The following is a 115,343-nucleotide window of genomic DNA, read 5'->3' on the forward strand; positions in this document are numbered from 1 at the left end:
AATTCTGAAACGGGTACCAAACCATCAGACTTGAAGCCGATGTTCAGGATCACATCGCGATCAGTGATACCTACAACGGTACCTTTGATCACTTCCTCTTCCTGAACGGTGTTCAGGGTGTCGGCATACATTTGTTCCATCTCAGCACGCTCTGTAGGAGAGTACGCGCCGCCGAAACCCTGAGACTCAAATTTGCCCCAGTCAAAATCTTCTAAATTTGCCATATTGCTATGCTGGTTCACAAAATATAACGGTCAGGCACAGAACCACTTGCCAAAACGTAGCTTATTTTACATCCCTTTCCCAGACATTGGGCCAGGGGCATTCACCTTGAACGCGCCGCGAAGGTACAAAAACCTGCTCCGCTATCCAAGATTTGCTCCCACACTTCTGTAAATCTCTTTGAATACCAGCTACCTTGACAAAGCGCTATAAACGAAAGCCGTTTCAAGCCTCTTTCTGGAAAAGAAGGCCTAAAACGGCTAAGGGTTAACTTTACAAGAAACCGCGGAAGGGTTTCCGTAGGTATGGTAACCCAAGAAGAGTTTGGTGTACATTGGTTTTAGCCTGTTTTAAAGAAAAGGAGCCTAAAACTTATGCCAGCTATCAGGTAATATGCTTAGTTGGAGTTCATCAGTTTGTCAAGTACATCTTGTTCTCTCTCTGGCGCTAGGGTGATCAAAATGACTCCGTTTTTACCCTGCTCTTTATATCTTTTCTCCGCCTCAGAACCTTTCAAGACATCAATGGATTTGATCCACTCTGGGTTTATGGGAGAGATATCCTCTTTCTTAACCGTCACCTCTCCGTCTTTGGTTTTGATGACGTACAAAGGGTCAGATAAAGCCACGCCTGGTGCCCCATCTAGCCGATAGTTCTTCTCCTCTGCAGCGGTGTATTTAGGATCCTTCAGGGTCTGGAGAAAGGCCTGCTCCTGCTCTGGCATTAACTCAATCAGGACCACGCCGGCTTTGGCCTTTGGCCCAAACTGGTCTACCGCGTCTTTGTCTTTCAGCACCGAGACGGTTTTAATCCAATCTTTGTCCAAGGCCTGGATGGCAGCGGAGTTGAGAGGCACGTTGGCAGAAGCCGTTTTCAGGAAGCATAGCGGCTTGGCTTTAGGCCCTTTCACGTGTGCCACCTTCTCTTTGGCAGGAGCTGTTTGCGCCTCCGCAGTGAATGGCAGCAGGGCTGCGAGAGTCAAACTTAATAGAATAGGTCTATACATAAATTGAAATTAATCAAAATCTAAGCTCTGGCCCGTTCTGCCAAGAAAGGAATCCAGACGTGGTCGGTGTCCTGGATACTTTCTCTTAAGAACGACACCAATGAGGGTTTGTAGGGTTTTCTGGATAGTTTCATGGAAACCTCCTCAGGGGTGCGGTCTCCTTTTTTAGAGTTGCAGCGGGCACAGGCGGTGATCAGGTTGTACCAAGTGCTCTCACCCCCACGCGAACGAGGCACCATGTGGTCCAGCGTGAGGTTTCTGGTGGAGCCGCAGTACTGGCATTGGTTGCGGTCACGGCGCATGATGTTCTGGCGCGTAAGCGAGATGCCTTTGTAGGGCATGCGCACGTAGCGGTGCAGCCGGATCACCAAGGGCCGGGGATAGGATTGGCGCACGGTGCGCAACACATTCAACTGATCTTCCGCAATGAGTTCTGCTTTCTGGAGATAAATCAAGACAAATGCCTTGTGCAGACTGCACGTGGCAATGGCGGAGTAATCTTGATTAAGTAAGAGTACCTTATCATTCATACGAATTCCTGCTCAGTGGATCCTTCCGTAAGTTACGTAAAAATACGTTACAACAGATTTTACTAACTGATTTTCAGGGCCTCGTGTTGCAAATTTTATCTAAGCCTCACTGCCTTCAGGCTGATGTTTCACTTTTCTGAGGCTGAGTCTTTTTAGCCTGGCAATCGTTCGGCTTCCATCCTATTGATAAATGCAGATTTCAAGGCCAAAAAACACTCAGACCTATTTTAAAACGGACTACCGAATCAGAGAAAAAGGAAACAATAATTTAATCTGGGAGGATTCTCTTGATGATGCGCAATTTGTGTGAGTAGCGCTTGCGCTCACGGTTATAGATGCCGTGGTGGTCCAGTTGGTCAATGCGCACCTCGCCCGAGGCGTGGATAATGCGCTGGTCTTCCAGCACAATGCCTACGTGCACAATGCGGCCTTCCTCGTTGTCAAAAAAAGCAACATCGCCGGGGCGCGTCTGGCTCACGAAATGTACCTCCTGGCCATGGATGACCTGCTGGTAAGCATCGCGCTGGAGTTGGTGGCCGCATACGCCGTACACCTGCTGCACAAACCCTGAGCAGTCAATCCCGAAAATGGATTTGCCGCCCCACAGATAGGGCGCGCGCAGAAACTGAAGGGCAATTTTCTGCAGGAAATTCTCGCGGTACGGCAGGTTGGGGTTAGAGGCGCGGCCGTTGTAGAGCATGCGCTCCTCTCCCACCCGTATGCTCATACCGTCAAAGAAAGGCAACACGCTGCCCATGCCAATAGGCGTCACCCCTTCTTCACCGCTCACGGTCTGCACCAGGTCCATAGACCGGGCATGGGGCAGGCTGCGCCACTCCTGAAAATACGGATCAGGAACCGGAAAATGCTGCTTGAAATCTATCCAACCTTCGTAGTCATCGGCGGCGTTCCTGACTTGGATCCACCTCTCCTGGGTCTGCAGCACCTCATAGCACTCGCCAAAAACCAATTGGGTGATTTGTTCGCTTTTATCAGACGGCTCCCGGCGCACCGGCACCAGACTCAATTTGCAAATCCCGAAGTTCAATGTTTTAATGTGCTAATTTGAAAATGTGCTGATGTGCTACTTCAAGAGACCTTGGATGATTCTAAAAAAATGAAGCACCAACCTTGGTTTTGAGGCTGTTTTATAAAAATGAGGCTTGAAACGGTTAGAAGCGCTCGCGGGCCATTTCACGTTTCACGTCTCGCTCCTTGATGTCCTCGCGCTTGTCAAAGAGTTTTTTACCTTTGGCCAGGGCTATCTCCACCTTCGCGAAACCACGTTCTGAGATGAAAAGCCTAGTGGGGATGATGGTCACCCCTTGCTCCTGCGCCCCGTCTTTCAGCTGCTTCAGCTCGCGTTTGTTCAGGAGCAGCTTGCGGTCACGGGTGGGCTCATGGTTGTAGTGGGTACCCTCGGTGTATTTAGAGATGGTGATCTGGTGCAGAAACAGTTCGTTGCCATGGAAGGTGCAGTACCCGTCAGACAGGTTCACTTTCCCTTCCCTGATGGATTTGATCTCGGTGCCACGTAGCATGATGCCGGCGGTGTACTTCACTAGAAACTGGTATTCATAGGATGCCCGCCGGTTTGAGATACTTACCGTCTTCTGCAGCCTGTCTTTCTCTTTTGATTTCGCCATTTAGTTTCTACTGTTCTTCAAAAGTCGGTGGATCTTCTCTTTTTTCAAAATTTTTTGGCCGGTTTGCCCGGTGGCTACCAGCCGCTGACCAGCCTTTACGGTGATGTCGCAGCGTAGTTCGTTCTGCTGCAGGTTCTTGAAAACAGCCTCCACAGTTAAGGTCTCGCCTGCAAAAGCGGGGCTATGGTGGTCAATGTGCACCATGGTGCCGATGCCTTCCTCATCAGGGTCCTTCATCTCCAGCACAAACAAGCGGGAGGCCCATTCCATGGCTTGGGCCAGCGCAAAGGTGGAGCAGACCGGATGTACCAACCCCGCCTCAAACTGGGCAAAGTCTGCCTCAGTGACTACCTTGCGGTACACTTTGGAATCTCCTTCCTGAAAGGGGTTCTGCATAATTGAACAATCTGGGAACGAAGATTAAGATTTTCTACGCATATTCAACCCTATCCGGCTAAATATCCTGGCTCACCATGAAAATGTATTTGCTGACTTTGCCCCTGTTTGTGCTGGGCACCACCCTGTCGCTGGCGCAGGCCAAAACCGATAAACTCCTGGCTCGCTTATTGGAGAAACACCCCGAAAAGTTCAAGACGCTGCTCGCCGATCCGGAGAAATACAGAATCCAGATTCTTTACACCCAAATAGACCGCAACAAAGACAATTCTCCTACTTTCAAGACTTACCGCTACCGGGTGAACGCGCAGGAATACTTCAACCCGGCCAGCACCGTGAAACTGCCCGCCTCCCTCATGGCACTGGAGAAGATCAACTCTTTAAAAGTACCCGGATTGGCTAGGGAAACCACTATGCTCACCGACAGTGCCTACCAAGGCCAAACCACAGTGCGGCAGGACTCTACTTCAGCCACGGGCTTTCCATCCATTGCGCATTACATCAAGAAAATACTAGTCACCTCTGACAATGACGCCTACAACCGACTGTATGAATTCATAGGCCAGGAACCTTTGAATGAAGGGTTAAAAGCCAAAGGATATAAAAGCATCCGGCTGCCCATCAGGCTTTCCAGGTTTCTACCCATTGAACTAGACAAGTACACCAACCCGGTTCGTTTTCTGCAAAACGGGCAGGTGATTTACCAGCAGCGCCTGGTGAAAAGCAACAGAGACTACAAAAACCCCATCCCTATTCTCATGGGCATTGGTAACATCAACAATGAGGACCAGCTGGTGATGGAGCCCCGCGATTTTGCCTTTTCCAACAACTTCGCCCTGGAAGACCAGCACCTGATGCTGCGGGCGCTGCTGTTCCCCGAGTCTGTGCCGGCGCAAAACCGCTTTCACCTCTCCCCCGAGGACTACAAGTTCCTGTACCAGTACATGTCGCAGTTGCCCCGCGAGACCGCTTACCCGCCATACCCCGAGAAAGACTACCCCGATGCCTTTGTGAAGTACCTGCTCCTCGGCGGCCCTACCCGTTCCGAAAGATTACCTGAGCACATCCGGATCTTTAATAAAATAGGCCAATCTTATGGGTTCCTGACGGACAATGCCTACGTGGTGGATTTCAAGAACAAGGTGGAGTTCCTGCTCACCGCCACCGTGCACGTGAACGAGGACGGTATCTACAACGATGGCAAGTATGAGTATGACGAGATAGGGTTCCCTTTCCTCCGCGATCTAGGACAGGTGGTGTATGACCATGAACTGAAACGCAAACGGAAGCACGCGCCAGACCTGAGCCGTTTCAGGCTCGTTTATGACAAACAAGGCCAAAACTAGAGCAAGACGGCCCCCGCCTGATAGTCCAGGCGGGGGCCGTCTTGCCTTCAGGAGGAAAAACCTTAGTGGCTGCCGGCAGAGTTGCCGCTTATATCGCCACCATCCTCGGAGCTGATGTTTCCTCTGCGGCCAGTGCCGCTGGGTGTGGTGCCCGGCGCCTCGCCGGTATGCGGGTTAGTGGCTGGCACATCGCCCCGCAGCGGAGCGCCTTCACCAGGTGCCTTAGTTTTGCCGGAGCTTGGGTTCCCTACTTTATCTTTACGATCATCTCGGTTCTTATTCGTTTCGTTTGCCATCTTCTTTAGGATTAAAGTGATTACTCAATACCTTAATTCATACGAAAAGGCAGCAGAACGGATACTTTTTTATAGGCGGGAAAGCGCACAGGTAAAAATCCAGGGCCAAAAACCTCCCTTTCGTTTTGGGGCTCATTTCTTCAAAAAAGGCCTAAAACAAAGCTCTATCAGATCGTAGGTTCACTATCCAAAGGAACTTTTTACCAGATTTAAAGTTCAGCCATCGTAATTCACTCAAGTTGTAATTTATCCACGAAGCAGAAAACCCATCCTTACGCCTCGCAGGAGGGGAATCTCAAAATGCGTTAATAATATTTGATTGAAGTTTTTACTTTATCTGGTATTCCCCTCCTTGGAGGGGTAGGGGTGGGTTAAGGAGAGCTATTTATTTATCCTTTTGTAAGGTAATTAACCCAATGGCAGGGCTTCGCCGATATCCAGAATCCTGAGTTGCCCCGGGATCTCCCCCGCTGCTTCCAGGCGTTTGAGCCAGCGCACCGGCTCACCCAGGGGTTCATCAGACAAGTCAAACGTCCCGAAGTGCATGGGTACCAGCGTGCCGCCCTTCAGGTCTTTGAACGCCTGCACCGCCTCGGCGGGGTTGGTGTGGCTGGGTTGCATAATGAACGCCGGGTTGTACGCTCCCACGCCCAGAATACAGGTATCTATGTTAGGGAACAACTTCTGGATCTCGCGGTAATGCTGATCGTACCCAGAATCGGCCCCAAAATACAGGGTGTGCGTTGCGGTCTGCAGCATAAAACTGCCCCACAGAATAGTATTATTATCCGTCATCCCGCGTTTGTGCCAGTGGTACGCCGGTAGGTAAAACACCTTAGGACCGTTCTCCTTTACCTGGTATTGCTGGTACCAACCAGCTTCCTGCACCGGGTTAGAAGGCATCCAGTTCTGGATCAGGCCCTTCATCTTCAAAGAGGTGAGTACGGTAAAAGAATGCGTTTTGCTCAGGGTCTTGAGGCTGGCTTTGTCGCAGTGGTCAAAGTGGCCGTGGGACAGCAGCACATAGTCTATGTGCGGCAACTCATGGGGCTGCACCGGAAAAGGCACTTTGCGTTTGAGCATGGATACCCCGTAAAAAAGTGGATCGGTGAGAAACGTGACGCCACCCAACCTGATGAAGAAGGTGGCGTGCCCCAGCCATACCATTCCGTCCTGCTTCCCGTTCAGGAAAGCCTTGGGGTCTCGCACCGTGGGTAGCCAGGTATCGGTTTTCTTCTCTTCCCGCTGCGGATTTTTGGTCAGTTTCCACCGCAGGGCCAGCAGCATAGATTGGTTTCCCTGCTTGAATTCGCCTATGAACCGGCCATCTTGGAGGGGATTGCCTTTCCAATTCTCACGGATAACCCTTAGATCTGGGTTCAACAAAAAGCTATGTGTCATCTTACATTATACTGAACTAAGAACGCCGGCCCTGAATACCTCTCCCCTTGGAAGCCAAATTACCGCAAAAACTTAAATAACCTATCTTTTCACCTGTACCTACACACTTAACGGCAGACCAATAAATCCTTTCTAATGGTTGAATTCTACGGCAGATTCTCTAAATTATAAACGAAATATAATCCCTCACTACAAATTCCAACGCACATGAAAAAACTCTACAGATTGCTTTTGTTCTTTTGTGCTTTTTGCTGCATGGAGGAACTGGCAGCCCAAGAACGGCAGATAACCGGCCGGGTCCTGTCTTCCGGCGACGGCACGCCCGTGATTGGGGCCAGCGTGGTGGTGAAAGGCACAACCAGCGGCACCAACACCGATGCCTCCGGGAATTACACCATTTCTACCACCTCCGCCGCTACTACCCTGGTGGTCTCTTTTATTGGGTTTACCACGCAAGAAGTGCCCATCAATGGCAGATCTTCCATCACGGTTTCCCTGGTGCCCGATGTCCAGCAACTGAATGAAGTGGTGGTGACGGCCTTCGGGCGGGAGCAGGAGAAAAGAACTTTGGGCTACTCGGTGCAGGAAGTGGGCGCGGAGCAGATTGCCCAAACCCGCAACCCTAACGTGGTGAACTCGCTGCAGGGCCGGGTGGCCGGGGTACAGGTGCTGGGTACGGGAGGTACGCCGGGCGCCGGTTCCCGCATTCAGATCAGGGGCATCAACTCTCTTTCGCCGGGCGCCAACAACCAGCCTTTGTTCGTGATTGACGGCATTCCCATCAGCAACGAGACCATCGCCGGAAACCAACTGCCCAGCGCGGGTTCCAACGCCATCAACAGCGCCGAACAGTTTGCTTTCACCAACCGCGCCGCCGACATCAACCCCGATGACGTGGAAAGCATGACCGTGTTGAAAGGCGCCGCCGCCACTGCCTTGTATGGGCTGCGTGCTGCCAACGGTGCCATCATCATCACCACCAAGAAAGGCCGTGCCGGCGCCACCACCGTCAACTTCAGCACCAACTTCGGGGTAGACGAAATCAACAAGACGCCGGAGTACCAGACCAAATACCGCGAGGGACTTGGCGGACGCCTGCGGGTTACCTCTGCCGGGGCGCCTAACCGGTTCCAGACTTTCGGGCCGCTCATCACCGATGAACCGTTCTATGACAACTTCAAGAACTTCTTCCAGACCGGCACCCGCTTTGACAACAACTTAAGCGTATCGGGCGGGAACGAGAAAGCCACTTTCCATACCTCGGCCTCGCATTTCACCCAGGAAGGCATTGTGCCTAACTCAGACTGGAAACGCACCACGGTAAAATTGGGCGGGAACGTCAACTTCTCAGAGAAATTCGCGGTGAACGGTACCGTAAGCTACAGCCAGTCGGGCGGGAACAAGGCGGCCTCTGGTGACAAAGGCATCATGTCGGCGCTCACCTACCATACCACCACCTTTGACGTGAACGACTACATTAACCCAGACGGGACCATGAAGGTGTATGCGCCGGGCGTTATTGACAACCCCCGGTACCTGGCCGAGAACAGCACCCTGAAAGATGACGTGAACAGGGTCATCGGGAACATTGGCTTCAACTATGATTTCCTGCCCTGGCTTCGCTTCAACTACAAATTGGGCGCCGACGTGTACAGCGACAACCGCACGCGACTGGTGCCGGGCCCTATTTTCCAGGGAGCGCCCACGCTGGACATCGCGGCCGGTACCGGAGGGTTCATCATTGAGGAGCGGGTAAATTATCGCGAGATCACCTCCAACGCCTTCCTGACCGCCGAACACTCCTTCTCAGAGAACCTTAACGCCTCGCTTATGCTGGGGAACAGCATTGAGAACCAGGCCTCTGATATCCTCAATACTCGGGGCGAGCGCTTCACGGTGCCTATGTTCTACCACCTTTCCAACACCGCCAACATTTTCACCAGCAACGGTATCAGTGACCGGCGTTTGATTGGCGCCTTCTTTGATGCCAAGGTAGATTACCGCAACATGCTGTTCCTGAACGTGACCGGCCGGAATGACTGGACCTCTACCCTACCTAAACAAAATCGTTCTTTCTTCTACCCATCGGTGAGCACCAGCTTCATCTTCTCTGAGATGCTGGGCTTGTCAGACAACCGCTTCTTTAATTTTGGGAAAGTGAGGGCCTCCTGGGCCGAGGTAGGGAAAGACACTCAGCCTTACCAAGTGGGCACCTACTTTGGGTCCGCACGCGATTTCCCTTTTGGTAACCGGAACGGTTTTGTGGTGAGCACCGCTATTGGCGATCCGCAATTGAAACCAGAAACCACCACGTCTATTGAGTTTGGTTCTGAGCTGCACTTCTTCCAGGGCCGCTTAACGGTAGACGCTACTTACTACCGGTCCAGAAGTAAAGACCAGATCATTCCGGTGCCTACCAGCGTCACAGCCGGTTTGCTCACCTACACCACCAACGCGGGCGAGATCCAGAACACCGGGGTTGAATTGCTGATTTCTGGCACGCCGGTGAAGATCAATGACTTTTCCTGGGATGTGGTCCTGAACTGGTCCACCAACAAAAGCAAGGTGCTCTCCATTACCCCAGCCGTGCCGGAGATTATCTTCCAGGATGACCGCATCATGAACAAGTTGGTGGTGGGCGGTTCGGCCGGCGACCTGTACGGCCGTCCTTTCCTGCGCGATGACCAGGGTCGTCTCATCATCGGGACCAACGGGTTACCTACTTTAAGCCCAGCCACGCCGCTGATCAAAGTGGGCAATGCCTTACCAGACTGGCAAGGCGGTATCACCAACACCATCACCTGGAAAGGGGTTAGCTTAACGGCCCTTATTGACATCCGCCAGGGTGGTGACGTTTATGACGTAAGTATGCGAAATCGCATCAGAAACGGCATTGACGTCAGAACCGAGAACCGCTACCAGCAGATCACCTTCAACGGGGTGAATGCCAACGGCGAGCCGAACACCATTCCGGTAGTGCTGGATGAGACCTTTTACCGCAACGGGAACAGCTTCAATGATGCCGCAGACGTGCTGCTCCAGGATGCCTCCTGGGTGCGCCTCCGCAACGCGCAGCTTTCCTTTACCCTGCCGGCCAGCGTTATTGGTAAATCGCCGTTCAAGAGCATCCGCCTGAATGTGACCGGCAACAACCTTTTCCTGATTACGCCATTTGAAGGCTTTGACCCCGAGACTCCAACCTATGGCTCTGGCAGCAATGCCTTGGGATACACCGGCTACGGCATCCCGGCGGTGAGAAGCTACACTTTTGGCCTGAATGTAACCCTTTAATCCCCTACTGATCATGCTACATATTTCCAGAAAATATATAAGAATCGGGTTGATAGCCTTGCTCCCGCTGGCGGGGTGCGACTCCTTCCTGGACGTGAACGACGATCCGAACCGGGCGAACACCGTGAGCTCAGACGCGCTGCTTTCCCCTATCCAGGTCTCCACCGCCGATGCGCACTACCAGTTGGGCCAGTACACCAGCTTGTTCTCACAGCAGTTGGCCGCTTATACCTCGGGTCCGCAGATCGCCGATCGGCACATTGACGTCCGGGTGAATACCGCCTGGAACACCCTTTACCTCAACAACCTCAACAACCTGCACTTGTTGGTGCAGCAGGCGGCTAATGAGGGCTCTTCTTATTATGTGGGCATTGCAAAGGTGATGCAGGCGCTGAACCTAGGCTTGCTCACCGACACCTGGGGCGACGTGCCTTTCTCCAATGCCTTCCAGGGCCCGGCCGAGCTTACTCCCCAATATGACACTCAGGAGCAACTGTACACCACCATCCAGACCTTGCTAGACGAGGCCATTGTGGAACTACAGAAACCCAACTCCACGTTGAAGCCTGCCGGCGATGACCTGATCTATGCGGGCAGCACCGCCAAGTGGATCAAGGCCGCCAATGCGCTGAAGGCCCGCTACACCATTCACCTGGTGGAAAAGCAAGGCACCTCCGCTGCCAACGCCGCATTGGGTTTCGTGGCCAAAGCTTTCTCTTCCAACGCCGATGACATGCAGGTTATCTTCAACGACCGTAACCTGAACCCCTGGAACCGGAACATTGCCATTGGCACCACCACCGGTAACTTCATTGTGGCCCCGTCGCAGACCTTGGTCAACCTCTTGAACGGAACGGCCATCCCCGGACTGGTAGATCCCCGGTTACCGCTCATGGCAGACAGAGGAACCAGCACGAACCCGTACGCCGGGTACCGGAACGGCGCTGGCACGGGCGGTAACACCAACATCACGGCCAACACCTTTTACGCCAAGCCCGCTTCGCCGCTTTTGATGGTGACCTACAGTGAGATGAAGTTCATTGAGGCGGAGGCCCGATTCATCGCCAACGGCGGCACCAGTGCCTCCACGGGCAGCACCGAGGAAGCCTACCAGGCGTACCTGGCCGGCATCAGGGCGCACATGGACAAACTGGGTGTGGCCGCCGCGGACCGCGATGCCTACCTCAGCAACCCGCGCGTGGCGGTAGGGGCCGCGAACCTCACGTTGTCCCTCATCATGAAAGAGAAACTCATTGCGCTGTACCTCAACCCCGAGGCTTGGGTGGATGTGCGCCGGTATGACTATTCCTCGGCCATTTACCCGGGCATGGCTTTGCCCAGCGACCACAATCCGGCCCTGAATGGCCAGTTCATCCGGCGGGTATTGTACCCAGAGTCTGAGGCTGCCCGCAACGCCGACGAGGTAGGGAAAGCCACCAAAGGCCTGGCCGAAAAAATGTGGTGGGATCAATAACAGAGCATTAAACCGAAAGACATGAAAAAAATTCTCAGCTATATCTTCGTCCTGGCCCTGGGTTGCGCTACGCTAACCTCCTGCTACGACGAGCCCGATTTCATCAAGGACAACACCACACCCACGGGCAAAGGCAGCGTGCCAGTGAGCGGCAATGACCTCATAGACCTGGCCAACGGCCGCATCGCCATCGCCACCGCCGCTACGGCTCCCAACAGCTATGCCAGCGGCGAGTTGATCTCCTATGAGTTGGGCTTCTTCTCAGAGAGTCCGGTGAAAGAGATCAATGTGTACGAGACCATAGGCGCGGGCACCCGCACCAAAGTGCAGACCATCCCCTACAAACCTGCTTTTTCGGCCACAGACCGCCAGGATACGGTGGTAATCAACTACACTGTGCCGCAGGCTCCGAGTAAATCAGTGGTAAAGGTGGAAACGGAGATCCTGAACGAAAACGGACTGAACCTCATCCGGACGTTCTACGTGCAGGTGGGTCTGGCCCAGCCGACGATTGCGGTGAAGAGCGTGCTCAACGTACCTGCTAATGGCGTCACCGCCGAGGGTGACTCGGTGGTCTTCAACATCGCGCTGAACGAAAGCACCACCGAGTTGTACCGGCCGCTGGATTCCCTGAGGATCTACTCCACCGTGGAAGGACAGGCAGAGCAGTTGGTCCGCCGCGAAGCGCTGACGGGTAATACGGTCACCCGGAACTTCGGGGTGAAAATTCCGGCGGGTGCCGCGGGCAAGTCCATCACCTACCGTTTTGTGGTGGTATCCAGAAGACCAAAAATGACCGCTTCGGCCAGTTCTACCCTGCAGGTTACCATGCCAAGCGCCTTGTCTGGTCAGGCCACCGGCATGGTTTCGTTTGACAACGCAGCCCCTGATGCAGCGGCCTACAACCTGGTGACCCGAACCAATGTGGCAGCCACGGTTAGCGATACAGAAAAAGACCTGGTGGTGACCTCGGTATCGGGCAGCGCCTTTGCCCTTGGCAGCAAAAACGAGACGCGCTTCGTGAAATCCACGGCAGCTGTTTACAATGCGGCCAACCACAATTCCATCGCCTACCAGTATCTGCGGGGCAGCGCCTCGGCCAGTGCCACCATTGCCAACGCCAGCGTAGGTGACGTGTACATTGCCAAGCTCAGAGGCCAGAACCAGTTCGCCATCTTCACGGTGACCAGCATCACCAAAGCCCCGGGAACCGGCTCCCCGGCTACCATGAACTTCACGGTGAAGTACCTGTAGTTTTAGCCCTGTTTTACAGAAAAGGCTCCCAAATTGGGAGCCTTTTCTGTTTGCGGGTAATGCTACTTTGTTGGGTCAAAACCATACATCCATGCGTTTAGGTGCCCGCCCGAACTCTCAAGCCCTACGATGTCCATCAGTTCTTCAAAGTAGGAGCACACTCTTTCCCTATCCTCAGTATCTAGGCTTAACGGAGTAAACCTAGACAGCCCAATGCTTATTTTCTCTTGGAACTTCTCCTCTGTAGGTCGGTTGTCCTTTGCTACTTCTGTGAAGTCATCTGCCGCTTGATTGATGAGCTTTGTCAAAGTTGGTTTGAAGGCTGGGTCTGCTAGGCCAGGATAAAACATCCCAACCGTATCTTGATCGAATTTCGATTTTGCCTGGAAGAGTTCCAGGTTACTGATTGCTTTGTCAGGGATAGTCATGTCATTGTCGAGAACTTCTCCGCAGGAGGCTAGGAGAATGATCAATAATAGAGAATAGAAGTTTTTTTTCATTTCTACAGAACTAAATACGGATTCTGTTAATGAAAGAACAAATAGGCCAAGGTGATGGCGGCGATTACCCCGGCCAAGTCGGCGAGCAGGCCGCAGACCAGGGCGTACCGCGTTTTGCGCACCCCTACAGACCCGAAGTACACGGCCAGGATATAGAAGGTAGTCTCGGTAGAACCCTGGATGGTGGCAGCTACGCGGGCCACAAAAGAATCGGCGCCATAGGTCTTCATGGCTTCCACCATCAGGCCGCGGGCCCCGCTGCCGCTCAGAGGCTTCATAAACGCCACGGGGAGGGCCGGTACAAAATCGGTGTTGACATTCAACAGGGCGAAGAACTGCCCAATCCCGTTCACGATGATGTCTAGCGCGCCAGATACCCTGAACACGCCTACCGCCACCAGAATGGCTACCAGGTACGGAATAATGGTGATGGCTACCGAGAAACCTTCCTTCGCGCCTTCAATAAACGCCTCGTACACATTCACCTTCCGGATGAGCGCCAAACTGATAAAGGAGATGATAATGGTGAAAAGGATGACGTTGCTGGCGACCGTGGAGATCACCCCAATCTGCTCCTGAGAAATAGTGGAAAAATAGTAGATGAGGCCCGCGATGAGCAGAATCAAGGTTCCCAGATAACCGATAACAACTTTGTCCAGTAGGTTGATGCGCTGGTAAAGAGCCACGGAAATCAGGCCGGCCAAGGTAGAGAAGAAGGTGGCCAGCAGGATAGGAATGAAGATATCCGAAGGATCGGCGGCGCCCATCTGCGCCCGGAACACCATGATGCTGATGGGAATGATGGTCAACCCCGAGGCATTGAGCACCAGAAACATGATCTGGGCATTGGAGGCAGTCTCCTTATCGGGGTTCAGCTCCTGCATCTCTTTCATGGCTTTGAGGCCCAGCGGCGTGGCGGCATTGTCCAGCCCCAGCATATTGGCCGAGAAGTTCATGAGGATAGAGCCGAATACCGGGTGGTTTCGGGGTATCTCAGGGAAAAGGCGGTTGAAGAACGGCCCCACGGCTTTGGCGAACAAGGCAATGATACCGCCGCGCTCCCCCACTTTCATGAGCCCCAACCAAAGCGTCATCACCCCGGTCAACCCAAGGGAAATCTCGAACCCTGTTTTAGCATTGTCAAAGGTGCTGGCCACCAGCTTCTGGAAAATCTCAACGTCTTGGAAAAAGATAAGCTTGAAGAGCGCAATGCAGAAAGCGATGATGAAAAACGCCGCCCACAGATAATTTAAAACCATGCGTGATTATTGAGAGAAAGATGAATGATTGAATGAGTGATTGAGAGCATGAGTGAATGTTTCTAGTCAGGGTTTCGCCAGCACTTTTCATCGCCCTGAATGGAGACAAAACTGAGCGAAAGATACACAGCCGAAAAATAAAAACCGCAGGCGCGGTAATCCGGACCTGCGGTTTTATGGGGAGGAATCTTTCAATGGTGAATGATCAGCTCGCGAATGGCATTTTAAGGCGAGATCGTTTTGCAGCCGATTTCCAGAAAACGGCCAGAAAACCGATTATACAAAGACGCAGGAATTAGAACTGATTTATAAAAATCCACTCACTCACTCACTCACTCACTCACTCACGTAATCCGTTCCACGCCTAAGCCGGGTTTTCCGTTGGGGCGCATGATGCCGTTCTCCAGGATAAAACCACCTGAGACCACATCGCGAGCCAGGTCCAGGCTGCCGTCCAGGTCAATAAAGCGGGTGTTGGCACAGGAGAAAGCTGCGTGGAGGGCTGCCGAAATGCTCACGATGCTTTCATCATTACAGCCCCACATAAGGTCTATATTGGCCTGCTGCGCAATGGTGGCAATTTGACGGGCCGCATACACGCCGCCGCATTTCATGAGTTTGATGTTATAGATGCCGCAGGCGCGGGGCGGCGTGGCCAGTTGAAACGCATCTTGGGGAGAAAGCAAAGACTCATCGGCGGCCACCAAGTTTTTGACCGCCTCGGGCAGTTCCCGCAGATCATCAATCATGGGGGCGGGCAGCGGCTGCTCTATCAGTTCAATGTCCAGCGGCTGGGCCTGGGTGCAGAAGTTAGCCAGGTCATAGGTGGTCCAGCCTTGGTTAGCGTCTATCCTGAGGATGACGTTGTTGCCGTGGGCTTCGCGCAGTTTCACCAACCGTTCCAGATCCTGTTCCACGCTTTCGCCCACTTTTACTTTTAGGTACGTAAAGCCGCGGCCCACGTACTCCTCGGCCTCGGCTAGGGTTTCCTCCACAGATTTGATCCCGATGGTGATAGAGGTAGGCAAAGAATCCAAGCGCTGGCCTAGGAAAGACACCAGCGGAACGCCCAGGAACTTGGTAAACAGATCATGCAGGGCAATGTCCAGGGCGGCGCGGGCGGCAGGGTTGTGGGGCAAACGCACAGGCAACTCCGCGCAAATGGCTTGGAACTCCCGCAGGTCGCGGCCCAAGAGCCAATTTAGGTTTTCGGGTTGCAGCACGGCCATGGTCTGGGACAACTCCTCCCCTACGACTTCTTTGCTGGGGTTTCCCGCGCCTAATCCGGTAAGGCCGTTTTCCGCCACCAATTCCACCAGCACGTTCTCTACCGCGGAGACGGTTTTGAAGGCAATGGTGTACGGGCGGGTTAACTGGAGGTCGGCTTTCCAGACATTGATTTCCTTGATCTTCATACCGAGGCAGCTTCTTTCTTCAGAACTTCCTTCACCAGGTCTATGATCAGTTCCACACCGTCTTCCAGCGGCAGCACCACCGGCAGGTTCAGCTCTTCCTGGTAGTGCTTCTGGTAGTGGTAGGCCTGCTCCAGCGTAAGACCAGCCGTGTTCAGGGTAAGGGCCAGCACTTGGGCCCCGTACAATTCTATCAACTGGATCTCGGTGGAAATAGGCGGGATCTTGATTCCCCATTCCTCATTATCGTCAAAGTACACGCGGGCGGGTGCATGCTGCAATACCACGTATTTCACCTGCCCGGAGACCAGGTACTCAGACCCGCACGGCCCGCTGGGGTTGCGCAACGCCGCCTGACCTTCTATGAAAAAGACATCGGGTTGGTGTTCCTCGTAGCTGGCCACAATGGCGTGTTCCAGTTCGCCGGAGACAAAGTCGTTGTAGGTAGAGTCCAGGATAAAGCCTGTGCCGCGCCCCTGCATCCAGCCGGTCTGGCCAGTGAAGATCATCTGCGTTTTGAGCCCAGCAGCCTCAGAGGCCTGGGTGAGCAGCCGCGTGGTGGTGCGCTTGCCCATCCGTACATCGGTGCCCAAAACGGCTATTCGGGGCGCTTTGACGTCCTTGATTTTGCCGGTCCAGAAATGCAGCTCGCTTTTGGGTTTGGGTTTGCGCACATCGGTGATCTGCACGCCGTGCTCTTGGGCCAGCGAGGCCAGCTCGGGCATGTCACTGATGTACTCGTGCAAACCGCTCACAATGTTCATCTTCTCCTTGATAGCCTGCGCGATGGTTTTCTTCATGCTGGCCGGTAGTTTTCCGCCCTTCGGGGCGATGCCTACCAAACAGTACTGCGCCGTTTCGGGGCTGTTTTCCAAGAAATCGGTCAAATCTGCGTACACCGGAATGTTCCGTTTCTGGCCGTCTACTATTTCCCCGGCGTCTTGGCCGGCGCAGGCTGCGTCAATGACGCCAATGATGCGGAACCTCTCCGTGCCTCTGATGAGGCCGTGCGCGGTCTTGGCAGGATACTGTCTGAGCAGCCCGTCGGTGAGAATGATGGCATTTCCGTCCATTGCTAGGATGCTTAGGTTTGGGAGAAAATGAACAAGGCAAAAGTTTGTTTAGGGGCAGATTTCTTGAAAATCGCCCCTAAACTGTTGTTTTTACAGCACCAGGCCGTGGAAGAGCGCTGGCATCTCTTTGCTTAAATCATAGATAAAGCCGTTGAGAATGGCGTAGCGCACCTGGCCGTCTGGGGTTCTAAGCGTGAAATTGGCGTTCCGGTCCAAGGCCAGCCCGTGGTTTACTTTTCCGTTCACGGCCACCACGTTCAGGGGCAGATCCACGGGGTTGTAGTCCACGGGCATGCTCTGCAGCTTCACGGTGGTGTAGCCCGAGGCCAGCAACTCGCGGGTCCGTTCCGGGGTAAGTGCCTCCAGGTTGGCCAGTGGGGTTTCATAGACTTTGCCCGGGGTCAAGACCAGGCCCTCGGCGTTGACTTCCTCATAGCCGGAGAACACACTCATATCACCGATCTCCTCCACGGAACTGCGGTGAAAGAAGCCTTGGGGCGTATTGGCGGTGCTTTCGTTCCGGAGAATGCCTATGTCCAGCAGCGTGTCGCGGCCCTGCTCGCGGTAGCGCACCTTGCGCAGCACCACATCAAACAGGTAGCGTTCGTTCTTTGGGATTTTGAAGTAGTCCTTCTTGTCATAGCGCGTATACCCTTGCTCCCCGATGATCTGCAAAGCAGAAAGGATGGCCGCGAAGTTGAGTTGCCGGATGTATTGTTTCTCCGGATCGCCCTGGTACCCCCCGGATTCAATCAAGATCAGGCTGGTGCCCCATTTCTGGATGTTGTCGCCGAAGGCCCTGGGCTCATGCTCGTCTGAGTACTTGGCCACCTGCCCCGGGATAAACTGCTGGATGCTCTCGTTCATGCCCACAATGGTGCGCATGGCCCGCTCCCGGACCTCGTTGATGGTCTGGGCGTGGTTGAAGGCCGGCGCCAGGAAAGAAATAGTGGCGGGTTTGCCGGTGGTGCCCACGGTGTACAGGCGGCTCTGGTCATGGAGGTTGAACCCAAAATCTGGTTTAATGCTGTCGCGCAGGGATTTCAGGAGCTTGGCCTCGGGGCTCTGCAGGCGCAGCGCATCGCGGTTCAGGTCAATTTCCAGGGCATTGCGGCGGGTGAACCGTTCGGCGCCATCTGGGTTGAGCATGGGCACAAAGTACAGCGTGTTGTTTTTCAGGATCTCCTCCCGGATGGGGTTGAGCTCATCAGAAGCCTGCAGAAAGTTGAAGATATCCAGCAGCGCCATGGTGGCCGTGGACTCATCGCCGTGCATCTGCGACCAGAGCATGATCTTGTTTTTGCCGGTGCCGGCCTTCACCAGGTAGATATCGCGCTTCTCCACGGATTTCCCCACCACTTTCACCTCAAACACAGGGTTCTGCTTCAGTTTCTCCAGCAACGGCACAAGTTCCCGGTGCTTGAAGCGACGGCGTGAGATAGTGGATTCTTTATACCGCGCGTGTTGGTCAAAAACCTGCCGCGCCATTTCTGCGGGTTGATTACGGGCCATTTCAGTAGGGTGATTGCTTTTTCCTGCAACCAGGCTGCTTTGGCACTGGGTACCCAAAAGTGTCATGAAAGAGAAAAAATAGATAAGGGGTTTTCGCATGGTACCACAAGCTGTTTAAGTGGTGGCAACTCAGCATGACCCAAAGGATAGAAATTCCTTTAAGTCGCCAAGAAAGTTAAAGGCGTTAATGTAAGTACGATTTCCGGGTTCCGGAAAAGATTTCAGCAGAATTTACCTCGGACAAAACTCTGCCAGGGTTCCTCAGAACTTTCGTACAACGCAAATTCTGCCCTTAAAGGGAGATTAAGAAGGGTGCTACCCCAACAGATAGGTTATATAAGTAAGAATTATAAAGCTTTTTTCATCTAGGGATGAAGAAGATCAGCAAAACGTGACCCGGAGGTGTAAACACCCCTCTGCGCTCCCTTCAAGGGGAGAGTCTCTTTTGAGAAGGCGCAGTTTATGGGATTGAACAGCCTCCCTTTACTCCCGTTTTCCTGAAAATAAGCTTGAAACGGCTTTCTTCTTTACACTTTCAATCTTGGATCTGGGCTGGCGTACTGCGTGGTAAAGTCACCGGCGAGGTACTGGAAGTGGGCGGCCATGGCAATCATGGCGGCGTTATCGGTGCAGTACTCAAAGGCGGGGATATAGACGTTCCAGCCATGTTTTTGGGCATATTCTTTTAAAGTAGCCCGTAAACCCGAGTTGGCCGATACGCCTCCGGCAATGGCGATCTCTTTGATGCCCTGCTCCTTGGCGGCCAGCACCAGTTTCTTCATGAGCGTCTGGATTAACGCCCACTGGATGCTGGCGCAGATGTCGGCCAGGTTGTGCTGCACGAAATCAGGATCAGCGGCGGTGTTCTTCTTCACGAAGTTGAGGATAGATGTCTTAATACCGCTGAAGGAGAAATCGTAGCCGTCCATGTTCACAATGGGGAATTGGAAGCGGTTGGGGTCGCCGGTGGAAGCCAGTTTGTCCAGCATGGGTCCGCCGGGGTATGGCAAGCCCAGCAGCTTGGCAGATTTATCGAAGGCCTCGCCCACGGCGTCATCGGTAGTCTGGCCCAGCACCTCCATGTCCAGGTGGCTGCGCACGAGCACAATCTGGGTATGGCCGCCGCTCACGGTGAGGCACAGAAACGGGAAGTTGGGCTTGGGATCGTCAATGAAATGGGCCAGGATGTGCGCTTGCATGTGGTTCACTTCAATGAGCGGTAAATCAAGGCCTAAGGCGAAGGATTTGGCGAAGGAACAGCCTACCAATAAGGCACCTAAAAGTCCAGGGCCGCGGGTAAAAGCCACCGCATCTAATTCGCTTTTTGCTATATTTGCTTTTTGCAAAGCCTGGGAAACCACGGGGATGATGTTTTGCTGGTGGGCCCTTGAGGCTAACTCTGGCACCACGCCGCCGTATTGCTCATGGATTGCCTGGGTGGCTACAATGTTTGACAACACGTGGCCGTTTTGAATGACAGAAGCCGAGGTTTCATCACAGGACGATTCTATTGCTAAAATTGTAGGGTTCATAATCCGTTGGAGACGCAAGACCAAGAAGAGACGCTAGAAAAAAAGAAAAACTACCCGCAAGTTATAGCAAAAGCTCTGTTAAAAATAATTCTGGGCGTGCTTATCCTGGTGGTAGTAGTGGTGGGCGTCCTCACCCTGGCGCTGCGTTTTCCGTCGGTTCAAACCAAAGTAGCCCAAAAAGCGGCCAAGACCCTCTCCCAGACCATCCACCACCAGGTGACCATTGGCAGCGTGGATATCCGGTTCTTCAAGAGCGTGGTGCTCAACCACGTAAGGGTGCTGGACCGCCAGAAAAAGACGCTCTTCTACGTGGGCGAGGCCGATGCTGACATCAGCTTTTTCCAGCTCTTTAAGGCAGACAAGCTGCGCATCCCGGTGGGGGGCGACAAGGTCCTGACTATTCCGTTTGTCAAGTTCCAGCCCGACCGGCTGCACATCGCCTCGCTTACCCTTACCCAACCCGAGGCCAACCTCATCAAGTACCAGGGCTCTGACACGCTGAACATGAGCACCTTCATCACGTCGCTCTCCAACCTCATCACCAAAGATACCACCAAGGCCAAAACACCCTTCGATTTCAAGATTGACGAGATCGTGCTCAAAGACGGGTTGTTTACCTACCACAATTACAACTCGCCGCGCACCGAATATGGCCTGGATTACCAGCACATGGACCTGGAGCGGATTAACGGCCGTTTTTCTGAAATCAGCCTTAAAGGAGACACCATCCAGACGGTGGTCACCAGCCTCACCACCATGGACCGGACGTCTAAAACCTTCCTGAAGGACCTGGACACCCGCATGACCTTCGCGCCTACTTTCTGGGAGTGGGACAAGCTGAACCTGCGCGTGAACAACAGCCACCTGGCCAAGTACGTGCGCTTTGATTACCGGCAGTTCTGGAATTTCAAGGAGTTCAATGACAGCATGAACGTGACCGCTGACTTTGACAGCACCTACGTCACCTCAGACGACATCGCCCTTTTTGCCCCGGTTTTGAAAGACGTGAACGAAAAGGTGCTGCTCTCTGGCAAGGTCAAAGGCAAGGTGAAGAACTTTGACGCCCGCGACCTTGACGTGCGCTACGGCCAGTACACCCACATCACCGGCGATATCTCCGCCGACGGCCTGCCCAACTTCAAGAACACCTTCGCCGATCTGCACCTGGGGCCCAGCTCCATCAACGCCAAAGACATCAAGCAGTTCCTGCCCCGCAAAGCCTATGAGATGGCGGCCCGGGCGGGCACGGTGCGGCTGGAGGGCGAGTTCACCGGTTTCTACAATGACTTCGTGGCCAACGGGTCTTTTAAAAGCGCGCTGGGGAACGTGGTTTCGGATATCAACTTAAAGTTTGACAAGAATAACATTGACCGGTCGGCGTACCGCGGCTACCTGCGCACCAGCGGGTTTGACGTGGGCGGACTGCTGGGTGACCGCAGCGTGCTCAAGAAAGTGGCGCTGGACGGCAGGTTGCAGGGCAGCGGTTTCAGTTTGGCCACAGCCCGGCTCAACATGGACGCCAAGATCAACGCCATCAACCTCAACAACTACAATTTCCGCAACATTGTGGTGAAGGGTGACCTGAGCCGCCAAACCTTCAACGGCGACCTCAGCATCAACGACCCCAACCTGAAACTGTCGGCCTCGGGCCAGGTGAACCTGCAGAACAACCGCCAGGTATTTGACCTGAAAACCAACATCAAGACCGCTGACCTGCGCGCCCTGGGCTTCACCAAACAAGGCATTGTGGTCTCCACCGTGGCCGATGTGGACTTCACGGGCACCAAACTGGATGAGATTCACGGACTGGCCAACTTCAAGAACACCAAACTGCTGTACAGCGGCAAAGAGGTAGACATTGACTCGCTTTCCATTGAGTCGCACTTCCACAACGGCATCAGGGAGTTGCACGTGGGCTCTGAGGTCTTGGCGCTGCAGTTGGGCGGGAACTTCCTGTACTCCACCTTCTTCCGAGACCTGGAAACGCTCTATGAAGAATACCGCCTCAATTTGGAAAACAACCCCTTACGGATAGACAATTATTACCGCCGCAAATCGCCAATTCCGCCGGCCTATTATGAGGTAGACCTGGATGTGCACCTGCGGCACATCAACCCGGTGTTGCACGCCTTTTTGCCAGACGTTTCCATCTCCAACTTTTCTACCATGAAAGGTACGTTCCGGAACGGGCCCACCACCATGTTGACCCTTGTCAGCCAGCTAGATACCATCTTCTACGGCAAGAACGAGTTTTACGGCAACAACCTGGAAGTCACCTCCTCCAAGCTCTGGAACAGCCCCGATGTGCTGGCCAACACCCTTATCACCTCTGAGCGGCAGAAACTTGGCAGCGCCGGCAACACCGAAAAACTGTACGTGGAAGGCGTGTGGAGCGACCGGCTCATTCGGTTTTCCAGCAACATCGCTCAGACAGGAACCACCAACCGCGCCAACATCAGCGGAAACGTGTCTTTTGAGCAGGACCAGATACAGGTGGTCTTCAACCAATCCAACATCAACGTGCTGGACAAAGTCTGGAACATCTCGCCCAACAACACCATTGTCTTTGACGGCGGAGCCGTGCGGTTTGAGAACGTGACCTTGTCTAACGGACCGCAGAGCGTGAACATATTCGGGGTGCTGTCCCGGAATCCGCAGGATTTGCTCACGGTGAGTCTGGCCAATTTCCGGCTGGAGAACTTGAACCCGCTCCTGCCCGATAAAATCGACGGCCGCCTGAATGCCGAGCTGCAGGTACGTGACCTCTATAATGAAATCCAGCTGTCCTCCAAATTGGCCGTGGACACGTTCATGATTGGGAATCAGCTTATCGGCAACGTGGCCGGCACCACCAACTGGGAGAACCGCCTGCACCGCATGAACGTGGACCTAGGCATCAGCCGTGACGACAAGAAGGTACTCTCGCTCACGGGCCATTATGACCCCAACGGCGGCAAAGAGGAACTGGATTTACTGGCCGTTTTAGACGATGCCCAGATGAAACTGGTGGAGCCCGTGCTCAAAACCATCATGTCTGACCTGGGCGGCACCATGGACGGAAGGGTGCGGATCTCGGGGAAACTCTCAGGTCCCATCCTCAAAGGCTCGGTCATGGTGACCGATGGCTCTTTTGTATTCAATTACCTCAAAACCAAGTACACCTTCTCTGACCGCGTCTACTTTACAGAGAATGACATCTCTTTCCAGAACGTGCGGGTGCGGGACATCTACAACAACGTGGCGGTGCTTAACGGTGGCATTTTCCACGACGGCTTCCAGAACATGGTGCTGGACCTGCGGGCCCGGTTCAACAAGTTCATGGTCCTGAACACCACCCGCGCCGATAACCCGCTGTACTACGGAACGGCCTTCGCTACCGGCGAGGTCACCGCGCTGGGTGCCACCTCTAACCTGCAGGTGAACGTAACCGCCCGCAGCGAGGAGAGAACCAACATCGCAATTCCGCTGGACAACACCACGGCGCTGGAACGGCAGAACTTCATCACGTTCGTGAACAACAACCCCGCCCGGCAAGACACCACCACCGTCAGAGACACTACCCTGGTGAAAAATGGCGTGGACCTGAGCGGCATCCGGCTCAACTTCAACCTGGATGTGAATGAGAACGCGTACATAGAACTCATCTTTGACGAGCGCACCGGCGATATCATCCGGGGGCGGGGGCGCGGCAACATTAGAATGGAAATTGACACCCGTGGTGAGTTTGCCATGTACGGGAACTACGAGATTGTGCAGGGCCGCTACAACTTCACGCTGCTAGGCGTGATCAACAAAGAATTTAACGTACGGCCGGGCGGTACCGTCACCTGGAACGGTGATCCGCTGGAAGGGCTCCTCAACATCACCGCTGAGTACACCCAACGGGTTTCCCTGGCGCCAATTCTCGCGGATTTGAGCGAGCAGCAGCAGCAGAGTGCGGCAGCGCGTTCCCGCTACCCCGTAACCGCCGTAATGGACCTGGACGGCCCGCTCACCACACCGCAGATCAGGCTGAACCTGGAGTTCAACGATACGCCCAGCTTGCTGGAAGACCAGATCACGCGCTATCTGAACAACATCCGGAACGATGAACAGGAACTGAACCGCCAGGTCTTCTCTCTGTTGGCTTTCAAGCGGTTATCCGCTAGGGATGAATTGCAGGTGGGCTTAGGCGTGGGCGATCTGGGCAGCAGCGTGGGTGAGCTTTTCTCTAACCAACTCAGCTACTGGCTCTCGCAGATAGACAGCAACCTGGAGGTGGACATCGGGGTGAGCGGCAACGGGAACCAGGTTCTGGACGATGTGCAGTTGCGTCTGAGCTATACCTTTTTAGAGGGCCGCCTGAAAGTAACCCGCGAGGGCAGCGTGAACAACAACCGTTTGGGCAGCAACCGCTCCACCGCCGCCGGTGACTGGTCAGTAGAGTATTACCTGAGCCAAAGCGGCCAGTTAAGGCTTCGGGCGACCTATGAAACCACCCCGCGGGACTTCGAGGCGAACGCCACCGCCAGCCGCCAGACGGTGAGCGTGCTGCACCAGGCCAACTTTGACCGGTTCGGGGAGCTTTTCCGCCGCCGCAAACTGAGCAAACGGGCGCAGCGGGCCGCCGAGCGGGAACGCATCCTGCAGATCCAGGACGACACGCCTACCAGCATCCAGAACCTGTAAGCGGGTTTAGGGGCTGTTTTCTGTAAAGGAAGCCGAAAAGAGATGGGAAGAATAACCTGGCAAATACCAAGCTGGTTGGTTCTGAAGGGGCTTTTCCGGGCTTTGCCCGAAGCTTGGGCAAGGCTGCTGTTTAGGGGCTCTTTTGCAGAAATCAGGGGAAAAACGTGGGCTGCGCCGTTCTTCTTCTAAATAATTACTATTTTTGCCGGCACACGTTTTTATGGCTGCTAAACCGCTCAAACATACCCGCAAGAAAAAGCTAGGCAATTACCCGCACACCATGGTGATCTTCAGTATCACGTTGGCGCTGTTTGTAATAGGTTCCTTTGGGCTGCTGCTCATCCACGCCGGCAAGCTTTCTAACCTGGTGAAACAGAATATAGAAGTGCAGGTGTACCTGGACCGCGAGATCACTCCCTTGGAGGTAGATAAGCTAAAAAAGACGCTGGGCAGCAAAGAGTACATCGCCTACGAAGGCAACCAGCCGCAGGTGTTGTTCATGTCCAAAGAGCAGGGAGCCAAGGAATTCATTGACGAGAGCGGCGAGGATTTCCTGACCTTCCTGGGCGAGAACCCGCTCCGCGATGCTTTTATCCTGCGCATCAACCCCGAGTTTGCCACCTCTGATAACCTCAAAAAGATAAAGCAGGACCTGCAGAACACGCTGGGCGTGTACGAGGTGGACTACGTGGAAAGCCTTATTGACTCCATCAACCAAAACCTGAGAAAGGTGAGCATTATGCTGCTGGCCTTCGCGGGTATTCTGGTGCTGGTGGTCATCATCCTCATCAACAACACCATTAAACTGGCCCTTTTCTCCCAGCGATTCCTCATCAGGAGCATGCAGTTGGTGGGTGCCACCTCCTTCTTTATCCAGCGGCCATTCCTGAACCGTGCCACTTTCCAGGGGCTGGTGAGCGGGGCATTGGCCTCTATCCTGCTCTACGGCTTGCTCCAGTATGCATACCACGAGATCAGCGAACTTTACCTGCTCCGCGATGAGCGGCAGATGCTGATGCTCATGGCTGCGCTGCTGATCCTGGGCGGGGTGCTGGGCTTTTTCAGTTCTTACCGGGCGGTTAAAAAATACCTTCGGGCTTCTCTAGACGATTTATATTAAAGACAATATCCTTTATGGAAAACAAGACCCCCTTCTCGTTCGGTCGGCGCAATTACCAGATTATGATTGTAGGTTTAGTGGTGATGGCCATCGGGTTTATTCTCATGGCCATGGACTCTGAGCCGTATGGTTACGGTTTCCTGGGGCTTACCCTGGGGCCCATTGTTTTGGTGGCAGGTTTCATCATCCAATTCTTCGCCATTCTGGCAAAACCCCGCAAAAACGTTTAGATGAGTATTTGGCAAGCCATCATCCTGGCCATAGTGGAAGGATTGACGGAGTTTTTACCGGTATCTTCTACCGGGCACATGGTCATCGCCTCCAGCCTGATGGGCATCAGTGCGTTTCAATTTACCAAGATGTTTACCGTGGCCGTTCAATTTGGGGCCATTATCTCAGTGGTGGTGCTATACTGGAGACGGTTCATCAACTCTTTTGATTTTTACAAAAAACTGATGGTAGCCGTAATTCCGGCGCTGGCCATCGGTTTTGTGCTGAAAGACGTCGTGGACGCCATGCTGGAACGCGTGGAGATTGTGGCCATCAGCCTTCTGCTGGGTGGCCTCATCCTGATCTTTGTGGACCGCTGGTTCACAGACGGTTCCCGACCTGTGACTACGCCCAGCTACAAGAATGCCTTGATCATTGGCTTGTTCCAGTGTATTGCCATGATTCCGGGGGTTTCGCGCTCGGCTTCCTCCATCATCGGGGGGCTTACCCAACATATGACCCGCAAAGCGGCGGCGGAGTTCTCATTTTTCATGGCTGTGCCCACTATGTTGGCCGCTGCTACCTACACCGTCATCACCGATCTGCTGCACCTGGAGATCTCTGACGTGCTTAAGTTCAACCTCCCTAAGATTCAGGCGGGCTTTGCCTCCATCACTCCGCAGGAGTGGCAGGTGCTGGCCGTAGGAAACATAGTGGCGTTTCTGGTGGCCATGGCGGCCATCAAGTTCTTTGTGGGCTTTTTGACAAAAAACGGCTTTAAACTGTTTGGCTACTACCGTATTCTGGTAGGCCTGGTAATTCTATTGTTACTTTCCTTGGGGGTTGATATTCAGTTAGTGTAATGCAGGAAACTCCTTATGATTTTGAGGCCGGGGCCATTCTCCTTTTAGACAAGCCCCTTACCTGGACCTCCTTTGACGTGGTCAAGAAAACCAAGTTTGCGCTCCGCATCAAGAAAATCGGCCACGCCGGCACCTTGGATCCTTTGGCTACCGGTCTGCTGATTATGTGCACCGGAAAGTTCACCAAACGCATTGAGGAGATCCAGGCGCAGGAAAAAGAATACACCGGCACGTTTGTTTTGGGCCATACCACGCCCTCCTTTGACTTGGAGACCGAGATAGACAGCACCGCTCCAACGGAGCATCTTACAGAGGATATGCTCCAGGAGGCGGCGGCTTCTTTCCTGGGTGAGATTGACCAGACACCTCCTATTTACTCAGCGGTGAAGGTAAACGGCGAGCGGGCCTACGCCTTGGCCCGCCGTGGCGAGGAGGCCGAAATCAAATCCAAGCGCATCACCATCAAAGAGTTTACGCTTACCGCTTTGGAGGGCAACCAAGTGCACTTTAAGGTAGTATGCTCAAAAGGAACCTATATTCGTAGTTTGGCGAGGGACTTCGGTCTTAAACTGGGCTGCGGGGCTTACCTCTCCAAGTTGGTCCGGACCCGCATTGGGAGCTACCGTTTGGAGGATGCCATGAGCTTAGATCAGTTACAGGAGCTCCGCGAAAAACAACAGGCGCATTATGATCGTCATCCGGGAGCTTAAAGATTTTCCTTCCCTATCCCATGCCGTGGTTACCTCCGGCACGTTTGACGGCGTCCACATAGGTCACCAGAAAATTCTGTCCCGGCTTATGGAGGCCGCCCGCCAATCTGATGGGCAGAGCGTGGTCATTAGCTATTGGCCCCACCCCCGCACCGTTCTGCACCCCGAGGATGATTCTCTGCACCTGCTTTCCACTATTGAGGAACGAATTGAGGCGCTACGAGCTTTCGGGGTGGATTACCTTTTGCTGCTGCCGTTCACCCGGGAGTTCGCGCAGCTTTCCTCAGAAGAATACATTCAGCAAATTTTGATTCAGGCCATAGGCACCAAGAAACTGGTGATTGGCTATGACCACCGCTTCGGGAAGAACCGGGAAGGGGGTTTTGACTACTTGCAGCAGAACGCCCAGCGGTACGGCTTCACCGTGGAGGAGATTCCGCGCCAGGACATTGACGCTGTGGGCGTGAGCTCCAGCAAAATAAGAACCGCACTTGAGCACGGCGATGTTGCTACGGCCGCAAAATACCTGGGTAGGCCTTATTCTCTTACCGGCACCGTGGTCAAAGGCAAACAGCTGGGCCGCACCATCGGGTACCCTACCGCCAACGTAGAGCCCCAGGAGAAACTGAAGTTGGTTCCTGCACAAGGCATCTACGCCGTTACGGTACAAACCCAAAATGGCAATTATAAGGGTATGCTGAGCATCGGCACCAACCCTACTGTGCAGGGCACCCGCCAAACCATTGAGGTGAATATCTTTGATTTTGAGGCCGACCTGTACGGTCAGGAAATCACCCTTTCCTTTGTTTCCTACCTCCGCGCCGAAGAGAAATTCAACGGGCTGGAGGCGCTTACCCAACAACTCCACTTAGACAAAGTAGCAGCCTTACAGGTGTTAGGATAAATCTGGCAAATCCGTAACTTCACCCCGGGCTTTCACGAAAAAGGAAGAGGGGGAAGGAAGCCGGGTTCTGGATTTTCATCTATCACAAGACTGTTCCATGTTCAGAAGCATTCTCGCAGTTTTAGGCGGAACCGCAGTGGGCGTATTCACCATCAGCCTGGTGCAGACCATGAGCCAGCAACTCTACCCTACTCTCGCGCAAATCATCGTTCCGGAAGTAGATATCATGGCGGGGTCCCTCCCCGGCTATCCCACCGAAGGCCTTCTGGTGAACTTGTTGGGCTTTGCCCTGGGCTCTTTTTTTGGCGGCATGGTGGCAGCCCGGGTAACGCACCGGAGACTCATTCTGCATGCCCTGCTGGTGGGCGTTTTTTTATTGGCCATGGGCCTGGCCAATCTCCTGCCCGCTTCTTACCCGCTCTGGTTCAAGATAGTTGCTTTTCTGATTTTCCTGCCCATGGCGTATTTCGGCGGAATGATGTCGGCGCGCCGCATGCCGTGAGCTGGGTTCCTGTTAGGCCTGTTTTTCCAAAAAGAAGCCGTAAACAGGTGACCGCTTACAATAGCACTTTCCATTATTAGAAACCTTTACCACCAACAGATACTGACCTAATCCTATGATAAACAAAGTAGTGCAAGACGCCGCCTCAGCCTGTGCAGACATCCCCGATGGCGCCACCCTCATGCTGGGCGGCTTTGGCCTGTGCGGCATTCCCGAGAACTCCATACAGGAAATCCTGCGCAAAGGCATCAAAGACTTGACCTGTATCTCCAACAACGCCGGGGTAGATGATTTCGGCATCGGGTTGCTTTTGCAGCGCCGCCAGGTGAAAAAGATGATCTCCAGCTACGTAGGCGAAAATGCCGAGTTTGAGCGCCAATTGCTTTCCGGGGAACTGGAGGTGGAACTGATCCCGCAGGGCACGTTGGCCGAGCGCATCAGGGCCGGCGGGGCAGGCATCCCGGCGTTCTTCACCCCAGCCGGCTACGGCACCGAGGTAGGCGAGGGCAAGGAAAGCCGCGAGTTCCACGGCAAAATGTACCTCATGGAAACTTGGCTCAAAGCCGATTTCGCGCTGGTGAAAGCCTGGAAAGGCGACACCGCCGGCAACCTCATCTACAAAGGCACCGCCCGCAATTTCAACCCCATGATGGCCACCGCCGGCAAAATCACCATTGCCGAAGTAGAGGAACTGGTGCCCGTTGGCGAGCTGGACCCCAACATGATCCATACCCCCGGCATCTACGTGCAGCGCATCTTCCAGGGCAAAGACTACGAGAAACGCATTGAGCAAAGGACTACTCGGTAATGTGCTAATTGTTTAATGTGCTGATGTGCTATCCTCTGGTAAATAAACAAATGGATCAATTATGGAAAATGAACCTGTAAAGAAGGGGAATGCCATCGTGGCAAAGTCTTTTGACTTTGCTTTGTCCATTATTCAATACAGCGAAGCCTTGGAGGAACTTCGGAAGTTTGTGGTAGCTAATCAGTTGTTGAAAAGCGGTACTTCTATTGGGGCCAACGTTTGGGAAGCCCAGCACGCGGAGAGCCGCGCTGATTTTGTCCATAAACTCAAGATTGCCGCCAAAGAAGCAAATGAAACGGAGTACTGGCTTTTGCTCTGCAAGCACAGCCAACAGTACCCGACCATTGAAGACAAATTGGAGAAGCTGTTAGAACTTCAGAAACTACTTTCCAGAATCATCTCCTCCTCAAAAAACAAATAGCACATTAACTAAATAGCAGTTTAGCACATTCATCCATTAGCACATCATCAATAGCACATCAGCACATTAACCCATTAGCACATTAATTATGGCTTTAGATAAACACGGCATTGCCAAACGGATTGCAAGGGAATTGCAGGAAGGATATTATGTGAACCTGGGCATCGGGATTCCTACCCTGGTGGCCAACTACATCCCCGAGGGGATGAACGTGGTGCTGCAGAGCGAAAACGGGCTCCTGGGGATGGGTCCCTTCCCTACCGAGGACGAGGTAGACCCTGACATGATCAATGCCGGAAAACAGACGGTGACCACGTTGCCGGGCTCGGCCATCTTCAGTTCCGCCGAGAGCTTCGGGATGATCAGGGGCGAGCACGTGCAGTTGACGGTGTTGGGCGCCATGGAAGTATCAGAGCGCGGCGACATCGCCAACTGGAAAATACCGGGTAAGATGGTCAAAGGCATGGGCGGCGCCATGGACTTGGTGGCCTCGGCCAAAAACATCATCGTGGCCATGCAGCACACCTCCAAAGACGGGCAATCCAAACTATTGAAAGACTGTAGCCTGCCCATCACCGGCTTGCGTTGCGTGAAGAAAATTGTCACGGACCTGGCGGTACTGGAAGTCACTGAGGACGGGTTCAAGCTGCTGGAGCGGGCCCCCGGCGTCACAGTGGAGCAGATCCAAGCGGCCACTGCCGGAAAATTAACCGTACAAGGCGAGATTCCGGAAATTAATGTGTAACTATCTTTGTTACCAATCGGCCAAAAGCCAGGATACCTAAGCGCGTACGCTATTTTTCACCTGATTTCAGGAAAACGCGGCTAAAACGCCGTATACGCTTAGCTTACCCCTGGCATACAGCCGTTGAACCCTTGATAGAACGTTTTTTCTGCGGCGCTTGCCTCCTCTTGAAAACAGGCACACCGGCAGGAAGCGTTTTCTAATGAATTTTTAAAATCATGAGTGAAAACACCGAACATAAGTTAATTCTCCGTCAGCTTACCACTTCTGACTACAAGGAAGTGAAACAAATCATGGAGCTGGTTTATACCAACATAGGCGGCTCCTGGACCCAGAAAGAATTCGCTTCGCTGTTGAAGCGTTTCCCCGAAGGACAGCTCTGTATTGAAGACAAAGGCCGGGTAGTGGCCGCGGCTCTCAGCCTTATTGTGCAGTACTCTGAGTACGGCGACAAGCACACCTATGACCAGATTGTGGGCGGCGGTAAGTTTGATACCCATGACAATGATGGTGATACCCTGTACGGCGTAGACGTTTTTGTGCACCCAGAGTACCGCAATCTTCGTCTGGGCCGTCGGCTCTACGATGCCCGCAAAGAGCTCTGCGAGAACCTGAACCTGCGCGGTATCATCCTGGGCGGACGGATTCCCGGCTACAAGGAGCACTCCGATAAAATGACGCCCGGCAAGTACATTGAGCAGGTGAGAAACAAGGAGATTTATGACCCTATCCTTACTTTCCAGCTCAGCAACGGCTTCCACGTCCGGAAGATCATCCGAGGCTACATGCCGCAGGACAAAGAATCCAAAGCCTATGCTTCTCTGCTGGAGTGGATCAACGTTTACTATGAGGAAAAGGAAACCCTGGTGGGCGGTACCAAACGTGTGGTCCGGATTGGGGTCATCCAATGGCAGATGCGTCAGATGACCTCGCTGGAAGATTTTGAGCAACAGGTGGAGTTCTTCGTGGATACCGTGAGTTCCTACAAAGCGGATTTGGTCATGTTCCCCGAGTTCTTCAATGCGCCGCTTATGGCCTTGTCTGATGAAAAATCACCATCGGCGGCTATCAGGAAACTGGCTGAGTATACTGATGGTATCCGTGAGCGTCTTATTCACCTGGCGCTGTCATACAACATCAACATCATTGCGGGCAGCATGCCAGAGTACATTGACAATAAACTGCACAATGTGAGCTACCTCTGCCGCCGCGACGGAACCTATGACAAGCAGTACAAACTGCACGTAACCCCAGATGAGTCTCAGTACTGGGGGATGCGCGGCGGTAATAAGCTGAGTGTCTTTGATACCGATTTCGGGAAGATTGGCTTGCTGATCTGCTATGACGTGGAATTCCCGGAACTGGCCCGGATGCTGTCTGACCAGGATATGAAAATCCTCTTTGTGCCTTACCAGACCGATACCAAGAACGCGTACCTGCGGGTACGGCACTGCGCCCAGGCCCGTGCCATTGAGAACGAGTGCTACGTAGCCATCACGGGTAGCGTGGGTAACTTGCCGCGTGTGGAGAACATGGACATCCAGTACTCGCAGTCGGCAGTCTTCTCCCCTTCCGATGTGGCTTTCCCGCACGATGCCATCATCGCCGAGGCCACGCCTAACACGGAGATGACCCTCATTGCCGACCTTGACCTGGACCTGCTCAAAGACCTGAACACCACCGGTAGCGTCCGAAACCTGAGAGACCGCCGGAAGGATTTGTACAACCTGAGCTGGTTGCACCAGAAAGAAGATGATTTAACCGAGATTTAAATAAAACAGCCCCTAAACAGCGAAGGCCGGTACATACCGGCCTTTGCTGTTTAGGGGCTGTTTTCTTAGAACTAACCAAAGAACTTAAGTTTCTACAGATTTTGGAATCTCTTTCTTTTCTGCAGGAGTCTATATTCAAGCCAGAGTGCCAGTAAAAACGCGGCCACAAACCCCAGCATGGCGCCCACTACCAAATGCAATTTCTCATTGGGGCCGGTGGGGTGCGTAATGGGCGCAAAACCTACCACCACCTGTACCGTCTCTAGATTTTGTAACTGAGCTTCCAGGTAGGCCTGTTTTTCAAACAACTCGGCACTCTGCCGGTACAGTTCGGTGGGGTCAAGGGGTTCACCGTACACAAAGCCGTTCACGGGACCTCTCAGTTCTACGGCCGTCCGTTTGATGCTGTCAATGGAGGCGATGTCTACCCTGAGTTTTTCTATCATGCTTCTCATCTGCTCCCGCTTCGCTTGGGTACTTCTGGAGAAATAAGGGTTACTATCTAAATACGCTATCAGCGCCTTTTGCACGGGTTGGTAAAATTTGTTGTCATACAATTCCACATCCACCCTGAACGGGGCACCCTGTAGCACACTGTCTACCGGAACCTTCTCCGGGTCTATGTTGAAATACCCGATTCCCTTGATCTGGGAAGCACTGTCCACGCTCATCTTCAGGTCGGCGGCCACTACCTCAAAATTCGCGTCCTGCACCAGTTTCGCCAACCTGTTCACCTGGTCCTGGAAAAACTCGTTCCGGATGGCCGCCGCTGGCAACACCGTCATGGAGGATCTGTAATAGGGTCTTTTGTTTTTGAAATCCATGAAGCCTAACCCACTGCCCAACAAGGTCAGGAGCAGGAATAAGGGCCATCGGCGGAAAACCATGAGAACAGCACTCCTGAGATAGCCAAACACCTTCTTGATCAGGTGTCCTATCTTCTCAAAAACCACCCTCAGATCAATTTCATCGGCTGATCTTTCCTCACGGGATATTCTGTTCATGGTGCTTTTCTTTGTAGGGAAGGCCTCAAAAATAGAAAAAACTTTATAAAATCTTTCAGAAAAGCATTCCCGCATATTTCTCTATCTTTGGCCATTTCCTCTTGCCCATGGACCTTGGTCTTTTTGGGCACAAGCTGTTCAAAATTAGAGCGTTACCCCAGATGATCTCGTCTGTTGCTTGGTACCGCTTCCCAGACCCTCAGCCATTAATGATATTTGATTTAAAAAATAAGCTAAGCTCCCTCCTGTTCTCTGAAAGCTTGCTTGGAAGGTTCAACAAAGGCGCTTTCTGGATTCTGGTAAGCACCGTGGGCCTGCAAGGCTCCAACCTTCTGGTAACGATCTTCCTGGCCCGCTTTTTCGGGCAAACCGGGTACGGGGAAATCAGCCTGACGGTGAGCACCTTTGCTTTGTTGGGCGAGATTGCCGGGCTTGGGTTTGGGCTGACCACCACCAAATACGTAGCAGAACACAAACAGAAAAATGCCTTGAAGGCCAGCCGGATTATTGGGTTGGCACTGGCTTTTTCCTTGGTGTTAGGGTTAGGCGCCACGCTGCTTCTGCTCATTTGGCCCCAGCTGATTACAGTCCCCTTTATCCAGGAACCGCGTTTGAATCCTTTGTTCCGGATCGGGGCGCTCCAGATTTTTTTCAATGCTGTCTCCGGGGTGATTCTGGGGATCCTTTCAGGGTTGGAGGCTTTCCCGGGTATTGGCGTGAGTAACCTACTCCGCGGGATCCTGTACCTGGCTGCGGCCTCCCTAGGGTCTTATCTATTTGGAATCAACGGAGCCGTTCTGGCTACTACCCTTTCCTCTGGACTTGGCGTGTTCATCGCTTTTTTGTTTCTCCGGAAGAACCTGCAGCGGTTTGGGTTAAACATCAGCCTCCAAGGGGCGCTGGAGGAGGTTTCCATTCTGCGGCAATTTGCGGTGCCGGCGCTGCTGAGTAACCTATCGGTGATTGCGGCGGTCTGGGTCACCAATCTTCTGCTGGTGCGGCAGGTGGCAGGATTTTCTGAACTGGGGCAGCTCAATGTGGCCAACCAGTGGAAGAACCTGCTCATGCTCATGCCCAACATCATCGCCCAGGTGCTCCTTCCGCTGCTTTCCGCGGAGTTATCCGGCCCCGAGGATTCTTCTTCGCACAAAACCCTAGGGCTTTTCCAGAGCATTACCGTGCTGGTGATTTTCCCGGTAGGCACCCTGTTTATGTTCTTCCCAGACACGGTGCTGTTTATCTACGGGCAGGAGTTCAGGAACAGCCAGGATGTGCTCATCGGGTCGGTCTGGAGCGTGATTGTGGCTAGCGCCGGCAGCGTTTTGGGGGCGTTTGTGCAATCCACGGGCAAAATGTGGATCGGGTTTACCACCAACCTTACCTATGGCCTGCTGCTTATCCTCGCCACCTATCTATTCGCAGGGGCTTACGGGGCCAATGCCGTTGCCTACGGAAGTGGCGCCGCTTACCTGTTTATCAATTTCCTGAGTCTTTATTTGCTGCGCAAGCATGTGGCAGCCCAACTGGTGAAACAGATCCTGGCGGCCGTGTTACTCAGCGTTTTTCTGGTGGTCGCCTCGCTGGCCGTGGGAAATAGTTACCGTTTCCTTTATGGGATTGCCGCCATCGTGGTAGTGGAATTCATCCTCTTCAAAATGGTGATCAGCCACGAGGTAAGAATGGGCGTTTTAAGGCTGTTTTCTAAATTTCTGCTCAAAAATGGCAAAGCCTGAGAAAGCACCCCTCAAAGTAGGAATGTTCACCTATGCCTTCCACGGCGGCGGCATGGAGATGGCGTTGCTGCGGCTGGGGAAGTACCTGCAGGCCCAGGGCATGGACGTGGAAATTACCGTCTTCTCTGAGAGAGGCGCATGGTTTGACCAAATAGGGGAAGCCGGCCTTAAAAGTGTCTTTCTTTCGCATAGCGGTCTTGAAACCAAACTGCAAAGAACTTTCCATTACCTGAAGGCTTTGACGTATATTTTCCGGAAGAAGTACGATGTCATTCTGCTCAACCATACCCGCTATGGCCAACGGGCGGTGCCGTTTTTAAGGCGTTTTTCGAAGACCAAGACCGTTTCTGTTCTACACAACACCGATTCCTCCATCTTTGAGATTGGGTTGATGCATGCCTCCTCCCTTGATGCCGTGGTCGCGGTTGGTCCATTGGTAGAGGAACTCGCAAAACAATGGGCGCCGCACAGCAGCATTTACCAGATCAGAAACGGCGTGGACCTTCCGCAGACTTTAGGGTTGAAAGAAGAAAGACAAGGCAAACCGTTCACCCTAGTGTTTGTGGGCCGACTGGAGCACGCCCAAAAGGGAGTCTTTTTTCTGCCTGAAATTTTGGAAACCTGCCTAAAACAAGGGTTGAACCTTCGCCTCGTCATCGCGGGCACCGGCCCTGATGAAGATGAACTCAAAAAGCTATTCCAGGAAAAGAACCTTCTGGAGGCGGTCCGGTTTGCGGGTTCTCTTCAGACCATAGAAGTGTACCAACTGCTATTGTCTTCCCACGTTATGCTCATGCCTTCGTTTTTTGAGGGATTCAGCGTAGTCCTCCTGGAGGCCTTGGTGTGCGGCTGTCTTCCTCTGGTGACCAGGCTGGAGAACATAACCACTCCTGTCATAAAAGACGGAGAAACCGGTTTCTTGATTGATGGAAATGATAATATAGATATGTTTGTGGAGAAAATCACCTACCTGTACATTCATCGTGACCTGTTGGAGAAGATGAGCCGCAAGGCCTCGCATACCGCCGCCGCGGATTATTCTGTAGAGGCCATGGGCAAGAAATACAAGGATTTGATCTTACACTTGGTCAACCAGAGGTAGAAAAGTATAGGAACCGCACATCCCCATGAAGAAAATCCTTTTTGTCTTTGGCACGCGCCCCGAGGCCATCAAAATGGCTCCTTTGATCAAAGAATTCAGCCGTTTTCCTGAGCTATTCCAGGCCATTACCTGCATCACTGGCCAGCACCGGCACATGCTGGACCAGGTGCTGGCGTTCTTCTCCATCACCCCAGACTATGACCTCAACCTTATGCAGCCAGATCAGAGTTTATTTGACATCACCTCCAAGGGCCTGAAAGCACTGGAGGCTGTTTTGGAGGATTGCACCCCCTCTTTGGTGTTTGTGCAGGGCGATACCACCACGGCCTTTTTAGGTGCGCTGGGCAGCTATTACAAGAAGATAAAAGTAGCCCATTTAGAAGCCGGCCTGAGAAGCGGCAACCGGCAGTCCCCTTTTCCTGAGGAAGGCAACCGGATCATGATCGGCCATCTCGCGGATTTCCACTTTGCGCCGACTAACACTGCCCAGAAGAACCTGGCTCAGGAAAACATCCGGGACAATGTCTATGTGGTGGGAAATACGGTCATTGACGCGCTGTATTTAGGTTTGAGCATCTTAAAAGAAGAAGAGGCGACTTACCTTCGGTTCTTCCACAAGCTTGATTTCACCAAGAAAATCATCTTAGTCACCGGTCACCGCCGGGAGAGCTTCGGGGCGCCCTTTGAAAACATCTGCCTTGCGATAAAGAAAATTGCCCAGACGTTTGAGGATGTGGAAGTGGTGTACCCGGTGCATTTGAACCCAAACGTGCAAGGGGTCGTGAACCGCATTTTAAGCGATCAGCCCAACATCCATTTGCTGGCTCCCCTGGAGTACCCTCATCTGCTGTGGCTCATGGAAAAAAGCTACCTGGTGCTCACCGACTCGGGAGGAATCCAGGAAGAGGCTCCTTCGCTGGGCAAACCCGTGTTGGTGATGCGGGAGGTTACCGAAAGAACCGAAGGCATTGAGGCGGGTACCGCTGCGCTGGTGGGCACAGACCGGCAAACCATTGTGCAGAAGGTAACTGAGTTGCTTCAAGACCAGCCGGTGTACGAATCCATGGCCAATGCCGTCAATCCTTATGGAGACGGCACCACCTCCCAACAGATTGTCTCGCTTCTGCAGGGAATTCAACTGTAATCCTTATGCCTAAAGAGATTGTTTTCGTGACGCCTTACCCTACAGACCGTACTATTGGGGAAGGAATGATGCAGCGGGTCAAACACATTGATGACTGTTTGATAGGGCATACACGCACGTACCTGAACATCAGGTTGGTAAGGGCATTCAGAAAAACGGAGATCAAAGAGGAGCAGCTCACCATTTTGACGCTAAACCTTTTCACTCACTTCTTCCTGATTCTGCAGAAATTCAGGCAGGCAGACCTGGTGTACATCCACTCCATCTTCAACGCTTTCCCAGCCTTACCTTTCCTTAAGCTCCATCATCGGAAAACGAAGGTGGTGCTTGATGTGCACGGCGTGGTACCAGAAGAGCTTGCGTTTTCAGGCGAGTTAAAGAAAAGCAGGCTATTTTCCTGGGTGGAGCAGGAGGCGGTTCCCTATGTAGACACTTTCATTTACGTGACCCATAAAATGAAAGGGTATTACCTTCAGAAACACCCGGGCATCAGGAATAGAAACCACCTGGTGTACTCCATTAAGCCCAATATGCCGGCTGGGTTAGACCAAGGTTTACTAGACAAAACCAGAGAAGAACTAGACCTTACCGGCTCAGAAGTGGTTTTTATCTACAGCGGCTCGGCCCAGAAATGGCAGAATGTGGACCTCATGTTCCAGTGCATTCAAAGGCTCCAAAACCCCAATTACAGATTCATCATCCTCAGCGGCGAGGTAGAGGCTGTAAAAGCAGTGGCGGAGCAGGTAAGCGTCAATACCAATTCTTTCATTTTCAGAAGCGTGCCTCCTTCTATGTTAGGCTATTATTATGCGTTGGCAGACTACGGGTTCATCCTCAGGGATGACCATATCCTGAACCGGGTGGCCAGCCCCACCAAATTGATGGAATACCTATACTTTGGCCTTACGCCTATTGTCAAGCTGCAGGACATTGGAGACTTTGCCGACCTTGGATATGAGTTTCTGGACTACAGGTCTTTGAACGATAATCTACCTAAGCGGACCAGCCAGAAGAACAAAGAGATTGTTCTCCGTATCCTGCAAGATCCTTTGAAGATTGAGGATGTTCTCTTCCAACCAGAAGCGTTAGCATAATGGCTGTTTTACCTGAAAACCCTATGGCAGAACCGTTGGTCTCCGTTGCCTTGGCTACCTACAACGGGGAAAAGTACATCAGGGAACAGCTTGCCTCTATTTTTGCCCAAACCCACCAGCATCTTGAGGTTATTATATTCGATGACGGATCAACGGACGGTACCCTTGAGATCCTTAAGGAAATGGCATGGAACAGGCATAACCTGATCATCCACGCTAACGCTCCACAAGCTGGAGTAGTCCAGAATTTCTCCCGAGCCATAGCGGCAGCTACCGGAGACTACATTGCCTTATGTGACCAGGATGATGTCTGGTTGCCCGGTAAGATAAAGGAGACTTTAACCTGCTTGCAGGAACTAGAGAAAAGCTCGTCGAAAGGAACACCCGCCTTGGTCTTTACCGATTTGAAAGTGGTGGAGGAAAACCTGAAGGTGATTGATGCTTCCTATTGGCACCACATGGGGCTAAACCCAGAGTACAATTCGTTGAACAGAGCATTGGTGGAAAATGTGGCCACCGGCTGCACCATCCTCCTCAATAAAGCCACCAAAGAACTGGCCTTGCCCATCCCCAAGGAAGCGCTCATGCATGATGTCTGGTTGCTTTTGACGGCCAGCTACTTTGGCCAGGTAAAATATCTTCATGAGCCAACAGTTCTATACCGGCAGCATTCTTATAATGCAGTAGGTGCCCAGCGCAAAGGTTTATTCCGTCATTTAGCCTTTGTTTTAGAAAAAGCCCTGAAAAACAATCTTCAACTTTTAGCAGGAGAGATAAAACAAGCCGAAGCTTTTCACTTACACCATCAAAACAGATTATCCTTGAACCCGGCCCATCAACGGATTTTAGAAGCCTTTATCGCCCTGAAAGAAAAAGGCTTATTAGGTAGAAAGCGGCAATTGATCAACTACCGGTTTTTAAGGTCTTCCTGGAAGAATAACCTGAGTCTGCTTTTAAGAGGATAAGGAAGGAACATGACCGTGCAGGAACATCAACCCAAAGTATACATTGTAGTGCTCAACTACTTGAGCTGGCAAGACACCGTAGAGTGCCTTGCCAGCCTATTGAGGCTAACCTATCAAAACAAGGAGATCATTGTAGTGGACAATGATTCTCCCAACGGGTCATTCCTTCACTTGACCAACTGGGCCCAGGAAAACCTTCCCTTCTACCAGGCTTTATCGGAAAACGAGGTTACTCATGGCAGTTCCCTTCCTGAACAGGGCCCTCAGGTGATGTTTATCAAGGCCGATAAAAACGCAGGTTTCGCGGCGGGCAACAACCTGGGAATAAGGTATGCGCTGAAGAAAAAGGACCATGACTACCTGTGGCTTCTAAACAACGACACCACCGTGGACCCGAACGCACTGGAGGAGTTGGTGAAAAGGGCACATTTTGACCAAAACTCGGCAAAACCCGTGGGCATCTGGGGTTCAAAACTGCTGTACTATCACCAGCCCAAGGTAATACAAGCCGTAGGCGGTAAGCTGGATTTACGTACTTTCACTACCCGCCATCTTGCCGAAGGAGAAACGGATGGGCCACAACATAACGTCCTTGAGCTGCAGCAGGACTATGTGATTGGGGCTTCCCTTTTTGTCAGTAGAAAGTTTCTGGCTGAGGTTGGGCTTTTAAGCGAGGATTACTTTCTTTACTTTGAAGAGCTTGACTGGGCTACCAGGGCAGCAAGGGCTGGGTATGCGTTAGGGTACGTGTGGTCTAGCCGGGTGTACCACAAAGAGGGACAAACCATTGGGTCCAGTTCCTCAGGGAAGCAGAAAAGCGATCTAGCCGATTACCACGGCATCAGAAGCAAAATCATTTTTTTCAGGAAGTTCTACCCCGAAAGGACCCTTAAGCTTTACTTGTTACTCACGGCCTCTGCTTTGCTGCGGGTGTCAAGGCTGCAGTTTCTAAGAGCCGCCACGGTATTCAAGTTGATGGCCCAAACCAAATGAAGCAGGCAACGCAGTATACGGTTTCTATCTCTCATATCTTGCTATTACTTTTAATAGTAACGTTGCTGTTTAGTGGCTTTATCACCAATTTCCTTTCTTTCACGAAGCTGAACCTGGGTACAATCTTAATTGACCTACTCATTTTGCTCCTCCTTGGGCACACGGTTTTTACCCTGGTCGTATTCAGTTTAACAAGCAAAAAGGTCCACACAGATTACGTTATTTTTGCCCTATTCTGGCTCGTTTTACTCTGCCTCACCATTTTCAAGCTTTCTTTCATTGACGATAATGCCATAAGGGAAAGGGTGTTAGGCCTCAGGAATACCATTCTTTACGCCGCCCCAATCATTTACATCCCTTTGTTATTCAAAAAGGAAAAACCCATTGACAGAAGCTTGGCTATCGTGGTGCTGTTGGGAGTTGTTCTTTGCCTGTATGCTATTTTCCAGTTTCAGTTTTCCGCCAACCTACCGCTTTCCTTCCTGGCCCTCAGGGGCGAGGGCACGTTCCAATTCTACAACGAGGACATTGTGAGGCCAACCGCCCTGTTGGGCAATACCATCATTTTCGCCAGTTTCACCATTACCTTGTTTTCAATTCTGGTAGCCAAATTGCTGACCACCGGCAATAAAATCTACCTCCTCTATCTGGCCATCATTGTTACTGCCAACATTTTCACTTTCACCCGGGCTACCTTGGTGGGCCTCCTCTTGTCAAGCGGTACCATTCTGATTCTGCATTACGGAAGGTTCACCATCAACTTCGTGATCAGGATCATCCTCGTGAGCTTTGTCCTGTTCATCACGCTCCTTTCCCTGGCTTATGTTTACAAAGACAGCTTTATCGTGCGGAGGGTAACCGGACAGGAGGCCAGCACCATCGCCTCCACCACCGAGCATTACAATCAGATAGACAATTCCCTGGAGTTCCTCAAAGAGAATTACTTGTTTGGGGCGGGCACCGGCACCCAAGGCCCCAGCAGCGACGCCACCAGGATGATCATCACCGATGGGTACTGGCTGCAGCTTTTCCTGGAGAATGGCGTTTTCCTGGGCCTTATTCACTTCTCTTTGTACCTCCTCTGCTTTTATTATGCGCTGCATACCTTTTACTTTGCAGAAAATCGCCTTCTGAGGCAGCTTTGCCTGGCTTTTCTGGGTTCCAGCATGTATTTCTTTGCGGGCAGTCTCCTCAACTCGGCCCTCATTGGCAAGGTGAATTACATCCTGTACTGGATTCTGTTCGGGTTATTGCTGGCCCAGAGTATTATCTCCAAAAGACGAATGAATGCCCTCCCTAGTCATTGATGCCCGCATGGTCCACTCCTCCGGGATTGGGGTTTACCTAAAGCAATTGATCCCGTTTCTGCTCTCCTCCTTCCAGGTAACGGTGCTGGGTAAGCCGGAAGAACTCAACGGATTGGCCTGGGCACCTTCGGTACAGGTTATCCCAATGGAGGCAGATATCTACTCTATCAAAGAGCAGGTTGAACTGGTTTCTAAGATACCTTCCTGTGACATTTTCTGGTCGCCGCAGTACAACGTCCCGCTTTTGCCCATCAGGGCGAAGAAAAGGCTGGTCACCATCCATGACACGTACCACCTGGCGTACCGACATACCTTGCCCCTGGCGCATAAGCTTTATGCCACGGCGGTCATGAAGGCAGCGGTGCGGCTGGCAGACCAGGTAATCACCGTCTCGCACTTCTCCAAAACCGAGATTGCCAAGTATACAAACTGCCCTTTAGAAAAAATCAGCGTCATCTACAACGGGGTAGACAATGTGCGTTTTAAGGCAGATTTCCCGGAAAAGGCCTCAAAACAGCTTCGGGAAGCCTTGCCGCAGCTCCCCGAAAAGTACTTGTTGTACGTGGGCAATGTGAAACCCCACAAAAACCTTATTACGCTGCTGAAAGCCTATGCTAGCCTGAATCCAGCTCTACAAGCCGAGTACCATTTGGTCATTGTAGGGCAGAAACAAGGGTTTATCACGCCCGACCAGGAGGTATTCCAGTTTCTGGAGCAGCATCCTTCCCTGGCCTTGAAGGTCGATTTTACCGGTTTTGTAGCCGATGCGCTATTGCCATTCCTGTACAAATGCGCATCTTTGTCGGTTTTCCCGTCTGTGTACGAAGGTTTCGGGTTGCCGCCGCTGGAATCCATGGCCTGCGGTTGCCCGGTGGTAGCGTCCTCCTCGGCTAGTATCCCAGAAGTTTGCGGCGGCGCGGCTTTGTACTTCCGGGCCTTGGACGCAGAGGAACTCAGGATTCAGTTGGAGAATGTATTAACTGACGAACGTTTACGGGCCGATTTGGTAAAAAAAGGCTTAAAACAGAGTAAGGAATTTACCTGGGAGAAATCAGCAGCCCAGCACCTGAGCGTTCTGAAGGAGCTGCTGCCGAAAGGGTAAAGAAGTTTTACCGGGAACAAATAGAGGCTATATCGCAGGTACCTGCATCATCATAATTATTCTTTGTGAAAGTAGCGATTGTACATGAGTGGTTCGTGGATTATTCCGGATCGGAAAGGGTGGTGGAACAGCTCCTGCAGATTTTCCCCGATGCCAGCCTGTTCTCGGTCATTGACTTCATGCCTAACCACCTGAGAAAGCACATTTTCAACAAAAAGGCTACCACTACTTTCATCCAGCGGCTTCCCTTCGCTCGCAAGCACTACCGCAATTACCTGTTTTTGATGCCGCTGGCCATTGAACAGTTAGACGTGTCATCATTTGATGTGGTCATCTCCAGCAGCCACGCGGTGGCCAAAGGCGTTTTGACGCATTCGAACCAACTGCACGTTTGCTATTGCCACTCGCCCGCCCGCTACGCCTGGGACCTGTACCACCAATACCTGAAGGAAACCGGCCTGAACACCGGCCTCAAAGGCATGCTGGCCAAACTGATTCTGCACCGGTTCCGGAATTGGGATGTGGCAACGGTGAACCGGGTAGACCATTTCGTGGCCAATTCAAAGTATATCGCTCGTCGCATCAAAAAGAACTACAACCGTGAGGCTACCGTCATCTATCCGCCGGTAGACGTGGAGAATTTCACGCTGTCAGAGAAACGGGAGAACTTCTATTTCACGGCCTCGCGGCTGGTGCCCTACAAACGGATTGACTTGATTGTGGAGGCGTTCAATGAGATGCCAGACAAGCAGTTGGTAGTGATTGGCGAAGGACCTGATTACAATAAAATAAAAGCTACCGCTGCGCCTAATGTGACGTTGCTGGGGTATCAGCCATTTGGGGTGCTGAAAGATCATCTGCAGCGGGCCAAAGCGTTTGTCTTTGCCTCAGAGGAGGATTTTGGCATCACGCCGGTGGAGGCCCAGGCCTGCGGCACACCCGTCATCGCTTTAGGCAAAGGTGGCGCGCTGGAAACCATCACCCCGGAAACCGGTATTTTCTTCCCCACCCAGGACAAGGAAAGCCTGAAAGAAGCCATCAGGCTATTTGAGGGCAGCGGGGCCCGGTATGACAAACAAATCATCAGATCATCTGTTGAGAAGTTCAACCAAACCAGGTTCAGAGACGAAATGCGGCAGTTTGTATATGAGAAATACGATGAGCTTAGGCGATATAACTAAAAGGAAAAGCGCCTTGGGCCAAGAAGTCTTCGCTTTTCTGGTTTATGTATATGCCGTTGCCGTTCCGTTAAGGTCTAACTTCAAAACTGAATTCCTGCTGGTGCTGATCTTGGGCTTCGTCTGGAATGTCTACCGCCAAGGCAATGGATTGAGCTCTATTGTCAAAAACCAAGTTTTCAGGGCGATCATGGGGTATTACGCGCTCTGCATATTGTCGCTGGTGTACACCGCCCAAACCCAAGCCACGCTGAACTTCATTGTGCTGCAGGGCACCCTGCCTTTGCTGCCCATCCTGTTTTACAAGCAACTTACCAGAAGGCAGATTAATACAGCCTTGCTGTTTTTCTCCTTAAGCTGTTTTTGCCTTTCGGTCTACGCTTCCGTTGATATTACACGGCAATACTTTGAGAAATATCCCCAGCATTGGGAACAACTCCAGCTCATTGACTGGACCTTTTTCTCTTACTTCCTGCCCCAGAACATCCGCTTTCACGCACCTTATTACAGTCTCTACATTGGGGCATGCCTTTTGATCCACGGCTACTTTTTATATTCCACTAAGTTAACCAAGAAGAAGGCATCTTTTCTGCTGCATCTTTTCTTCTGCGTATTTTACTTTGGGTTTCAGGCACTGTTAGCCTCCAGAACCGCGCTGGTGGCTACGGTATTGGTGATGGCTTTGGTAGGCGTTTACCTGGCGCTTAGGGCCGGAAAATACGTGGTGCTGGTTGGCGTGATTCTGTTCACGATTGCCTCCAGCGTGCTGGTGTTTCAAAAGGTAACCTATCTCAGGATCAAGTTCAGTGAGAGCGCGGGCGTGACTCAAAGAAAGATGATGTGGACCTCGGCACTGGACGTCATCAAAGCGCATCCGGTTTTGGGCGTTAGCCCCGGCGAGACCGAGAATGCCTTGGTGGATAGCTATAAGGCCAACATGTTCCAGGAGGGAGTAGATTCCAGGTTCGATGCGCACAACCAGTTCCTCATGCACGGAGTTTCCCTGGGAGTTTTAGGTGCGCTGGCTTTTGCGCTGGTACTATACTTTCTCTTCAGGGAAGCCATCCAGAAAAGAGAATTCATCCTGTTCAGTTTCGTAGCCGTTTTCGCCATTTGCTGCCTGACCGAATCCCTCATGCAGCGCCGGGACGGCACGCTGTTGTTTTCCTTTATGGTTGCTCTCCTGGTGTTTGCCCCCAAAGAGCACCTGCACAAAAGCTGAATTCCTTTTCTTCGTTTTAGCATTGTTTTCGGCAAAATGCCTGCAAAACGAAGTTTCCGCTTCTTGAGGTTGAGGCCACACCAAGCCTGAATCATGTATGAATTTGCTATCTTCGCAGCACTAGAAAATTCATACATGAGCCAAGACAAACCTTCTATCCCTAAGGGCACCCGCGATTTTGGGCCTGCCACGGTGGTAAAACGCAACTATATCTTCTCCGTCATCAAGCGTACCTTCGAGAAATTCGGGTTTCTGCCTTTGGAGACGCCCGCTATGGAAAACCTGAGTGTGCTTACCGGCAAGTACGGCGATGAGGGAGACCAGCTTATTTTCAAGATCCTCAACTCCGGCGATTTTCTGAGCAAAGTATCGGCCCAGGACCTGGAGCAAGGCTATAAACCGCTTACCCGCAAAGTCTCGGAGAAGGCGCTGCGCTATGACCTCACTGTGCCGTTCGCCCGGTACGTGGTCATGAACCGCAACGACATCGCTTTCCCGTTCAAACGATACCAGATCCAACCCGTGTGGCGCGCCGACCGTCCGCAGCGGGGCCGCTACCGTGAGTTCTACCAGTGCGATGCCGATGTGGTGGGCACCAACTCGCTCCTCTGCGAAGCCGAGATCATTCTCATGATGGACGAAGTCCTGAGCACCCTGGGCCTGGACGATTTCACCATCAAATTCAACCACCGTGGGCTGTTAGCTGGCATTGCTGAAGCCATCGGGGCACACGGTCGCGAGGCGGACCTGTGCGTCGCCATCGACAAGCTAGACAAGATTGGGCAGGAAGCCGTGAACGAGGAACTGCGCCAGAAAAACTTCTCCCAGGAATCCGTGGAGAAACTTCGCCCTATCCTTAACCTCGCCGGCGACATCGCTGATCTGCTCCCGCAGCTGGACACCTTGCTGCAAGATTCAGAAGAAGGGAAACGGGGCCTGCGGGATATCCGCAGCATGTTGTCGTTTTTAGACAGTTTTACCGTAAACAAGGCTAAAATACAGCTGGATGTGACGCTGGCCCGAGGCCTCTCCTATTACACCGGCTGCATTTTTGAGGTGAAAGTAAACAACGTGCAGATGGGCAGCATCAGCGGCGGCGGCCGTTATGATAACCTCACGGGCATGTTCGGGTTGCCGAACGTGTCGGGCGTGGGCTTCTCCTTCGGGGTGGACCGCATCTTTGACGTGCTGGAGGAACTCAACCTGTTTCCGCAGGAAAGCCAGACCATCACGCAGCTGCTCATCGTGAACTTTGACGAGGACTCCATGTGCTACTCCCTGCCCGTGCTGCAGACACTGCGGGCAGCCGGCATCTCGGCGGAACTGTACCCAGAATCGGCGAAGCTGAAAAAGCAGATGGGCTACGCCGATCAGAAAAAGATTCCCTACGTGCTGCTGGTGGGTTCTGAGGAGATGGAGAGCGGCCTTTTGAACCTGCGCAACATGCGCACAGGTGCTCAGGAAAAACTCCCGCTTCAGGATATTTTAACCACCCTGCAAACCAACTCCGCTCACTAATGGCCGGACAGCATCTCGTTTCTTTGGCCCCGCTCTCGCTCAGAGAGATCAAGGGCATTCTGCAAAGCAGGGCCACGCTGGCTTTGTCTGAGGAAGTGGAGCAGCGCATTGACGCCAGTCATGCCTACCTGCACCAGCACCTGACCTCGGCGCAAAAACCAGTGTACGGCATCAATACGGGCTTTGGTGCGCTCTGCAACACCACTATCTCCCCCGGCAACCTGGAAACGCTCCAGCGGAACCTGGTCATGTCGCACGCCTGCGGCACCGGTGAGGAGATTCCGGCAGAGATAGTGAAACTGATGCTGTTTTTGAAGGTGCAGTCCCTTAGCTACGGCTACAGCGGGGTGCAGCTGAGCACCGTTCGGCGTTTGTTGGCCTTCTTCAACCGCGAGGTCTACCCCATTGTCTACCAACAAGGTTCATTAGGCGCCAGCGGCGATTTGGCTCCCTTGGCGCACCTTTGCCTACCTTTGATGGGCCTGGGCGAGGTCCGGTTCCAGGAGTTCAAGCTCAAGGGCCATGAGATTCTGGACATCTTCAGTTGGGAGCCCATCCGACTGCAGGCGAAGGAAGGATTGGCGCTCCTGAACGGCACCCAGATGATGACCGCCTACGGAACCATCATCTGCCTCAAAGCCCGCCAGCTCTCGGCGGCCGCCGATGTGCTGGCCGCTCTTTCACTGGAGGCGTTTGACGGGTTAGCGGCCCCTTTCCTTCCCCAAATCCACAACGTGAGACCTCACGGCGGACAAAGAAAGACCGCCGCCCGCATCTTGCAGCTTTTGGCCGGCAGCGAACTGCAGCAGAAGGAAAAGGCTCAGGTGCAGGACCCTTACTCTTTCCGGTGCGTACCGCAGGTGCACGGCGCCAGTCTGGATGCCCTGGAATACGCCGAAAAGGTTTTCACCACCGAGGTAAACTCCGTCACCGATAACCCCAATATTTTCCCTGAGGAGGACCTGATTCTCTCGGGCGGAAACTTCCACGGTCAACCTTTGGCCCTGGCGCTGGACTTCCTGAGCATTGCCCTGGCCGAGTGGGGCAGCATCTCGGAGCGGCGCACGTTCCAGTTGATCTCGGGGCAGCGGGGCTTGCCGCAGTTCCTCATCCAGGAGCCAGGCCTCAATTCGGGGTTCATGATTCCGCAATACACCGCCGCCTCTATCGTTAGCCAGAATAAGCAGCTGTGCACCCCGGCCAGCGTGGATTCCATTGTCTCGTCTAACGGGCAGGAAGACCACGTGAGCATGGGCGCCAACGCGGCTACCAAGGCGTACCAGGTGGTGCTGAACGTGGAGCGGATTTTGGCCATCGAGCTGATGGCTGCCGTGCAGGCGCTGGAATTCAGGAGACCGCTGCGTACCTCTCCGGTGTTGGAGAAAGTGGTGGAAGCCTTCAGAATGCAGGTGATGCCGCTGGAGCAGGACCGCGTTTTACAGCCAGATATTGAAAAAAGCATCAAATTTATCCAGGACTTTCCTTTTGAGGAGTTGATGGCGTGAGAAAACGGTTCGTACTTCTGCTGTTTTGGTTGGGGATTTCCCTAAGCGCCTGGGCTCAGCAAGGTCCATGCTTTCTGGCCTATAACCAGCAGAACCAACCCGTGGAAACCTTTTGCGTGGGAGAAACGATCACCTTCAAAGATAACTCGGACCAGACCACCGTCACAGAATACTATGACTTTGACGACCGCGATGGCCTTGATTTCACCGCCAAGCAGACGTCCCACACCTTCACCACCCCCGGCCGGTTTGTGGTCACCCAATTGAAAGGCGTGGGCAACTTCTGCCCGCGTACTTTCGAGGTGAAAGCCGCTGCCCCAGTTATGCCACCGGTATTGCAGAAGCTGACCTTGCAGGGTGGATCGGTGCAGATCCAGCTGCAGACCTCGGGGGTCAATGACCTGGTGGTGGAACGAGCGACCTCCGGTTCCGGGCCATTTACGGCCATAGAAACCCTTTCCAACGTGGCCGCAGGCCAAAGCCAGCATACTGTTTCTGTGAACTCGGGCATTGGCTGTTATCGGGTGCGCGTGACCAATATCTGCTCGGGCCGCCAAGACATTGTGTCTAATACGGTTTGCTCCCAAACGGTGAGCGTTTCGGTGGGAGACCGGCAGAATGTGCTTTCCTGGTCGGCTAATTCCAGCCCGAGCTCAGTGGTCAATTACCAGTTAGTACGGGGCGGGCAGCCTTACCAGAATCTGCCGGGCACCCAGACCTCCTTCACCGATACCCAAGTAGCCTGCGGCCGAAAATACACCTACCAGTTGATCGCGCTTTTGCAGAACGGAGCCCAAAGTGCTTCCCAACCCATAGAGATTGAAACCATTGGCACCACCCCTCCGGCTGTGGCGCTTCTGATTGCCAGTTTTGACCTGCAGAACAGAGTCAATCTGGAGACGGTTGTCCCGGCGGAGGAAACCTTCAAAGAGCAATCGGTTTACCGAAGCCAAGGCACTGGCGGTTTCAGTCTGATTTCGGAAAGACAGCCTAAAAACACCCTGGACGCTTCTCCTGGCAACTTAGCAGCCCCGCTGTGCTACCAGGTGGCTTACCTTGATTCCTGCAATGTATCATCTCGCCAAAGCAACAGCGCCTGCCCGGCTATCCTAAGGGCTACCCTGCAGGCGGAGGGAGGTGTCCAGCTTAATTGGAGTTCCTACGAGGGTTTTCCGTCAGGAATTGGAAGTCAGACGCTACAGTTGCTGGATGATCAGGGGCAGGTGTACTGGAGCATTCCTGTCTCGGGCCAGAGCTACCTGGATGCGCAGCCGCAGGAGAAATTTCAACGGCTTACTTACCGCCTGTTGACCACCGCTCAAAATGCCCCTTACCAGAGCTTTTCCAACACCGCCGTCATAGACCAGGCATTCCAAATCCATTTTCCTACGGCTTTCACGCCCAACAACGATGGCCTGAACGATGTCTTCCGGCCGGTGGGCACGCCGTTCGCCTCCAGGTTCACGCTGCAGGTACTCAACCGCTGGGGCCAGATCATCTTTGAGAGCAAAGACCCCAAAACCGGTTGGAACGGCATGCACGGAGGCAAACCCTCTCCCCCAGAAACCTATATTTATCGGCTGGAAGCCGTGGATGTTAACGGCAAGAAAATTACCCAGAAAGGAACCGTCACCCTGATCAGGTAAGCGTTTCAGGGCTGTTTTTGTAAATCGTGCTGAAAACCATCTGTGCTTTGATAGCACCTTAAGACAAACCTTTTAAATTTATTAGATAAAATATATATTAGATTGATCGTCCCATAGTAATTCAATATTTCTTCTGCCCCCAACCAAGATTCGCCTTGAAAAGTACAGGTAAAGACGCGCCCTTCCTAAGCCAGCCATCCGCCCAAGCATCATCTTCCAGATTAGAATTCCTTGATTTTCTCCGTTGCATAGCGGCCTCGGCGGTAATGCTGCAGCATGCTCTGGAAAGCAAATCACCTGCCTTTGCGGAATTCAGCACCAAGTATTTCCAGTTCGGGGTATTTGGCGTCACCCTCTTTTTCCTGACCAGCGGATTCATCATCCCGGTTTCCATTGAAAGGGCCAACTCCATCAAAGCCTTTTGGATCAGCCGCATCTACCGGTTGTTTCCGCTGTACCTGGTCAGCATTCTGGTGACCCTGCTGCTCATTTCCCTGGGGTGGTTAGAAGGAACGCCACCTACGGCGGCCAGCCTGCTTGCCAATGCGGTGATGCTGGCTAAGTTCTTGGGGCAACCCTTGATCCAGGGACTTTACTGGACTTTGAACTTGGAAATGGTTTTCTACCTCTTAGTGACGGGATTGTTCATGGTGGGTCTGCTTCAAAGAAGTGTTTTGTTGGCGATGGGCGCTTTAGCCGCTGCCCTGCTCCTTGGGGTGGTAGGAACGCAGGTGCTGCACTTTTTTGAAAGTGGCTGGGGCTTGTGTTTTCAATTGGCCACCATGTTTGTGGGCACCGTTTACTTCCGGTAAATGACTGGGCAGGTCTCGTTTAAAACATGGGCCGGCATTTTTGTCATTGCCCTTGGCGTGCTACTTACGATCACGTATTTCAACCTGTATAACCAGGATGTTCCCGAAGCGTTGGGTACCCGAAGTTTCTGGCCCGTTACCAATGCTTTCCTGGCGGCGTATCTCCTATTTACCATCTGCTTTTTGCTGCGAGGCAGGTCCTATTTTTCTTCCTTGCTGTTTCTGGGGCGCATCAGTTATTCGCTTTACTTAGTGCAAGCCACGGTGCTGCCGCTGGTGTTGCCTCACCTGGACCATGTACTGCTTTCCACCGTGGTGGGCCTAGGCACCACCGTGCTGGTCTCCTATTTTACCTTCACTTTTATAGAAAAGCCATTCATCCATATAGGCCGAAAGATCGCCCGCAAGAGCAGTGTCTCTGTCCCGCAGTAGTCCTTCTCTGATGACTGAAGCACAAACCTTATTCTTCCCGAAGACTTGCGGAATGATGGATACAATTCGCTTTAAGAGTCTTTTCCTCAAACCGGGCGCAAAACAGATGGCGGCGGAGATGTTTCCATTCCTCTAAAACCCTTACTTTTGATCCCGGAAACAGCGGCGGCAAGTATCTTCTGCCTTTGTTTACCCGTTATGCTCTATAGAACTTACTAAAAGACAAGATTATGTTTGACATGTTCGGGATGATGAATAAGGTGAAGGAGATGCAGGCCAAAATGAAGGAGGCCCAGGATAATCTCAAGCACATAAAGGTATCGGCGGAGGCGGGCGGAGGCATGGTGAAAGCCACAGCCAGCGGCGACCGCAGGTTGCTGAAGGTGGAGTTTGACGAAACCCTCATGAACCCCAATGATAAGGAAATGCTCGCCGATTTGGTGGTAGCCGCAGTAAACAAAGCCTTGGACGAGGCCGGTGAGCGCGCCAAAGAGGAAATCAAGAAAAACACCGAAGGCATGCTCCCTAACATCCCGGGTTTAGATCTGAGCAACTTTGGATTATAGTACGCCCACCGTGGCGGTGGTCATCCTCAACTGGAATGGCCGCCGTTGGTTAGAACAGTTTTTACCCTCGGTGCTGCAGCACAGTGCCGGGGCCCAGGTAGTGGTGGCCGATAACGGCTCCCAAGATGATTCCCTTCCTTTTCTCCGGCAACACTACCCGCAGGTGCGAACCATCCAGTTACCTGAAAATTACGGCTTCTGCGAAGGCTACAACCAGGCGCTTAGCCAGGTAGAAGCGACCTACTACGTTCTCCTCAATTCAGACGTGGAGGTAACAGCCAATTGGCTCTCCCCCATGGTAAATCTGTTGGAGAAGAACCCGCAGATTGCCGCCTGCCAGCCCAAAATCAAATCCTTCCATCAACGGACCCATTTTGAGCACGCCGGCGCGGCGGGCGGTTTCCTGGATGCTTACGGCTACCCCTTTTGCCGGGGCCGCCTGTTTGACACCCTGGAAGAAGACCGAGGCCAGTATGATGACGTGCGGCCGGTGTTCTGGGCCACCGGCGCCTGCCTGTTCATCAAGTCCAGCGCCTACTGGCAAGCCGGAGGGTTGGAGAAAAGGTTCTTTGCGCACATGGAGGAAATTGACCTTTGCTGGCGCTTGCAGAACCTGGGTTATCAGATCTTTTACCAAGGCCTTAGCACCGTGTACCACGTGGGCGGTGGTACTCTGCCCAAGGCCAATCCTAGAAAGACCTTCCTGAACTTCAGAAACGGCGCGGCGCTGCTCTACAAGAACCTGGCGAAGGAAGAACTGAACAAGATTCTATACACCCGCCTGGTGCTGGACGGCGTGGCTGCAGCTCAATATCTGCTGAAAGGTCAATTAAAGGAAGTACAAGCCATCTATAAAGCCCACCGCAGTTTCTTCGCTGATAGGAAGTTCTGGAAAGAGAAACGCAAAGAGACATCCATCCACAAGCCCACAGCGCAACTTACCGGCTGGAGCCAGCAGAGCGTGGTTTGGCAATATTTTATGAAGGGTAAAAAGGAATTCCGGGCTTTAAACGTCCCAGACAGTGCTACGCTCCCGGCGTAGGTGCTTTTGCACGTTGAGCCAGAAAGCCATGATCAGGTACACCAGGACCGGAGACCCAAACGTTAGGAAAGAGAGATAAATAAAATACAACCGGATGCTGCTGGTAGCGAAGCCTAACTTTTCCCCTACTTTGGTGCAAACTCCAAAGGCTTGGCTTTCCAGAAAAGACTGAATATTTTTCATGGTGTGAAAAGTTAAACTCCTAAGATAATAAATTTACAATTTCTACCGTAACTTTCCCATTGCTAAGGATTCAAATTTGAGTCTAATAACGTTTTTATACGTTTGTTGTTGTTGTTAAGATATGCCTTTCGTGAATCCCCGTATTAATTCCTTTCTCAGTCTCTTTCTTTTCCTGCTTTTATTTTCCGGCTGCACCCTTTCCAGATTCGTCAAAAAAGCTGAAAAAGGCCAGACCATTACCGCCCAGCCTACGGTGCTCATGGTGCGCGGAAACCAGGTTCCGGTAGAGGTGCAGGCCCAACTGCCTAAAAACCTGCTGAGAGATGATTACCGCTACGGCATCAGGGTGTTCTACAAAGCCGAGAAAGGCGTGGAGGAGCACGTGGGCTCTCTAGGCTTCGATTTCGGGAACTACAATTTCGTGGATGGCAAGCCCACCATGGGCAGCTCTTTCGCCTTCCCGTACACGCCTTCCAAGATAAGAGGCCAACTTATGGCCCAAGGGGTAGTCACCGACCCGAAAGGGCGCAAGAGATTCACCAAGTCAAAGGTATTGGCCGAGGGCATCATCACCACACCACAGTTGATCCAAACGGTGCACGCGCCGGGCTACGTACCGGAGAATTTCAAGAACGAGGCGCCGGGTCCGTTGAAGTTCCCCATCTATTTTGACCAAGGCCTGGCCACCCTGCGCCACGGGTACGGCACCAACCTGCAGTTACTGGAGGATTTCATCAAAACAAACCAGAAAACCCAGAAGATAGAGATTCTGGCCATGCACTCGCCCGACCAGATGGAGACCACTACCCGCAACCTGGCTTCCCGGAGAGCGGTGGCCGTGGAGCGGTTCATTAAACAGAAAATAGAGACCGAGGTGTACACCAACACCGTAGCTGACATCAAATTCGACTTGCAGACCCTGCAGAAGAACTGGGCCGCATTTTTGGGCCGCGTGCAGAACTCGGCCATGCCCGAGGAGCAGGTGCAGCAGATCCTGGACATTGTGAACGGACCCGGCTCCTTTGAAGAGAAAGAAGAGCAATTGCAGGCCCTTCCCTCCTATGACTACCTGGAGATGTACGTCTACCCCGTGCTGCGCTACGCCGAGGTGACCATTGACTACCAGCCCAACCTGCGCCGCGACTACGAAATCTACCTCTTGGCCAAGAAGATTGTGGAAAATCGTGCCAACGCCGACGCCCTTTCCGCGGAAGAGATGCAGTACGCGGCCACCTTAACGCCGCTGCTCGCCGAGAAAAAGAAAATCTACGAATCTGCAGTAGAGACCTACATGAACTGGCAGTCTTTGAACAACCTGGGCATGGTGTTCTATGAGCAGGCCCAGAAAGAGGTGCGGCCTAAAGTAAAGCAAAACCTACTGGCCAGTGCCATTCTGAACCTGCGCTACGCCGCCCACCGCAAACCCGACGCCCAGCAGTTCTATAACCTAGCCGTGGCCCACCACCAGCACGGCGATGTGCTGGAGGCGCTGCAAAGCTATGACTACGCCATCCGGTTGGGTGGTCCGCTGCCCGTGCTACAGCAAGTCTTCACCGACAAAGCCGCCCTGGAACTGAGCGTGGGTCAGTACGATGATGCCGTGCGCAGCCTTTCCTACGCCGGCAAAGGCTATGCCGCCCAGTTCAACATGACGCTCCTCTACTTCCTGAAAGAGAACTACGAAGGCGCCGCTGAGTTGGGAGAGAAACTGCTGGCAGAGTATCCGCAGGATGCCAATGCGCATTACCTTATGGCCGTGATCGGGGCCCGCAGCCAGAAAGAAAACTTAATGGCCCAGCACCTGAAGCAGGCCGTGAAAGTTAAGCCTGCCCTTGCGGGCAAGGCCATTGATGACCTGGAGTTTAAGCAGTACCACAAATCGGCGGCTTTCGCCGAGGCCCTGAAGCCTTAACACTCATTTAAGACCTGTTTTTAGAAAATAGGGCCCAAAACGGAAACCTTGTTGTAACTTGCCACCCAAGACAGATGCGTTTTTTTATTTGTGCGGCATGTCTTAATTTTACCCTTTAGATAGACGTAGATAAATCTTACTATGCGAACCATACAATTCAGAGAGGCATTGCGTGAGGCAATGAGCGAAGAAATGCGCCGCGACCCAAAGGTGTTCCTGATGGGCGAGGAAGTTGCCGAGTACAATGGTGCTTACAAAGTGAGCCAGGGCATGCTGGACGAGTTTGGACCTGAGCGCGTGATTGACACCCCTATTGCTGAGCTGGGCTTTGCCGGTATCGGGGTAGGTGCTGCCATGAATGGACTTCGTCCCATTATTGAGTTCATGACCTTCAACTTCTCTCTCGTAGCCATTGACCAGGTGATCAACTCGGCCGCCAAAATCATGTCTATGTCTGGCGGGCAGTACTCGGCCCCTATGGTGTTCAGAGGGCCAACCGGTAACGCCGGTATGCTGTCTTCGCAGCACTCACAGAACTTTGAGAACTGGTACGCCAACACCCCAGGTCTGAAAGTAGTGGTTCCTTCTAACCCTTATGACGCCAAAGGCCTTCTGAAATCAGCCATCCGCGACAATGACCCGGTGATCTTTATGGAGTCTGAGTTGATGTACGGAGACAAAGGCGAAGTTCCAGAGGAAGAATACCTCATTCCCATCGGCGTAGCCGATATCAAGCGCCCGGGCAAAGACGTCACCATCGTATCCTTCGGGAAAATGGTGAAACTGGTGCTGCAGGCTGCCGAAGAATTGGCCAAAGACGGCGTGGACGCCGAGGTGATCGACCTTCGTTCCGTTCGCCCGATTGACTACAAAGCCATCATCGAATCGGTAAAGAAAACGAACCGCCTGGTAGTGGTGGAAGAAGCGTGGCCGCTGGCCTCCATCTCTTCTGAGATCGCTTTCCACGTGCAGCACAACGCGTTTGATTACCTGGATGCCCCGGTGAAACGCGTTACCGCCCGTGACGTTCCGTTGCCTTACGCGCCAACCCTCATTGAGGCCTCGCTGCCTAACGTGAAGCGCGTGATCCAAGCCGTGAAAGACGTAACTTACGCCAAAGCGTAAGCCTTCACACAGTAAACCGCCGGAGCCGACCTTTATAGAAATGGTCGGCTCTTGCTTTTACCGGCGTTTTGTGCCTGATTTGCCTAATTGAGCCTTAAAACAGGATGATCCAGAAAAGATTACCAGCCTTCTTTGCCTCCGCGGTGCTGCTCCTGGGAACAGTGGCGGCCTGTACCGAGACTTCCCAGCTGGAGGAGATAGTGAAGCCCGTGCCTGTGGAAGTGACCTCCGGGTTCCCGCGGGTGCCGGTGAAAGTAGATACGCTCCTCACCCTTCGAGTGCTGTACCGCCCGGAAAACGGCTGCGGCCGCTACTCCAGGGTAGACTCTGTGAAAACAACCCAGCGGACCGATATGCAGATTTTCGCGGCCTACCCTATTGAGGAGCAGAACGCCATCTGCGCCGATGTGTCTAACCTGAATTCCTTTACTTTCCGGTTCAGGACGACCACGCCGGGCGTACACCGCTTCCGTTTCTGGCAAGCCGATAACCAGTACCTCCTGGACTCAGTGGTGGTGAGATAGCAGGTTCAACTAGAAACAATCACAAAAGCCAAGGTCTCCGTTTTAGTCCTGTTTATAGAAAAAAAGCGCTAAAACGGAGACCTTGGCTTTTCCTTTCTCCGAAGATTACGCCAGCGTGAGGCGGGCAATGTAATGGTCGTCTTCTTCCTGCAGGAGCAGTTCGGCGGTGAAGCCGGCTTCTTGGGCATACTCCTGCAACAGGTCAAAGCTGATGAAAAGCCAGGGGAAAGGTTCGGTGCGCTCCTGTCCAAACTCCATCATGTAGGTGAGTTCCCCGTAGTAGGCGCCGTTCAAGTCCAGCAGCACCGATCCGTCTTCCTCCTCATACAGGTACAGGATATCCGAGGATTCCAGCAGGATCTGTCCCCCGGGGGCGAGCCATTTTTTGCAGGTGTCCAGGAAATGCGGCAAGCCTTCCAGGGTTCCGGCCAACCCGATGCCGTTCATGAGCAGCAGCAGCGTGTCATGGGGAGTTGGCGGCAAGGAAAAGAAATCGCCCTGAAGCACGTGCTTTACGCCGCGGGCTTTCTGCACCTCAGTGGCCTTGGGGGAGATTTCCAAGGCCGTTACCTCCAAACCTTTTTCCTGCAGGGCCAACGCATGTGAACCGGCCCCGGCGCCAATGTCCAGCACCCGGCCCCGGCATTCTGAAATGGCAAACTGCTCCCGCTCGGGCATTTCCGCAAACTCTCTAAAAAGATAGGCGGCGGGCAGCTCATCGGCTTCCATCTGGTCTGAGTAAACCGTGATAGTGGCGTTTTTTCTGCCTTCGTAATATGCTTTGATGGCCCCGCCAATGGGGTCTGGTGTCTCTGTCTGCATGCTTCAACGCTAAAAAACCAAAAATACACATTCTCCCCCAGCCCACCTCAGGTTTTGTACCAGAAGCCCTTGTCCCACCCAACCAGGTGGCAATACTGGCACTTCATCGAGGATTATGACATGTTCACCGAAAATAGGCAGTCAAAGGATATAATTTCAAGAATTTGAAACCTATTTCCCTTATTCGGGCCCAGGTGCTGCAAACGAGGAAACCTTCCGGCAGCCCGGGGCAGAACATCTCTGATTTGTACCAGAAAATGTACGCCTAACACTTTTTCTTTAACCTGGAAGAGCTGAAAAGGCCGAATGGAAAAGGGATTTGACAAAGTCACCAACTGTAAAGCATTTATAACTTATTTACCGGGTAGCGCCGTTTCCTCTATCTTTGAGGTTGACTTCAGCCACCTAAGACCTCGCCCCTAAGAGGTATCCCTATGAAATTAATCACAACCATCTATACCGCCATCGGCCTCATATTAGCCATGCTTTGCATTGTCACGATAGGGTACATCCAGCAGACCTGGAAGGTGAAGAACAGTATTGACGACGTTCTTTATACTTCCAGTGTCATCAGGGAAGGTGAGCGCGCCCAGAAACTGATCCTGGACCTGGAAACCGGGCTGCGCGGCTACCTACTGACGGGTCAGCAAGCGTTTCTGGAGCCTTACCGCCGGGGGAAAACCGAGTTTGAAGTAAGCATGACTCACCTGGACTCACTCACCAGGGCGTACCCTGAGCAGAATGCCCTGGTGAAAGGGATAAAAAAGGATGCCGATGCGTGGCTGGGATCTTTTGCCGCCCCACTCCTGGAAAGCAAAGCCCGGGAACGGCTCAGTGCCCAGGACAAGGCCCAGTACGACTCTCTTTTCAACAACACCGTGCAATTGGGAATCGGGAAGAGCCTTATGGACAAAGCCCGGGGCCGCTTTGACAAAATCAAGGAAAAGGAAGAGCGCATCAAAGAAGACCGGGTGAAAGGGTTAAACGCCTCGCTCATCCGGACAAACGAGATTGCCGTGGGCCTTACTGTCTTATCCATTTTGGCTGGTGGGTTTATGGCCTATCTTTTGGGAAAGACCATCAAAAGAAGGTTCAAGCGCATGAATGAGCTGGCCCATAGTATTGCCCAAGGCGATTACAGCGTTTCATTGGTAGACAAGCGCAATGATGAGATCAGCAGTCTTACCCAGTCGTTGAATGTGATGGCCGCCAAACTACAGAACAGTTTCACCCACCTCACCAAGATGAACAAGGAACTGGACCAGTTCGCCTACGTGGTATCCCATGACCTGAAAGCTCCGCTCAGGGCCATCAACAACCTGGCCGAGTGGATTGGGGAAGACCTGCAGACCCAGGACCCGGACATCATCAAGAACCTTTCTATCTTAAGAGGCCGGGTGCACCGGATGGAAAACCTCATCAACGGTATTCTGGCCTACTCCAGGGTAGGGCGGCAGTCTCTGCCCACTTCCCGTTTCTCGGTGCAGGACCTGTTCAAGGAAACGCTGGAGAACCTGGCGCCTGCGGCCAGTTTTGAGGTAAAAATGCGCACGCCGCTGCCCACCATCACCGGGGAGCGAACCTTATTTTACCAGGTGCTTTCCAACCTGCTCAGCAATGCCTTCAAGTACCACCATACCCAGAGCGGCCGCGTGGAGGTCAGCGCCAAAGAGTTACCTGAGTTTTACCAGTTTGAGGTCAAAGACGACGGGCCCGGCATACCCAAAGAATACCAGACCAAGGTTTTTGGCATTTTCCAGACCATGGAGGCGCGTGATGTGAAGGAGAGCACCGGCGTAGGGCTTTCCATTGTGAAGAAGATAGTGGAAGAGAAAGGCGGCCAAATCTGGATTGAATCTGAGAAAGGGCAAGGCACCACCTTTGTGTTTACCTGGCCCAAAGAACACGTGACAAGTAAAATCCCTACCCCCTTTTACCATGATGGAGCAAAAGCATAACTGCCAGCAACAGTTAGAGGACCTGCGGAAAGAGTACGAGGAGTTCGCCTACATCGTGTCCCATGACTTGAAGGCCCCGCTACGGGCGATCAGCAACCTATCGGCGTGGATAAGGGAGGACATGGGCGATAACCTGGAAGCCGATATTCAGAACAACATCCGGCTGCTGCAGCAACGCACCGAGCGCATGGAGCGCATGATCAACGGCCTGCTGGATTTCTCCCGCATCCCCCGGTTTGACCTGGAAATACAGGAAGTAAATGTGCAGGAACTCGTAGAACAACTGGCTTCCCAACTGAAGGAGCAGCACACCGTGGCCTTACATGCCACGGGCCTGCCTACTTTTACCACGTACGGCAGAAAGTTAGAGACCGTCTTCCAGCACCTGCTTCAGAATGCCGTTTCCCACAATGAAAACCCAACCCGCGAAATTTGGGTGGAAGCATCCGAACAGGCAGATACTTACCAGTTCAGGGTAAAGGACAACGGCATCGGGATTTGGGCAGACGCGCAGGAAAGGGTGTTCAGGATGTTCTATACGGTGCAACCCAAAGACCAGCACGAGTCTTTAGGTGTGGGCCTTACCATTACCCGCAAGATCATCCAGTTTGTAGGCGGCTCCCTTGATCTGCAATCAGAGCCCGGCCGGGGCACTGAGGTGACCTTTACCTGGCCAAAAGCAGTATACTAGCATTTTATATAAAACATTACCTTTAGATTCACCCACGGACCTATGCACAAGCCCAGCCACCCACCAGAAACTGGCTTTGACCCAGGCTCCGGTTATACAGACAACATGGAAGACAAAGAAGTAAATATCCTACTGGTAGAAGACGATGAGGTAGACATCATGAATGTGCAGCGGGCTTTCAAAAAGAACAACATCACCAATCCGCTGCACATTGCCCACAACGGCCTAGAGGCCCTGGAGATGCTCAAGGAAGGCGCTATTCCCATGCCCCCCATCATTATCCTGGACATCAACATGCCCAAGATGAACGGTATTGAGTTTCTGCAGGAATTGCGCAAAGACCCCGCCCTGAACCGCATCAGTGTATTTGTGATGACCACCTCCAACGAAGACAGCGACAAGATAAACGCCTACAACCTCAACGTGGCCGGTTATATTCTGAAGCCGCTCTCCTTTGAGAAATTCCTGACCTCGGTGGCTACTTTGAACAGATATTGGAAATTATGTGAGCGGCCCTAAGAAGAGTACAAATTATTTTGTAATTTTAGTTACCCCTCCTGCTTTACCTCTAACTCAAAAGTTTTGAAAACAAACCAAGCCCATATACTCTTAGTAGAGGATGATCCGCAGGATGTTGCCTCTACCAGACGCGCATTCCAGGCGCAAGGCGTGGAAAGCCCCATGCATGTGGCCAGCAACGGGAAGATTGCCTTAGACATGCTGCAAGGCAGGGGCCGGGCCGCGCTCAATCCGGTCCCCCGGATCATCATCCTGGACCTGGACCTCCCCGAGATGGGCGGGCTGGAGTTCCTGAAAGAGCTCCGCAAAGACGAGCAACTCAGGTCCTGCAGCGTGTTTGTGATGACGGGCCAAAGCACTGAGAAGGATGTTCTGGAGGCCTATAACCTGAATGTGGCCGGCTACATAGTCAAACCCATCCAGTATGATTCCTTTTTAGAGGCGATCGCCACCCTGAATTCCTTCTTGAATTTGATTGAACTCCCCAACTAACGACTTTCCACCCCCATGGAGCCCGCAGTAAAACTTTTGATTGTAGACGACGATGAAGTAGACCGGATGATCATAAAAAGGTCTCTCCGGACCGCCAAGGTAGAAGCTTCCATCACCAACGCCGCCCTAGGCATAGAAGCCCTGGAGGCCCTGGAAGAGCAAACCTTTGACTTCATCTTTATTGATTTCATGCTGCCAGACATGAACGGTCTGGAACTTCTGCAGCAGATAAGAGAAAAAGGCATTACCACCCCGGTGCAGATTGTCACCTCGCAGGGCGATGAGCGCATTGCCGTGGAAGCCATCAAAACCGGGGCCTCCGACTACCTGCCCAAGACGCTGCTCACCCCCGAGGGGATTTCCCAGAGCATCAGGAGCGCCATCAGGCTGCACCGGATTGAGCAGGAAAGGCTCCAGACGCAGGAGCAGCTGATTGGCACCCAGAAGCAACTGGAAACGGTGATCAACGGGGCACCCATTATTCTTTGGGCGGCAAACGAGGACGGCATCATCACCATGGCCCGCGGCAAAGGCCTTCACCTCATTGGGAAGGTAGAATCACAGTCTGTAGGCTCCTCTATCTATGAGATTTATGGAGCATACCCCAACTTTCTCACCTGCGTCAGGCGCTCCATCCAGGGAAACCAGGCCAAATGCACCATCAACATCAACGAGGTTTGGTTTGATTGCCTTTTCCTTCCCCTGAAAGACGTCCACGGAAAACCAAGCGGTGTCATAGGCGTGGCCTACGACATCACCGAAAGGATTCAGATTGAGGAGGAACTCAAAAAGGCCAAAGACGAAGCCCTGAGCATGGCCCGGGTGAAAGAGCAGTTCTTGGCCAACATGAGCCACGAGATCAGAACGCCCATGAACGGCATCCTGGGTTTGAGCGAGGTGCTGGCCAAAACCCCTATGGATGAACATCAGCGGGAATACCTGCAGGGCATCCACACCTCCGCCAACAACCTCATGGTGATTATCAATGACCTGCTGGACTTCTCCAAGATAGAGGCCGGCAAAATCACCTTTGAGATCATCCCCTTTGACCTGAAACAACTGATCAAACAACTGCTGGATGTGCTGGAGATCAGGGCCAAAGAACGGAAAAACTCCCTTAAACTGCTCATTGACCAAGACATCCCGGCCATGGTGGAAGGCGATCCGTTCCGGCTGAGCCAAATCTTGAACAACCTTCTGGGCAACGCCATCAAGTTCACCGAAGGTGGCTCTGTACGGCTCAACGTGGAAGTCATTGGCCAGGAAGAAGACGAACTGCAGCTGGAGTTCACCGTGAAAGACACCGGCATTGGCATTCCGGAGGAGAAGCTGCAGACCATCTTTGAGAAATTCACCCAAGGCAGCAATGACACCACCCGCAAGTTTGGCGGCACGGGGCTGGGCCTTTCCATCGCGAAGGAACTGGTAGAAGCACAGGGCGGCCACATCTCCGTGGAAAGTAAAATGAACGTGGGCAGCACTTTCCGTTTTGTGCTTCCTTTCAGAAAAGTAACCGGAAAACCGGACCAGTACGCCAGACCCGCGCAGCTATCCACCTACAGCCCCCAACTGCTTCGGCACGCCCGGGTGCTCCTGGCCGAGGACAACGCCGTAAACCAGATGCTGGTGACCAAGGTGCTGCGGGACCACGAGGTAGAAGTGACGGTGGTGAACAACGGCCGCGAAGCCCTGGACCTGCTCTCCCAGGAAACGTTTGACCTGATCTTAATGGACATGCAGATGCCCGAGCTGGATGGGTACGAGGCCATGCAGTACATAAGAGAGCACCTAAGCGCCTGCCGGGAGATTCCCATCATTGCCTTGACGGCTCATGCCTCTGAAGGTGAGTTCAAGAAGTGCCTGTCCTCTGGCGCCAATTCCTACATCTCCAAGCCTTTCAAAGCTGAGGAGCTGTTGCAGGAGATCTCAAAGTTGCTTCAAGCAGGAAGAAAAGAGGAGGAAACCGATCACTCATCGTCCCCGGCTGAGAAGGTGCGCATTGACCTTTCTTACCTGGAGAACTTCGCGAACGGCAATGTTGAGTTCATGCGCGACATTCTGCAGCTTTTCATTGAGCAGACACCTCATCTAGTGCAGGAATTAACCAGGGCTGTTTCGCTTTCCAAATGGACCGAGACCAGAACCCTCACCCATAAGATCAAGCCGTCCATTGCGTTAGTGGGCATCCAGGAATTGGAGGAACTGAACAACACCATTGAACAATCGGCCTTGAACCGCACCAACACCGAGCAGATTCCGGCGCTGGTGCAGCAGATGGTGCTGTTGGTGAACCGGTCTATCCAGCAATTGAAACAGGAACTGGCGAGTTTACAGGGGAAATTGGTGTAATCTACCTTACCCTGTTTCGGGGCTGTTTTCTCAAAAATAGCCTTGGAATAAATGCCACTTAAAAAGCCCATCGCCATGAACCAGCAGCTTCAATCTTCTTTCCAGCTCCTTGAAAAGCAACGGGAGGAGTTCAGTGCGTGGGTTCAGAAGGCTCCGGCCGTCTTGCAGCACCGTAAACCCAGCGCAGACCAGTGGTCGGCGGCGCAGCTTTTGTTCCATCTGGCCAAAGTGGACCAGCAGGTGGTCAACGGGTTGGAGAAAAGGTTGGGCAGCGGCAAGGCGTTGCGCCCTATGCGGCTGGGCACCAGGGTACGGTCTTTTCTCTTGAACCTGTTCCTGCGGTTGCCCATCAAGTTCAAAGCGCCGCCCGCAGTGAGCGAGGTACCCGAGGAAGTGCAGATTCCGGCCGTGATCAAAGATTGGCAGGACACCCGCGCCCGGCTCCTCGTCCTAGTCTCGGGTTTTCCGGAGAATCAGCTCAACCGCGAAGTGTTTTTCCATCCTAGGTCCGGTATGATCACGCTGCCGCAGACGCTCCGGTTTATGTTGGAACATACTGAGCACCACCGCCGGCAGATGCGGCGGCTTCTTTCTTAACCTTCCTTTCTTATCTTTGCAGCCCTTTTGCCGTAATCTGGCATTGACATTCTCATTTAACCCTTACCCCCATGGCTGATTCCACGTCCAAAGAAAACTTCATGCGCGAAGCCATCCGGCTTTCCATTGACAAAATGAAAGAAGGCAAAGGCGGACCGTTTGGCGCGGTAATAGTGAAAGACGGCGAGATCATCGCCCGCGGCTTCAATAACGTGACCTCCAGCAATGACCCCACGGCACACGCCGAGGTAGACGCCATCCGGAAGGCCTGCCAGGCCTTGGGCACCTTCCAACTCGCCGGCTGCGAACTCTACACCAGCTGCGAACCCTGCCCCATGTGCCTGGGCGCCATTTACTGGGCCCGCCCCGACAAGGTGTACTTCGGGAATACCAAGGCAGACGCCGCCGCCATCGGCTTTGACGATGCCTTCATCTACGAAGAACTGGAACTCCCCCTCCACTCTCGCTCCTTGCATATGGAACAACTTCTCCGCGACGAGGCTTTGGAAGGCTTCAAAGAGTGGGAAAAGCATGAAAGCCGCACGGATTATTGATTGCAAGTTGTTGATTGCTGGTTGTTATCTCCTGACTGTATCCCCGCTAGCAAGTAGCAGAGCCACATTCGCTGATCGTAATCACCAAAAAAGCCAAGGGGCTGGTAAACTCATTTACCAGCCCCTTGGCTTTTTACCCTGTTTTTCGGAAAACGCACCCAAAACGATTTCTGTGCATATCAGCCTTTGGAAAGTTATTGCCGTAGGAAAAAACAACACCAAAGCTGATCCCATGGAAAAGAACCGCTTTACCCCTCTCCTCTTCTTGACTTTTCTGTCGTTGGCTTCCTGCGGCGGGAACAATACCGATTCTAACGTGACGGCGCCCGGGGCGGAGAAGAACCCCAAGTCCAAAGCGCTGGAGATCGGGGCCGATTTGCTGCAACAGAAAACACCACTCTCCAAGGTGAACATGTACCTGGATGGTTTCCATTTCTACAACGGCAACCTGCAGGGCCAGATGGAGGCGCACCACTACGTGACGCAGGTGAACGAAGACTTGCACCAGGCCCTGATGTATGACGGCAACGGCACCGATGCCAAACTGATGGGCGTGGAATACATCATCTCGGAAAGGCTGTTCAAGAAGCTGCCCATGGAGGAACGCAAACTCTGGCACAGCCACTCCTACGAGGTTAAATCCGGGGAACTGATTGCGCCGGGTATCCCCGATGCGGCTGAGCATGAACTCATGGAGAAACTGGTGAGCACCTACGGCAAAATCATCCACACCTGGCACACCGACCGCGACCTGGAACTACCCTTCGGCAGCCCGATGATCATGATGGGCTTCACCAAAGACGGGCAGTTAAAAAAGGAACTGGTGGCGGACCGGGATAATCGCTTCGGGGTTTCGATGATGGAAAAGCGCAAACAACGCGCGGACATCCCCATGCCCGAAGTAGTGGAAGGCGCCAATGCCTGGGAGAAAGGCGAGGTGCGCCAACTGCAGATCACCAATAAGTACGAAGCCCCCGAGCACCAGCATTAGCATTTTAGGGCTGTTTTGGGCAAACTAGACTTAAAACAATGTTACCTGGGCGCATAAATCTGAAACTTGCCGCTGCAATGCAGCAGGCTCATGAGGTACAGCAAACCGCCGTAATACCTATCACCCAAGGTGTGCGGCACCGGCAGGTTCCAGAGCGCCTCTACAAACTCTTTGGCCACCGGGTGCGTTGCTGCCAAACTCGCTACGGCGTTCGTGGAAACTAACCCGGCTGAGGGCCCTGCTCCTACTTTCTTCCCGTCCAGGGTGTAGATATGGCCATAGGATGAAAGCCCCTCAGAGGCGAAGAAAGCTTGTATTCTGTTGCTGCGTTCCACCTCCCTTGAGTCTTTCTGCCACCAGGCCCAGTCCACGCTCCAGTTCATGGCCGTGCGCCAGGAATCATACGCGAAATGGTGCGAGTTGGGATTGAAAGGGATGGTCACCGGCTTCCCGTCAAAGTGGGCATAATCTGGTGCCAGACCAGTCACCGGGTGCGTGGTTTTCTGGAAGAAGGCCCGGCTGGTGTCAGCGGCGGCTTTCCAGAAAGCTCGGTCCTTTTCCGGTCCCCAAAGCGCCCACAGTTCATAGAAAGCGGGTAAGTGGTACGACGGATCAGAGAACTTGCGGCCTTGGTTCGTGGGTACGAAGAGAATCATCTTGTGCTGCTCGTTCACCATAGGACCGGAGGTTTGCGGCCCGAACTTGGTGGTACCGGAAGTCTCGGGATGGTGCCGCATGGTGGTCAGGATCTTATCAGCCCACTCCTTATAGTTGTAAATGCCTTGGCCGTTGCCCCATCGGCCGGAGGCAAAATACAGAGCGGTCACAAAGTACTCTTCCCCATCCGGCGCCGGGCCTTCTGAGTTGCGGGTGCCATCTGGCTTCACTGACCAAGCAAAATATCCTTCTGAGGGGTGCCCGGGCTGGTCTATGTACATGTGCGTTATGGCGTAGTTCCACAGCGCGTCAAACTCGGCTTTTTTGTCCATCTGCACGGCAATCATCATCCCGTAAGACATGCCTTCGCTGCGCACGTCTTTGTTGTAGACGTCATGGATGTAAGCGAGCGGACCTTTTTCGTTCTTCCCGGCTTTAAAGTAAATGGCCTGGGAGGCAGAATCTCCCTGGAACAACTGCTGATAGCCGGCCTGTATCTTCCGGTTGATCTCCGCTTCTGAATGGCCGTTCTCTTTGAATAGATTCCGGTACTGCTTAGTAGCGTAGGCACCCTTCCCGGATTTCTCCATGTTGCCGTTTTGTGTGGCAATTTTAGCCTTTGGCGCGCAGGAAGTAAACATGCCAGCAAAAACGGTAAACACCAAAGCAGCAGTCAAAGCACGAGCTTTCATAGTTAGTCTTGTTTTGAGGAAAAAGGTTGAAGCAGGAATTGAAAGATAGTTCAATTTCTTTATCTAGGTAAAACCCACTAAACTGAATTACGCCTGTTTTCCAAAATTTGCCATGAAAACAGAAAGGCTCGCACCGATGATGGTACGAGCCTTTCTGTTCATTGAAGTTTGATTTGGTAAGTCGCGACTAGCGGCGTCCCATCATGCTGCCCAACTTGGCAAGACCGCCTTTGGTACCGGCCATCTTGTTCATGCTGCGCATCATTTTACGCATGTCGTTGAACTGCTTCATGAGGTTGTTCACCTGCTGGATGGTCGTTCCGGATCCTTTGGCGATACGGTTACGGCGGCTGCCGCTGATCATGTCTGGGTTTTGGCGCTCATCCTTGGTCATGGATTTGATGATGGCCTCAATGGGTTTGAAGGCGCTTTCGTCAATCTCCACGTCTTTCAGCATTTTGCTAACGCCCGGGATCATGCCCACCAGGTCTTTGATATCACCCATCCGTTTAATCTGCTCCAACTGCGACAAGAAGTCATCGAAGTTGAACTGGTTCTTGCGGATGTTCTTGTTGATACGCTTGGCTTCTTCCTCATCAAAGGTCTGCTGCGCGCGCTCTACCAGAGAGATCACGTCACCCATGCCCAGGATACGCTGGGCCATCCGATCTGGATAGAATAGGTCCAGAGCCTCCATCTTCTCACCGGTAGAGATGAACTTGATAGGTTTCTCTACCACAGCTCTGATGGAAAGGGCGGCCCCACCTCTAGAGTCACCGTCCAACTTGGTCAACACCACGCCATCGAAGTTGATGCGCTCGTTGAAGGTTTTGGCGGTGTTCACGGCATCCTGACCGGTCATGGAGTCAACCACAAACAACGTTTCGGTAGGCTTGATTGCCTCCTTGATGTTGTAGATTTCTTGCATCATCGCCTCATCCACGGCCAAACGACCGGCGGTGTCAATGATGACTACTTTCTTGCCGGTTCTCTTGGCGTGCTCCACGGCGTTGCGGGCAATGGAAACCGGGTCTTTAGACTCGCGCTCCGCGAAGAACTCTACGCCAACCTGGTCGGCTAGCACGTTCAGCTGGTCAATCGCGGCCGGACGGTACACGTCGCAGGCAGCCACCATCACGCCTTTTCCTTGTCTTTTCAGGAAATTGGCCAGTTTACCGGTGAACGTGGTCTTACCAGATCCTTGCAGACCAGCGATGAGCACAATGGCCGGCGAGCCGTTAATGTTGATGTCTTTTTTCTCGCCACCCATCAACTCGGTGAGTTCTTCGTGCACAATTTTCACCATCAGCTGGCCCGGTGACACGGCAATCAGTACGTCGCGGCCCATGGCCTCGTCTTTGATCTTGTCGGTCACGGTTTTGGCCACCTTGTAGTTCACGTCGGCATCTACCAGGGCGCGGCGCACCTCTTTGATGGTCTGGGCAACGTTAATCTCGGTGATGCTGCCTTGCCCCTTCAGGGTTTTGAAGGCGCGGTCCAGCTTGGTACTTAAATTCTCAAACATGTGGGATATATGACTGAGTTAGATATTTTTCAAAGATTGACAAAGACAAAAATAAGGAGAATTTGCGGAAGTTCACCATCTTTTACCCGCAGCTGCGTATATTCGGACTTAACTATACAGAGATGAGCGACACCTGTTTTTGCCTTGTTTCACCTAAAACAACCTAAAAACAGTTTACGTTCGCTTCACACATTGTATTACCTGAAGTTTAAAGCCCTTGAAATCACCGGTTCCCACAACTCCCCAGCATGCTTTATTGGTCACCTACTACTGGCCTCCGTCCGGCGGAGCCGGCGTGCAGCGCTGCCTCAAGTTTGTAAAGCACCTGCCCGAGTTTGGAGTTACGCCCACCGTGATCACCGTGGACGAGAAGCAGGCCTCCTACCCAGTATTGGACCAAACCTTACTGGCCGAAGTGCCCGCCGTGATAAAGGTGATCAGGACTTCCACGCGCGAGCCGTTTGAGTTCTACAAAAAAATCACGGGCAAAAAAGACATTCCGTTCGGGGGATTTGCCAACACGGGTGGGGAAAGTTGGAAACAGAAGCTGTTCAAGTTCCTGCGCGGCAACCTGTTCATTCCAGACCCAAGGGTGGGCTGGAATCGCTTTGCCTTCGCAGCGGCGCAGAAAGCCCTGGCGGCCCAACCCGTGAAAGCCATTGTCACCTCCAGTCCGCCGCATTCCACGCAGCTGGTTGGGTTGAAATTGAAAAAGAAATACGGCCTGCGGTGGATTGCCGACATGCGCGACCCTTGGACCGATATTTATTATTACCAAGACCTGAACCACACCGGGCTGGCCCAGAAGCTAGACGCCAAATACGAGCGTGAGGTGCTGGAGCAGGCCGATGCCGTGGTAGTGGTCTCGGAGGACATGAAGCGCCTTTTCCTGAACAAGTCCACCAACATCAACCCCAAGAAAATCCACGTGATCCCCAACGGCTACGATGAGGCCGATTTTGTGCATCCGTCCACGCCCTCCAGTGAGGAATTCATCATCACCTACACCGGCACGCTCACCGAGGCCTACAACGTGATCGGGTTTTTCCAAGCGGTATGCGAAGTTATGACCAAAAACCCGCTCATGCGCTACAAGCTACGGTTCGTGGGCAAGGTGTCGGCGGAGGTGCGGCGGCAGATTGAGGAGGCCGGGCTGCCCCTCATCACTGAGTACATTGACTACGTGCCGCACGATGAGTCCATCAAATACCTAATGGCCAGCACCGTATTGTTCATGGCGATTCCGGATGTGGAGAACAACCGCGGCATTCTCACGGGCAAGCTGTTTGAGTACATGGCCGCCAACAAACCCATCATCTGCATAGGCCCAGTCCACGGCGATGCCGACAAGATCCTGGACGAGTGCGGCGCGGGCCGAGTGTTTCATTACTCCGGTTATGACCTTATGGTGGATTACCTGCTGCAGATGACCAAAAACTGGAAGATCAACCACAACCTGGACCTGCCCATCATCAACTACACCCAGTACTCACGCCGCTCCCTCACCGAGCAACTGGCTAAACTGATTAACGGCTGATTCCCTTTGTTTCAGGGCTGTTTCACCAAAATCAGCCCTGAAACGACGACAACCACCACCAACCCTCTTCTTTCCTGCCCGTGAACAGCATCTTTGACTACGTCTTCTTTCACTTTCAAAGGCTGTACCATTTGCCTTCGCCGCTGGAGGTAAGCTATGGGCTGGATGGCAGAAGCCGGGTGCAGATTACGCCTACCTCCAGCGCTTTCCTGGAGGGGCAACAACCTCATCCGGGAGCACTAGTTTGGAAAGATTGGCGAGGCACCACCATCCCCCTCTTTTTTGACGAGAACATAGATCGACCGTGGTTTACCCAGGACAATCAAGGCCAAGTCATCGTGCATTTCGATGTGGTGGCCTCGGCCTTCTACCTGTTGAGCGGTTGGCAGGAATTTTATAGCACGGAACGTGATGAATTTAACAGGTTTCCGTACCGCGCATCGGTGCAGAACTTGCACGGCTTCATCACTAAACCCATTGTCAATTACTACCTGGAGATTCTCCGGGAAGCGGTTTCCCTGGCATACGGCCAGGAAATTAAGCCCCGGTTATGGAGCGGCAGACCTTTTGCCACCTGCCTCACGCATGACATTGATTACTGCCAGAGCGCCTGGAAAGTAGCCGGGAAACCAGCCTTACAACAAGGCAACCTGCAGTTGTTTTTCCGCTTGGCCCAGCAGAAACTCACCGGCCAGGATGCCTGGTTTAACTTCTCGCAGGTAGCCCAGGAACTGCAGCACCTGAACGCCAAAGGCACCTTCTTCTTCCTGCCGGAAACTGATACTTATGAAGGGCACCCCAACGCTGACTATGACGTTTCTGATCCCAGAATCCAGAAGGAGGTTAAGCGTTTGGCAGCGGCAGGGCACGAGATTGGCGTGCACGGCAGTCATGGTACTGGAAGCAATCCCCGCCAACTGCAGACCGAGCGTGAAAAACTTCCCTTACCCGTTTCCGGCAATCGTTTCCATTACCTTCGCTTTGATCCGGTAAAAACGCCTGCCGTATTGGAAGAACTGGGTTTTGCCTATGACAGCACGCTAGGCTTCCCGGAGCATTACGGGTTCAGGAACAGTTACTGCCACCCCTTCCGGTTATTCAACTTCAAAGACCGCCGGATGTCTCCTGTCTGGGAACTGCCGCTGAACCTGATGGACGTGACCCTCAACCACCCCAAGTACCTGCAATTGCCGCCGCAAGAGGTGTTGCCCGCCATTACGCCCATGTTGGAGGAGATCATCAAGTTTCATGGCACCTTTACCTTGCTCTGGCATAATGAGAACTTCAGCCCTTATGGCTTGAAAGGTGGTTTGCAGATGTTCCGGGAGATTACTGGTTTTTTGCAGGAGCGACAGACTGGCTTCTTCACCGCTGGTGAGGTCATCTTCCAAGTGCGGTAGCTACCCATTTCCTCAATTTTACCCGCCATAGTAAAAGCCACCGCAGAAGCTGCTATTTTTGCCTTTCGGGCCGAGGCTGTTTTCAGCTTGTATTTGGGAAATCGGCCCCAAAACGCCGCACGCACTCCATGGATGTCATCCGAAAGCAGGGTTATCTGAATACCATCATCTCCACTGTGGGCATGGTGGTGGGCTACCTGAATACAGTTTTAGTTCTCCCCTATTTCCTAGGTGATCCGGACAAAGTGGGGCTTACCCGATTTCTGCTGAGCGTATCGCCCATGTTCGCGCAGTTTGCAGCCCTGGGGTTCACCAATACCAGCGCCCGCTTTTTCCCCTACTTCCGCGACCGCGACAAACAGCACAATGGCTTCCTGTTCCTGATGCTGGCTATTCCCATGCTGGGCTTCGCGGTGGTGACGGTGCTGTTTCTGCTCCTGAAACCGGCGGTCTTTGAGCTGTACCGGGTTACCTCGCCGCTGGCGGTGAATTATTATTATTACATTATCCCGCTCAGCTTTTTCACCCTGCTGTTCCTGCTGCTGGATGCTTATCTGCGGTCGCTCTACAAAACCATTGTGCAGACGTTCCTGCAGGATTTTCTGGTCCGGATCTTCACCATGGCCTGCGCGGCGCTCTATTTCTGGGGTTGGATAGACTTTCAGTGGTTTGTGATTCTATTCATCGCGGCCAACTCCAGCACGGCGTTGATCTGCATTGTGTACCTGCTGTGGCTTCGGCAGTTCTTTGTGCGGCCCGGCCGGAACATGTTCCAAATTGTGCCTATCAGGGAAGTGGTACAGTACGGCTTGTATGCGTTTCTGGGCAACATCTCCAGCACCATCATCACCTTCACTGATACGGCCATGATCATGATGTACCGGAGCCTGGCCGATGTCGCGTTCTACACCACCGGGTACTTTATCACCAGCGCTATTCTGGTGCCCTACCGGTCCATGAACAAGATTCTGAGTCCGCAGGTAGCCGATCTGTTCAAGTTGCATGACATGCCAGCCCTGGCGCAGCTCTACAAGAACATGACGCGCGTGAACCTGCTCATTGGCTTGCTGCTGTTTCTAGGCATCTGGTGCAACGTGGACAATATCTTCGCGTTCATGCCCGCCGAGTACAGTGCCGGCCGCTACGTGATATTGTTCATGGGCATCGCCCGGATTTTTGAGCTAGCCACCGGCCTGAACGCCATGATTCTGGTGACCTCGCACAAATACCGCTATGACCTTATTCTGAACGTGCTCATGGTCATTCTGGTCATCTACACTAATTACCTGCTTATCCCAGAATATGGCATCAACGGGGCTGCTTTCGCCTCTATGCTGGTGCTCATCTTTATCAATGTTTTCCGGGTAGCGTTTGTAGGCTACTTTTTCAAAATGCAGCCCTTTGGGTGGGACTCCCTCCTGCTGCTCCTGATTGCCGGAGCAGCTTACCTGGCCTCCTGGTTAGTGCCTCAACTTCCTCACCTGCTTCTGGATATTGCCGTCCGGTCTCTGGTCATCACGGCGGTATACGGGGGATTAGCCATCGGCCTGAAGGTCTCGCCGGAACTGAATAATGGCTTGGTCAAACTAAGGGCAAGATTTTAATTATTGACGCTTAAAACCGTTGCAATTACCCTCTATTAAGGTATATTCAGAAAAAATAATATTTCTCAATTCAACCCAGCTAAATAAGGATTAAACATTCTATCTCTTGTATCCTATAATGAAAAGAATTGCCCTTTTGTGTTTTACCTTCTTCGTACTAATTGCCCCTTCATTTTCCCAGACCTCGGTAGAAAAACTCATTGCGCACTTTCCCTTTGATGGTAATGTGAGAGACGTTAGCGGCAATAATCACCAGGCCACGGTAAGAGGAGCTACTTTAACAACAGACAGGTTCAACACTCCCAACCGCGCTTACTATTTTGATGGCCTTGATGATAATATTGTGTTGGGGAGCAGTTTTGACCTTATACCCAAAACCATCAGTTTCTGGTTTAATGCCCATACCATAGATGCAAACTCCAGGGTGATTTACGCCTCTGATAACCCAGATCTGAACTATGGCATCACGGCGGTCGAAATTAAAACAATTGTGGGTCTTCCTAAATTAGCCACCCATATCACCAGTTCAAGAGACACCGCAACTGTGGTACTTAACACCTGGCATTTCTTCACCATTACCGTGAACGATGACTCTACCCATTTCTACTTGGATGGGGTTAAATTGAAAAGCAGAGAGCGGACCGGTTACCCGAGATCAGACACGGGGGTACCGCAAACCATTGTGGGGTCACATAGACAAGGGAACACCGGCAGCCTTTTCTTCCACGGCAAGATAGATGATGTAAAGATCTATAACCGGGAACTAACAAAGGAAGAAGTGAAAGTCTCTTACCTCGGGCTCTCCATCGATTTAGGCGAGGACTTCTGTATCAGACCGAATCAGATAGGCTTGGTGCCAGCCACGGGTTTTGAAAGTTATTTATGGAGCAATGGCTCAACAGAGCCTACATTAAGGGCTACCCAACCAGGGAATTACAGCCTCATTGCAACAGATAGATTGGGAAACAAATACTACGGTGAAATAAAGATTTCCGCCTGCCCCCAACCTGATTTCACCTACACGTTTGACTGCAAATCCAACACGTTCACCTTCTCCCCCATCCTGAACTTTCCCTATGACCGTTTTCATTGGAAATATGACAAGCAGATTGTACCCAATATTCTATCGCCGGCGCATAAATTCTCCACGGAAGGGGTAAACCAGGTTTCTTTGAACGTGTATCATAAAGGAGAAGAATACACCATTGACAAGTTCATAACCTATACCCAAAGCGTAACCCCTTACCTGGGCAAAGACACTACGCTCTGCATGGGAAATACGCTCACCCTTCAGCCCGAGATTCTGAAAGGCACTGCCCTTAAATGGTCTGATGGCTCTACTGGAACGTCGCTGGTTGTGTCTTTGCCGGGCACCTATTGGGTAGAGGCCACCCGGGGAGATTGTGTCATCAGGGATGAAATTGTAGTCAGCAACACCACCTGCCAGGAGGAATTCATAAGTCAGGTGATGATTCCGAACATCTTCACCCCGAACGGTGATGGGCAGAATGATTTCTTTCAAATACAGAACCTTAACGCTGCTGTCAAAAACAAACTGACAGTTTACAACCGCTGGGGCCAACAAGTATTCCATTCCCCGGATTACAAAAACGAATGGACCGGTTCTAAACAGGAAGGCGTGTTTTACTACGTGTTAACCTTAGGCGCAAAAGGCGACGTTTACAAGGGTTGGGTGGAAGTCATCAGGTAAACTTTGCCATTTACCTGAATGATAAAAAGAGAGCGGCCTGCTTCTGTAAAGATCTCAGGCCGCTCTCTTTTTATTAGGTTACAGATATTAAAATACTAGTCAAAACTTGTGGTTAGTTGCCTCAGCAATCCCAGCAATTCTGTCTCCCGGCGACCTTCCGGATAGTTTTCTTTGATGATATTCCTGGCGTTTAAGGCTCTTTGGCTATTATCAGCGGTAAGTGCCGTTTTCACCAAGGTTTCTAGCAGTTCCACGTTTCTTTGGGCCAGTACATACCCGCTCCCTTGAATGATATCAACCATCCCTCCTACCTGGCTTACCACCGGTACGCAGCCACACAGCATACTTTCACTCAGCGCATTGGGAAAGCCCTCAGACATGGAAAGTTGCATATAGAAGGTATGCCCACTGTAAACAGATTTCAAATCATGCAGAGGCATTTTGGGCAGCAGTTTCACGTTGACAGGTTGGTCCGGAAACCGGAAACCGGCTGGCGCTCCTACGATAGTGAAAATCGCCTCAGGTACCCGGGCTGCTACCTCCAGAATCAAATCCAGTCCTTTGAGCCGTTGGGTGAACCGCATGTCCAGGCCCGCACAAACCGTAAGAAAGGCGTTGGGTTGTCTCGTTAAGGTTAAATCTGGCTGCCAGAAATCGGCATCATAGCCGTTGTAAATTGTAGTATGCGGGGTTCTGAGGTTTGGGCAATGAAAGCGGAAACCCTGATGCGGGTAGTCGTTGGGCTGGTACCTATACTCCTGCCACACCAGTTTCTCATGTACCGGCGCGATGTGCGCAGCCAACTCATATGACCAGCGCGCGAACCGCCCCAACAGCGGATTAGCAAAAACTCCGTACCTAATGCTAGGGAAAGCCACGCAGTCGGTGCCGCCGGCCACTAAGAGGCAGGGTTTTCGGGCTATTTTACCAAAAAGAGCCGGAAAAAAGGAATGATAGCCGGCAAACATGCATACCAATGCCTGGGCGCGCCAGATATGCCGCAACAGAAAAACCACCTGACCTAACCAAACCAGAGGCGTTTGCCATTTCTTCTTCGGCAGAAATCCCTGGTGACGCACCTCGTACTGCTGTTCCATGAACCGCAAGTCTTTCACCACGAAGGATGACTGGGCCGGGTAAAAATAAAGCAGAACGGGTTTACGCGCAGACATAGAAAATCAGGCTAAAAACGCTATAGCCACTTAGAGGACAGGTCCTGCAGTTTGAGGTCTACTTTAGATTTTGGTTGCACAGTTGCAGGTACTAGGCGTTGCTTCAGGATAATCCATTGGTAGTCTTCCACCTGCGAGAACAGCGAATAGCTTTCCAGTTTGTGCAGGTACAGACCCGCGGCGTAGGTGTTACGCAGGAGCTCGTCGGTGTGAATGGGTTGGTCAATGACCTGCAGTAACTGCGGCTGATGCTCGCGCACCCAGGTCAGGTACAGCGGGTGCGGAATGTTGATGGCCACGACGGAGTTCTGGTGCAAATGCAGGGCGATTACTTGAAATAGATTAGGGTGCTGCTCCAGCGGGATATGCTCAATCACATCGGGCAGCACCACAAAGTCAAACTTCTCCGGGCGGTTGAAATCGGTCATGTCTGAGACGGCAAACTCAGCATGGTTGAACTGCTGATTGAAGCGGCGGGCCATGTCAATGCTCTTCGGGCTGATATCTACAGCCAGAACTTTCCCCTGCGGCGTGGCTTTGGCCAGCAGGTGCGTCACGGTGCCGATACCGCAGCCAATCTCCAGCACTTTGGAATCGGACTTCAGGCCGGCGGCTTTCAGGTTCTTGAGGATGGTCCGGTGCCGGATGTGAATGCCTTTCTTGAACTGCTGCTCGGTATAGTCGTCGTAAAAATCAGATACTGACATGGGTATTCTTCTGGGGCCGTGAAGCCGTTACTTTTTCAATTCGTAAATACGCTCAATGATCTCTACCACTTTGAGGCCTTCCAGGGCATTGGTAGTGGCGAAGGTCTTTCCTTTTAACGTGTCAATCACGTTCTCGAAGATGAAGTGGTGGTTGGCGGCGCTGCCTTTGTAGTGGCCGTAGTCATTGGCCGGGCTGCTGGGCGGAAGCTCCGGCATCACGTAATCCTGCACGTGGCAGTACTCCACCTCATTCATGTACTGTCCGCCTACCTTGATGCTGCCCTTCTCCCCAATGATGGTCATGCTGCTTTCTAGGTTGGTGTCCCAGACAGAGGTGGAGTAGTTGAGTGTGCCGGCGCCGCCGTTCATGAAGTCAAAGTGGATGAGGCCGCTGTCTTCAAAGTCCGTAAGGTTCTGGTGGTTGAAATCCATAAAACGCCCGTGGATGTTCTTGATGTCCCCGAAAAGCCAGTACATGATGTCTATGAAGTGGCTGAACTGAGTGAACAATGTGCCGCCGTCCAGGGCCTGGTTGCCTTTCCAGTTGCCGGGTTTGTAGTAGCGGTTGTCACGGTTCCAGTAGCAGTTGATCTGCACCAGGTAAATCTGGCCCAAACGCTGCTCAGAGATCATCTCCTTGAGCCACAACGAAGGCGGACTGTAACGGTTCTGCATCACACAGAACACCAGCTTGGAGGTCTGCAGTGATTTGTAGATGATGCGCTCGCAATCGGCTTTGGTGAGGGCCATGGGTTTCTCGCAGACTACGTGGCTGCCGTTCTCCAGGGCCAGCATGGCCTGCTCGGCGTGAAAACCGTTGGGCGTGCACACGCAGATGACATCGGCCTTGGGGCCCGAGGCCAGGTATTCTTCCATGCTGGTGAAGAAAGGTACACCGAAAGGCTCCACTTCATCCAGGCGGGCCGGATCGGTGTCCACCATGGCCACCAATTCTCCCTCTGGGTGGCGCTGCACCATAGTGGCGTGCCGCTTGCCAATGTGTCCCGCGCCGATGACGGCAAACTTTATCTTTTCTGACATCTGGTGTCTTGTATGCGTTTCTGCTTTATTTTAGGGAAAACAGCCCTAAAACAATGGGATGTGTGATAAATCTGGAATGAAGAATAAAGATTAGTTTTCCTTCTTAAAGCTTAGTTTACCGGTTTAATCTTTGAAAAACCCGATCACTGCCTCTGCAATGTAGTTCTGCTGGTCCTCGGTCAATTCAGTGTGCATGGGAAGGGAAATTACCTTATGGCAGAGGTCCTCAGACACGGGGAAGTCACCGGCTTTGTAGCCCAAGTAGGCATAGGCTTCGTGCAGGTGCAAAGGCACCGGGTAGTAGACCATGCTGGGAATTCCTTTTTCCTGCAGGTGGTTTTTCAAGGCATCGCGCTTCTCAGCGGGCACCTGGAGCGTGTACTGATGGAAGACGTGGCTGCTGTAAGAGGCCAAAGAAGGAATTTTGATACCCTCCACCTCGGCAAAGTAAGCATCGTACACCCCGGCAGCTTTCTGGCGACGGTAAATGAAATCATCCAGTTGGGTGAGTTTTACGTCCAGCAGGGCAGCCTGCAACGTGTCTAACCTGGAGTTGACGCCCACGCGGGAGTAGTGGTATTTCTTCTGTTGCCCGTGGTTGGCAATCTGCCGCAAGGTCTCGGCCAACTCATCGTCCTGCGTGAAGATGGCGCCCCCGTCTCCCATGCAGCCCATATTTTTGGACGGAAAGAAAGAAGTGGTGCCGATGTGCCCGATGGTGCCCGCGAACGAGGTGCCGCCCTCGGCGTCTATGTACTGCGCCCCGATGGCCTGGGCATTGTCTTCAATCACGAACAGTTCCTGCGCGATGGCCAGGTCCATGATCTCCTCCATGGGCGCACATTGGCCAAACAAATGCACCGGCATGATGGCCACGGTCTTCTCCTTAATGGCGGCCCGCACCTTGGCCGGATCAATGCAGAAGGTATCTGGCAGCACATCCACAAACACCGGCTTCAGTCCCAAAAGGGCAATCACCTCGGCGGTAGCCACATAGTTGAAAGCGGGAACAATCACCTCTCCCCCGGCGGGCAAATCCAAGGCCATGAGCGCGATCTGCAGAGCATCGGTGCCGTTGGCGCACGGAATCACGTGGTTGACCTGCAGGTACTGGCTCAGGTTCTGGGAGAAGGATTTCACCTGTGGTCCGTTGATGAAAGCGGTACTGTCTACCACTGCCTGCATGGCAGCATCAATCTGGGGTTTCAGGCGCTGGTACTGACCTTTAAGGTCTACCATCTGGAGCTGGTTCATGTATTCAATAGAAAAGACAAATATAAGTTTTGTAACCGGAACCATACGTACTTATCCGCGATAATCTGGCGCTGAACGGCAAGAAAGGCTTTATACACCTTTAACGGTAAAATACAATATACTAACACAATCATCTACTTACTTATGTTAAACGAAACCTCTGTAAACCTTTCACGTTCAAAGCAAATACAATTACCATGTTCCATAAAACAACCTATAGACTATGAAAATGTACAATCCTGTTAAGAAAAACGCGCTGGTGTTTGCGGCGGCTTTTGGGCTGACGTTCACCCAGTTTGCGTGTAACCGCACGGAAACTACGGATACCGCGACTTCTACAGATACCAGCACCAGTACCGCCGCCGCTACTACGCCAGACCAAGCCTACAACGACTATAAAACCCACGTAACCACCCTGGAGTCTGATGTACAGCGCGGCTGGGACACTACCACCGCCGATGCCGATGCCCGAATGAAACAGTGGCAATCTGACTATGAGGCGAAGCGTACAGCGGTGGCACAGTACGAGAATGATTTTGACGAGAACCGCCGCCAAGAATACACTGAGCTGCAGTCTAGATACAACACCGCCTGGGCTACCCGTGAAGAACAGTACAACACCTGGCGCATGAACCACCAGGGAACCGGTATGGCCTCTGACTCCACCCGAAGCACTTCAAGTCACACAGCTTCTTTGGATGAAGGCAAAATCTCCACCTATACTGCCACGAACATCAGAACGGCCTATGAGGATTTCGTGAAACACGTGGAAGCCCACAAAGCCGGGTTCACTAACGAAGACTGGAGAACCGTGGAGAAATACTGGAACCAGTTGGATGACCGCAAGAACGCCATCCAGAGCCAATTAACTGACAAAGACAAATGGGAGATTGCCAAGGCCAAAACCAAATACGTGGCCATGAAAAACACCAACAAAGCCGGTAACACCGCTTCCAAAGTTGGTTCAGACGTAAAAGAAGTTGGCAAAGACGTGTCTAACAGCAAAGTAGGCGAAGCCACCAAAGATGCCGGTAAAGCGGTGGGTAACACCGCCAAAAAAGCCGGACAGAAAATTGGTGACGCCGTGAAACGCGATAACTAATCTTCTTACCTCCTTCTAAACAAGAAAGCCTCTCCAATCTGGAGGGGCTTTTTTATGCCCTTTGTTTTAACCCCGGATTTAGGAAAACAGGCCAAAAGCAGATTACTTTTTCAGGTACTTATCTAGCAGCAGCAGACGGTACAGGTCAAACATGTGCAGGTTGGGCCTTCGGGAGACCAGGTTCTTTTTCAGGAGAGGGAAAAGCCAATTACTGTTTTCCCGTAAAAGCTGCCCTACTTTCCATTTGGTGAGGGAGGCATGCGCTTTCATAAGCTTGGTCTCCTCTCCCAAGCCGTACTTCTGATATAGTAGCACCAGGTTATGAATGGCCTGTTGCGATTTGAGCAGAAACACCTCAGCAGGCTCCAGGCCCAGGTGCCAGACAGGATTGTCAATATGCTGGACTGGAATGTTGTGTTGCTGCAAACGCCAGGCGAATAGCGTGTCCTCGTGGCCGTAACCGCTGAGTTCGTTTTTGGGAAAACAGGCCAGAAACACCTCTTTAGGCAGGAACAGGTTGCTGGAGAAGACGCGCTGGTAGGGATTCTTCTGTCTCTCCCGGGCGGAGGCCTCCTCGCGGGACTTGCCGTATTTCCAGCGGAGTTCCTGGCCAGCGGGCGGAGATCCTTTGTACGCGACGCCGCCAACCGCTACTCCTTCATCACCAGCGGCAAGGTACCTTTGCAGAAAATCCGGGTAGACGGGCTGTACGTCATTATCCAGGAAAAGCAGGGTGGCGAATCGGGCCTCCTGGGCCAGTTTGTACCTGATCTGGGACCGACCGATGTTTTGGGACATTCCTTGGTAAACCACCCCTAAAACGCCTTTTAGTGATTTGTTCTGGTGCTGGGTTTCTGGATTGGAGCCATCGTCATACACCCTGATTTCAAAGGTGATGGGCAAGGAACTGGCTTCCTGGCGAAGGGTTTCCACCAGCGCCAGTACGTTTTGGTTGTAGACGGGAATGAGTATGGATACCTCAGATACCATCTATGAGGGAGAACTCCTCGCGGGTAGAATCCAACACGTAGCCTCTCTCGCACTTTAAAATGCGGCGCGGATAGCGTTTCAGGATGTGGTGGTTGTGGGTGGCCATGAGCACGGCCGTACCGCTGTTGTTGATCTCCTGGAACAGGTCCATGATGCCGTGGGTCACGTCGGGGTCCAGGTTACCGGTGGGTTCATCGGCAAACAGGATCAAGGGCTCGTTCAGCAAGGCCCGGGCAATGACCACGCGCTGCTGCTCCCCGCCCGAAAGCTGGTGCGGCATTTTATTGGCCGAGGAATCAAGGCCTACGCGCATGAGCACCTCAGAGATGCGGTTCTTGATGCGAGACTTATCACCCCAGCCCGTGGCTTTAAGCACGAACTTGAGGTTATCGGCTACGGAACGGTCAAACAAGAGCTGGAAATCCTGGAAGACAATGCCAATCTTACGGCGCAGGAACGGCACCTGTTTCCAGGTAAGCGTATGGATGTTGTAACCTGCCACTTGGGCGGTGCCTACTTTCAGGGGGAGATCGGCGTAGAGGGTTTTCAGGAGCGAGCTTTTGCCGCTACCGGTACGCCCTACCAGGTACACAAACTCCCCTTTCTCAATGGTAAAGGTCACCTCAGACAAGACGGTGTTCACATCCTGAAAAATAGACACTTTGTGCAGCGCCACCACTGGGTTAGACGAGAAATCCATAGCAGGTAATTGGTAAAGTAAAATGCTGCCCGGGGCAGCGGAACATCATGTGGTAAAGGCTTTGAACCTGTCGGTCAGCTTAGCAGGCGTTTTGTCGCCGTTTTCCTGAAAACAGGCTTAAATCTCCAGCTTCTGCAGTTTGCCAAACTCAAGGCCGGCAATGACGGAGGCCAGTTCCTCTTCTTTGTTGTCCAGGCCGTAGCGGTCCAGGTTCTTTAGCGGCCGGTCGGCCCGGAAATAGGCAATCAGCACGAAATTCTCATCGCGCAGCTGAATGTAATCCGGAATCTTGGCCTTGCCCTTTACTTTGATGATGTACACTCCTATTCAGTTAAGAACCAGGAACCAAGCATCAGGAGTAAAGCCTTGGCAAGCCAAACCTTTCTTCCTGATGCTCAATTCTAAATTGATTACGCGTTCGCTTTCTTGTGGTCAGCGAGGAATTTGGCCAGGCCGCTGTCGGTGAGTGGGTGGTTCAATAGACCGGTGATCACGTTCAACGGGCAAGTCACCACATCGGCCCCGATCTCGGCGCACTGCACCAGGTGCATCACGTGGCGTACCGAAGCAGCCAACACCTCCGTAGGGAAGCCGTAGTTCTGGTAGATCTGCACAATCTGCTCAATCAGGTTCAAGCCATCGTTCCCGATGTCGTCTAAGCGGCCCACAAACGGAGACACGTAGGTAGCGCCGGCTTTGGCGGCCAACAAGGCCTGACCTGCGGTGAAAACGAGCGTGCAGTTGGTTTTGATGCCTTTGTCTGTGAAATATTTGATGGCTTTCACGCCGTCGCGGGTCATGGGAACCTTCACCACAATGTTCGGGTGCAGCTGGGCCAGCTCCTCTCCTTCTTTCACCATGTTGTCAAAATCCGTGGCAATCACCTCGGCGCTGATGTCACCGTCCACAATCTCGCAGATGTCGCGGTAGTGCTTCATGACGTTGTCATACCCCACAATGCCTTCTTTGGCCATGAGCGAGGGGTTGGTGGTGACGCCGTCCAGCACGCCAAGGTCATAGGCTTCGCGGATTTCAGCAAGATTAGCGGTATCAATGAAAAATTTCATAGTAGATAGGTTTTGGGAACACAAATCTACTTCAATCTGCCTTAAAACCGAATGGCCGCCGCAAGTATTTTAAGGCAAAGGGATTGCCCTCAGACGCGGGAGTTATAGTTTGATAAAATGGTTTTGTGGCGCTTGTTTAAAGCCTGTTTTTATGAAATCGGGCTTTAAGTAGAGAAAGCCTGGACAGCGCTTTAAATGAAAGTGGAGCTGAGGGACGAAAGGAAATCCGTTGGGGTATGGGCAAAAAAAAAGCGGCAAATCGAGTATCGCGCCGCTCAACCACCTACCCTTGCTCCCTTCCGGGCCTGGGGGAGTTCAGCAGGAGCTGGCCGTACCGATTTGCCGTTGCAAAGATAGGAACACTTTTGTTCACCGCAAGCGGTTTTCTGCCTATTTTCTAAAATTCAGGCCAAAAACGAAGTTATCGAGGTAAATACAAAGGACATGAAACGTGTTAACTCTTGACTATCAACCTAAAGAATCAAGAACACCCTTCTCAATAATTTTTAATCTTTTTGGCTAATCAATTCTTTGCATGGCGGCTTTATCGGCTTTTGCCCTGACAGCGGCAGCAATAACCATCCGAAACCAACCTAAACGCCAGAGCAGGAAGCAAGCGCCTGGAAAAGAAAAACCGTTTCGGGGCTGTTTTTAAGATAACAGCCCCGAAACGGTTAAGATGGGTTTCCCTTAAGGAATTTAGCTTCTAGTTTCCAGAATGACCTCTGATGTTCTCAAAAGTGATATTCAGGTTCCGGCTGGAGCCACTTTGTCTCAGGGCATTTCCTGCGCGGTTAGGGAAGGTGTATTCCGGCACATAGTACTCCAAGCCAAGCTTCAGGTTGACCACCGATCCGGACAGCACCTTGGTTAAGGCGTTGTACAGCAAAGTGGCCGTTCCGTCCAACACCTTCACGCAGCCGGGAGACATGGCGCCGCTGCCATCGGAGAAGGTCTGGCCGTTGTGCACGCAAACGGTGGTAGCGTCTTTCAAAGAGATGGAAGCCGGCAGGTTCTGGATGGTGCGGTTGCTGAAATGCATGGATACCCAGGATCTGGTGTTCACGGTGGAGGTGTCTCTGAAGTACAGGGTCACGCCGTTGTTCTCCTCAATAAAGTACGCCTCCAGTTTGTCCTGCGCGGCCACTTTATAGGTCTTTCCCCGCAGGTTGTTATAGGCCTCTGGGTACATGTTCTGGTACCCGGCATCTACTTTAATGCTGTCTACCATGGAAAAACTGGTGCGGGTAGGTGTGGCCTCGGGGGAAGGCTCTGTAGTGTCTGAATCTGCCTCACAGGCAAACAGAAGGGAGGCAGTGAGCATCACCCCTAAAGCTGTCCGGAAAGGAAGAAGTAAAGTTCTTAACATAGTATCTTTTACTTTGGTTAGTGTCTGTTCTGGTAAACCGCCGCTTGGTCTTGTGCGCCAGGACGGCGGAAGATTACATTTTTGATTATCAAAATGTGTGCCTTCTTTTTGGTTACATAAAATAAGGACTTTTTTCTGACCAATTTGCTAAAAACTTGCCTCAAACGGACAAAAGTACCGGTCAACTGTATTCATAGACAGGCGCTGCAGTCTTCTCCCCTACTCAGCCGCAATTTCATTTTCATGTTTTGAAACGGGCACGTACCTTTGCACATGCCAGAAAAAATTCTCATCCTCGATTTCGGGTCCCAGTACACACAACTGATTGCCCGTCGCGTCCGCGAGCTCAACGTTTACTGCGAAATCCACCCCTTCAATAAAATCCCGGAAATCACCCCAGACCTGAAGGGCGTGATCTTGTCCGGAAGCCCGTCCTCGGTACGGGAAGAAAACTACCCTAATCCAGACATCACTCCGTTTTTAGGCCAATTGCCAGTCTTAGGCGTGTGCTACGGTGCCCAATTGATGGCGCAGGAAGGCGGCGGTGAGGTTATCGCTTCCACCATCCGGGAATATGGCCGGGCCAAGCTCAGCCACGTTGACCACCACAACCTTTTATTGAAGGAGATCACCATTGATTCCCAGGTGTGGATGTCGCACGGCGATACCATCAAGCAAATCCCAGACAACTTTGAGGTCATCGCCAGCACCGACTCGGTGGAAGTGGCGGCCTACAAAGTAAAAGACCAGGAAACCTACGGCATCCAGTTCCACCCCGAGGTGACGCACTCCACCGAGGGCAAAACCCTGCTCCGCAACTTTGTGGTGCACATCAGCGGCTGTTCCCAAGACTGGACCCCAGACCAATTCATTGAAAGCACCGTGGCCGAGCTGCGCGAGCAGATTGGGGATGACAAAGTGATCCTGGGACTCTCCGGTGGCGTGGATTCATCGGTGGCGGCCATGCTCATTCACCAAGCCATTGGCAAGAACCTGTACTGCATCTTCGTGGACAACGGTTTGCTGCGCAAAAACGAGTTTGAGGATGTGCTGCACTCTTACAAAGACATGGGTCTTAACGTGAAAGGCGTAGATGCCAAAGACCAGTTCTACTCCGCGTTGGCCGGGTTAACTGATCCTGAGGCCAAGCGCAAAGCCATCGGCCGCGTGTTCATTGAGGTGTTTGACCAGGAGTCGCACCAGGTGGAAGACGCCAAGTGGTTGGGCCAGGGCACTATTTACCCAGACGTGATTGAGTCTGTCTCGGTGAAAGGCCCAAGCGCGACCATCAAATCACACCACAACGTGGGCGGCCTCCCCGATTTCATGAAACTGAAGGTAGTAGAGCCGCTCAAGACACTGTTTAAAGACGAAGTTCGTTTGGTAGGCAGAACCTTGGGTATCGCTGATACCATCATCGGGCGCCACCCTTTCCCGGGTCCGGGACTGGCCATCCGTATCCTGGGCGACATCACCCCGGAGAAAGTGGCTATTCTGCAGGAAGTGGACCATATCTTCATTTCGTCGCTGAAGAAAACCGGCCTATATGACCAGGTTTGGCAAGCCGGCGCCATGTTGCTGCCCATCCAGAGCGTGGGCGTGATGGGCGATGAGCGGACGTACGAGCGCGTGGTGGCCCTAAGAGCCGTGACCAGCGTAGACGGTATGACCGCCGACTGGTGCCATTTGCCGTATGAATTTCTGGCCGATGTGTCTAACGAGATCATCAACAAGGTGCGTGGGGTAAACCGCGTGGTCTATGACATCAGCTCCAAGCCACCCGCTACCATTGAGTGGGAATAGGTTTAGCACTTATTTTTAAGAAAACGATGAAGAAACGAATAGTACTTGCCGCGGCTGGAATGGCGCTTTGCTGGAACGTGCAGGCCCAAACCTCCGCCGACCTGAACACCAAGTTGCAGAACGGAAGGTTGTTGCTGGACCAGGAGAAGTATGCCTTGGCCATGGCCGAGTTGCAGCCCATCGCCAGCACGGCCACGGGCAAAAACTACGCCCCAGATGCCGCTTACCTGTACAGTGTGGCCGCAAGCCGGCAAAAGAAATGGGCCGAGGCTGACAAGATGCTTTCCCAGCTTACTTCTGAGCATGCCAACTGGGGCGGCCTCGCCGATGCGCACTACCTGCACGGGCAAGTACTGTTTGAGAAAAAAGAATACCTGCGGGCGTTGAAGGCACTGTCTGCCATTGACCAGAAGTCAATGGAGGACGAGTTGGCAGCCATGAAACGGCATTACATGATGCTGCTCACCGACAAAGCCACGTTCCAGTACCTCATGCGCCAGTTCCCCGAAGACGCCACCCTGGCCCGCGCCTACGCCGACAAATTGGTGGGCGGCTGGTTCACTCAGCAGGACCGGCCGGATCTGGAAGCGCTGGTACGTACCTTCAAGTTGGACCGCAGCTACCTTCAGCGTTCTGAGAACATCAAGAAGAACGAGTACAACGTGGCGGTGCTGCTGCCTTTCAACGTCTCAGACAATACCATCAAAGTAGACAAAAAGAACCTGTACGTCACCGATTTCTACGCCGGCATTCTCTCGGCGCAGGATTCTTTGCAGAGGCAAGGCGTGCGGGTGAATGTCTTCCCGTATGACGTGAGCAATGACACGGCCCAGGTCAGGAAGGTTATGACTCTGCCCGAGCTAGGTACCATGGACTTGGTCATCGGGCCGATTTACAAAGGGAACAGTGCCTACGCCGCCAAGATTGCCCAGCAGCGGAACATCAACATGGTGAACCCCTTCTCAGACGATGCAGACATCGCCAATGGCAACCCATACCTGTTTTTGATGGAAACCTCGGTGGCGACCCAAGGGCAGCGGGCTGCGGCCTACGCGTACCAGACATTCCCCAAGAAAACGGCGGTGCTAGTGTTTGACAGCGAGAAAAACGACACGGTCTTTGCCGGTAACTTCCGGCGCACCTACACGGCCCTGGGCGGAAAAGTGGTGAGCGCGCAGAAAATCAACTCTAAGACCAGCAATAATGTAGCCTCGGTTTTAGGAGCCGTGAACTTGAAAGACCTGGGCGTACTGGTGGTGCAATCCTCCAACCCGGCCGTGGCCATCAGCACCGTTAGTCTGTTGGAGCAGAAAGCGGCCAAGGTGCCGGTGATTGCCCCGCAGTCCTGGCTGGAGAACCCGCAGATCAGTTTTTCGCAGCTTGATTTCCTAGAGATGTATTTCACCGCTCCCAAGTTCATTGACCCAGAAAACCCATCAGTGCAGAATTTCAAGCGCGCGTATACCAGCCGCTATAACCTGCCGCCTTCCGCTTTCACCTACACCGGATTTGAGCTGTTGAATTACTACGGCCGTAGCCTGCAGGAAAACGGGTACTCTGCCCCTCCTAAACTAAGCGGCGTCCAGGCCGGCGCCTTCTACCAGGGCATTGGCTACGATGCCGGATCTGGCAAACAAGCCCAAGATAATCAGTACATTCCTATTGTAAAAGTAGAGAACGGGCGTTTACTGGTAGTGAACCCGGTACTTTGATAATTGAGAGAATGAATGATTGAAAGATGGAGTGAATAGTATATACCCATTCTATCAATCCTCATTCCCTCAATCATTCACTCTCTCCATCTCTCAATCACTCATTTACAACACATGTCACTTATCCATACAACTAGCCAGGAGCTTTTTCAACGTGCGCAGCAATCCATTCCGGGAGGCGTGAACTCACCCGTACGGGCGTTCAGGGCAGTGGGCGGAAAGCCGCTTTTCATGAAATCCGCCAAGGGGGCATACCTCTACGATGAGGACGGAAACCAGTACCTGGACTTGATTAACTCCTGGGGCCCGATGATCCTGGGACACGCCCATGAAGAGATAGAGAAGGCCGTGCGCGATGCTTTGCCGGGTTCCCTTTCCTTTGGGGCGCCAACCCGCCGCGAGGTGGAGATGGCTGAGTTGATCATCAGCATGGTGCCCAGCGTGGAGAAGGTACGCATGGTGAACTCCGGTACCGAGGCCACCATGTCCGCCATAAGGGTGGCGCGGGGCTATACTGGTCGTGACAAGATGATCAAATTTGAAGGCTGCTATCACGGCCACGGCGACTCTTTCCTGATTGCCGCCGGCAGCGGCGCCATTACTCTGGGTGTGCCGGACAGTCCGGGCGTGACTAAGGGCGTAGCAAATGATACGTTGACGGCACCTTACAATGACCTGGAGGCCGTACAGACCTTGATTGACGCCAACCCAGCCCAAATCGCGGCCATCATCCTGGAACCGGTGGTAGGCAACATGGGCCTGGTACCACCCGCCGAAGGTTTCTTACAAGGCCTCCGCGATCTGTGCACCAAAGAAGGCATTGTGCTGATCTTTGACGAGGTGATGACCGGCTTCCGGTTGGCCAAAGGCGGTGCGCAGGAACTGTACGGTGTGACCCCGGATATGACTACCTTGGGTAAAATCATCGGTGGTGGCATGCCCGTAGGTGCTTACGGTGGAAAAGTAGACATCATGAACAGCGTGGCGCCAGCCGGGCCGGTGTACCAGGCGGGAACGTTATCGGGGAACCCGATTGCCATGTCAGCGGGGATGGCGGCTTTGTCTTACCTGAACGAGCACCCTGAGCTTTACGCCCAATTACAGCAAATCACCGATAAACTGGTGAACGGCACCAAACAGAACATGCAGGAACTGGGCTTGAACTACACCATCAACCAGGTGGGTTCCATGTACAGCGTGTTCTTCACGGAAGAGCCGGTTACCGATTTCGCCTCGGCCAAGACCTCAGATTTGGAACTGTTCGGGCGGTACTTCCACCAGATGTTGCAGCGGGGCATTTACCTGGCGCCTTCTCAGTTTGAGACCCTGTTTGTTTCTTCCGCCATCACGGATGACTTAGCGGAGGCTTACCTAGCCGCCAACCGCGAAGCCCTGCAAGCACTTCAGGCATAATTATAGATTCATTTTAACGAAGCAGCGGCTCTTGATTGAATCAAGGGCCGCTGCTTCGTTTATGGGTAGTATGATTCTGCAAGCTTTTATTCCACCTTCTTCGGTTTGAAATAATTCACTTGCACTTCAATTACCACCGAGGCGGAAATGCCGATGAGGAATAGTAATCCAATGTTTTCGCTTAGCACTAAAGACCGCTGGAAAAAATTAGTCATGGCACAGACCAGTAGAAGGGAACCCACTATCCAAATCGTAATAACTATAAGTAAATGCTTTTTGGTGGGATGACTGACAAAGGTTTTCCTAGTCTTTTCCATCAACTAAAGATTAAAGTTGGTTGTAAATTTAAGATAGGAACTTACTGCCAAATGCAAGGGCTGAGTTACTAAAAATATACTATTTGGCTAATCACCTGCTTTAATAGTTCTTCCTTCTGATTTAACATTTTAGCTATGTTTTATAAAAATCAAGTATAAAGGCTGGTTACCTCTTAAGTTTGCTCTTGAAGTAGTTCAGGTATACACCCAGTATGAAAAGCGTTGAAGTGGCTGTCACTGTTAAAAAAGGCAGGTTTCTTCTGGTAAATAAACTTTGCCTGAAGAAGTCCGTCATAGCCAAAAACATTACACTTATGGCAGCAACCCAGAGAATGGTGAGTATCACCACCTGTCTTTTGGTAGGATTTGATAGCCAAGATCTTTTCTGCGCTTGCATTAATCTTTCTTCAAGGGTGATGTGTAGTGGGAATAAAACTCTAGAGACTTCATCTAATCAAGGTAAAATACGAGCATCTCCTTAGGTGGGGTACCCGGTTCACTTATTTATTAGGCTCTGCAGAGTTAATCAATTGTAATTTAGCCGTTAAGGAGGTCTTTTTAGTAATTGCCTCTAAAACGGTTCAATATAATATTCACCCAACCTTGCCCCATGAACTCTTTTTTTGAGCTGAAGAAATACGGCACCAACGTTCAGACCGAGGTCATTGCCGGCATCTCCTCTTTTCTGGCTACCTCCTACATCATTGTGGTGAACCCCAGCATCCTGAGCCAGGCCGGACTGCCCTTTGCGGCCGTGTTGACCGCCACCGTGCTGGTTTGTTCCTTCAGCAGCCTCATGATGGGGCTGTACGCCAAAAACCCTATTCTGGTGGCTCCCGGCATGGGGCTCAACGCATTCTTTACCTTCACGGCCGTGCTGGGCATGAAAGTACCCTGGCCAGTGGCACTGGGGGCAGTTTTCTGGTCTGGGATTGTGTTTCTGCTACTCTCGGCATTCAACGTCAGAACCTACATCATCATGGCCATTCCGCGGCCGCTCCGGTATGCCATTGCGGCGGGCATCGGGTTGTTTATCTCGCTCATCGGGTTCTCCAACGCCAAATTCATCGTCAGCAATCCGGCAACCATCATCGGGATTGGGCCCTTGACGCCGGCGGTGCTTACGTTCCTGGCTGGGTTGCTGGTGACGGCCGTGCTGGTGACCAAACATGTGAAAGGCGGCATCCTTATTGGAATTCTGTTTACCACGCTGGCAGCCTACCCCATTGGCCGTTGGTGGGGCATGGTGCCCGGCGCCGAAGCGAGTACGTTGATCACCTGGCAGGGTATTTTTGCCGCCCCTGATTTCAGCCTGTTTTTGAAATTAGACCTCGTAAACTCCCTGCAATGGGCGGTGGTGCCGGTGATATTTGCGTTTGTCTTCACCGACATGTTTGACAGTCTCTCCACCCTGGTGGGCCTGGCCGAGGCCGCCGATCTGCTGGACGAGCACGGAGAACCCCGCAATGTAAAGCGCTCGCTCATGGTAGACGCCATTGCCACGACACTGGCCGGACTGGTAGGGTCCAGCCCCGGCACGGCCTACATTGAATCGGCGGTGGGGATTGAGGAGGGCGGACGAACCGGGCTCACGGCGGTGGTGGGCGCGCTGCTGTTTCTGCCCTTCCTGTTTCTGGCTCCGCTTTTGTCGGTGGTGCCCGCCATCGCCACTGCGCCGGCGGTGGTGCTGGTGGGCGTGTTCATGGTGCGACCCGTGACGAAGATCAACTGGGACCAATTGGACGAGGCCATCCCGGCGTTCCTAGCCATGGTACTCATCCCCTTCTCCTACTCCATCACCCAAGGCATTATCTGGGGCTTTCTCTCTTGGACGGCCTTGAAACTGATCTCGGGCAAAAAGGAGGATGTCACCCTTCCCTTGCTCATTGTGGATGTATTCTGCATCGTTGCCCTAGTTCTGGAGTAGAGGCTTTAAGGCTCTTTTTCTGAAATCAGGTCTAAAGCAGAATGTGTATAAACAATTGCTTTTTACACATTGAGCGACTTCCCCTACAATGCTGGGTGAGTGGCTTGTCCTAAAACTTGTCACCTGGCAATCTGTTGTCCTTTGGTATAAGGCGAAAGCCACCTAACCTTTAGGCAACATGAAAAACTATTTGATTATTGGCGGCTCCTCAGGGATTGGACACGAACTGGTGCAGCAGCTTGGGAGCGAGGGACATCGCGTTTTTGCCACCTATTTTCAACATCCGGGACAAACCTATAACCCAGACACTACCTTCCATTTTCTGGATGTGCGGGAAGACAACCTGAATGTAAGCTTTTTGCCCGACACCCTGGACGGATTGGTTTACCTGCCGGGAAGCATCAACCTGGTTCCTTTCCACCGCCTCAAACCCGCTGATTTCCTGGCCGACTTTCAACTGCAGGTGAATGGCGCCATTAAGGTGGTACAGGCCATTCTCCCGCGGTTGAAAGCCGCCGGATCAGCCTCCATCGTTTTCTTTTCCACCGTGGCTGTACAAACCGGCTTCAGCTTTCATGCGCAGATAGCCGTTTCCAAGGGAGCCATTGAAGGACTGACCAGGGCGCTGGCAGCCGAGTTGGCCCCTGCCATCCGGGTGAATGCCATCGCGCCCTCTCTCACCGATACGCCGCTGGCAGCAAAATACCTGAACACTCCTGACAAAACGCAGGCCAATGCGCAGCGACATCCCCTGAAAAGGCTCGGTACTGCCCAGGACATCGCCGAGATGGCCGCTTTCTTGTTATCCTCCAGATCATCCTGGATGACGGGCCAGATTCTGCATGTAGACGGCGGCATGTCCAGCATACGGCTGTAAAGTTCACTTCTTTCCTTAGGAAAGCCCGCTGGGTTTTGGGCAGGTTTTAACGAAAAGTGTGCTAAAGAACTTTATATTTGGTTTCTCACTTCTGCTGTAATCTGTCAATGGCCAAAGAACACCTCCACAAATTTAACATCGATATAAAAGTAACTGAGGCGGATATTGATGCTTTGGGCCATGTGAATAATGTGGTGTATCTGCGGTGGGTGCAGGAAGTGTCTGCGGCGCATTGGGCGCATGTAGCTCCTTCGCAAATGCAGGAGCAATACCTGTGGGTGGTGCTTCGGCACGAGATAGACTTTCATAAACCTGCCTTCGCCGAGGACACCATTAAAGGATTTACCTGGGTGGGCGATCACCAGGGCGCCAAGTTTGAGCGTTTCGTGAGTCTGTACCGCGCCGGCACCGATGAATTGCTGGCTGCGGCTAAAACCACCTGGTGCCTGCTGGACGCACGATCCATGCGTCCCAAACGCATTGAGCAGGAGATGCTGGATTTGCTGTGAAAAGATGCGCAGAGATCCGCAGAATGCAGAAACCCACCCTTTTCCTAAAACAAGGCTTAAAATGAGAACCCTACTCCCGGTCTTTTTCCTGCTGCTCTTCACCGCCTCGGCATTTGCCCAAAAGAAAACTCCTGCCCCAAAAGCCACCACCAAACCTTTTGTGCTAGGGGTCATTGATGAGATCACCTCTAAGGAGCTGGGAGAAAAAAGGACGCTGAACATTTACCTTCCGGAAGGGTACAACCCACGCGACACCACCAGATACCCAGTGGTTTATTTGCTGGACGGGTCTGCCGAGGAAGATTTCATTCATGTGGTGGGGCTTTTCCAGTTCAACAATTTCCCGTGGATTGATCGGGTACCCAAATCCATCATCGTCGGGATTGCCAACATGGACCGCAGAAGGGATTTCACTTACCCCACCACCTTGGAGAAAGACCAAAAGAGATATCCTACCAGCGGCCACTCGGCCAACTTCATGGCTTTTATTGAAAAGGAACTACAGCCGTACATTGAGAAGAAATACCGAACCAATGCCGCAAAAACCATCATTGGGCAATCTCTGGCAGGTCTTTTTGTCACGGAGCTCTTGTTGAAGAAGCCCACGCTATTCAGCAAATACATCATCATTAGCCCCAGCATTTGGTGGGACAACGGTACTATCCTCAACCAAACCTCTCCCCTCCTGAGCGCTAGTTTTCCCCAGAAAACAGACATCTACATTGGGGTGGGCAAAGAAGGACTTTCCCCCAGCGATATTCCGCACGTCATGGAAGTAGATGCCAATCTACTGGTAGAGAAATTGCGCACCAAGAATCCCCAGGTAAAAGTGTATTATGACTATTTGCCGGAAGAGGACCATGCCACGGTAACGCACCAAGCCATCTTCAACGCCTTGCGGCTGTTGTACCCAGATAAAAGAAGCGCCAAGTAACCTCATCTTATGGCTGATAAAGCCCCACTTTTTAGAATAAGTTATAGCCCGTCACCTCCTTTAGCACCGGCCTGTTTAGCTTAGCTTTTCTTCTTCGTTTTTTCAAAATCACCATCAAAATGGGAAATCCCAGACTTTCCTTTTGCTCCACCTTTCTGCGGTTCACCTTCCTTATTATTCTGGTGGCTACCCCTTCTCTAGTTTTCGGGCAAGTGCGTTTGCCAAAGGTTTTCAGCGACCACATGGTCTTGCAGCGGGGCCGGGCTATTCCGGTTTGGGGAACCGCTCAGCCGGGGAAGCAGATTTCTGTGGAATTTGGTGGTCAGAAGATCAAGACAACTACCGGTCAGGATGGTAAATGGATGGTGCATCTGCCCCAGATGAAGGCGGGCGGTCCGCACCTGATGCAGGTGTCTGAAGAAGATAAAACCAAACCGGTGATTTTGTTTAAAGACGTGCTGATTGGCGATGTGTGGCTGGCCTCGAGGCAATCCAACATGGAATGGCAGGTACAGCAGGCCATGAATGCCGAAACGGAAATCAAGAACGCCCATTACCCTAACATCCGGTTCTTCAACGTACCCCATGACAAGAAAACCAACGTCCAAACCGATGTGCTGGCCGGCTCGTGGCAACCTATTGACTCCCTTACCGTGAAAACCGCCTCAGCGGTGGCCTACTATTTTGCCCGGGAACTGCAGGCTGACTTGAAGGTGCCCATTGGTATTCTCCAGTCTACCTGGGGAGGTACCCCGGTGGAAGCCTGGATCAGCCGGGAACAGTTACTCTCCTCCCCCATCACGCAGCGCACCGTCTTGCAGAATGACACGGTGACCGAAAAGCACTTCCTCAAAGACAGCCTGGATTTGGTTCGGTTCTGGGACATCGTGTACAACCCCAAAAACAAAACCGATAAAACCATCCCGAACCCCAACTACAACGATGCCAAGTGGCCCGAGTTGGTGATGCCCGCTACCCTCAAAAACCTGAACTTGCCCGGCTACGAAGGCATGATGTGGCTCCGCAAGACCATTCACCTACCCCAAAATCTGTTCGGCAAAGAAGTAACCCTCCACTTCGGCCACCCCGAGATGAACTATTCTCTCTACTTCAACGGGAAAGAAATTGCTAAAAACGTCTGGAACGCCAAACCCACGCACCACTACCGTATTCCGGCCAATTTGGTAAAACAAGGCAAAAACGTGATTGCAGTCAGGATGGCGTTTCTGTGGACAGGCGGAGGCTTCAACCCTCCCGCCGAAGAGATGTACTTGACAGACGGAACCGCCAAACTAAGCCTGGCCGGAGGTTGGAAATACCGGAAAGACCTGGAGCCTACCCTTCCTACCATCAAAAACTATCACCAATTCCCAACTTACCTCTTTAACGCCATGATCAACCCGGTGATCCCTTACGGCATAAACGGGGTGATTTGGTACCAGGGCGAGAACAACGTGTCGGCCCCTGTAGACTACCGCACCTTGTTTCCCATGATGATCAACGATTGGCGGATACGATGGCAGCAGGGGTATTTCCCGTTTCTGTACGTGCAGCTGGCCAACTACATGAAGCGGCAACCGGAACCCTCGCAAAGTGATTGGGCCACCTTGCGCGAAGCCCAAACCCTTGCTTTGGCCCAACCCAACACCGCTATGGCAACCATCATTGACCTGGGCGAGGCAGACAACATCCACCCCAAAAACAAGCAAGAGGTAGGCCGAAGACTTGCCTTGCTAGCCAAAAAACTAGTCTACAAAAAAGCAGTGCAGGCCTCCGGTCCCATGTACCAGAACCACCAAATAGAAGGAAATCAAATCAGAATAAAGTTCTCTGAGACTGGTGCCGGATTGGCCACCCGGGGTAATGGAAAGCCTACAGGCTTTGCCATAGCCGGAAGCAATCAGAAGTTCTATTGGGCTGATGCCGTGATTGAGGGGAACACGGTAAAGGTAAGCTCTGCGCAAGTGAAGAATCCAGTGGCAGTGCGCTATGCCTGGGCCGATAACCCCGAGTGCAACCTAATCAACAAAGATGGTTTGCCGGCAAATCCCTTCCGTACTGATGATTGGAATGCGATTGTAGCAAAATAATTTTGCTGCAACACCCGAAACCAATACTAATTTTTGCTTTATAAACCCGTGGTACTCTAATCCGGTCTAAGAAATGCTAAAGGAGTGTTATGCCCCACACATCATTAATCTCTTTCTTTGGGGTTCAATCTTACTTCTACTATGTCTTTCAAGAAGATTATCCCTACGCTCCTCCTGGTGGGTAGCAGTCTATTAGCGCCGGCGCAGGCGGTGAAGAACCACGGCGCTTTGCGCGTAAAAGGCACGCAACTCCTGGACCAGAAAGGCCAGCCTGTCATGCTCAGGGGCATGAGCTTTGGCTGGCATAACTTCTGGCCCCGCTTCTACACGCCGCAGACTGTGAGTTGGCTGGCTAAGGACTGGAACATTAACGTGATCAGGGCTGCCATGGGCGTAGAGCCGAAGAACGGTTACCTGGAAAAACCCGAGTGGTCCAAAGAGAGAATCAAAGCTGTGGTAGACGGCGCCATTAAGGAGAACATTTACGTCATCATTGACTGGCACAGCCACAACATCAACCTGACTGAGGCCAAGGCTTTCTTCACCGAGATGGCCCAAACCTACGGCAAGAACCCGCACGTCATCTACGAGATCTTCAATGAGCCCGATCATGAAACTTGGCCCGAGGTAAAGGCCTATTCTGAAGAGGTGATTTCCGCTATCAGAGCGGTTGACCCGGACAACCTCATCTTGGTAGGCACGCCGCGTTGGGACCAGGACGTGCATCTGGCCGCCGATGACCCTATCAAGGGCGTGAAGAACCTCATGTACACGCTGCATTTCTATGCCGCCACCCACAAGCAGGAACTCCGGGACCGCGGCGATTACGCCCTCAGCAAGGGACTTCCGCTCTTTATCTCAGAATCGGCGGGCATGGAAGCCACCGGCAACGGACCTTTGAACGAAGAAGAATGGAAGAAATGGCTGGACTGGGCTGAGCAACGCAAGATTAGCTGGGTGACCTGGTCAGTTTCTGACAAAGATGAAACATGCTCTATCCTGCTGCCTTCGGCCTCGGCCACGGGCCAATGGAAAGATACGGATCTAAAACCATCCGGCTTGAAAAGCCGCGCCCTCCTTAAAAGCTATGCGGCCCAACCCGTAAAAAAGAAGAAAACCAAAGCCAAATAACAAGCCTCAACCCACCAATTAGGTACGCTTTGTTTTATGCTGTTTTACTTAAAACGCCCGGTAAACTCTTTTAAGAAAAGGAGCTGCCGGGCGTTTTGGGCTTCTTTTTAGGGAAACACGGCAAAAACAGTTCTCCTCTGCGGCACCCGTGGCATGAACCGGATTTTACGCGTACCTTGCACCTTTAATTAACGCTACCAACCCGCATGATCCTCACCGACCGTCAGATTCTGGAAGAGATAGAAAAAGGCACCATCCTGATTGAGCCTTATGACCGCTCCTGCCTGGGCACGAACTCTTACGATGTGCACTTGGGCAAGTACCTGGCTTTCTACAAAGACGAAGTGCTGGATGCCCGCAAACACAACCAGATTGAGGTATTTGAGATCCCTGAGGAAGGCTACATTCTGGAGCCCGGCAAGCTTTACCTGGGGGTTACCGAAGAATATACCGAGACCCATGCCCACGTGCCTTTCCTGGAGGGGAAATCAAGCGTAGGACGGTTGGGGATTGACATCCACGCCACGGCTGGCAAAGGCGATGTGGGCTTTTGCAACAACTGGACTTTGGAGATCTCCGTGAGCCAGAAAGTGCGGGTGTACCACAACATGCCCATTGGGCAGCTGATCTATTTTGTGGTGAACGGCGGTATTGAGAACTACTACAACCAGAAGACCAACGCCAAGTACAACCAGCGCTCTGTGTACCCGGTAGAGTCTATGATGTGGAAGAACAAGTTTTAGACTTTTCCGCTTTTCAGGGTACCATATCCGGTTTATTGTATAAATCTCACATAAGCCTTGTAGAACGGAAAGAACTTTATTTTCAGCCATTTATAGTAGGCTAAAAAGGAAACAAAGCCGCCTGTAGCACGTTCTTTTTGAAAGAGATTCAACTTTTTCGCCACCGGATTTGTTCTAAAATAGATGGCACAGGAATTGTGTAGTACCTCTCAAACCAGAATGACTATGAAAAGATTTGTGTATACGTTGGCCCTTGTTCTCTCTGTAAGTTTCGCTTCGTTTGCCCAAAACGGGGGAACCGCTGAACAACGTGCCCAAAACCTGTCAGACAAGATGATTCGGGAGCTGCAGTTGAACAACTTCCAGTCCAGAAAGCTGAGAGAACTCAATCTGGCCAATGCCCAGAAAATGATTGCCTTTGAGACCAAATACGCCAACAACCCGGCGGAATTGGAAAGATGTATCAATGGGGTTTGTAAAGAGCGTGACGCCGCCTTGGAAAAGGTATTGAGCACCGCCCAATATTCGCGTTACTACGGTGCACGTAAATCTTTCAACAGCTATGACCGGGCTTATGCCTTGCAGTTGCAGAAAGAGAACGGCAAAGCCGCCAAGACGCTCGTAGCCCAGGACAAAGCAGATGCCAAACGTACCTTCGCGCAACCTGAGCCAGCCGTGATTAGAGAAGCTTCTCCCCGGAACTAGGTACATAATATACAAACAAAAAAGCCGCTCCTAGGAGCGGCTTTTTTGTTTGTATAAATCTCAGATTACTGCGGGTTCTGGGCCGCGTTACGCTTCTGTTGCTCTTCTACGTGCTGCATGAGTTCCTGGCACAGGCTGCGCATCTTCTCGGCCATAAGCTTGTCATTGGTGGCAGTCTCAATGCTTTGTGCCATCGCCCCGATGGTGTCAATATAGAAGTATTTCATTTCATCAACGGGCATGTCCTTCGTCCAAAGGTCAATCTTCATGGTGCCTGAATCATTACGGTCCCATAGGGAAATATTGATGGCTTTAGCGAAGTGGATGTCATTACCGGCATCGGTAGCGGTCCAACTGATGGCCTCTGGAACCCGCTGCTCGTCTAGGGCAATGCTGAAGTGTATCTCTGATTTTTTCATTTGTTTCATGTTCTTTCACGCCACCGGCGCTTCGTTCAAAGCACAAAGGTAAAATGTTTTTCTGAGTTCTAGAGATAGAAGCATCTGCTTTTCCATATCGGCGCAGTTTAGAGCCTTTTTCTTGAAAACTGCTCATAAACAGGAAGGTTTACAAAATGCATAATCTACTTTATAGCTGTGCAGGTTTTCCGTCCCCCTTTGAAGGGGGTAGGGGAATGACCATGGCGTTTGAAGAACCGATGACTTAAATTTTAGAGCAAGGGCAACCACAAGGGATTGCCCCTACATTTCGGAGATACAATGATCAGCAGGAGTAATCATCCCCCTACCCCCTTCAAAGGGGGACGGAATGCGTGTGGTATTCTTGATCATAGAAGTTCCCTCTTTGTTAGGTTCTCTCTCGCCCTTGTGTTTAAGGGTTACTTTTCCTAAATCAGTTCAAAAGAAAAATCCTGCCTGGGTTTAACGCCAAGCAGGACTTCTTTATTCTTAAGTATTCTAACGCTTATACGTAGTTGTTGAGCATTACCGGCATTACCAGCATCAGGATGCTTTCTTCGTCATCGTTGGTGGATGGCATCAGCAAGCCGGCGCGGTTTGGCGTAGAGAGCTCCAGAGTAATCTCGTCTGAGTCAATGTTGCTTAGCATCTCGGTGAGGAACTTGGCGTTGAAGCCGATCTCCATATCCTCGCCATCATATTGGCAAGTGAGGCGCTCGTTAGCCTCGTTGGAGAAATCCAGGTCCTCCGCAGAGATCTGCAGTTCGCTGCCCGTGATGCGCAGGCGCACCTGGTGAGTGGTTTTGTTGGAATAGATAGAGATACGTTTCACGGAGCTCAGGAAATCATAGCGGTCTATCACCAGTTTGTTCGGGTTCTGAGCCGGAATCACATTCTCGTAATCTGGGTAGCGCTCGTCAATGAGGCGGCAGATCATTCTAATATTATCGAAGCTGAAGAACGCGTTGGAGGTATTGAACTCTACTCTCACAGCAGTAGCCTCATTAGGCAACGTTGATTTGAGCAGGTTGAAAGCTTTTTTAGGGATGATGATGGAAGCGGCATTGTCGCTGCTCACATCCTGGCGGCGGTAGCGCAGCAGGCGGTGTCCGTCAGTGGCCACAAAGGTGATGTTGCCGCTGTTCAACTGCACAAAGATACCGGTCATAGCAGGACGCAACTCATCATTGCTCACCGCGAAGATGGTTTTGTTGATGGCCCGACCCAATACATTGGACGGAATCTCAATAGCGTTGCCGCCGCGGACCACCGGTACTTTAGGGAAATCCGTGGCGTTCTCACCAGAGAGTTTATAACGGCCATTAGACGAGCTGATCTCGATGGTGTACGTCTCCTCGTCAATGGTGAAGGTCACCGGCTGGTCCGGAAGGTTTTTCAGGGTATCTATCAGGATACGGGCCGGCGCAGCGATGCGTCCGTTTTCGCGGGCCTCCACGTGTATCTCCGTGATCATGGAGGTTTCCAGGTCACTTGCTGTGATGGTCAAGACGCCGTCGTTGATCTCAAACAAGAAGTTCTCCAAAATCGGCACCACCGGGTTGTTGGCCACTACCCCGTTGATGCTAGTAAGCTGCTTCAGCAGCGCCGTAGAAGATACAATGAATTTCATCCGTTATAGTAGGTTTGGATAAGGAGCTTTATCGGGCAAAGTTAACCAAAAAAGGATTTTTTCCTATCCTGAAGGCCGTTTTTGTTTCCACCACTCACCCGTTTTAAGCATGTTTTGCTAAAAATATGTCCTAAACAGACCAGCGGCTTGACTCAACCCAAAACAGTTGTAAAATCCGGTTAGGTTTATCCACTAACTTGTGTATTCTTTTCTTTTCTAAAACCTGTTTACCTACTTGTTCCATGGGGGCACATTTTCTATTTCAAGCGGATATTTACCTTAGCAAGAAGCTGTCCTTAGAAATGTACCCTCCCCTTTCTTTAGATTTAACTCAAATACATTTCAAACAAAAGGAGGAACCCTGCTAAGCTCTTAATAAGACTTGCCAAAATTCCTCCTTCCAAAAGTTAATGACTGTTACTTATTCTTTTTCTCAGCTTTGGCGGCTTTCCACGAGCCTTTCTTTAGTTTCTTAGCGGTTTGGGCATTCATCATCTCCCCGGAAGCGGTGGGGAAGCTGTACACCAGGTTAGGCTCAGCAACGGTGACAAAGTTCTGCTGGTTGAACTTGGTAAGGATATCTAGGATACCGCAAGAGGAGTTTTTATCGGCGCTAAGGACATGCACCTCCTCTGAGAAAGACATCACAATGCTGGTTCTGGTTTGGGCAATCAGTTGTTCTAACTGCGCCAGTTTTCCGGGTTCTATAGCCACCATGAACTCGTTGGACAAACCGGTTAAGGGTTCTTCCGGATCTGACGAAGTACGGTTAAAGAACGGGGTTACGTAGGTAACAGCGCTTTCCCGAAGCAGTTTAAGGCCCAGTTTTTCGGCATCGCCGCAGCCGGAATTGGCCAACAGGCGCACAATGGTTAAGGTGCCCGAATCCAGGGCAACCTCCCCTTCTATGCTGTGAAACTGCGGATATCTGCTTAATACCTGCTGACGAGCCTCCAAAGACATACCGTCCAAGAACCGAACTAGGATTCTATCACCGTTGGCAGCCCCGAAGTTGACGGTGCCGGAGATTTTATTGAAATAAGAAAAGTTAATACATCCAGCGGTACGGACCTCAGAAACCGAGGTCGCCTGTAAGGTTGGTTCCACCTCTTCTTTTTCACAGGAAAACAAGAAGAAAGAAGCCAGGCAAAGGCACGTCAGAGATAAAAATTGTTTCATAATAGAAGAAGTACTAAAAGTGTGCTGCTCCTATTACGATTTCCCTGAGAAAAGGAAAACGGTTTATAACTTATTTAACTCGATGCAAATATATCCTCTTTAAAACCAGAGATTTAAAATTTATCTACTTAAAAAAATAGCACTAAACTAATTGGCACAAGGCCTAAAAATAGCCAAGTTGGACGTAAAAATTGACATAAACATGAATGTAAATCTCAGTCTTGAGCCACGAAGCAACTTTACTTTATCATCTCTGTCCTCCTTTAATACAGCGCCATTGTTTTGCGTGCTTTTTTAAAAAAAAGGCTGAAAAGGTTAAATCAAAGCCATGCCGTTGCGTCGGTCTATCTTACCCGTGGCCGTTTCAGGCAGGCGGGGCAGATAACCAAAATGCTTAGGAATTTCATACTTAGACAGCGACTCGCTGAGCTTGCCTTTGAGGTTGGCTTCCTCTTCATCCGTGAGTGGGCTGCCTTCCAGGACGGCAATGAGGCGTTCCCCTAACGTTTCATCAGGCAGGGCTGCGGCAAAATAGCGGCGCGAGATACTTAAACCGGCCAAAGCGTCTCCTAACGCGGCTTCCACTTTTTCCAGTTGCACTTTCACGCCTCCCGAATTGATGGTGTTATCGGCACGGCCGAGCCACCTGAAGGAGTTGTTCTCCAGTAATTCCACTAGATCATTCGTGACCAACGTTTCACCGCCCGTTACTTCCGCCGAGATGGTAAGGCAGCCACGCTCATCCTGGCCCAGCGTTATTTCAGACGGGGCAGTATAATAATCTGTTTTCTCCGCCCCATTCAGGCGACGCACGGCAATGTGGGAAATGGTCTCCGTCATGCCGTAGCTTTGATACACAGGTACCTCCAGCGGCTGAACAGCTTCTTCCAAGGATTTACTGATGGCGGCACCTCCCAGCAGAATCGCTTTCATCTTGTTCAGCTTGGCAATTTTATCAGGTGTTCCCTCCAGAATGGTCTGTAACTGCAGCGGCACCATGGCCACGAAGTCAAACTCTGCGTCTGGATCTACACTGGCCAATGGATTACCGATGGGTTCAATAATGGTTATGTGCAGGTTTCCTACCAGACCGCGCACCAGCATCATCATACCGGCAATGTACTCGGTGTTCATGCACACCAACACTCGATCTTCTGGTTGCAGGTTGAAGATGCGCAGGGTACGCTGGGCACTCGCCTCCATCCTATCGCGGGTGAGTTCAATGAATTTTGGCGCGCCGGTACTCCCCGAGGTCTGCACCGGATACTCCTGTACCCCTTGCAGCCAGTTTTTGCAAAACTCCAGCGTCTTGGCCTCATACCCGTCAATGGGAATGCTTTCCCGGAAGGAATAATGCTGGATTTCGTCTAAGAAGAATTTCTTCCCATTTAGGAGCAGGTGGTCGGGCATGGATTGGGTAGCACGTAGTGCGTATCAGGTATCACGATAAAACAAAGTAAGAAATCTTCTTACCGATGCCTTCTCTTACTAGGAAGAGGCCTAAAAAAGTTACGGAGCAGCCCTGAAGTTTACCATCAGAACTGCTCCGCAAATTAACTGTCATACGTCCAATCACCACTACTTACATCTTGATACTTGATACGTCCTACCATCAAGGGAATTTAGGATACTTAGAGAAGTCTGGTTTGCGTTTCTCCAGGAACGCATTCTTGCCCTCTTTGGCCTCGTCTGAGAGGTAGTAAAGCAAGGTGGCGTCTCCGGCCAACTGCTGCACCCCGGCCTGTCCGTCCAACTCGGCGTTGAAAGAGGCTTTGAGCATGCGCAGGGCCAATGGGCTTTTCTCCAGGATTTTTCCGCACCACTCCACAGTGGTTTCCTCCAGTTGATCGAGCGGCACTACTTTGTTCACCAGCCCCATGTCCAACGCCTCTTGCGCGTTGTATTGGTCGCACAGGTACCAGATCTCGCGGGCCTTCTTTTGCCCTACAATGCGGGCCAGGTAAGATGCCCCGAAACCACCGTCAAAGGAGCCTACTTTTGGGCCAGTTTGGCCAAAACGGGCATTATCCGCGGCAATGGAAAGGTCGCATACCACATGCAGCACATGGCCCCCCCCAATGGCCCAACCCGCCACCATGGCAATCACCGGCTTAGGGATGCGGCGGATCTGCATCTGCAGGTCCAGCACGTTCAAGCGGGGCACGGTGTCTTCGCCAATATAGCCGCCGTGGCCGCGCACGCTCTGGTCACCGCCCGAGCAGAAAGCCTTGCCGCCTTCACCGGTGAAAATAATCACCCCAATGTCTGGGTTGTCGCGGCAGATGTTCATGGCATCAATCATCTCAGCTACTGTGCGGGGCGTGAACGCATTGTGCACGTGCGGCCGGTTGATGCTGATTTTAGCGATGCCATTATAGAATTGAAAAAGTATCTCTTGGTATTCTTTAAGCGTAGTCCAGTTGAATTTACTTTGCATGAACCTCGGGTTTGGGTGGAACAATGTGGGCGTAAAGGTACTGTGCCCTTGCAGGAATTTGCAAAGGTTTACGCAGATTTGCGCTCCACCCTACTACCTCAGGTTAAACTCAAAGGTTATTCCGCAAGGCTTTCTTCTCCTCTAGCCTTCTTTCGTTCACCTCAAACCTATGGTCAACAGAATAATAGCCAGATCCAACCACGAAATAAAAGATTAGGGCAATAAGGGTAATAAGGGAAATCCCGAACTGGGCGTTCACCGAGAAGAACCCCTGGTCTGGGTTAAAGAAGAATACCGCCCCAATCAGGATGGGAATCTGGAACCCGATGGCTACCCGGGTAATCAACCCGATGGCAATCAGGAGACCGCCTACCAGATGCGCGAAGGCCACATAATGCGCTAGTCCTAAGGCTACCCAGTGAAATTGGCTGTTCTCTATGATCTGGGCCAGGGAAGAAGTGTCTGCAATAAACGTGAGGCCTTTGTAGAAGATGAAAAGGCCCAGGATGATCCTTCCGTAGTCATAGGCCACGGGCCGGTGCTCATTTTGCCACCGGTCTACTTGTTGTACCCATTGCATCATAATTGTAACGCCACTTTAACAGCGCCTCCAAGTATATTATACGTTGAATATTAATATATTATAATAACCAACTTAACATTTTCCTGAGTCCTGTTTTTCTTACGCGGCATGGGGCTGCCGCCACAATCCTCGGGATTTCTGGGGAGCAACGGTCATGACCTTCTGCCAGACCCATCCGGCTAAACGGGTGCTCTTGGCAGAAGGCCTGGGTGGGATATCTGAAAGGATTAAGTCTCTGTAAAGGTCACCTCTACCACCAGAGGTAGAGTAGCTAAGGTGGAGGTGACCAATTGCCTATCTTGAAGACTTTCTGTATCGGTAGGCTCGGCTGTGGTCAAAAGAATAGTACCCCGCACCACCCACTAAATAAAAGACTAAGAAAAGCAGCGTGTAAATAGTTACCGCAAACGGAGAGTATAAGGAAAAAAAGTCATGCTTAGGCGTAAAAAACAGCAATGCGCTCAGCACAATAGGAAACTGTAACAACAAGGCCAGCCTGGTTTGCCACCCCACCGTAATCATGGCGCCACCCACAATGTGGATGATTACCACAGTGTAAGCCAGGAAAGTAGCCATTTCATACAGCTTACTATCCAGGAGGATCTGCTCCAGGGCAGTCATGTTAAACAGAAAAGAGATGCCTTTGAATACCAGAAAACAGCCCAAGGCTATTCTTCCGTAATCATACAGGACCACATGGTGTTTGTGGTGCCACTTCTCCACGTTCTTTGTAAACTCCACTATTTTACCGCTATTATTCAGCGTCTCCAATAGTAGTTACGACTAATTTTTGGCTTAGTCAACAAAGAAAGTGTTAAATTTCAATCTCCTGAGGCTCAAAGTTGTATGCTGGAATTTACCTGTTTTCGGTAGTCTTCAAAAACTGCAAAATTCTCCGGGCTGCTCGTTTCCACTTCCAATAATTGCGGACCCGCCAAATGGTTTAAAAAATTGGACAGCGCCGCTTCCAGCGAAGCAGCGTCGGTCACCCGCACATAGGTCAGCCCCATGTCTTCGGCAGTTTTCTGGGCCGTCAGGCGCTGGTCGGTTTCAAAGAAGGGTCTCAGTTCTGGTTGGCTGCGCGGCCCCTCTATCATCCTGAAGATGCCACCCCCGTGGTTGTTCAGCACCACAATGCGCAGGTTCTGGGGAAGGTAGTTGTGCCACAAGGCATTGCGGTCATACAGGAAAGCCATGTCGCCGGTGAGCAGGGTCACCAGTTTATCCGTGCTCAACGCGGAACCCACCGCGGTGCTGGTACTGCCGTCAATGCCGCTGGTGCCCCGGTTGGCAAACACCTCCACCCCTTCTTTTTCAGCTACGCCGATGAGGTTGGCGTACCGCACGCTCATGCTATTGGCCAGGTGCAGCAGACTGTTCTGGGGCAAGCTCCTGAGTACCTGGTGGCACACCTGGAATTCCGAAAAAGGGCTGTTTTCCTGAAAACCCTCCAAAACCGATTTACCCTGCATTTCCAGCTCATGCCAGGCATTGGTAAATGCTGGGGAAACCTGTAGGCTAGCTTCTTTTTGATTTACCTGAGCGAAAAAATCCTGGGGAGTAGTCCGGATGATGCGGGTGAGCGACTGGAAAGTGTCCGCGACCATGCCGGCCGGTTGCACATGCCAATGTTGTAGGTGCTGCTGCTTGCGCAGGAACAATTTCAGGTTTTTAGAAATCAGTGATTTATGGAAAGTAATCAATAAATCAGCTTGAAGTGCCTCGGTGGTGTGCAGGTGCTTGGCGCCCAGGAATACATCGTGGAAATTGATGGTCTCCCCGGCCACTTGCTGGTTGCTGATGGTATCGGCGATGAAGACGGCTCCGGTAGCGCGGCAGAACCTCACAATCTCGTCGTGCAAAGCCTCATCCCTCCTGCCCTGACCGGCCACTACCAGTACTCTCCGGTACTGCTTGAGCTCTGTTTTCAGCTGTTCCCATACCTGCGCTGGCAACCCGTACCCTGAAGGTACCTCCTCAATGACCTTCACGTCTCTTGAATAGGCAAACTCCTCATCTGGTTCGGGGTAAAAGGGTTCCCGCAAGGGGATATTCACGTGCACCGGACCCTCCGGAAAAGCTACAGCTTCATTCAAGGCTTCATTGAGCAACCTAGCAGCATACCACTGGGAATCAACATGATTCGTATCCACCGGAAAATCAAAGCTTCGCTTCACGTGACCACCATAGATGTTAGCCTGCCGGATGGTCTGCCCGTCCAGTTGGTCAATCCATTCGGGCGGCCTATCGGCGGTAAGCACCAGCAGCGGGATGTTCTGGTAGAAGGCCTCGGCCACGGCAGGCGCGTAGTTGTAGGCCGCGGTCCCCGAGGTGCAGACCAGCACCACCGGCTTGCCCGTTTGCTGCGCGATGCCCAAGCCAATGAAAGCGGCACTTCGCTCATCGGGCACGGTGCGCACCCGCAGCTGCGGATGCCGGGCAAAGGCCAGCGTCAAGGGCGCGCACCGGGAGCCCGGCGACAACACTATATCTTCCACTCCCTTGCGGGCGCAGATCTCAGCAATATCTATAACGGCTTGTAAAATCATGATTCAGACGCTTGAAAAAGACGGAGCACGGTTTGCATCTTGAGCTCGGTTTCCACCCACTCCTTGGCGGGCACTGAGTCGGCAGTCATGCCGGCGCCGGCGTAGGCCGTGACGGTGTCCTGCCCCAGTTCCACGCACCGCAGGTTCACAAACAGGTTCGTTTCCTGCCCCAGTTGCACCGGGCCCATAAACCCGCTGTAGTAACGACGGTCATGTACTTCCAGTTGACCTATCATCTGCAGCGCCGCAGCCTTGGGCATGCCGCCTACCGCCGAGGTGGGGTGCAGCAACTCCAGCATCTGGGTGCCCAGTTTGGGGAAGCCTACTTCGTCCATGGCCGCGCTGAAATCGGTGCGCAGGTGCAGCAGGTTCCCGGCGATGATGGTGCGGGGTCCCATCTCCACATACTCGCGCAGGCGCAGGTGCCTGAAACAACTCACCACGTAGCGCTGCACCAAAGCCTGCTCCTCAATCTCCTTCTGCCGCCAGATGGCATCGGCGGGTGTCAATTTATCCGTGATAGGCTGGGTGCCGGCTAAGGCCACGGTGCGGAATACTCTATGGCGGTCAATCTGCACCAAGAGCTCGGGCGTAGCCCCCAACCAGGTACCCAGACCCGGAATGGCCACCAAGGACACGAAAGCCGTGGGGTACAGCCTAGTCAGTTGGGCGAAAGCGGTGAGCAAGTCGAAACCGTTGAAAAGCGGCAGCGTTTTGGTGCGGGACAATACCACTTTCTCCAGGCAGCCAGCCTGCATGGCTTTCACCGCCGTGGCCACGGTCTGCTCAAAAGCATCGCGGGCGATGGACTTCACCGGTCCGGCGGGGTGGCTGGGCCAAAGCAATTCCGCATCCTGCTTTTCGTCTGTTTTCTCAAAATAGGCCCAGAAACAGGAAGGCAACTCGGTTTCTCCCTTCTCAGGGGAAGCATCGGCTTTGCCGGAGAAATAAAGGTCAGCGGGCAGAAAGGTGTTGGGCGTAGACGAGGTGGCCTGGAAGGGGCAGAAGGCGAAGCCGCGTTGCGGGCCTTCCATGGGTGGCAGGTTCTGCTGCACCTGGGCAGACACCAGTACCTGCACCTCTTTGGTGCCAGGCAAGCGCCAGAGGGCTACCGGCAAGTTGCTGGCCAAAGCTGCCCTGAAAATTCTAAAAGCAGTTTCCTCAGAAAGAGAATCAGCAGAAGTTAGGGGAATATGGGTGGTGTTGGTTTGGGGCATGAATGAGTTATCTATCCAGAACGGCCATGGTGATGCGGCTGATACAGACCAGGTCACCGGCTTCGGAGGTAATACGTATTTCCCAGACTTGGGTCTTACGGCCAAGGTGCAGGGCGGTGGCTTTGCCGTACACGTAGCCGCTGCGCACGCTCTTGATGTGGTTGGCGTTGATCTCCAGCCCTACGCAGTACTGCTTTTCCAGGTCCAGGAATAGGGTGGCGCCCACGCTGCCCAGGGTTTCGGCCAGCGCTACGGAGGCGCCGCCGTGCAGCAGACCCAAGGGCTGGTGCGTGCGGTGGTCAACGGGCATGCGCCCGATAAGGAAATCATCGCCAAGTTCTGTGTACTCCATGCCCAGGTGCTCGCCCAAGGTGTTTTTATTCCAGGCATTTAGCTGTTCCAGGGTGACATCGGGGCGTCTTTTCATCCGTAGTTCTCGTAATTATGGCCTATCTTAGAGCCTGCAAATTAGCGTAAAATTGAGCCTCAAAAAAATCTTCCTCGTCCGCCACGGCCAAACCGACCTCAACCTCCAGGGGATTGTGCAGGGCAGCGGTGTGGACAGTTCCCTCAACGAGACCGGGTTATGGCAAGCCGACAGGTTCTTCCAGGCCTACCAGGGCGTAGCCTTTGACAAAGTGTATACCTCCGTGCTGCAGCGCAGCGTGCAATCTGTGCAGGGCTTCCTAGATCTGGGCATTCCGCATGAGCGGCACAGCGGACTGAACGAGATCTGCTGGGGGAACCGCGAGGGCACCCGCGTCACGCCTGAGGAAGACGCCTATTACTTTGACATGCTCCGGCGCTGGCAGGAGGGCGAAACCAGCGTGCCCATTGAAGGCGGAGAGAGCCCGCAGGACGTGGCCGACCGGCAAAAACCAGTCATTGACCTCATCCTCTCCCGCCCCGAGGAAAAGACCATTTTGGTGTGCATGCACGGCCGTGCCATGCGGGTGCTGCTGGCCCAGCTGCTGCGCTACCCGTTGAGCCAGATGGATAGGTTTGTGCACCAGAACCTTTGCCTCTACGAGCTTAATTTCACGGGCTCCATGTTCTGGGTAGAGCGCTTTGCCGATGTCTCACATTTAACCTAGAAAAAAGAGCAACATTCCTGTTTTTAGGCCTAATTTTTAAAAACAAGCCAAAAACCGGCTTACATTCTCTTAAAAGCATATTTGTATTACAGCATTTTTGCCTCTATTTTTGAGGCCTTAAAACCGAGCGAAAAACTATGGCCGAAATCATCCGAATGCCCAAGATGAGTGACACTATGACCGATGGGGTCATTGCCTCATGGTTAAAGAAAGTTGGTGACTCTGTGAAATCTGGGGACGTTCTAGCCGAAGTGGAAACCGATAAGGCAACCATGGAATTGGAGTCTTATGAAGATGGGACGTTACTATACATCGGCCCGAAAAATGGTGAATCTGTACCGGTAGATGGCGTGTTGGCCATCATCGGGAAACAAGGTGAAGATATCTCTGGCCTTATGGCCGAAGTGAACGGAGGCGCCCCTGCCGCCAAACAAGAAGAAGCCCCTAAAGCCGAAGCTCCCAAAACAGAGCCTGCCCCAGCGGCGGCCTCTGCTCCTGCCGCCCAACCTGCCGCCGCCGCTAACGTGAACGCCGAAGTGGTACGCATGCCAAAAATGAGCGACACCATGCAGGAAGGCACCATTGTGGCCTGGCACAAGAAAGTGGGCGACAAAGTGAAATCAGGTGACCTGCTGGCCGAGGTAGAGACTGACAAAGCCACCATGGAACTGGAGTCTTACGAAGACGGTACCCTCTTATATATTGGGGTGGAAACTGGTGCCTCTGTACAAGTAGACGGCGTGTTGGCCATCATCGGCGAAGCCGGTGCCGATTACCAAGTTCTGCTGAACGGCGGTGGAAACAAATCTGGCGGTAACGCCAACCCAGCCGAAGGCGCGAACAACGAAGAGGCTACCCGCCGCGAAGAACATAAAACCGAAGAGCAGTCTCAGTCTGGTGACGGCGTGAACGAAACCGTGGGTGCTCCGGTACCAGGTCCGGGAACGGCTGCCCAGCCTGCCTCAGGGAATGAAAACCAAGGCCGTGTGCTTGCTTCCCCGCTGGCCAAGAAAGTTGCCCAGGAAAAAGGCATCAGCCTGGCCCAAGTAAAAGGCTCTGGCGAGAACGGCCGCATTGTACTGCGTGACGTGGAGAACTTCACTCCTTCCGCTGCCCCTGCTGCCCAGCCACAGGCTGCCCCTGCCGCCGCACCAGCCCCTCAGGTAGCCGCTCCGGTTCAATCCGGCGAAGCCTTCACCGAGGTTCCGGTATCGCAGATGCGCAAGGTGATTGCCCGCCGTCTGTCAGAGAGCTTGTTCACCGCGCCGCACTTCTACCTGACCATGGAGATTGACATGGACAAGGCCATGGAAGCCCGCGTGAGCATGAACGAGGTGGCTCCAGTGAAAGTGTCCTTCAACGACATGGTGATCAAAGCCGCTGCTGCTGCCCTGCGCAAGCATCCAGCCGTGAACTCTTCCTGGTTGGGCGACAAGATCCGCTACAACAACGTGGTGAACATTGGCGTGGCCGTAGCCGTGGAAGAAGGCCTGTTGGTACCAGTGGTGCGCAACGCCGACCAGAAATCACTCTCCACCATCTCTGCCGAGGTGAAAGACCTGGGCGGCAAAGCCAAATCCAAGAAACTCCAGCCATCTGACTGGGAAGGTAGCACTTTCACTATCTCAAACCTGGGCATGTTCGGGATTGAGGAATTCACCGCCATCATCAACCCACCAGATGCGTGTATCTTGGCCGTTGGTGGTATCAAGCAGACCCCAGTGGTGAAGAATGGTCAGATCCAGATCGGCAACGTGATGAAAGTGACCTTGTCTTGCGATCACCGCGTGGTAGACGGCGCCGTTGGCTCCGCCTTCCTGCAGACCCTGAAAGGCTTCCTGGAAGATCCGGTTAGAATGCTGGTGTGATTTAGTTTCTAGTGATTAGTTGTTCGTGATTAGAAAACGAACTTGTTATAAGAAAGAGCCGGTGGAGAGATCCATTGGCTCTTTCTGTTTTGCGCCTGATTATAAGAAAAGAGCCTCTAAACGTATTTGGCCTTCCATCTTTTGGTAGGGGCAATCCCTTGTGGTTGCCCTAACGGTTGTAGAAGCAAAGGGCAACCACAAGGGATTGCCCCTACACTCCAAAGGCGGTTAAGGCATGTTTTTACAAAAAGGTTCGCAAAACTCTGTTCTCTTCATAAAGGCAAAAAGCCGCTTCAGGAGGTAACCCGAAGCGGCTTTTTGGTAAGGCAACCTAAAGAAGGTTAGTAATGGTAGCGCACAAAGGCTTCCATGGCTTCGTAGTCTGCCAGGCCGAGTTGGTCGTAGCGGCGGGCGGTCTCGCGGTTGCGCTCCTGGGCACGTACCCAGAACTCGCGCTCATCATCGCCGGGGAACACGGGGCGGTCCTTCTGGCTTTGGTGTTTGAAAATGGCGATTCGCTTGCGCTCCACTTCCTGCGGAGATAAGGGAACGGCCATTTCAATCTCGTGGGTCTCAAATTCGTGCCAGGCGCCGCGGTACATCCACAGCCAGCAATCCTTCACCCACTCCTCGCCTTGCGTCCGCAACCTTCTCAATGCCTCCACAATGATGTTGAAGCAAACGATGTGGGTGCCGTGTGGATCCTCAAAGTCGCCGGCGGCGAAAACCTGGTGCGGCTTCACCTTCTGCAGCAACTCCATGGTAAGTTCAATGTCCTTGTCGGTGACGGGGTTCTTTTTGGTTTTGCCGCTCTCGTAGAAAGGCAGCGCCTGGAAATGGATGTGGTCATCGGGCAGACCGGCGTAGCGGGCACCGGCAATGGCTTCGCTTTTCCGAATAAAGGCCTTCACGTTCTGGATTTCCGGGGTGTCTACCTGGTTGGGGTGCTTTTGCCCGATGAAGGTGCGCATCTGCTCGTACACCGAGGTAAGCGACTCGCCATCGTGCCCAATGCTGCGGCTGAAATCAATGGCGAACTCCATGTAGCGCAGCACGTCATCATCCCATACCGCGGTGTTCCCAGAGGTCTGGTAGGCTACGTGCACATCGTGGCCTTGGTCTACCAATCTTATAAAGGTACCGCCCATGGAGATCACATCGTCATCTGGGTGCGGCGAGAAGATGAGCACGCGTTTCTTTGCTGGCTCCGCCCGCTCTGGTCGTTGCGTGTCGTCGGAGTTGGGTTTGCCACCGGGCCAACCGGTGATGGTGTGCTGCAGCTGGTTAAAAACGTCTATGTTGATGTTGTAGACAGGTCCGCGGTTCACGCCCAGTTGGGCCATGCCGTGTGCGTTGTAGTCTTCCTCGGTCAGTTTCAGAATAGGCTTCTTTACATGCTCCGAGAGCCAAAGCACCGCCTTGCGGGTGAGGGCCGCATCCCAAAGGCAGTCTTTCACAAGCCACGGGGTCCCGTAGCGGGTGAGATCCATGGCGGCGTCCTGGTCCAGCACAAACTCTACGTTATCGGAGAGCTGCAGGTAGGTGGCAGGAACTTCGCCGGAGATCTCCCCTTCCACTGCTTTCCGCACAATGGATGCTTTCTTGCCGTTCCAAGCCATGAGCACAATCTCCCGAGCCTTGAAGATCGTACCAATGCCCATGGTGATGGCTTTGGTGGGCACGTTCTCCTTGCCCCCGAAATCACGGGAGGCATCGCGCCGGGTGAGGTCATCCAGGGTGACCAGCCGGGTACCAGAGTTAGGCGCGGAGCCCGGTTCGTTAAACCCGATGTGGCCCGTCCGCCCGATGCCCAGCACCTGCAGGTCCAGTCCGCCCAAAGCTTCTATTTTTCGCTCGTACTCCAAACAGAAAGCCGGAATCTGGTCCAGCGGCAAGGTACCGTCTGGAATGTTCACGTTCGCCTTGTCAATGTCAATGTGGTTGAACAGGTTCTCGTCCATGAACCGTACGTAGCTCTGCGGCGCCGTGGGCTGCATGGGGTAGTACTCGTCCAGGTTGAAGGTGATCACATCCCGGAAACTCAGGCCTTCCTCGCGGTGCAGGCGGGCCAGCTCGGCATAGACGCCCACCGGGGTGGCACCTGTAGCCAGTCCTAACACCGTTTTTTCGCCTTTGGCCTGCTTTACTTTGATCAAGGCGGCAATGCGGTGGGCTACGGCGCGGGAGGCCTCGTGCTGGTCGTGGTATACCGTTACCGGCACCTTCTCGTACCGGGTCTCCTCCAAAAGGTTAAGCCTGCTCATAGTCGTATTTTGTTTAGTGGATGGTAGCAAAGTGGAGTTCACAAAGGTAGAAGGACCTACAAATTCACAAAATTTAAGAAGGTTAATTTTGTTATTAAATTTTATGTAAAAACCGGCAAATTCTTCGTATTCTCTCCTGCAATGAAGCGTATTTCTCCAACTTCAAGTTGTTTTTAGGGCCTTTTTGAGAAAACAGGCTCTAAAAGGATCTCCAAAATTGGCAATCCTTGCAAAAGGACTGGGCAAAACGGGCTGGTATTGGGTAAGTTCGGGTATTAGGAAACTTTGTCGTACTTTCGCGGCACCAAACAGGAGGCGCAGTCTTCTCACTAAGAAAGCAATAGCATGACTAAAATACGTTCAACCACCGTGCTGGGCATTTACCATAACGGAGAAGTGGCGCTGGGTGCCGATGGCCAGGCCACTATGGATAAATACATTGCCAAGAGCAACGTACGCAAGATCCGGAAACTGCAGGACGGCAAGATCGTGACGGGCTTTGCCGGTTCCACCGCCGATGCCTTCACCCTGCTGGAGCGCTTCGAGGAGAAACTTGGCGCCTACAGCAACAACATGAAACGGGCCGCCATTGAACTGGCCAAAGACTGGCGCAAGGACCAGTACCTGCGCAAGCTGGAGGCCATGATGGTGGTAGCCAACAAAGAGGAACTGCTCATCATCTCGGGCACCGGCGACGTGCTGGAACCAGATTACCAGATCGCCGCCATCGGGTCTGGCAGCACCTACGCGCAGTCAGCGGCCCTGGCCCTGAAGAAGCACGCCCCGCACCTCACCGCCGAGGAAATGGTACGCGAGGCCCTCACCATCGCCGCCGATATCTGTATCTACACAAATCATAATTTCATTATTGAGAAACCGAACTAAGCCGGGAGTATCTCTGTTTGCATTTTGAACCTCAAAAAACGGGAATCTAAACGCCCTCACCAGGTTTAAATTGCTTTATTTCAAGCTTTTAAAAAACGATCAAGAAAAAGAATGAAGGTAACTCAGTTCCTGAAAGACCATTACAAGCACTTCAACGCTGCTGCGTTAATTGATGCCGCCGAAGGCTATAAGACGCACCTGAACAACGGCGGTAAAATGATGATCACCCTGGCCGGTGCCATGAGTACCGCTGAGTTGGGAATCATTTTAGCCGAAATGATCCGTCAGGACAAAGTGCAGGCTATTACCTGTACCGGTGCCAACCTGGAAGAAGACATCTTCAACCTGGTAGCCCATGATTTCTACGAGCGCATTCCTAACTACCGCGATTTGACCCCGCAAGACGAGCAAGACCTGCTGGACCGTCACCTGAACCGCGTTACCGATACCTGTATTCCTGAGGAAGAGGCCATGCGCCGTCTGGAGCACACCGTGTTGAAATACTGGCAGAAAGCCGACCAGGCTGGTGAGGCGTATTTCCCGCACCAGTTCTTCTACCAGATACTGTTGTCTG

General features: G+C 52.5%; 102 protein-coding genes and 1 other RNA gene (2 of these 103 cut by a window edge). 63 read left to right on the forward strand and 40 right to left on the reverse strand.

The genetic code is table 11. From position 1 onward, the window contains the following. The 6 genes from rpsA to FOA19_RS14950 form a co-directional block, all read right to left on the reverse strand. On the reverse strand, positions 1-224 hold the beginning of the coding sequence (rpsA, locus tag FOA19_RS14925) for a 30S ribosomal protein S1 (RefSeq protein ID WP_149091582.1). Its footprint begins 1,669 nt before the window's first position; 224 of the gene's 1,893 nt are visible here — the first part of the coding sequence; it begins with the start codon at positions 222-224; the stop codon falls past the left edge of the window. A 395-nt stretch (positions 225-619) separates the two neighbouring features. After that, positions 620-1,204, reverse strand: coding sequence for a hypothetical protein (locus FOA19_RS14930; protein ID WP_149091583.1), 585 nt, complete (start codon positions 1,202-1,204; stop codon positions 620-622). A gap of 44 nt (positions 1,205-1,248) precedes the next feature. Next, positions 1,249-1,758: an HNH endonuclease gene (locus FOA19_RS14935; protein ID WP_149091584.1), complete on the reverse strand. Its 510-nt coding sequence runs from the start codon at positions 1,756-1,758 to the stop codon at positions 1,249-1,251. Positions 1,759-2,026: 268 nt separating this feature from the next. After that, on the reverse strand, positions 2,027-2,806 hold the full coding sequence (locus FOA19_RS14940; protein WP_223808912.1) for a C40 family peptidase: 780 nt from the start codon (positions 2,804-2,806) through the stop codon (positions 2,027-2,029). Positions 2,807-2,930: 124 nt separating this feature from the next. After that, positions 2,931-3,404: an SsrA-binding protein SmpB gene (gene smpB, locus FOA19_RS14945; protein ID WP_149091585.1), complete on the reverse strand. Its 474-nt coding sequence runs from the start codon at positions 3,402-3,404 to the stop codon at positions 2,931-2,933. After that, positions 3,405-3,800, reverse strand: coding sequence for a thioesterase family protein (locus FOA19_RS14950; RefSeq protein WP_149091586.1), 396 nt, complete (start codon positions 3,798-3,800; stop codon positions 3,405-3,407). Positions 3,801-3,877: 77 nt separating this feature from the next. Here FOA19_RS14950 and FOA19_RS14955 point away from each other — a divergent pair, with 77 nt between their 5' ends. Next, entirely contained in the window at positions 3,878-5,146 is a 1,269-nt protein-coding gene (locus FOA19_RS14955; RefSeq protein ID WP_223808913.1) for a serine hydrolase, read from the forward strand. A gap of 62 nt (positions 5,147-5,208) precedes the next feature. On the opposite strand, the gene FOA19_RS14960 is transcribed toward FOA19_RS14955, so the two are convergent. Both FOA19_RS14960 and FOA19_RS14965 read right to left on the reverse strand, forming a co-directional pair. Continuing rightward, a complete protein-coding gene (locus tag FOA19_RS14960; protein ID WP_149091587.1) occupies positions 5,209-5,442 on the reverse strand; it encodes a hypothetical protein in 234 nt (77 codons plus the stop codon). Between the two features lie 408 nt (positions 5,443-5,850). Continuing rightward, complete coding sequence (locus FOA19_RS14965) at positions 5,851-6,843, reverse strand: MBL fold metallo-hydrolase (RefSeq protein WP_149091588.1); 993 nt, start codon at positions 6,841-6,843, stop codon at positions 5,851-5,853. A 207-nt stretch (positions 6,844-7,050) separates the two neighbouring features. Here FOA19_RS14965 and FOA19_RS14970 point away from each other — a divergent pair, with 207 nt between their 5' ends. The 3 genes from FOA19_RS14970 to FOA19_RS14980 are packed head-to-tail and all read left to right on the forward strand — an operon-like array spanning position 7,051 to position 12,862. Beyond that, on the forward strand, positions 7,051-10,134 hold the full coding sequence (locus FOA19_RS14970; protein WP_149091589.1) for a SusC/RagA family TonB-linked outer membrane protein: 3,084 nt from the start codon (positions 7,051-7,053) through the stop codon (positions 10,132-10,134). A gap of 13 nt (positions 10,135-10,147) precedes the next feature. Further along, positions 10,148-11,608 carry a SusD/RagB family nutrient-binding outer membrane lipoprotein gene (locus FOA19_RS14975; protein WP_149091590.1) on the forward strand — a complete coding sequence of 487 codons (1,461 nt, stop codon included), beginning with the start codon at positions 10,148-10,150 and terminating at the stop codon, positions 11,606-11,608. A gap of 21 nt (positions 11,609-11,629) precedes the next feature. Continuing rightward, entirely contained in the window at positions 11,630-12,862 is a 1,233-nt protein-coding gene (locus FOA19_RS14980) for a hypothetical protein (RefSeq protein ID WP_149091591.1), read from the forward strand. A gap of 62 nt (positions 12,863-12,924) precedes the next feature. Here the strand turns inward: FOA19_RS14980 and FOA19_RS14985 are convergent, their stop codons facing one another. From FOA19_RS14985 to tsaD, 6 genes are all read right to left on the reverse strand, one after another. Continuing rightward, the gene (locus FOA19_RS14985) at positions 12,925-13,362 is read right to left on the reverse strand and encodes a DUF4844 domain-containing protein (protein WP_223808914.1); all 438 of its coding nucleotides are present in this window, start codon (positions 13,360-13,362) and stop codon (positions 12,925-12,927) included. A gap of 26 nt (positions 13,363-13,388) precedes the next feature. Then, positions 13,389-14,621, reverse strand: a complete 1,233-nt coding sequence (locus FOA19_RS14990) for a nucleoside recognition domain-containing protein (protein WP_149091592.1) — start codon at positions 14,619-14,621, stop codon at positions 13,389-13,391. Between the two features lie 344 nt (positions 14,622-14,965). Then, positions 14,966-16,036, reverse strand: a complete 1,071-nt coding sequence (locus tag FOA19_RS14995) for a mandelate racemase/muconate lactonizing enzyme family protein (protein ID WP_149091593.1) — start codon at positions 16,034-16,036, stop codon at positions 14,966-14,968. Beyond that, complete coding sequence (locus FOA19_RS15000) at positions 16,033-17,106, reverse strand: DUF1611 domain-containing protein (RefSeq protein ID WP_149091594.1); 1,074 nt, start codon at positions 17,104-17,106, stop codon at positions 16,033-16,035. Before FOA19_RS15000 ends, FOA19_RS14995 begins: the two co-directional genes overlap by 4 nt. 90 nt (positions 17,107-17,196) lie before the next feature. Beyond that, positions 17,197-18,618, reverse strand: coding sequence for a M14 family metallopeptidase (locus tag FOA19_RS15005; protein WP_149091595.1), 1,422 nt, complete (start codon positions 18,616-18,618; stop codon positions 17,197-17,199). A gap of 527 nt (positions 18,619-19,145) precedes the next feature. Further along, on the reverse strand, positions 19,146-20,150 hold the full coding sequence (gene tsaD, locus FOA19_RS15010) for a tRNA (adenosine(37)-N6)-threonylcarbamoyltransferase complex transferase subunit TsaD (protein WP_149091596.1): 1,005 nt from the start codon (positions 20,148-20,150) through the stop codon (positions 19,146-19,148). 96 nt (positions 20,151-20,246) lie between these two features. Between tsaD and FOA19_RS15015 the strand changes: the two genes are divergently transcribed. The 11 genes from FOA19_RS15015 to FOA19_RS15065 all read left to right on the forward strand — a co-directional run bounded on the left by FOA19_RS15015 (position 20,247) and on the right by FOA19_RS15065 (position 32,873). Continuing rightward, a complete protein-coding gene (locus FOA19_RS15015; RefSeq protein WP_149091597.1) occupies positions 20,247-24,818 on the forward strand; it encodes a translocation/assembly module TamB domain-containing protein in 4,572 nt (1,523 codons plus the stop codon). Positions 24,819-25,038: 220 nt separating this feature from the next. Then, positions 25,039-25,938: a cell division protein FtsX gene (locus tag FOA19_RS15020; protein ID WP_149091598.1), complete on the forward strand. Its 900-nt coding sequence runs from the start codon at positions 25,039-25,041 to the stop codon at positions 25,936-25,938. A gap of 14 nt (positions 25,939-25,952) precedes the next feature. Then, entirely contained in the window at positions 25,953-26,168 is a 216-nt protein-coding gene (locus FOA19_RS15025) for a DUF3098 domain-containing protein (protein ID WP_149091599.1), read from the forward strand. Continuing rightward, positions 26,169-27,011, forward strand: a complete 843-nt coding sequence (locus FOA19_RS15030; RefSeq protein WP_149091600.1) for an undecaprenyl-diphosphate phosphatase — start codon at positions 26,169-26,171, stop codon at positions 27,009-27,011. It begins immediately after the preceding gene. After that, a complete protein-coding gene (gene truB / locus FOA19_RS15035; RefSeq protein ID WP_149091601.1) occupies positions 27,011-27,721 on the forward strand; it encodes a tRNA pseudouridine(55) synthase TruB in 711 nt (236 codons plus the stop codon). Before FOA19_RS15030 ends, truB begins: the two co-directional genes overlap by 1 nt. Then, entirely contained in the window at positions 27,699-28,625 is a 927-nt protein-coding gene (locus FOA19_RS15040; protein ID WP_149091602.1) for a bifunctional riboflavin kinase/FAD synthetase, read from the forward strand. Before truB ends, FOA19_RS15040 begins: the two co-directional genes overlap by 23 nt. A gap of 97 nt (positions 28,626-28,722) precedes the next feature. After that, positions 28,723-29,127, forward strand: a complete 405-nt coding sequence (locus FOA19_RS15045) for a hypothetical protein (RefSeq protein WP_149091603.1) — start codon at positions 28,723-28,725, stop codon at positions 29,125-29,127. Between the two features lie 115 nt (positions 29,128-29,242). Further along, a complete protein-coding gene (locus FOA19_RS15050; protein WP_149091604.1) occupies positions 29,243-29,935 on the forward strand; it encodes a CoA transferase subunit A in 693 nt (230 codons plus the stop codon). 61 nt (positions 29,936-29,996) lie between these two features. Beyond that, positions 29,997-30,356: a four helix bundle protein gene (locus FOA19_RS15055; protein WP_149091605.1), complete on the forward strand. Its 360-nt coding sequence runs from the start codon at positions 29,997-29,999 to the stop codon at positions 30,354-30,356. A gap of 88 nt (positions 30,357-30,444) precedes the next feature. Beyond that, a complete protein-coding gene (locus tag FOA19_RS15060) occupies positions 30,445-31,101 on the forward strand; it encodes a CoA transferase subunit B (RefSeq protein WP_149091606.1) in 657 nt (218 codons plus the stop codon). A gap of 218 nt (positions 31,102-31,319) precedes the next feature. Continuing rightward, positions 31,320-32,873 carry a bifunctional GNAT family N-acetyltransferase/carbon-nitrogen hydrolase family protein gene (locus tag FOA19_RS15065; protein WP_149091607.1) on the forward strand — a complete coding sequence of 518 codons (1,554 nt, stop codon included), beginning with the start codon at positions 31,320-31,322 and terminating at the stop codon, positions 32,871-32,873. Between the two features lie 92 nt (positions 32,874-32,965). On the opposite strand, the gene FOA19_RS15070 is transcribed toward FOA19_RS15065, so the two are convergent. After that, positions 32,966-33,877: a chain length determinant protein gene (locus tag FOA19_RS15070; RefSeq protein WP_149091608.1), complete on the reverse strand. Its 912-nt coding sequence runs from the start codon at positions 33,875-33,877 to the stop codon at positions 32,966-32,968. Between the two features lie 209 nt (positions 33,878-34,086). Here FOA19_RS15070 and FOA19_RS15075 point away from each other — a divergent pair, with 209 nt between their 5' ends. The 17 genes from FOA19_RS15075 (at position 34,087) to FOA19_RS15155 (ending at position 53,238) form a co-directional block, all read left to right on the forward strand. Continuing rightward, positions 34,087-35,610 (forward strand): oligosaccharide flippase family protein, encoded by a 1,524-nt coding sequence (locus tag FOA19_RS15075; protein WP_190300414.1) that lies wholly within the window; start codon positions 34,087-34,089, stop codon positions 35,608-35,610. After that, complete coding sequence (locus FOA19_RS15080; protein ID WP_149091610.1) at positions 35,597-36,712, forward strand: glycosyltransferase family 4 protein; 1,116 nt, start codon at positions 35,597-35,599, stop codon at positions 36,710-36,712. The genes FOA19_RS15075 and FOA19_RS15080 overlap by 14 nt, the downstream gene beginning before the upstream one ends. Before the next feature lie 25 nt (positions 36,713-36,737). Continuing rightward, positions 36,738-37,856 carry a non-hydrolyzing UDP-N-acetylglucosamine 2-epimerase gene (gene wecB, locus FOA19_RS15085; RefSeq protein ID WP_149091611.1) on the forward strand — a complete coding sequence of 373 codons (1,119 nt, stop codon included), beginning with the start codon at positions 36,738-36,740 and terminating at the stop codon, positions 37,854-37,856. Positions 37,857-37,861: 5 nt separating this feature from the next. Then, complete coding sequence (locus FOA19_RS15090) at positions 37,862-38,950, forward strand: glycosyltransferase (protein WP_149091612.1); 1,089 nt, start codon at positions 37,862-37,864, stop codon at positions 38,948-38,950. 23 nt (positions 38,951-38,973) lie between these two features. Next, positions 38,974-39,915, forward strand: coding sequence for a glycosyltransferase family 2 protein (locus FOA19_RS15095; protein WP_190300415.1), 942 nt, complete (start codon positions 38,974-38,976; stop codon positions 39,913-39,915). Between the two features lie 9 nt (positions 39,916-39,924). Next, entirely contained in the window at positions 39,925-40,908 is a 984-nt protein-coding gene (locus FOA19_RS15100) for a glycosyltransferase family 2 protein (RefSeq protein ID WP_149091614.1), read from the forward strand. Next, entirely contained in the window at positions 40,905-42,215 is a 1,311-nt protein-coding gene (locus FOA19_RS15105; RefSeq protein WP_190300416.1) for an O-antigen ligase family protein, read from the forward strand. The genes FOA19_RS15100 and FOA19_RS15105 overlap by 4 nt, the downstream gene beginning before the upstream one ends. Then, positions 42,196-43,317 (forward strand): glycosyltransferase family 4 protein, encoded by a 1,122-nt coding sequence (locus FOA19_RS15110; RefSeq protein WP_223808915.1) that lies wholly within the window; start codon positions 42,196-42,198, stop codon positions 43,315-43,317. The genes FOA19_RS15105 and FOA19_RS15110 overlap by 20 nt, the downstream gene beginning before the upstream one ends. A 65-nt stretch (positions 43,318-43,382) precedes the next feature. Continuing rightward, positions 43,383-44,498, forward strand: a complete 1,116-nt coding sequence (locus tag FOA19_RS15115) for a glycosyltransferase family 4 protein (protein ID WP_149091616.1) — start codon at positions 43,383-43,385, stop codon at positions 44,496-44,498. 13 nt (positions 44,499-44,511) lie between these two features. Then, positions 44,512-45,717, forward strand: coding sequence for an O-antigen ligase family protein (locus tag FOA19_RS15120; protein WP_190300417.1), 1,206 nt, complete (start codon positions 44,512-44,514; stop codon positions 45,715-45,717). A gap of 135 nt (positions 45,718-45,852) precedes the next feature. Beyond that, the gene (hisS, locus tag FOA19_RS15125) at positions 45,853-47,235 is read left to right on the forward strand and encodes a histidine--tRNA ligase (protein WP_149091618.1); all 1,383 of its coding nucleotides are present in this window, start codon (positions 45,853-45,855) and stop codon (positions 47,233-47,235) included. Continuing rightward, positions 47,235-48,740, forward strand: coding sequence for a histidine ammonia-lyase (hutH, locus tag FOA19_RS15130; RefSeq protein ID WP_149091619.1), 1,506 nt, complete (start codon positions 47,235-47,237; stop codon positions 48,738-48,740). Before hisS ends, hutH begins: the two co-directional genes overlap by 1 nt. Beyond that, positions 48,737-50,386 (forward strand): T9SS type B sorting domain-containing protein, encoded by a 1,650-nt coding sequence (locus FOA19_RS15135; protein WP_190300418.1) that lies wholly within the window; start codon positions 48,737-48,739, stop codon positions 50,384-50,386. Before hutH ends, FOA19_RS15135 begins: the two co-directional genes overlap by 4 nt. A 155-nt stretch (positions 50,387-50,541) precedes the next feature. Then, positions 50,542-51,198 (forward strand): acyltransferase family protein, encoded by a 657-nt coding sequence (locus tag FOA19_RS15140; RefSeq protein WP_149091621.1) that lies wholly within the window; start codon positions 50,542-50,544, stop codon positions 51,196-51,198. Then, positions 51,199-51,630 carry an acyltransferase family protein gene (locus tag FOA19_RS15145; protein WP_149091622.1) on the forward strand — a complete coding sequence of 144 codons (432 nt, stop codon included), beginning with the start codon at positions 51,199-51,201 and terminating at the stop codon, positions 51,628-51,630. 230 nt (positions 51,631-51,860) lie between these two features. After that, a complete protein-coding gene (locus FOA19_RS15150; RefSeq protein WP_149091623.1) occupies positions 51,861-52,196 on the forward strand; it encodes a YbaB/EbfC family nucleoid-associated protein in 336 nt (111 codons plus the stop codon). Beyond that, positions 52,186-53,238, forward strand: coding sequence for a glycosyltransferase family 2 protein (locus tag FOA19_RS15155; RefSeq protein WP_223808916.1), 1,053 nt, complete (start codon positions 52,186-52,188; stop codon positions 53,236-53,238). Before FOA19_RS15150 ends, FOA19_RS15155 begins: the two co-directional genes overlap by 11 nt. On the opposite strand, the gene FOA19_RS15160 is transcribed toward FOA19_RS15155, so the two are convergent. Beyond that, the gene (locus FOA19_RS15160) at positions 53,203-53,421 is read right to left on the reverse strand and encodes a PspC domain-containing protein (RefSeq protein WP_149091624.1); all 219 of its coding nucleotides are present in this window, start codon (positions 53,419-53,421) and stop codon (positions 53,203-53,205) included. The genes FOA19_RS15155 and FOA19_RS15160 overlap by 36 nt on opposite strands. A gap of 121 nt (positions 53,422-53,542) precedes the next feature. Between FOA19_RS15160 and FOA19_RS15165 the strand changes: the two genes are divergently transcribed. The 3 genes from FOA19_RS15165 (at position 53,543) to FOA19_RS15175 (ending at position 56,982) form a co-directional block, all read left to right on the forward strand. After that, complete coding sequence (locus tag FOA19_RS15165) at positions 53,543-55,333, forward strand: tetratricopeptide repeat protein (protein ID WP_149091625.1); 1,791 nt, start codon at positions 53,543-53,545, stop codon at positions 55,331-55,333. A 141-nt stretch (positions 55,334-55,474) separates the two neighbouring features. Beyond that, positions 55,475-56,458, forward strand: coding sequence for a pyruvate dehydrogenase complex E1 component subunit beta (locus tag FOA19_RS15170; RefSeq protein WP_149091626.1), 984 nt, complete (start codon positions 55,475-55,477; stop codon positions 56,456-56,458). Between the two features lie 104 nt (positions 56,459-56,562). After that, a complete protein-coding gene (locus FOA19_RS15175) occupies positions 56,563-56,982 on the forward strand; it encodes a hypothetical protein (protein ID WP_149091627.1) in 420 nt (139 codons plus the stop codon). A gap of 105 nt (positions 56,983-57,087) precedes the next feature. Here FOA19_RS15175 and FOA19_RS15180 read toward each other — a convergent pair whose 3' ends face one another. Continuing rightward, positions 57,088-57,804, reverse strand: coding sequence for a class I SAM-dependent methyltransferase (locus tag FOA19_RS15180; protein ID WP_149091628.1), 717 nt, complete (start codon positions 57,802-57,804; stop codon positions 57,088-57,090). Between the two features lie 434 nt (positions 57,805-58,238). Between FOA19_RS15180 and FOA19_RS15185 the strand changes: the two genes are divergently transcribed. From FOA19_RS15185 to FOA19_RS15220, 8 genes are all read left to right on the forward strand, one after another. Beyond that, a complete protein-coding gene (locus tag FOA19_RS15185; protein ID WP_149091629.1) occupies positions 58,239-59,762 on the forward strand; it encodes a sensor histidine kinase in 1,524 nt (507 codons plus the stop codon). Continuing rightward, positions 59,743-60,453: a sensor histidine kinase gene (locus FOA19_RS15190; protein WP_149091630.1), complete on the forward strand. Its 711-nt coding sequence runs from the start codon at positions 59,743-59,745 to the stop codon at positions 60,451-60,453. Before FOA19_RS15185 ends, FOA19_RS15190 begins: the two co-directional genes overlap by 20 nt. Positions 60,454-60,495: 42 nt before the next feature. Then, on the forward strand, positions 60,496-60,972 hold the full coding sequence (locus FOA19_RS15195) for a response regulator (protein WP_223808917.1): 477 nt from the start codon (positions 60,496-60,498) through the stop codon (positions 60,970-60,972). Positions 60,973-61,035: 63 nt separating this feature from the next. After that, a complete protein-coding gene (locus FOA19_RS15200; protein WP_149091631.1) occupies positions 61,036-61,464 on the forward strand; it encodes a response regulator in 429 nt (142 codons plus the stop codon). 15 nt (positions 61,465-61,479) lie between these two features. Then, entirely contained in the window at positions 61,480-63,813 is a 2,334-nt protein-coding gene (locus tag FOA19_RS15205; protein ID WP_149091632.1) for a response regulator, read from the forward strand. Positions 63,814-63,864: 51 nt separating this feature from the next. Then, entirely contained in the window at positions 63,865-64,410 is a 546-nt protein-coding gene (locus FOA19_RS15210; protein ID WP_149091633.1) for a DinB family protein, read from the forward strand. A 71-nt stretch (positions 64,411-64,481) separates the two neighbouring features. After that, positions 64,482-64,964: a nucleoside deaminase gene (locus tag FOA19_RS15215; protein ID WP_223808918.1), complete on the forward strand. Its 483-nt coding sequence runs from the start codon at positions 64,482-64,484 to the stop codon at positions 64,962-64,964. A gap of 172 nt (positions 64,965-65,136) precedes the next feature. Further along, on the forward strand, positions 65,137-65,955 hold the full coding sequence (locus tag FOA19_RS15220; protein WP_223808919.1) for an OBAP family protein: 819 nt from the start codon (positions 65,137-65,139) through the stop codon (positions 65,953-65,955). A 41-nt stretch (positions 65,956-65,996) separates the two neighbouring features. Here FOA19_RS15220 and FOA19_RS15225 read toward each other — a convergent pair whose 3' ends face one another. Together FOA19_RS15225 and ffh are read right to left on the reverse strand one after the other, a co-directional pair. Next, the gene (locus tag FOA19_RS15225) at positions 65,997-67,304 is read right to left on the reverse strand and encodes a glycosyl hydrolase family 8 (protein WP_149091634.1); all 1,308 of its coding nucleotides are present in this window, start codon (positions 67,302-67,304) and stop codon (positions 65,997-65,999) included. A 187-nt stretch (positions 67,305-67,491) separates the two neighbouring features. Continuing rightward, a complete protein-coding gene (gene ffh / locus FOA19_RS15230; protein WP_149091635.1) occupies positions 67,492-68,829 on the reverse strand; it encodes a signal recognition particle protein in 1,338 nt (445 codons plus the stop codon). A 217-nt stretch (positions 68,830-69,046) separates the two neighbouring features. Here ffh and FOA19_RS15235 point away from each other — a divergent pair, with 217 nt between their 5' ends. The 4 genes from FOA19_RS15235 (at position 69,047) to FOA19_RS15250 (ending at position 75,081) form a co-directional block, all read left to right on the forward strand. Beyond that, on the forward strand, positions 69,047-70,366 hold the full coding sequence (locus FOA19_RS15235; RefSeq protein ID WP_223808920.1) for a glycosyltransferase family 4 protein: 1,320 nt from the start codon (positions 69,047-69,049) through the stop codon (positions 70,364-70,366). Positions 70,367-70,446: 80 nt separating this feature from the next. Next, positions 70,447-71,766 carry a polysaccharide deacetylase family protein gene (locus FOA19_RS15240; RefSeq protein WP_149091636.1) on the forward strand — a complete coding sequence of 440 codons (1,320 nt, stop codon included), beginning with the start codon at positions 70,447-70,449 and terminating at the stop codon, positions 71,764-71,766. Positions 71,767-71,894: 128 nt separating this feature from the next. Continuing rightward, positions 71,895-73,370, forward strand: a complete 1,476-nt coding sequence (locus tag FOA19_RS15245; protein ID WP_149091637.1) for an oligosaccharide flippase family protein — start codon at positions 71,895-71,897, stop codon at positions 73,368-73,370. A gap of 118 nt (positions 73,371-73,488) precedes the next feature. Continuing rightward, entirely contained in the window at positions 73,489-75,081 is a 1,593-nt protein-coding gene (locus FOA19_RS15250) for a T9SS type B sorting domain-containing protein (RefSeq protein WP_149091638.1), read from the forward strand. Positions 75,082-75,176: 95 nt separating this feature from the next. Here FOA19_RS15250 and FOA19_RS15255 read toward each other — a convergent pair whose 3' ends face one another. From FOA19_RS15255 to FOA19_RS15270, 4 genes are all read right to left on the reverse strand, one after another. Further along, a complete protein-coding gene (locus tag FOA19_RS15255) occupies positions 75,177-76,253 on the reverse strand; it encodes a glycosyltransferase family 4 protein (protein WP_149091639.1) in 1,077 nt (358 codons plus the stop codon). Positions 76,254-76,273: 20 nt separating this feature from the next. Next, a complete protein-coding gene (locus FOA19_RS15260) occupies positions 76,274-76,960 on the reverse strand; it encodes a class I SAM-dependent methyltransferase (RefSeq protein WP_149091640.1) in 687 nt (228 codons plus the stop codon). Between the two features lie 27 nt (positions 76,961-76,987). Next, positions 76,988-78,001 carry a Gfo/Idh/MocA family protein gene (locus FOA19_RS15265; RefSeq protein ID WP_149091641.1) on the reverse strand — a complete coding sequence of 338 codons (1,014 nt, stop codon included), beginning with the start codon at positions 77,999-78,001 and terminating at the stop codon, positions 76,988-76,990. Positions 78,002-78,124: 123 nt separating this feature from the next. Further along, positions 78,125-79,255: a DegT/DnrJ/EryC1/StrS family aminotransferase gene (locus tag FOA19_RS15270; protein ID WP_223808921.1), complete on the reverse strand. Its 1,131-nt coding sequence runs from the start codon at positions 79,253-79,255 to the stop codon at positions 78,125-78,127. Between the two features lie 223 nt (positions 79,256-79,478). Between FOA19_RS15270 and FOA19_RS15275 the strand changes: the two genes are divergently transcribed. Beyond that, positions 79,479-80,357 carry a DUF6565 domain-containing protein gene (locus FOA19_RS15275; protein ID WP_149091642.1) on the forward strand — a complete coding sequence of 293 codons (879 nt, stop codon included), beginning with the start codon at positions 79,479-79,481 and terminating at the stop codon, positions 80,355-80,357. Between the two features lie 102 nt (positions 80,358-80,459). On the opposite strand, the gene FOA19_RS15280 is transcribed toward FOA19_RS15275, so the two are convergent. From FOA19_RS15280 to FOA19_RS15305, 6 genes are all read right to left on the reverse strand, one after another. Continuing rightward, the gene (locus FOA19_RS15280) at positions 80,460-81,347 is read right to left on the reverse strand and encodes a glycosyltransferase family 2 protein (protein WP_149091643.1); all 888 of its coding nucleotides are present in this window, start codon (positions 81,345-81,347) and stop codon (positions 80,460-80,462) included. Continuing rightward, positions 81,337-82,047, reverse strand: coding sequence for a cell division ATP-binding protein FtsE (locus FOA19_RS15285; RefSeq protein WP_149091644.1), 711 nt, complete (start codon positions 82,045-82,047; stop codon positions 81,337-81,339). The genes FOA19_RS15280 and FOA19_RS15285 overlap by 11 nt, the downstream gene beginning before the upstream one ends. Before the next feature lie 117 nt (positions 82,048-82,164). Beyond that, a complete protein-coding gene (locus FOA19_RS15290) occupies positions 82,165-82,368 on the reverse strand; it encodes a fructose-6-phosphate aldolase (RefSeq protein WP_123128844.1) in 204 nt (67 codons plus the stop codon). Positions 82,369-82,457: 89 nt separating this feature from the next. Further along, complete coding sequence (gene fsa, locus FOA19_RS15295) at positions 82,458-83,114, reverse strand: fructose-6-phosphate aldolase (protein WP_149091645.1); 657 nt, start codon at positions 83,112-83,114, stop codon at positions 82,458-82,460. Positions 83,115-83,361: 247 nt separating this feature from the next. Then, positions 83,362-83,461, reverse strand: an RNA gene (ffs, locus tag FOA19_RS15300) — signal recognition particle sRNA small type. 359 nt (positions 83,462-83,820) lie between these two features. Beyond that, positions 83,821-84,483 (reverse strand): hypothetical protein, encoded by a 663-nt coding sequence (locus tag FOA19_RS15305; protein ID WP_149091646.1) that lies wholly within the window; start codon positions 84,481-84,483, stop codon positions 83,821-83,823. 273 nt (positions 84,484-84,756) lie between these two features. Here FOA19_RS15305 and guaA point away from each other — a divergent pair, with 273 nt between their 5' ends. The 11 genes from guaA (at position 84,757) to FOA19_RS15360 (ending at position 98,644) form a co-directional block, all read left to right on the forward strand. Further along, positions 84,757-86,286 carry a glutamine-hydrolyzing GMP synthase gene (guaA, locus tag FOA19_RS15310; protein ID WP_149091647.1) on the forward strand — a complete coding sequence of 510 codons (1,530 nt, stop codon included), beginning with the start codon at positions 84,757-84,759 and terminating at the stop codon, positions 86,284-86,286. A 26-nt stretch (positions 86,287-86,312) separates the two neighbouring features. Continuing rightward, entirely contained in the window at positions 86,313-87,998 is a 1,686-nt protein-coding gene (locus FOA19_RS15315) for an ABC transporter substrate-binding protein (protein WP_149091648.1), read from the forward strand. A gap of 114 nt (positions 87,999-88,112) precedes the next feature. Beyond that, positions 88,113-89,411, forward strand: coding sequence for a glutamate-1-semialdehyde 2,1-aminomutase (gene hemL / locus FOA19_RS15320; RefSeq protein ID WP_149091649.1), 1,299 nt, complete (start codon positions 88,113-88,115; stop codon positions 89,409-89,411). Between the two features lie 927 nt (positions 89,412-90,338). Next, the gene (locus tag FOA19_RS15325) at positions 90,339-91,655 is read left to right on the forward strand and encodes an NCS2 family permease (RefSeq protein WP_149091650.1); all 1,317 of its coding nucleotides are present in this window, start codon (positions 90,339-90,341) and stop codon (positions 91,653-91,655) included. A 178-nt stretch (positions 91,656-91,833) separates the two neighbouring features. Next, a complete protein-coding gene (locus tag FOA19_RS15330) occupies positions 91,834-92,532 on the forward strand; it encodes an SDR family NAD(P)-dependent oxidoreductase (RefSeq protein WP_149091651.1) in 699 nt (232 codons plus the stop codon). Between the two features lie 107 nt (positions 92,533-92,639). Further along, entirely contained in the window at positions 92,640-93,041 is a 402-nt protein-coding gene (locus FOA19_RS15335) for an acyl-CoA thioesterase (protein WP_149091652.1), read from the forward strand. A gap of 61 nt (positions 93,042-93,102) precedes the next feature. After that, positions 93,103-93,975: an alpha/beta hydrolase gene (locus FOA19_RS15340; RefSeq protein WP_149091653.1), complete on the forward strand. Its 873-nt coding sequence runs from the start codon at positions 93,103-93,105 to the stop codon at positions 93,973-93,975. A gap of 119 nt (positions 93,976-94,094) precedes the next feature. Next, the gene (locus FOA19_RS15345) at positions 94,095-96,065 is read left to right on the forward strand and encodes a sialate O-acetylesterase (RefSeq protein ID WP_149091654.1); all 1,971 of its coding nucleotides are present in this window, start codon (positions 94,095-94,097) and stop codon (positions 96,063-96,065) included. Between the two features lie 141 nt (positions 96,066-96,206). Beyond that, positions 96,207-97,196, forward strand: a complete 990-nt coding sequence (locus FOA19_RS15350; RefSeq protein WP_149091655.1) for a glycoside hydrolase family 5 protein — start codon at positions 96,207-96,209, stop codon at positions 97,194-97,196. A 206-nt stretch (positions 97,197-97,402) separates the two neighbouring features. Continuing rightward, entirely contained in the window at positions 97,403-97,939 is a 537-nt protein-coding gene (dcd, locus tag FOA19_RS15355) for a dCTP deaminase (RefSeq protein WP_149091656.1), read from the forward strand. A 225-nt stretch (positions 97,940-98,164) separates the two neighbouring features. Then, positions 98,165-98,644, forward strand: coding sequence for a hypothetical protein (locus FOA19_RS15360; RefSeq protein WP_149091657.1), 480 nt, complete (start codon positions 98,165-98,167; stop codon positions 98,642-98,644). A 65-nt stretch (positions 98,645-98,709) separates the two neighbouring features. On the opposite strand, the gene gldC is transcribed toward FOA19_RS15360, so the two are convergent. From gldC to FOA19_RS15410, 10 genes are all read right to left on the reverse strand, one after another. Further along, the gene (gene gldC, locus FOA19_RS15365) at positions 98,710-99,072 is read right to left on the reverse strand and encodes a gliding motility protein GldC (protein ID WP_394344096.1); all 363 of its coding nucleotides are present in this window, start codon (positions 99,070-99,072) and stop codon (positions 98,710-98,712) included. 496 nt (positions 99,073-99,568) lie between these two features. Next, positions 99,569-100,693: a DNA polymerase III subunit beta gene (gene dnaN / locus FOA19_RS15370; protein ID WP_149091658.1), complete on the reverse strand. Its 1,125-nt coding sequence runs from the start codon at positions 100,691-100,693 to the stop codon at positions 99,569-99,571. Positions 100,694-101,110: 417 nt separating this feature from the next. Further along, a complete protein-coding gene (locus tag FOA19_RS15375) occupies positions 101,111-101,800 on the reverse strand; it encodes a hypothetical protein (protein WP_190300420.1) in 690 nt (229 codons plus the stop codon). Between the two features lie 387 nt (positions 101,801-102,187). Further along, on the reverse strand, positions 102,188-103,282 hold the full coding sequence (locus FOA19_RS15380; protein WP_149091660.1) for an AMP-binding protein: 1,095 nt from the start codon (positions 103,280-103,282) through the stop codon (positions 102,188-102,190). 202 nt (positions 103,283-103,484) lie between these two features. Further along, a complete protein-coding gene (gene menB / locus FOA19_RS15385) occupies positions 103,485-104,309 on the reverse strand; it encodes a 1,4-dihydroxy-2-naphthoyl-CoA synthase (protein WP_149091661.1) in 825 nt (274 codons plus the stop codon). Between the two features lie 109 nt (positions 104,310-104,418). Beyond that, a complete protein-coding gene (locus FOA19_RS15390; RefSeq protein WP_317132041.1) occupies positions 104,419-104,892 on the reverse strand; it encodes a DoxX family protein in 474 nt (157 codons plus the stop codon). Between the two features lie 294 nt (positions 104,893-105,186). Continuing rightward, positions 105,187-105,633, reverse strand: coding sequence for a DoxX family protein (locus FOA19_RS15395; RefSeq protein ID WP_190300421.1), 447 nt, complete (start codon positions 105,631-105,633; stop codon positions 105,187-105,189). A 95-nt stretch (positions 105,634-105,728) separates the two neighbouring features. Continuing rightward, the gene (menD, locus tag FOA19_RS15400; protein ID WP_149091663.1) at positions 105,729-107,441 is read right to left on the reverse strand and encodes a 2-succinyl-5-enolpyruvyl-6-hydroxy-3-cyclohexene-1-carboxylic-acid synthase; all 1,713 of its coding nucleotides are present in this window, start codon (positions 107,439-107,441) and stop codon (positions 105,729-105,731) included. Further along, positions 107,438-108,658 carry a chorismate-binding protein gene (locus FOA19_RS15405; RefSeq protein ID WP_149091664.1) on the reverse strand — a complete coding sequence of 407 codons (1,221 nt, stop codon included), beginning with the start codon at positions 108,656-108,658 and terminating at the stop codon, positions 107,438-107,440. Before FOA19_RS15405 ends, menD begins: the two co-directional genes overlap by 4 nt. Before the next feature lie 7 nt (positions 108,659-108,665). Next, positions 108,666-109,085: a hotdog fold thioesterase gene (locus FOA19_RS15410; RefSeq protein ID WP_149091665.1), complete on the reverse strand. Its 420-nt coding sequence runs from the start codon at positions 109,083-109,085 to the stop codon at positions 108,666-108,668. Positions 109,086-109,137: 52 nt separating this feature from the next. On the opposite strand from FOA19_RS15410, the gene FOA19_RS15415 reads away from it, so the two are divergent. Both FOA19_RS15415 and FOA19_RS15420 read left to right on the forward strand, forming a co-directional pair. Beyond that, a complete protein-coding gene (locus FOA19_RS15415) occupies positions 109,138-109,752 on the forward strand; it encodes a histidine phosphatase family protein (protein ID WP_149091666.1) in 615 nt (204 codons plus the stop codon). Positions 109,753-109,889: 137 nt separating this feature from the next. Continuing rightward, complete coding sequence (locus FOA19_RS15420; RefSeq protein WP_149091667.1) at positions 109,890-111,620, forward strand: pyruvate dehydrogenase complex dihydrolipoamide acetyltransferase; 1,731 nt, start codon at positions 109,890-109,892, stop codon at positions 111,618-111,620. Positions 111,621-111,961: 341 nt separating this feature from the next. Here the strand turns inward: FOA19_RS15420 and nagB are convergent, their stop codons facing one another. Next, on the reverse strand, positions 111,962-113,914 hold the full coding sequence (nagB, locus tag FOA19_RS15425; protein WP_223808922.1) for a glucosamine-6-phosphate deaminase: 1,953 nt from the start codon (positions 113,912-113,914) through the stop codon (positions 111,962-111,964). A 315-nt stretch (positions 113,915-114,229) separates the two neighbouring features. Here nagB and hslV point away from each other — a divergent pair, with 315 nt between their 5' ends. Further along, positions 114,230-114,769 carry an ATP-dependent protease subunit HslV gene (gene hslV, locus FOA19_RS15430; protein WP_149091669.1) on the forward strand — a complete coding sequence of 180 codons (540 nt, stop codon included), beginning with the start codon at positions 114,230-114,232 and terminating at the stop codon, positions 114,767-114,769. Positions 114,770-114,880: 111 nt separating this feature from the next. Further along, on the forward strand, positions 114,881-115,343 hold the 5' end (the start) of the coding sequence (locus FOA19_RS15435) for a deoxyhypusine synthase family protein (RefSeq protein WP_149091670.1). The gene runs 509 nt beyond the window's last position; only the first 463 of its 972 coding nucleotides appear in the window; its start codon is at positions 114,881-114,883; the stop codon falls past the right edge of the window.

The sequence above is a fragment of the Rufibacter hautae genome, assembly GCF_008271695.1.
GTDB classification, from domain to species: Bacteria; Bacteroidota; Bacteroidia; order Cytophagales; family Hymenobacteraceae; genus Nibribacter; species Nibribacter hautae.

Bases quoted from the DNA above. Each gene is read 5' to 3' on its own strand.
- FOA19_RS14980 (WP_149091591.1), top strand. From the start codon at position 11,630: ATGAAAAAAATTCTCAGCTATATCTTCGTCCTGGCCCTGGGTTGCGCT.
- FOA19_RS15030 (WP_149091600.1), top strand. From the start codon at position 26,169: ATGAGTATTTGGCAAGCCATCATCCTGGCCATAGTGGAAGGATTGACG.
- FOA19_RS14995 (WP_149091593.1), bottom strand. From the start codon at position 16,036: ATGAAGATCAAGGAAATCAATGTCTGGAAAGCCGACCTCCAGTTAACC.
- FOA19_RS15405 (WP_149091664.1), bottom strand. From the start codon at position 108,658: ATGCCCCAAACCAACACCACCCATATTCCCCTAACTTCTGCTGATTCT.
- FOA19_RS15390 (WP_317132041.1), bottom strand. From the start codon at position 104,892: ATGATGCAATGGGTACAACAAGTAGACCGGTGGCAAAATGAGCACCGG.
- FOA19_RS15090 (WP_149091612.1), top strand. From the start codon at position 37,862: ATGCCTAAAGAGATTGTTTTCGTGACGCCTTACCCTACAGACCGTACT.
- FOA19_RS15170 (WP_149091626.1), top strand. From the start codon at position 55,475: ATGCGAACCATACAATTCAGAGAGGCATTGCGTGAGGCAATGAGCGAA.
- FOA19_RS15165 (WP_149091625.1), top strand. From the start codon at position 53,543: ATGCCTTTCGTGAATCCCCGTATTAATTCCTTTCTCAGTCTCTTTCTT.
- FOA19_RS14955 (WP_223808913.1), top strand. From the start codon at position 3,878: ATGAAAATGTATTTGCTGACTTTGCCCCTGTTTGTGCTGGGCACCACC.
- FOA19_RS15280 (WP_149091643.1), bottom strand. From the start codon at position 81,347: ATGGTATCTGAGGTATCCATACTCATTCCCGTCTACAACCAAAACGTA.
- FOA19_RS15335 (WP_149091652.1), top strand. From the start codon at position 92,640: ATGGCCAAAGAACACCTCCACAAATTTAACATCGATATAAAAGTAACT.
- FOA19_RS15305 (WP_149091646.1), bottom strand. From the start codon at position 84,483: ATGTTAAGAACTTTACTTCTTCCTTTCCGGACAGCTTTAGGGGTGATG.
- FOA19_RS15025 (WP_149091599.1), top strand. From the start codon at position 25,953: ATGGAAAACAAGACCCCCTTCTCGTTCGGTCGGCGCAATTACCAGATT.
- FOA19_RS14960 (WP_149091587.1), bottom strand. From the start codon at position 5,442: ATGGCAAACGAAACGAATAAGAACCGAGATGATCGTAAAGATAAAGTA.
- FOA19_RS15345 (WP_149091654.1), top strand. From the start codon at position 94,095: ATGGGAAATCCCAGACTTTCCTTTTGCTCCACCTTTCTGCGGTTCACC.
- FOA19_RS15190 (WP_149091630.1), top strand. From the start codon at position 59,743: ATGATGGAGCAAAAGCATAACTGCCAGCAACAGTTAGAGGACCTGCGG.
- FOA19_RS14965 (WP_149091588.1), bottom strand. From the start codon at position 6,843: ATGACACATAGCTTTTTGTTGAACCCAGATCTAAGGGTTATCCGTGAG.
- FOA19_RS15350 (WP_149091655.1), top strand. From the start codon at position 96,207: ATGTCTTTCAAGAAGATTATCCCTACGCTCCTCCTGGTGGGTAGCAGT.
- FOA19_RS15215 (WP_223808918.1), top strand. From the start codon at position 64,482: ATGGCTGATTCCACGTCCAAAGAAAACTTCATGCGCGAAGCCATCCGG.
- FOA19_RS15105 (WP_190300416.1), top strand. From the start codon at position 40,905: ATGAAGCAGGCAACGCAGTATACGGTTTCTATCTCTCATATCTTGCTA.
- FOA19_RS15360 (WP_149091657.1), top strand. From the start codon at position 98,165: ATGAAAAGATTTGTGTATACGTTGGCCCTTGTTCTCTCTGTAAGTTTC.
- FOA19_RS15180 (WP_149091628.1), bottom strand. From the start codon at position 57,804: ATGCAGACAGAGACACCAGACCCCATTGGCGGGGCCATCAAAGCATAT.
- FOA19_RS15380 (WP_149091660.1), bottom strand. From the start codon at position 103,282: ATGCCCGACCACCTGCTCCTAAATGGGAAGAAATTCTTCTTAGACGAA.
- FOA19_RS15075 (WP_190300414.1), top strand. From the start codon at position 34,087: ATGATATTTGATTTAAAAAATAAGCTAAGCTCCCTCCTGTTCTCTGAA.
- gldC (WP_394344096.1), bottom strand. From the start codon at position 99,072: ATGAAACAAATGAAAAAATCAGAGATACACTTCAGCATTGCCCTAGAC.
- menD (WP_149091663.1), bottom strand. From the start codon at position 107,441: ATGATTTTACAAGCCGTTATAGATATTGCTGAGATCTGCGCCCGCAAG.
- FOA19_RS14950 (WP_149091586.1), bottom strand. From the start codon at position 3,800: ATGCAGAACCCCTTTCAGGAAGGAGATTCCAAAGTGTACCGCAAGGTA.
- FOA19_RS15100 (WP_149091614.1), top strand. From the start codon at position 39,925: ATGACCGTGCAGGAACATCAACCCAAAGTATACATTGTAGTGCTCAAC.
- FOA19_RS15020 (WP_149091598.1), top strand. From the start codon at position 25,039: ATGGCTGCTAAACCGCTCAAACATACCCGCAAGAAAAAGCTAGGCAAT.
- hisS (WP_149091618.1), top strand. From the start codon at position 45,853: ATGAGCCAAGACAAACCTTCTATCCCTAAGGGCACCCGCGATTTTGGG.
- FOA19_RS15065 (WP_149091607.1), top strand. From the start codon at position 31,320: ATGAGTGAAAACACCGAACATAAGTTAATTCTCCGTCAGCTTACCACT.
- FOA19_RS15285 (WP_149091644.1), bottom strand. From the start codon at position 82,047: ATGGATTTCTCGTCTAACCCAGTGGTGGCGCTGCACAAAGTGTCTATT.
- FOA19_RS15050 (WP_149091604.1), top strand. From the start codon at position 29,243: ATGATAAACAAAGTAGTGCAAGACGCCGCCTCAGCCTGTGCAGACATC.
- FOA19_RS14935 (WP_149091584.1), bottom strand. From the start codon at position 1,758: ATGAATGATAAGGTACTCTTACTTAATCAAGATTACTCCGCCATTGCC.
- FOA19_RS15070 (WP_149091608.1), bottom strand. From the start codon at position 33,877: ATGAACAGAATATCCCGTGAGGAAAGATCAGCCGATGAAATTGATCTG.
- FOA19_RS14975 (WP_149091590.1), top strand. From the start codon at position 10,148: ATGCTACATATTTCCAGAAAATATATAAGAATCGGGTTGATAGCCTTG.
- FOA19_RS15045 (WP_149091603.1), top strand. From the start codon at position 28,723: ATGTTCAGAAGCATTCTCGCAGTTTTAGGCGGAACCGCAGTGGGCGTA.
- FOA19_RS14970 (WP_149091589.1), top strand. From the start codon at position 7,051: ATGAAAAAACTCTACAGATTGCTTTTGTTCTTTTGTGCTTTTTGCTGC.
- FOA19_RS15260 (WP_149091640.1), bottom strand. From the start codon at position 76,960: ATGTCAGTATCTGATTTTTACGACGACTATACCGAGCAGCAGTTCAAG.
- FOA19_RS15255 (WP_149091639.1), bottom strand. From the start codon at position 76,253: ATGTCTGCGCGTAAACCCGTTCTGCTTTATTTTTACCCGGCCCAGTCA.
- FOA19_RS15145 (WP_149091622.1), top strand. From the start codon at position 51,199: ATGACTGGGCAGGTCTCGTTTAAAACATGGGCCGGCATTTTTGTCATT.
- FOA19_RS15205 (WP_149091632.1), top strand. From the start codon at position 61,480: ATGGAGCCCGCAGTAAAACTTTTGATTGTAGACGACGATGAAGTAGAC.
- FOA19_RS15005 (WP_149091595.1), bottom strand. From the start codon at position 18,618: ATGGCCCGTAATCAACCCGCAGAAATGGCGCGGCAGGTTTTTGACCAA.
- FOA19_RS15150 (WP_149091623.1), top strand. From the start codon at position 51,861: ATGTTTGACATGTTCGGGATGATGAATAAGGTGAAGGAGATGCAGGCC.
- FOA19_RS15315 (WP_149091648.1), top strand. From the start codon at position 86,313: ATGAAGAAACGAATAGTACTTGCCGCGGCTGGAATGGCGCTTTGCTGG.
- hslV (WP_149091669.1), top strand. From the start codon at position 114,230: ATGACTAAAATACGTTCAACCACCGTGCTGGGCATTTACCATAACGGA.
- FOA19_RS15250 (WP_149091638.1), top strand. From the start codon at position 73,489: ATGAAAAGAATTGCCCTTTTGTGTTTTACCTTCTTCGTACTAATTGCC.
- FOA19_RS15040 (WP_149091602.1), top strand. From the start codon at position 27,699: ATGATCGTCATCCGGGAGCTTAAAGATTTTCCTTCCCTATCCCATGCC.
- hutH (WP_149091619.1), top strand. From the start codon at position 47,235: ATGGCCGGACAGCATCTCGTTTCTTTGGCCCCGCTCTCGCTCAGAGAG.
- FOA19_RS15410 (WP_149091665.1), bottom strand. From the start codon at position 109,085: ATGAAAAGACGCCCCGATGTCACCCTGGAACAGCTAAATGCCTGGAAT.
- FOA19_RS15000 (WP_149091594.1), bottom strand. From the start codon at position 17,106: ATGGACGGAAATGCCATCATTCTCACCGACGGGCTGCTCAGACAGTAT.
- wecB (WP_149091611.1), top strand. From the start codon at position 36,738: ATGAAGAAAATCCTTTTTGTCTTTGGCACGCGCCCCGAGGCCATCAAA.
- FOA19_RS15245 (WP_149091637.1), top strand. From the start codon at position 71,895: ATGGATGTCATCCGAAAGCAGGGTTATCTGAATACCATCATCTCCACT.
- FOA19_RS14990 (WP_149091592.1), bottom strand. From the start codon at position 14,621: ATGGTTTTAAATTATCTGTGGGCGGCGTTTTTCATCATCGCTTTCTGC.
- tsaD (WP_149091596.1), bottom strand. From the start codon at position 20,150: ATGAACCCTACAATTTTAGCAATAGAATCGTCCTGTGATGAAACCTCG.
- FOA19_RS15195 (WP_223808917.1), top strand. From the start codon at position 60,496: ATGCACAAGCCCAGCCACCCACCAGAAACTGGCTTTGACCCAGGCTCC.
- fsa (WP_149091645.1), bottom strand. From the start codon at position 83,114: ATGAAATTTTTCATTGATACCGCTAATCTTGCTGAAATCCGCGAAGCC.
- FOA19_RS15185 (WP_149091629.1), top strand. From the start codon at position 58,239: ATGAAATTAATCACAACCATCTATACCGCCATCGGCCTCATATTAGCC.
- FOA19_RS15110 (WP_223808915.1), top strand. From the start codon at position 42,196: ATGCCCTCCCTAGTCATTGATGCCCGCATGGTCCACTCCTCCGGGATT.
- menB (WP_149091661.1), bottom strand. From the start codon at position 104,309: ATGCAAAGTAAATTCAACTGGACTACGCTTAAAGAATACCAAGAGATA.
- hemL (WP_149091649.1), top strand. From the start codon at position 88,113: ATGTCACTTATCCATACAACTAGCCAGGAGCTTTTTCAACGTGCGCAG.
- dcd (WP_149091656.1), top strand. From the start codon at position 97,403: ATGATCCTCACCGACCGTCAGATTCTGGAAGAGATAGAAAAAGGCACC.
- FOA19_RS15060 (WP_149091606.1), top strand. From the start codon at position 30,445: ATGGCTTTAGATAAACACGGCATTGCCAAACGGATTGCAAGGGAATTG.
- FOA19_RS15160 (WP_149091624.1), bottom strand. From the start codon at position 53,421: ATGAAAAATATTCAGTCTTTTCTGGAAAGCCAAGCCTTTGGAGTTTGC.
- ffh (WP_149091635.1), bottom strand. From the start codon at position 68,829: ATGTTTGAGAATTTAAGTACCAAGCTGGACCGCGCCTTCAAAACCCTG.
- FOA19_RS15080 (WP_149091610.1), top strand. From the start codon at position 35,597: ATGGCAAAGCCTGAGAAAGCACCCCTCAAAGTAGGAATGTTCACCTAT.
- FOA19_RS15325 (WP_149091650.1), top strand. From the start codon at position 90,339: ATGAACTCTTTTTTTGAGCTGAAGAAATACGGCACCAACGTTCAGACC.
- FOA19_RS15175 (WP_149091627.1), top strand. From the start codon at position 56,563: ATGATCCAGAAAAGATTACCAGCCTTCTTTGCCTCCGCGGTGCTGCTC.
- FOA19_RS15265 (WP_149091641.1), bottom strand. From the start codon at position 78,001: ATGTCAGAAAAGATAAAGTTTGCCGTCATCGGCGCGGGACACATTGGC.
- smpB (WP_149091585.1), bottom strand. From the start codon at position 3,404: ATGGCGAAATCAAAAGAGAAAGACAGGCTGCAGAAGACGGTAAGTATC.
- FOA19_RS14985 (WP_223808914.1), bottom strand. From the start codon at position 13,362: ATGAAAAAAAACTTCTATTCTCTATTATTGATCATTCTCCTAGCCTCC.
- FOA19_RS15420 (WP_149091667.1), top strand. From the start codon at position 109,890: ATGGCCGAAATCATCCGAATGCCCAAGATGAGTGACACTATGACCGAT.
- FOA19_RS15340 (WP_149091653.1), top strand. From the start codon at position 93,103: ATGAGAACCCTACTCCCGGTCTTTTTCCTGCTGCTCTTCACCGCCTCG.
- FOA19_RS15275 (WP_149091642.1), top strand. From the start codon at position 79,479: ATGAAAATGTACAATCCTGTTAAGAAAAACGCGCTGGTGTTTGCGGCG.
- FOA19_RS15210 (WP_149091633.1), top strand. From the start codon at position 63,865: ATGCCACTTAAAAAGCCCATCGCCATGAACCAGCAGCTTCAATCTTCT.
- guaA (WP_149091647.1), top strand. From the start codon at position 84,757: ATGCCAGAAAAAATTCTCATCCTCGATTTCGGGTCCCAGTACACACAA.
- FOA19_RS15270 (WP_223808921.1), bottom strand. From the start codon at position 79,255: ATGAACCAGCTCCAGATGGTAGACCTTAAAGGTCAGTACCAGCGCCTG.
- truB (WP_149091601.1), top strand. From the start codon at position 27,011: ATGCAGGAAACTCCTTATGATTTTGAGGCCGGGGCCATTCTCCTTTTA.
- FOA19_RS15225 (WP_149091634.1), bottom strand. From the start codon at position 67,304: ATGAAAGCTCGTGCTTTGACTGCTGCTTTGGTGTTTACCGTTTTTGCT.
- FOA19_RS15055 (WP_149091605.1), top strand. From the start codon at position 29,997: ATGGAAAATGAACCTGTAAAGAAGGGGAATGCCATCGTGGCAAAGTCT.
- FOA19_RS15095 (WP_190300415.1), top strand. From the start codon at position 38,974: ATGGCAGAACCGTTGGTCTCCGTTGCCTTGGCTACCTACAACGGGGAA.
- dnaN (WP_149091658.1), bottom strand. From the start codon at position 100,693: ATGAAATTCATTGTATCTTCTACGGCGCTGCTGAAGCAGCTTACTAGC.
- FOA19_RS15330 (WP_149091651.1), top strand. From the start codon at position 91,834: ATGAAAAACTATTTGATTATTGGCGGCTCCTCAGGGATTGGACACGAA.